Annotated in this window: 105 protein-coding genes and 1 other RNA gene (2 of these 106 cut by a window edge); 39 read left to right on the forward strand and 67 right to left on the reverse strand. The window is 58.5% G+C overall.

The window, feature by feature from the left end:
* Positions 1–333, reverse strand: the beginning of a protein-coding gene (locus tag HSW_RS03945) for a DHH family phosphoesterase (protein ID WP_044000908.1). Its footprint begins 711 nt before the window's first position; 333 of the gene's 1,044 nt are visible here — the first part of the coding sequence; its start codon is at positions 331–333; its stop codon lies off the left edge, out of view.
* A 359-nt stretch (positions 334–692) separates the two neighbouring features.
* On the opposite strand from HSW_RS03945, the gene HSW_RS03950 reads away from it, so the two are divergent.
* Positions 693–1,112: a nucleoside-diphosphate kinase gene (locus HSW_RS03950; RefSeq protein ID WP_044000909.1), complete on the forward strand. Its 420-nt coding sequence runs from the start codon at positions 693–695 to the stop codon at positions 1,110–1,112.
* A gap of 186 nt (positions 1,113–1,298) precedes the next feature.
* Here the strand turns inward: HSW_RS03950 and HSW_RS03955 are convergent, their stop codons facing one another.
* The 5 genes from HSW_RS03955 to HSW_RS03975 all read right to left on the reverse strand — a co-directional run bounded on the left by HSW_RS03955 (position 1,299) and on the right by HSW_RS03975 (position 5,292).
* Positions 1,299–2,591: a nucleoside permease gene (locus tag HSW_RS03955; RefSeq protein WP_044000910.1), complete on the reverse strand. Its 1,293-nt coding sequence runs from the start codon at positions 2,589–2,591 to the stop codon at positions 1,299–1,301.
* A 183-nt stretch (positions 2,592–2,774) separates the two neighbouring features.
* A complete protein-coding gene (locus HSW_RS03960; protein WP_044000911.1) occupies positions 2,775–3,383 on the reverse strand; it encodes a superoxide dismutase in 609 nt (202 codons plus the stop codon).
* A 117-nt stretch (positions 3,384–3,500) separates the two neighbouring features.
* Positions 3,501–3,947: a nucleoside deaminase gene (locus tag HSW_RS03965; protein ID WP_197031937.1), complete on the reverse strand. Its 447-nt coding sequence runs from the start codon at positions 3,945–3,947 to the stop codon at positions 3,501–3,503.
* 154 nt (positions 3,948–4,101) lie between these two features.
* The gene (locus tag HSW_RS03970) at positions 4,102–4,668 is read right to left on the reverse strand and encodes a hypothetical protein (protein ID WP_044000912.1); all 567 of its coding nucleotides are present in this window, start codon (positions 4,666–4,668) and stop codon (positions 4,102–4,104) included.
* Between the two features lie 171 nt (positions 4,669–4,839).
* Positions 4,840–5,292 (reverse strand): hypothetical protein, encoded by a 453-nt coding sequence (locus tag HSW_RS03975; RefSeq protein WP_155832809.1) that lies wholly within the window; start codon positions 5,290–5,292, stop codon positions 4,840–4,842.
* 320 nt (positions 5,293–5,612) lie between these two features.
* Between HSW_RS03975 and aspS the strand changes: the two genes are divergently transcribed.
* Positions 5,613–7,379: an aspartate--tRNA ligase gene (gene aspS, locus HSW_RS03980; RefSeq protein ID WP_044000914.1), complete on the forward strand. Its 1,767-nt coding sequence runs from the start codon at positions 5,613–5,615 to the stop codon at positions 7,377–7,379.
* Between the two features lie 540 nt (positions 7,380–7,919).
* Here the strand turns inward: aspS and HSW_RS03985 are convergent.
* Positions 7,920–8,954 carry a phytanoyl-CoA dioxygenase family protein gene (locus HSW_RS03985; RefSeq protein ID WP_044000915.1) on the reverse strand — a complete coding sequence of 345 codons (1,035 nt, stop codon included), beginning with the start codon at positions 8,952–8,954 and terminating at the stop codon, positions 7,920–7,922.
* Between the two features lie 338 nt (positions 8,955–9,292).
* On the opposite strand from HSW_RS03985, the gene HSW_RS03990 reads away from it, so the two are divergent.
* The 4 genes from HSW_RS03990 (at position 9,293) to HSW_RS04005 (ending at position 15,818) form a co-directional block, all read left to right on the forward strand.
* Positions 9,293–12,346 carry a sensor histidine kinase gene (locus HSW_RS03990; RefSeq protein ID WP_044000916.1) on the forward strand — a complete coding sequence of 1,018 codons (3,054 nt, stop codon included), beginning with the start codon at positions 9,293–9,295 and terminating at the stop codon, positions 12,344–12,346.
* A 91-nt stretch (positions 12,347–12,437) separates the two neighbouring features.
* A complete protein-coding gene (locus HSW_RS03995) occupies positions 12,438–13,088 on the forward strand; it encodes a response regulator (RefSeq protein WP_044000917.1) in 651 nt (216 codons plus the stop codon).
* A gap of 466 nt (positions 13,089–13,554) precedes the next feature.
* On the forward strand, positions 13,555–14,343 hold the full coding sequence (locus tag HSW_RS04000) for a 3'-5' exonuclease (protein WP_155832810.1): 789 nt from the start codon (positions 13,555–13,557) through the stop codon (positions 14,341–14,343).
* 164 nt (positions 14,344–14,507) lie between these two features.
* A complete protein-coding gene (locus HSW_RS04005; RefSeq protein WP_197031938.1) occupies positions 14,508–15,818 on the forward strand; it encodes an OmpA family protein in 1,311 nt (436 codons plus the stop codon).
* 71 nt (positions 15,819–15,889) lie between these two features.
* Here the strand turns inward: HSW_RS04005 and HSW_RS04010 are convergent, their stop codons facing one another.
* The 4 genes from HSW_RS04010 to nuoK all read right to left on the reverse strand — a co-directional run bounded on the left by HSW_RS04010 (position 15,890) and on the right by nuoK (position 21,307).
* Positions 15,890–17,302 (reverse strand): NADH-quinone oxidoreductase subunit N, encoded by a 1,413-nt coding sequence (locus tag HSW_RS04010; protein ID WP_044000919.1) that lies wholly within the window; start codon positions 17,300–17,302, stop codon positions 15,890–15,892.
* Between the two features lie 110 nt (positions 17,303–17,412).
* Positions 17,413–18,882, reverse strand: a complete 1,470-nt coding sequence (locus HSW_RS04015) for a complex I subunit 4 family protein (protein WP_044000920.1) — start codon at positions 18,880–18,882, stop codon at positions 17,413–17,415.
* A 57-nt stretch (positions 18,883–18,939) separates the two neighbouring features.
* Positions 18,940–20,886, reverse strand: coding sequence for an NADH-quinone oxidoreductase subunit L (gene nuoL / locus HSW_RS04020; RefSeq protein ID WP_052346092.1), 1,947 nt, complete (start codon positions 20,884–20,886; stop codon positions 18,940–18,942).
* Between the two features lie 88 nt (positions 20,887–20,974).
* Entirely contained in the window at positions 20,975–21,307 is a 333-nt protein-coding gene (nuoK, locus tag HSW_RS04025; protein WP_044004096.1) for an NADH-quinone oxidoreductase subunit NuoK, read from the reverse strand.
* 246 nt (positions 21,308–21,553) lie between these two features.
* On the opposite strand from nuoK, the gene HSW_RS04030 reads away from it, so the two are divergent.
* The 3 genes from HSW_RS04030 (at position 21,554) to HSW_RS04040 (ending at position 23,350) form a co-directional block, all read left to right on the forward strand.
* Positions 21,554–22,015: a MaoC family dehydratase gene (locus HSW_RS04030; protein ID WP_044000921.1), complete on the forward strand. Its 462-nt coding sequence runs from the start codon at positions 21,554–21,556 to the stop codon at positions 22,013–22,015.
* A 212-nt stretch (positions 22,016–22,227) separates the two neighbouring features.
* Positions 22,228–22,833, forward strand: a complete 606-nt coding sequence (locus HSW_RS04035) for an RNA polymerase sigma factor (protein ID WP_231501351.1) — start codon at positions 22,228–22,230, stop codon at positions 22,831–22,833.
* Positions 22,834–22,984: 151 nt separating this feature from the next.
* Positions 22,985–23,350, forward strand: a complete 366-nt coding sequence (locus tag HSW_RS04040; RefSeq protein ID WP_044000923.1) for a hypothetical protein — start codon at positions 22,985–22,987, stop codon at positions 23,348–23,350.
* Between the two features lie 61 nt (positions 23,351–23,411).
* Here the strand turns inward: HSW_RS04040 and HSW_RS04045 are convergent, their stop codons facing one another.
* The 11 genes from HSW_RS04045 to HSW_RS04095 form a co-directional block, all read right to left on the reverse strand.
* A complete protein-coding gene (locus HSW_RS04045) occupies positions 23,412–23,933 on the reverse strand; it encodes an STM3941 family protein (protein ID WP_044000924.1) in 522 nt (173 codons plus the stop codon).
* A gap of 76 nt (positions 23,934–24,009) precedes the next feature.
* Positions 24,010–24,522 (reverse strand): NADH-quinone oxidoreductase subunit J family protein, encoded by a 513-nt coding sequence (locus HSW_RS04050; RefSeq protein WP_044000925.1) that lies wholly within the window; start codon positions 24,520–24,522, stop codon positions 24,010–24,012.
* A 101-nt stretch (positions 24,523–24,623) separates the two neighbouring features.
* Positions 24,624–25,193 (reverse strand): NuoI/complex I 23 kDa subunit family protein, encoded by a 570-nt coding sequence (locus HSW_RS04055; protein ID WP_044000926.1) that lies wholly within the window; start codon positions 25,191–25,193, stop codon positions 24,624–24,626.
* Positions 25,194–25,342: 149 nt separating this feature from the next.
* The gene (gene nuoH, locus HSW_RS04060; protein ID WP_052346093.1) at positions 25,343–26,422 is read right to left on the reverse strand and encodes an NADH-quinone oxidoreductase subunit NuoH; all 1,080 of its coding nucleotides are present in this window, start codon (positions 26,420–26,422) and stop codon (positions 25,343–25,345) included.
* Between the two features lie 101 nt (positions 26,423–26,523).
* The gene (locus HSW_RS04065; RefSeq protein ID WP_044000927.1) at positions 26,524–27,525 is read right to left on the reverse strand and encodes a 2Fe-2S iron-sulfur cluster-binding protein; all 1,002 of its coding nucleotides are present in this window, start codon (positions 27,523–27,525) and stop codon (positions 26,524–26,526) included.
* 122 nt (positions 27,526–27,647) lie between these two features.
* Positions 27,648–28,988, reverse strand: a complete 1,341-nt coding sequence (gene nuoF / locus HSW_RS04070) for an NADH-quinone oxidoreductase subunit NuoF (protein ID WP_044000928.1) — start codon at positions 28,986–28,988, stop codon at positions 27,648–27,650.
* Positions 28,989–29,008: 20 nt separating this feature from the next.
* Positions 29,009–29,578: an NADH-quinone oxidoreductase subunit NuoE family protein gene (locus HSW_RS04075; protein ID WP_044000929.1), complete on the reverse strand. Its 570-nt coding sequence runs from the start codon at positions 29,576–29,578 to the stop codon at positions 29,009–29,011.
* 22 nt (positions 29,579–29,600) lie between these two features.
* Positions 29,601–30,869, reverse strand: coding sequence for an NADH-quinone oxidoreductase subunit D (locus tag HSW_RS04080; RefSeq protein WP_044000930.1), 1,269 nt, complete (start codon positions 30,867–30,869; stop codon positions 29,601–29,603).
* A 95-nt stretch (positions 30,870–30,964) separates the two neighbouring features.
* Positions 30,965–31,528, reverse strand: coding sequence for an NADH-quinone oxidoreductase subunit C (locus HSW_RS04085; RefSeq protein ID WP_081768246.1), 564 nt, complete (start codon positions 31,526–31,528; stop codon positions 30,965–30,967).
* Positions 31,529–31,627: 99 nt separating this feature from the next.
* Positions 31,628–32,182, reverse strand: coding sequence for an NADH-quinone oxidoreductase subunit B (locus tag HSW_RS04090; RefSeq protein WP_044000931.1), 555 nt, complete (start codon positions 32,180–32,182; stop codon positions 31,628–31,630).
* Between the two features lie 81 nt (positions 32,183–32,263).
* Positions 32,264–32,656 carry an NADH-quinone oxidoreductase subunit A gene (locus HSW_RS04095; RefSeq protein WP_044000932.1) on the reverse strand — a complete coding sequence of 131 codons (393 nt, stop codon included), beginning with the start codon at positions 32,654–32,656 and terminating at the stop codon, positions 32,264–32,266.
* A 131-nt stretch (positions 32,657–32,787) separates the two neighbouring features.
* Between HSW_RS04095 and HSW_RS04100 the strand changes: the two genes are divergently transcribed.
* Together HSW_RS04100 and HSW_RS24075 are read left to right on the forward strand one after the other, a co-directional pair.
* Positions 32,788–33,411 (forward strand): Uma2 family endonuclease, encoded by a 624-nt coding sequence (locus HSW_RS04100; RefSeq protein ID WP_044000933.1) that lies wholly within the window; start codon positions 32,788–32,790, stop codon positions 33,409–33,411.
* A gap of 7 nt (positions 33,412–33,418) precedes the next feature.
* Entirely contained in the window at positions 33,419–33,961 is a 543-nt protein-coding gene (locus tag HSW_RS24075) for a hypothetical protein (RefSeq protein ID WP_155832811.1), read from the forward strand.
* Between the two features lie 57 nt (positions 33,962–34,018).
* Here HSW_RS24075 and pruA read toward each other — a convergent pair whose 3' ends face one another.
* The 7 genes from pruA to HSW_RS04140 form a co-directional block, all read right to left on the reverse strand.
* Positions 34,019–35,683 carry an L-glutamate gamma-semialdehyde dehydrogenase gene (pruA, locus tag HSW_RS04110; RefSeq protein WP_044000934.1) on the reverse strand — a complete coding sequence of 555 codons (1,665 nt, stop codon included), beginning with the start codon at positions 35,681–35,683 and terminating at the stop codon, positions 34,019–34,021.
* A gap of 60 nt (positions 35,684–35,743) precedes the next feature.
* Positions 35,744–36,118: a hypothetical protein gene (locus HSW_RS04115; protein ID WP_044000935.1), complete on the reverse strand. Its 375-nt coding sequence runs from the start codon at positions 36,116–36,118 to the stop codon at positions 35,744–35,746.
* A 15-nt stretch (positions 36,119–36,133) separates the two neighbouring features.
* A complete protein-coding gene (locus HSW_RS04120) occupies positions 36,134–36,487 on the reverse strand; it encodes a hypothetical protein (protein WP_044000936.1) in 354 nt (117 codons plus the stop codon).
* A gap of 596 nt (positions 36,488–37,083) precedes the next feature.
* Entirely contained in the window at positions 37,084–37,632 is a 549-nt protein-coding gene (locus HSW_RS22485) for a hypothetical protein (protein WP_052346095.1), read from the reverse strand.
* A gap of 101 nt (positions 37,633–37,733) precedes the next feature.
* Positions 37,734–38,426, reverse strand: coding sequence for a YjjG family noncanonical pyrimidine nucleotidase (locus HSW_RS04130; RefSeq protein WP_044000937.1), 693 nt, complete (start codon positions 38,424–38,426; stop codon positions 37,734–37,736).
* Between the two features lie 153 nt (positions 38,427–38,579).
* Positions 38,580–38,906, reverse strand: a complete 327-nt coding sequence (locus HSW_RS04135) for a (2Fe-2S) ferredoxin domain-containing protein (RefSeq protein WP_155832812.1) — start codon at positions 38,904–38,906, stop codon at positions 38,580–38,582.
* Positions 38,907–38,926: 20 nt separating this feature from the next.
* On the reverse strand, positions 38,927–39,316 hold the full coding sequence (locus HSW_RS04140; RefSeq protein WP_044000938.1) for an ArsR/SmtB family transcription factor: 390 nt from the start codon (positions 39,314–39,316) through the stop codon (positions 38,927–38,929).
* A gap of 122 nt (positions 39,317–39,438) precedes the next feature.
* On the opposite strand from HSW_RS04140, the gene HSW_RS04145 reads away from it, so the two are divergent.
* The 8 genes from HSW_RS04145 (at position 39,439) to ureG (ending at position 47,487) form a co-directional block, all read left to right on the forward strand.
* Complete coding sequence (locus HSW_RS04145; protein WP_155832813.1) at positions 39,439–40,122, forward strand: carboxypeptidase-like regulatory domain-containing protein; 684 nt, start codon at positions 39,439–39,441, stop codon at positions 40,120–40,122.
* Between the two features lie 281 nt (positions 40,123–40,403).
* The gene (locus HSW_RS04150; RefSeq protein ID WP_044000940.1) at positions 40,404–41,786 is read left to right on the forward strand and encodes an NAD(P)/FAD-dependent oxidoreductase; all 1,383 of its coding nucleotides are present in this window, start codon (positions 40,404–40,406) and stop codon (positions 41,784–41,786) included.
* A gap of 143 nt (positions 41,787–41,929) precedes the next feature.
* Positions 41,930–42,655 (forward strand): sulfite exporter TauE/SafE family protein, encoded by a 726-nt coding sequence (locus HSW_RS04155; protein ID WP_052346097.1) that lies wholly within the window; start codon positions 41,930–41,932, stop codon positions 42,653–42,655.
* Positions 42,656–42,760: 105 nt separating this feature from the next.
* Positions 42,761–43,459 carry an urease subunit beta gene (locus tag HSW_RS04160; RefSeq protein ID WP_052346098.1) on the forward strand — a complete coding sequence of 233 codons (699 nt, stop codon included), beginning with the start codon at positions 42,761–42,763 and terminating at the stop codon, positions 43,457–43,459.
* A 60-nt stretch (positions 43,460–43,519) separates the two neighbouring features.
* Positions 43,520–43,927 carry a hypothetical protein gene (locus HSW_RS24080; protein ID WP_155832814.1) on the forward strand — a complete coding sequence of 136 codons (408 nt, stop codon included), beginning with the start codon at positions 43,520–43,522 and terminating at the stop codon, positions 43,925–43,927.
* Positions 43,928–43,935: 8 nt separating this feature from the next.
* Positions 43,936–45,651 carry an urease subunit alpha gene (gene ureC, locus HSW_RS04170; protein WP_044000942.1) on the forward strand — a complete coding sequence of 572 codons (1,716 nt, stop codon included), beginning with the start codon at positions 43,936–43,938 and terminating at the stop codon, positions 45,649–45,651.
* Between the two features lie 193 nt (positions 45,652–45,844).
* Positions 45,845–46,528: an urease accessory protein UreF gene (locus HSW_RS04175; protein ID WP_044000943.1), complete on the forward strand. Its 684-nt coding sequence runs from the start codon at positions 45,845–45,847 to the stop codon at positions 46,526–46,528.
* Positions 46,529–46,734: 206 nt separating this feature from the next.
* Positions 46,735–47,487 carry an urease accessory protein UreG gene (gene ureG, locus HSW_RS04180; protein ID WP_044000944.1) on the forward strand — a complete coding sequence of 251 codons (753 nt, stop codon included), beginning with the start codon at positions 46,735–46,737 and terminating at the stop codon, positions 47,485–47,487.
* 240 nt (positions 47,488–47,727) lie between these two features.
* On the opposite strand, the gene HSW_RS22490 is transcribed toward ureG, so the two are convergent.
* The 8 genes from HSW_RS22490 to HSW_RS22495 all read right to left on the reverse strand — a co-directional run bounded on the left by HSW_RS22490 (position 47,728) and on the right by HSW_RS22495 (position 58,737).
* The gene (locus HSW_RS22490) at positions 47,728–48,585 is read right to left on the reverse strand and encodes an urease accessory protein UreD (protein ID WP_052346099.1); all 858 of its coding nucleotides are present in this window, start codon (positions 48,583–48,585) and stop codon (positions 47,728–47,730) included.
* A gap of 92 nt (positions 48,586–48,677) precedes the next feature.
* Entirely contained in the window at positions 48,678–49,052 is a 375-nt protein-coding gene (locus HSW_RS04190; protein WP_044000945.1) for a hypothetical protein, read from the reverse strand.
* Positions 49,053–49,157: 105 nt separating this feature from the next.
* Complete coding sequence (locus HSW_RS04195) at positions 49,158–49,808, reverse strand: beta/alpha barrel domain-containing protein (RefSeq protein ID WP_044000946.1); 651 nt, start codon at positions 49,806–49,808, stop codon at positions 49,158–49,160.
* A gap of 87 nt (positions 49,809–49,895) precedes the next feature.
* The gene (locus HSW_RS04200) at positions 49,896–50,270 is read right to left on the reverse strand and encodes a PH domain-containing protein (RefSeq protein WP_044000947.1); all 375 of its coding nucleotides are present in this window, start codon (positions 50,268–50,270) and stop codon (positions 49,896–49,898) included.
* A gap of 35 nt (positions 50,271–50,305) precedes the next feature.
* A complete protein-coding gene (locus HSW_RS04205; protein ID WP_044000948.1) occupies positions 50,306–50,815 on the reverse strand; it encodes a HEAT repeat domain-containing protein in 510 nt (169 codons plus the stop codon).
* Between the two features lie 66 nt (positions 50,816–50,881).
* On the reverse strand, positions 50,882–53,236 hold the full coding sequence (locus tag HSW_RS04210; RefSeq protein WP_044000949.1) for a M1 family metallopeptidase: 2,355 nt from the start codon (positions 53,234–53,236) through the stop codon (positions 50,882–50,884).
* A 141-nt stretch (positions 53,237–53,377) separates the two neighbouring features.
* Positions 53,378–53,989 (reverse strand): HupE/UreJ family protein, encoded by a 612-nt coding sequence (locus HSW_RS04215; protein ID WP_044000950.1) that lies wholly within the window; start codon positions 53,987–53,989, stop codon positions 53,378–53,380.
* Positions 53,990–54,162: 173 nt separating this feature from the next.
* Positions 54,163–58,737 carry a T9SS type A sorting domain-containing protein gene (locus tag HSW_RS22495; protein WP_197031939.1) on the reverse strand — a complete coding sequence of 1,525 codons (4,575 nt, stop codon included), beginning with the start codon at positions 58,735–58,737 and terminating at the stop codon, positions 54,163–54,165.
* 350 nt (positions 58,738–59,087) lie between these two features.
* On the opposite strand from HSW_RS22495, the gene HSW_RS04225 reads away from it, so the two are divergent.
* Both HSW_RS04225 and HSW_RS04230 read left to right on the forward strand, forming a co-directional pair.
* On the forward strand, positions 59,088–60,023 hold the full coding sequence (locus HSW_RS04225) for a hypothetical protein (RefSeq protein ID WP_044000951.1): 936 nt from the start codon (positions 59,088–59,090) through the stop codon (positions 60,021–60,023).
* Between the two features lie 169 nt (positions 60,024–60,192).
* On the forward strand, positions 60,193–60,612 hold the full coding sequence (locus HSW_RS04230; RefSeq protein WP_044000952.1) for a hypothetical protein: 420 nt from the start codon (positions 60,193–60,195) through the stop codon (positions 60,610–60,612).
* A gap of 63 nt (positions 60,613–60,675) precedes the next feature.
* On the opposite strand, the gene HSW_RS04235 is transcribed toward HSW_RS04230, so the two are convergent.
* From HSW_RS04235 to HSW_RS04260, 7 genes are all read right to left on the reverse strand, one after another.
* On the reverse strand, positions 60,676–61,887 hold the full coding sequence (locus HSW_RS04235; RefSeq protein WP_044000953.1) for a YncE family protein: 1,212 nt from the start codon (positions 61,885–61,887) through the stop codon (positions 60,676–60,678).
* Positions 61,888–62,014: 127 nt separating this feature from the next.
* Positions 62,015–64,633, reverse strand: coding sequence for an ATP-dependent chaperone ClpB (gene clpB, locus HSW_RS04240; RefSeq protein WP_044000954.1), 2,619 nt, complete (start codon positions 64,631–64,633; stop codon positions 62,015–62,017).
* A gap of 135 nt (positions 64,634–64,768) precedes the next feature.
* A complete protein-coding gene (locus HSW_RS04245; protein WP_044000955.1) occupies positions 64,769–65,359 on the reverse strand; it encodes a hypothetical protein in 591 nt (196 codons plus the stop codon).
* Positions 65,337–65,501: a hypothetical protein gene (locus HSW_RS24085; protein WP_155832816.1), complete on the reverse strand. Its 165-nt coding sequence runs from the start codon at positions 65,499–65,501 to the stop codon at positions 65,337–65,339. Before HSW_RS24085 ends, HSW_RS04245 begins: the two co-directional genes overlap by 23 nt.
* A gap of 289 nt (positions 65,502–65,790) precedes the next feature.
* Positions 65,791–66,255 carry a hypothetical protein gene (locus HSW_RS04250; RefSeq protein WP_052346101.1) on the reverse strand — a complete coding sequence of 155 codons (465 nt, stop codon included), beginning with the start codon at positions 66,253–66,255 and terminating at the stop codon, positions 65,791–65,793.
* Between the two features lie 43 nt (positions 66,256–66,298).
* Positions 66,299–66,874: a hypothetical protein gene (locus tag HSW_RS04255; RefSeq protein WP_052346102.1), complete on the reverse strand. Its 576-nt coding sequence runs from the start codon at positions 66,872–66,874 to the stop codon at positions 66,299–66,301.
* A 401-nt stretch (positions 66,875–67,275) separates the two neighbouring features.
* Complete coding sequence (locus HSW_RS04260) at positions 67,276–67,677, reverse strand: NUDIX hydrolase (RefSeq protein ID WP_044000956.1); 402 nt, start codon at positions 67,675–67,677, stop codon at positions 67,276–67,278.
* An 87-nt stretch (positions 67,678–67,764) separates the two neighbouring features.
* Here HSW_RS04260 and HSW_RS04265 point away from each other — a divergent pair, with 87 nt between their 5' ends.
* Complete coding sequence (locus tag HSW_RS04265; protein ID WP_197031940.1) at positions 67,765–68,058, forward strand: cupin domain-containing protein; 294 nt, start codon at positions 67,765–67,767, stop codon at positions 68,056–68,058.
* 251 nt (positions 68,059–68,309) lie between these two features.
* Positions 68,310–68,810, forward strand: coding sequence for a hypothetical protein (locus tag HSW_RS04270; RefSeq protein ID WP_044000957.1), 501 nt, complete (start codon positions 68,310–68,312; stop codon positions 68,808–68,810).
* An 82-nt stretch (positions 68,811–68,892) separates the two neighbouring features.
* Here HSW_RS04270 and HSW_RS04275 read toward each other — a convergent pair whose 3' ends face one another.
* Positions 68,893–69,843: a 1-phosphofructokinase family hexose kinase gene (locus HSW_RS04275; protein WP_044000958.1), complete on the reverse strand. Its 951-nt coding sequence runs from the start codon at positions 69,841–69,843 to the stop codon at positions 68,893–68,895.
* 189 nt (positions 69,844–70,032) lie between these two features.
* Here HSW_RS04275 and HSW_RS04280 point away from each other — a divergent pair, with 189 nt between their 5' ends.
* From HSW_RS04280 to HSW_RS24090, 4 genes are all read left to right on the forward strand, one after another.
* Complete coding sequence (locus tag HSW_RS04280) at positions 70,033–71,196, forward strand: extracellular catalytic domain type 1 short-chain-length polyhydroxyalkanoate depolymerase (protein ID WP_052346103.1); 1,164 nt, start codon at positions 70,033–70,035, stop codon at positions 71,194–71,196.
* Between the two features lie 110 nt (positions 71,197–71,306).
* A complete protein-coding gene (locus HSW_RS04285; RefSeq protein WP_044000959.1) occupies positions 71,307–72,098 on the forward strand; it encodes a HipA family kinase in 792 nt (263 codons plus the stop codon).
* Positions 72,076–72,462 carry a DUF3037 domain-containing protein gene (locus HSW_RS04290; RefSeq protein WP_044000960.1) on the forward strand — a complete coding sequence of 129 codons (387 nt, stop codon included), beginning with the start codon at positions 72,076–72,078 and terminating at the stop codon, positions 72,460–72,462. The genes HSW_RS04285 and HSW_RS04290 overlap by 23 nt, the downstream gene beginning before the upstream one ends.
* Positions 72,463–72,531: 69 nt before the next feature.
* Positions 72,532–72,669, forward strand: coding sequence for a hypothetical protein (locus HSW_RS24090; protein WP_155832817.1), 138 nt, complete (start codon positions 72,532–72,534; stop codon positions 72,667–72,669).
* A gap of 107 nt (positions 72,670–72,776) precedes the next feature.
* Here HSW_RS24090 and HSW_RS04295 read toward each other — a convergent pair whose 3' ends face one another.
* Genes HSW_RS04295 through HSW_RS04305 form a run of 3 tightly spaced genes read right to left on the reverse strand, consistent with a single transcriptional unit; the run spans position 72,777 to position 74,746 of the window.
* The gene (locus tag HSW_RS04295; protein WP_044000961.1) at positions 72,777–73,448 is read right to left on the reverse strand and encodes a hypothetical protein; all 672 of its coding nucleotides are present in this window, start codon (positions 73,446–73,448) and stop codon (positions 72,777–72,779) included.
* Entirely contained in the window at positions 73,448–74,215 is a 768-nt protein-coding gene (locus tag HSW_RS04300) for an LVIVD repeat-containing protein (RefSeq protein WP_044000962.1), read from the reverse strand. Before HSW_RS04300 ends, HSW_RS04295 begins: the two co-directional genes overlap by 1 nt.
* Positions 74,216–74,227: 12 nt before the next feature.
* Positions 74,228–74,746, reverse strand: a complete 519-nt coding sequence (locus tag HSW_RS04305) for an LVIVD repeat-containing protein (protein WP_044000963.1) — start codon at positions 74,744–74,746, stop codon at positions 74,228–74,230.
* Between the two features lie 319 nt (positions 74,747–75,065).
* Between HSW_RS04305 and HSW_RS04310 the strand changes: the two genes are divergently transcribed.
* Positions 75,066–76,052 carry a DNA/RNA non-specific endonuclease gene (locus HSW_RS04310; RefSeq protein WP_044000964.1) on the forward strand — a complete coding sequence of 329 codons (987 nt, stop codon included), beginning with the start codon at positions 75,066–75,068 and terminating at the stop codon, positions 76,050–76,052.
* 54 nt (positions 76,053–76,106) lie between these two features.
* Complete coding sequence (locus tag HSW_RS22500) at positions 76,107–77,309, forward strand: trypsin-like serine peptidase (protein ID WP_052346104.1); 1,203 nt, start codon at positions 76,107–76,109, stop codon at positions 77,307–77,309.
* A gap of 78 nt (positions 77,310–77,387) precedes the next feature.
* On the opposite strand, the gene HSW_RS04320 is transcribed toward HSW_RS22500, so the two are convergent.
* Positions 77,388–78,320 carry a D-2-hydroxyacid dehydrogenase gene (locus HSW_RS04320; RefSeq protein WP_044004110.1) on the reverse strand — a complete coding sequence of 311 codons (933 nt, stop codon included), beginning with the start codon at positions 78,318–78,320 and terminating at the stop codon, positions 77,388–77,390.
* 116 nt (positions 78,321–78,436) lie between these two features.
* On the opposite strand from HSW_RS04320, the gene HSW_RS04325 reads away from it, so the two are divergent.
* Positions 78,437–78,997 (forward strand): methyltransferase domain-containing protein, encoded by a 561-nt coding sequence (locus HSW_RS04325; RefSeq protein ID WP_394332384.1) that lies wholly within the window; start codon positions 78,437–78,439, stop codon positions 78,995–78,997.
* A 330-nt stretch (positions 78,998–79,327) separates the two neighbouring features.
* On the opposite strand, the gene HSW_RS04330 is transcribed toward HSW_RS04325, so the two are convergent.
* From HSW_RS04330 to HSW_RS04355, 6 genes are all read right to left on the reverse strand, one after another.
* A complete protein-coding gene (locus HSW_RS04330) occupies positions 79,328–79,615 on the reverse strand; it encodes a YMGG-like glycine zipper-containing protein (protein WP_052346106.1) in 288 nt (95 codons plus the stop codon).
* A 201-nt stretch (positions 79,616–79,816) separates the two neighbouring features.
* A complete protein-coding gene (locus HSW_RS04335) occupies positions 79,817–82,261 on the reverse strand; it encodes an alpha/beta hydrolase family protein (RefSeq protein WP_044000965.1) in 2,445 nt (814 codons plus the stop codon).
* 197 nt (positions 82,262–82,458) lie between these two features.
* Positions 82,459–83,169: a pirin family protein gene (locus HSW_RS04340; RefSeq protein WP_044000966.1), complete on the reverse strand. Its 711-nt coding sequence runs from the start codon at positions 83,167–83,169 to the stop codon at positions 82,459–82,461.
* Between the two features lie 3 nt (positions 83,170–83,172).
* On the reverse strand, positions 83,173–83,751 hold the full coding sequence (locus tag HSW_RS04345; protein ID WP_044000967.1) for a nitroreductase family protein: 579 nt from the start codon (positions 83,749–83,751) through the stop codon (positions 83,173–83,175).
* A 194-nt stretch (positions 83,752–83,945) separates the two neighbouring features.
* Complete coding sequence (locus tag HSW_RS04350; protein ID WP_044000968.1) at positions 83,946–84,659, reverse strand: pirin family protein; 714 nt, start codon at positions 84,657–84,659, stop codon at positions 83,946–83,948.
* 197 nt (positions 84,660–84,856) lie between these two features.
* Positions 84,857–86,182, reverse strand: coding sequence for a serine hydrolase (locus HSW_RS04355; RefSeq protein WP_044000969.1), 1,326 nt, complete (start codon positions 86,180–86,182; stop codon positions 84,857–84,859).
* A gap of 141 nt (positions 86,183–86,323) precedes the next feature.
* Here HSW_RS04355 and HSW_RS04360 point away from each other — a divergent pair, with 141 nt between their 5' ends.
* A complete protein-coding gene (locus HSW_RS04360) occupies positions 86,324–87,238 on the forward strand; it encodes a glutamate--tRNA ligase family protein (protein WP_044000970.1) in 915 nt (304 codons plus the stop codon).
* 59 nt (positions 87,239–87,297) lie between these two features.
* On the opposite strand, the gene HSW_RS04365 is transcribed toward HSW_RS04360, so the two are convergent.
* The 3 genes from HSW_RS04365 to nfi form a co-directional block, all read right to left on the reverse strand.
* Positions 87,298–88,791, reverse strand: coding sequence for a RagB/SusD family nutrient uptake outer membrane protein (locus HSW_RS04365; RefSeq protein ID WP_044000971.1), 1,494 nt, complete (start codon positions 88,789–88,791; stop codon positions 87,298–87,300).
* 14 nt (positions 88,792–88,805) lie between these two features.
* Positions 88,806–92,009 (reverse strand): SusC/RagA family TonB-linked outer membrane protein, encoded by a 3,204-nt coding sequence (locus tag HSW_RS04370; protein ID WP_044000972.1) that lies wholly within the window; start codon positions 92,007–92,009, stop codon positions 88,806–88,808.
* 198 nt (positions 92,010–92,207) lie between these two features.
* The gene (nfi, locus tag HSW_RS04375) at positions 92,208–92,894 is read right to left on the reverse strand and encodes a deoxyribonuclease V (RefSeq protein ID WP_044004112.1); all 687 of its coding nucleotides are present in this window, start codon (positions 92,892–92,894) and stop codon (positions 92,208–92,210) included.
* Positions 92,895–93,000: 106 nt separating this feature from the next.
* Between nfi and HSW_RS04380 the strand changes: the two genes are divergently transcribed.
* Positions 93,001–93,570, forward strand: a complete 570-nt coding sequence (locus HSW_RS04380) for a DUF1990 family protein (RefSeq protein ID WP_044000973.1) — start codon at positions 93,001–93,003, stop codon at positions 93,568–93,570.
* A complete protein-coding gene (locus tag HSW_RS04385; RefSeq protein ID WP_044000974.1) occupies positions 93,563–94,285 on the forward strand; it encodes a DUF1990 domain-containing protein in 723 nt (240 codons plus the stop codon). The genes HSW_RS04380 and HSW_RS04385 overlap by 8 nt, the downstream gene beginning before the upstream one ends.
* 67 nt (positions 94,286–94,352) lie before the next feature.
* Here the strand turns inward: HSW_RS04385 and HSW_RS22505 are convergent, their stop codons facing one another.
* Positions 94,353–95,012: a cytochrome b/b6 domain-containing protein gene (locus HSW_RS22505; protein WP_052346109.1), complete on the reverse strand. Its 660-nt coding sequence runs from the start codon at positions 95,010–95,012 to the stop codon at positions 94,353–94,355.
* A gap of 169 nt (positions 95,013–95,181) precedes the next feature.
* Between HSW_RS22505 and HSW_RS04395 the strand changes: the two genes are divergently transcribed.
* A complete protein-coding gene (locus HSW_RS04395; protein ID WP_044000975.1) occupies positions 95,182–96,222 on the forward strand; it encodes an NAD(P)-dependent alcohol dehydrogenase in 1,041 nt (346 codons plus the stop codon).
* 147 nt (positions 96,223–96,369) lie between these two features.
* On the opposite strand, the gene HSW_RS04400 is transcribed toward HSW_RS04395, so the two are convergent.
* Complete coding sequence (locus HSW_RS04400) at positions 96,370–96,858, reverse strand: hypothetical protein (RefSeq protein ID WP_044000976.1); 489 nt, start codon at positions 96,856–96,858, stop codon at positions 96,370–96,372.
* A gap of 114 nt (positions 96,859–96,972) precedes the next feature.
* Complete coding sequence (locus HSW_RS04405) at positions 96,973–98,172, reverse strand: pyridoxal phosphate-dependent aminotransferase (RefSeq protein WP_044000977.1); 1,200 nt, start codon at positions 98,170–98,172, stop codon at positions 96,973–96,975.
* Between the two features lie 109 nt (positions 98,173–98,281).
* Here HSW_RS04405 and HSW_RS04410 point away from each other — a divergent pair, with 109 nt between their 5' ends.
* Positions 98,282–98,803: a DinB family protein gene (locus tag HSW_RS04410; RefSeq protein ID WP_044000978.1), complete on the forward strand. Its 522-nt coding sequence runs from the start codon at positions 98,282–98,284 to the stop codon at positions 98,801–98,803.
* Between the two features lie 11 nt (positions 98,804–98,814).
* Here the strand turns inward: HSW_RS04410 and HSW_RS04415 are convergent, their stop codons facing one another.
* Both HSW_RS04415 and HSW_RS04420 read right to left on the reverse strand, forming a co-directional pair.
* Positions 98,815–99,711 carry a glycoside hydrolase family 16 protein gene (locus HSW_RS04415; RefSeq protein WP_044000979.1) on the reverse strand — a complete coding sequence of 299 codons (897 nt, stop codon included), beginning with the start codon at positions 99,709–99,711 and terminating at the stop codon, positions 98,815–98,817.
* Positions 99,712–99,929: 218 nt separating this feature from the next.
* Positions 99,930–100,778, reverse strand: coding sequence for a M12 family metallopeptidase (locus HSW_RS04420; protein WP_044000980.1), 849 nt, complete (start codon positions 100,776–100,778; stop codon positions 99,930–99,932).
* 126 nt (positions 100,779–100,904) lie between these two features.
* On the opposite strand from HSW_RS04420, the gene HSW_RS22510 reads away from it, so the two are divergent.
* Positions 100,905–101,234, forward strand: coding sequence for a hypothetical protein (locus HSW_RS22510; protein ID WP_052346110.1), 330 nt, complete (start codon positions 100,905–100,907; stop codon positions 101,232–101,234).
* Positions 101,235–101,463: 229 nt separating this feature from the next.
* On the opposite strand, the gene HSW_RS24095 is transcribed toward HSW_RS22510, so the two are convergent.
* The 3 genes from HSW_RS24095 to HSW_RS04430 form a co-directional block, all read right to left on the reverse strand.
* The gene (locus HSW_RS24095; RefSeq protein ID WP_155832818.1) at positions 101,464–102,354 is read right to left on the reverse strand and encodes a hypothetical protein; all 891 of its coding nucleotides are present in this window, start codon (positions 102,352–102,354) and stop codon (positions 101,464–101,466) included.
* A gap of 114 nt (positions 102,355–102,468) precedes the next feature.
* Complete coding sequence (icd, locus tag HSW_RS04425; RefSeq protein WP_044000981.1) at positions 102,469–103,731, reverse strand: NADP-dependent isocitrate dehydrogenase; 1,263 nt, start codon at positions 103,729–103,731, stop codon at positions 102,469–102,471.
* Positions 103,732–103,888: 157 nt separating this feature from the next.
* Positions 103,889–106,897 (reverse strand): M16 family metallopeptidase, encoded by a 3,009-nt coding sequence (locus HSW_RS04430; RefSeq protein WP_231501352.1) that lies wholly within the window; start codon positions 106,895–106,897, stop codon positions 103,889–103,891.
* 335 nt (positions 106,898–107,232) lie between these two features.
* Here HSW_RS04430 and HSW_RS23390 point away from each other — a divergent pair, with 335 nt between their 5' ends.
* A complete protein-coding gene (locus tag HSW_RS23390) occupies positions 107,233–108,423 on the forward strand; it encodes a DUF4249 domain-containing protein (protein WP_071883059.1) in 1,191 nt (396 codons plus the stop codon).
* A 40-nt stretch (positions 108,424–108,463) separates the two neighbouring features.
* Here HSW_RS23390 and dnaX read toward each other — a convergent pair whose 3' ends face one another.
* Positions 108,464–110,608 carry a DNA polymerase III subunit gamma/tau gene (gene dnaX / locus HSW_RS04440; protein ID WP_044000983.1) on the reverse strand — a complete coding sequence of 715 codons (2,145 nt, stop codon included), beginning with the start codon at positions 110,606–110,608 and terminating at the stop codon, positions 108,464–108,466.
* A gap of 306 nt (positions 110,609–110,914) precedes the next feature.
* Between dnaX and HSW_RS04445 the strand changes: the two genes are divergently transcribed.
* Both HSW_RS04445 and ssrA read left to right on the forward strand, forming a co-directional pair.
* Entirely contained in the window at positions 110,915–113,098 is a 2,184-nt protein-coding gene (locus HSW_RS04445) for a prolyl oligopeptidase family serine peptidase (RefSeq protein WP_044000984.1), read from the forward strand.
* Positions 113,099–113,274: 176 nt separating this feature from the next.
* Positions 113,275–113,594, forward strand: a transfer-messenger RNA (tmRNA) gene (gene ssrA / locus HSW_RS23395); it runs 50 nt beyond the window's last position.

Genomic DNA, 113,594 nt, shown 5'->3' on the forward strand with positions numbered 1-113,594 from the left:
GGCTTCCCGCACGTAATCGCCCAGCTCATTGATGCGGCCCAGACAGCTGAAATCAAGGCAGAAGAGCACTTCGGCCCGCGCAATGATGTCACGCACTTGGGCGTCGTTCTGGCGGGGCTCGTATACCACTACTTCCTCGTTACCGGGCATCCAGGCCAGGAAATCGGGGTAGTCGGATGGGGTAACCACCGTAACGCTGTGGCCCTTCTTGCGGAGGTAGCCGGCCAAGCCCAGGGACGAGCCCAGGGCGTCAGCATCGGGCTTGTGGTGGGTGGTGATGAAAATCTGTCGGGGGTGCGCAAGCAGCTCCTTCAGCTCAGATATTGTGGACATTGCCTACGGGGTAGGTGACTGAATTTCGGTCGGTTAGGCCGCGTACAAAGGCGGCAAAAGTCGGAAATATTCTGGGTTTCAACAACACGCCCTTCGGAAAGGTGCAGGCAGGGCATAGGTGAGGACAAGGCCGGTTACCGGGCAAAACGTTCCGGGAGGCAGAAAATATGAGAAATATGGAGTTGAATATGGGTACGATACTACCCGTGGGGGTGTATGCTGCTGGAAAAATGCCGTATCTAATTTCGGCATTTCTACACCAGCAACTCATTCCATCATTTCATTCCGTACTTTTGCGGCCGCAAACGCCTGCCGTTTGCGTAGTAACTGAATTCATTTCAACTAACCATACCAAGCCCATGGCCACGAACCGCACGTTTACGATGATTAAGCCCGATGCTACCCAGGACAACCACATTGGTGGTATCCTGAGCATGATTGAGGAAGGTGGCTTCCGCATCGTTGCCCTGAAAAAAGTGCAGCTGACTCCCGAGCGTGCCGGCCAGTTCTACGAAGTACACAAGGAGCGCCCCTTCTACCAGGACTTGGTGAAGTACATGTCGTCGGGCCCCATCGTGGCCGCTATCCTCGAGAAGGATAACGCCGTAGCTGACTTCCGCACCCTGATTGGTGCTACCAACCCCGCCCAGGCCGCCGAAGGCACCATCCGGAAGAAGTACGCCAAGAGCATCGAAGCCAACGCCGTACACGGCTCCGATTCCGATGAAAACGCCAAAATCGAAGGTGACTTCTATTTCACCGCCGACGAGCAATTCTAAATCATGGACTCAGGCGGATTAGTCGGATTTTATAGACGATTGAAAACCGCACTACCGTTTGATTTGTCATTAGAAGCAATAAAAAAGCCTCGCATCAGTGCGAGGCTTTTTTATTGCTTAAAGTTATGCTTGAATCCGAAAAACGGGTCGTCCACAAAATCCGGCCAATCCGTCTGAGTCCGTGATTTAGACGGGCTCTGCGCTAAGCAGGGGCTCTATGTGCTCCGATTCGGTTACTTCCTGAGTGGTGTGCTTGTGCTTGAAGAGGAAGACGAACAGCACAGCAATAACCAGTGCATAGGCCGCAAACGTCAGCCAGATGCCGTGCCAGTCCTTGGTTACGCCATCGGCGGCGGTAAAGTACTGCTCGATGACGATACCGCTAACGGAACTGCCCAGCACGGCGCCAAAACCGTTGGTCATCATCATGAACAAGCCCTGGGCACTAGCGCGGATAGACGAGGCCGTCTGGGTTTCCACGAACAGCGAGCCAGAGATATTGAAGAAGTCGAAAGCCATGCCGTACACAATGCAGGACAGGACAATCAGCCAGATGCCGGGCTGGTCGGGAGTGCCGAAAGCCAGCAGGCCAAAACGTAACACCCACGCAATCATACTGAACAGCATCACCTGCTTGATGCCAAAGCGGCGTAAAAAGAACGGAATAGCCAGAATGAACAGCGTTTCCGATACCTGCGAGATGGACATAATGATGGCCGGGTACTTCACGGCAAACGTGTCTTGGTAGGCTGGCACTTTGTCGAAATCGTGCAGGAAGGTGTCGCCGTAGGCGTTGGTAAGCTGTAGAGCGGCTCCCAGCAGCAGGGCAAACAGGAAGAAGGTGAGCATTTTGGTGTCGCGCAACAACGCAAACGACTTCAGGCCCAATACATCTATTAGCGAGCGGCTGGGCGTGTCTTTAGCCGGAGGCGGGCAGGCGGGCAGCGTAAATGAATAGATGCCCAGCGCAAAAGCGGCGGCGGCGGCTACGTAAAACTGGTTAGCCGATTTCTCGAAGCCCAATAAGCTCACCGTCCACATGGCCACAATGAAGCCGATGGTACCCCACACCCGAATGGGCGGGTAGTCCTTCACTACATCCAGGCCCTGCCGCTTCAACACTGAGTACGATACGGCAATGCTGAGGGCCAGCGTGGGCATGTAGAAAATCATGTTCAGCAGAATCACCCAGAAGAAGGTGCCTGGGTCCGTCACTAGGGGAACCGTGCACAGCACCGCCCCACCTAGAATATGCAGGATACCGTAGAGTTTTTCGGCATTCACATACTTATCGGCAATAATCCCCATGATGGAAGGCATGAAGATGGAGGCAATGCCCATGGTGGAGAAGATGGCCCCGAACTGCGCGCCCGACCACTGTTTGGTCTGAAACCAGTACGCCCCGATGGTTATCAGCCACGAGCCCCAGATGAAAAACTGTAAAAAGCTCAGAATAGTGAGACGCAGCTTGGTACTCATGCAACTACTGGTGAGGAAAGTGGGGGGAACACAATTTGAATCCTAAAGATACAAGAATTCTCTGCGGTGAAAATTCGCCGCCGCCGCCGCCCCATCGGACCGGTCCGGGGTATAAACCCCAAAAAAGCCCCTCCGGCCGGGGCCAGGGGGGCTTTTCGCAAGTGCAATAGTATTACCTGAAGGTTACGCGGCGTCCGCGAAACGCTTGTTTACTTCGTCCCAGTTGATGAGGTTGAAGAAGGCGGCAATGTAATCGGGGCGACGGTTCTGATACTTGAGGTAGTAGGCGTGCTCCCACACGTCGAGGCCCAGTACCGGAGTACCTTTGCAGCCGGTGTCGGGCATGAGGGGATTATCCTGGTTAGGCGTGGAGCAGATTTGTACCGAGCCGTCGGCCTGCTTGCACAGCCACGCCCAGCCCGAGCCGAAACGGGTAGTAGCAGCCTTGGTGAATTCCTCCTTGAATTTCTCGTAGCTGCCGAATGCCTGGTTGATGGCTTCGCCGACAGCGCCGGTGGGGGTACCACCACCGTTGGGGCCCAGAATCTGCCAGAAAAAGGAGTGGTTCCAATGGCCACCGCCGTTGTTGCGTACGGCTGCCGGAGCCGAGGCAATGTTCTGCAGCAAATCTTCCAGACTCTTGCCTTCCAATTCAGTGCCGGCTACGGCGTTGTTGAGGTTAGTAACGTAGGCCTGATGGTGCTTGCCGTGGTGGATTTCCATGGTTTGCGCATCAATGTGCGGCTCCAGGGCATCGTAGGCGTAGGGCAGTTGGGGCAGTTCGAAAGCCATCGTAAGGAGAGGTTAGTTGGGTGAAGGAAAGGTAAGCTGCTGTTGACCTTTGCAGGTACAGACTGACAGTAAAACCACCGGAACCCGCGTAGGGTTGCGGTGGCGGCCAAAAGTAGCCTATTTCCGCTTTTGGGCGAAGAACTCCCGCATCAGGCTTTCACTCTCCTGCGCCAGAATGCCGCTGACTACTTCGGCCCGGGGGTGCAGCAGTTGACCGTGGCGGCGGTACCCGAATTTCGGCTCGGCCGCACCGTACACCACCCGGCGCACCTGCGCCCAGGCCGTAGCCCCGGCGCACATCACGCAGGGCTCCACCGTCACGTAGAGGGTGCATTCCTGCAAATATTTGTTGCCGAGGTGGTTGGCCGCCGCCGTGAGGGCCAGCATTTCGGCGTGGGCCGTGACGTCCTGCAGCTTCTCAGTCTGGTTGTAAGCGCGGGCAATGATGCGTTTATTCAGCACTACCACGGCTCCAATCGGAATTTCCTCCTCCTCAAACGCATACCGCGCCTGCTTCAGCGCCTCCTGCATGTACTGCTCGTCGGAATACAGGGAAAGGGTCATTTTTTAAGGTAAGGGTTGATGCGAAAACGTCATTCAGAGCATGTGGCGCATCAAGCCAGTGTCGGAGCGAAGTCGAGGAATCTCGTATGCTGAAGTTGTAGAAACTATTCATGCATCAGCACGCGAGATTCCTCGGCAAGCTCGGAATGACGTTCTACTTCATCATAATGCTGCTCATCACGGCTTGGGCGGTGGGTTGCCACTGGGCCTGCTCGTCGGCGGGGGCCGTGAAGGTGAATACGTAAAGCTGGTCGCCCTCAATGGCGTATTGCACGAACTGGTACTTGCGCACCGGGGCCAGGTTGCTGCCCCGGCGGTTATCCACCACCGACGACACGAATTCCAGCACCACGAAGTCGCGCTTATTTACCGTCCGGATATCTTCCTGCAGGAACTGCACCTTGCCGTACATATTCTGAATGCTGGCCTTGTAGATTTTCAGCAGCAGGGCGTAATCCCGGTTGCTGAAGGTGCTGGGCTTCTGCTGCACGCTCAGATCGGTGCGGCCGCTGGGGTTGGTGAACACGGCCAGCGGCTTGCGGGGCGAGGGAAACTTGGCCGCAATACCGTCATCGGGAAGGGCCGCGAAGCCTTCGGGCACCCCGATGGTGATGTTCTTGCCAATGGCGGTTTTCTTCAGCTTAGGGCCAGCAAAGGCGGCCAGCAGCAACACGGCCAGCACCAGCGGCAGCAGTCGGCCAAAACGAGCGAGAGTTTTCATAACAGCGGCAAGGTAAGGTGCGGCCCGCAACCGGGGCCGACAGGGAAAATGCAAAGCTCCGAAGCCGTAACGACTCCGGAGCCTTATATGTATCATTCTGAACGAAGTGAGAAATCAGAATTTGCGTCTTGTTGATAAACCTAGATTCCTCTCTTCGTTCGGAATGACAACTTAGCGGCGTTTTTTTGTGGTAGCTACCGTTGGGTATTTGATACTTACCTTCTTCCAGTACACGTAGTTGCCGGTTTTCGCCTCAATCAAATACGTGCCAGCCGGAATGCGGCCCAGGTCCACGGGCGCGCCGGTGTTGTTCTGCGGGTCAAGCTCCATCGTGTAAATGGGCTGCTTCTTGTAGTTGGTCATCACCAGCGTGCCGGGCTTGGTAAACTGCTGGGTGAAGCTGAGCATGATGCTCTGGCCGCCCGAGGCCGGGAATACATCAATACCCGACAGCGTTTCCACCCGCTTGATGGGACCGTTCAGCGTCACCGGCTCTACATCCGACTTGGTTTTGATTTCGGTGCCATTAGCTGCCTTGGTTTTGGTCTTGACCTTGGTCTGCGCCTGCGCGGCCGAGAAGGAGAGGAGCATGGCAGCTAGTGCGAGCAGTACGGGGCGTTTCATATCGGAGGGTAAGAAGAGGTTGTGGCGAAGGATTACTGGTTCGGGAAAGGCTGTTTGCATACTCCGTACCAATTTTTGCGCAAGCTTACGCAAAACCTCGCCAAGCTGCCGAAAACGCCTTTTTACGGCCTGTCAAAAGCCCGCCAGACAGGAGGAAAGCCCGGAAAATTTCCCTCCCTACTTATTTTTCCTGCCTACCTTCGCTGTAGGTAGTAGTGAGTATCGGGTACTAAGTACTGAGTCTGCAAAACACCCGAGGACTTCCGCCAGCATCTGTCAGTCGCTCAGTACTACCTACTCAATACTCAATACCAGACAACATGCTCCGGACGCACACCTGCGGCGAACTTCGCCCCGAACACATTGGCCAAACCGTCACGCTCTGCGGCTGGGTGCAGCGCACCCGCGACAAAGGCGGCATTCTGTGGGTGGATCTGCGCGACCGGTACGGCCTCACCCAGCTGGCCTTGGAAGAAGGCGTGGAAACCGCCGAAGTGCGCGAGCAGGCCCGCCAGTTGGGCCGTGAGTTTGTGCTCTCGGTGACCGGCCAAGTGGCCGAGCGCCATTCCAAAAACGATAAAATGCCCACCGGTGGCATCGAAATCCGGGTGGAGAGCATCGAGGTGCTGAACCCCGCCAAGCTGCCGCCCTTCCTGATTGAGGACGACACCGATGGCGGCGACGACCTGCGGATGAAGTACCGCTACCTCGATTTGCGCCGCGCCCCCGTTCGCCAGAACCTGATGCTGCGTCACCGCGTGGCCCAGGCCACCCGCCGCTACCTCGACGGCCAGGAGTTCATTGAAGTGGAAACCCCGGTGCTCATCAAAAGCACGCCCGAAGGTGCCCGCGACTTCGTGGTGCCGTCCCGCATGAACCCCGGCGAGTTCTACGCCCTGCCCCAGAGCCCCCAGACGTTCAAGCAGCTGCTGATGGTATCGGGCTTTGACCGGTACTTCCAGATTGTGAAGTGCTTCCGCGACGAAGACCTGCGCGCCGACCGCCAGCCCGAATTCACGCAGATTGACTGCGAAATGTCGTTTGTGGAGCAGGAGGACATCCTCAATACCTTCGAAGGGCTGGTGCAGTACCTGTTCCGCGAGGTGAAGAACCTGGAAATCGGTGAGCTGCCCCGCATGACCTACGCCGATGCGATGCGCTATTACGGCAACGATAAGCCCGACACGCGCTTCGAAATGCGTTTCGTGGAGTTGAATGAGGTGGCCAAGGGCCACGGCTTCCCGGTGTTTGAGGCCGCCGGGCTGGTGGTGGGCATCTGCGCCACGGGTGCGGCCAGCTACACCCGCAAGCAGCTCGACGAGCTGACCGAGTACGTGAAGCGCCCCCAGATTGGCGCGACTGGCTTGGTTTACGCCCGGGTGGAAACTGATGGCTCGGTGAAGTCGTCGGTAGACAAGTTTTACTCGCAGGAGGCGCTGCAGCAGTGGAAGACGGCCTTCAACGCCCAGCCCGGCGACCTGCTGCTGATTCTGGCCGGCGAGCCGAACAAGACCCGCAAGGCCCTCTCGGAGCTGCGCCTGGAAATGGGCCAGCGTCTCGGCCTGCGCGACAAAGACACCTTCTCGGCGCTGTGGGTGGTCGATTTTCCCCTGCTCGAGTATATCGAGGAGGAAGGCCGCTACTTCGCCATGCACCACCCCTTCACTTCGCCTAAGCCCGAGGATGTGGCTTTGCTCGACAACCCCGAGACCATCGGCGAAGTGCGCGCCAACGCCTACGATATGGTGATTAACGGCGTAGAAGTGGGCGGCGGCTCCATCCGCATTCACGACCGCGCGGTGCAGGCCCGCATGTTCTCCCTGCTCGGTTTCTCCGATGAGGAAGCCAAAGCCCAGTTTGGCTTCCTGCTCGACGCCTTCGAGTACGGCGCACCCCCGCACGGCGGCATTGCCTTCGGCTTCGACCGTCTCTGCAGCCTCTTCGGTGGCGCCGACTCCATCCGCGACTTCATCGCCTTCCCCAAAAACAACTCCGGCCGCGACGTCATGATTGACTCACCTTCGCAGATTTCGGGCGCTCAGCTCAAGGAGCTGAGCATTAAGACGGACGTGGTAGCGGGCAAGTAGTCAATGAGCCCAAATCCAAGGAAAGGAAAAGTTCAGACCTTCGAGCATGAAATCTACTACTCGCAGAGTAGTGTCGTAGCCGATGGCTTTTGGGCTATGCTTTTACTTGGAGTAGCCACCTGGATAGCAGTGCTAGGTAATTACTGGGGTACTTTGTTTTTGAGTGGTGCGGCGTTGTTCATTGTAATTCGTGCGGTAAGACGGGCACGGGTCACTGGGCCGGCCCTAAAGTTTGGCCGTGCAGGAATATGGACTGACAAACTAGGGTTGAAAACCTGGCACCAAGTTGTGGCAGTAATGCAAGTGCAGACGACCTTCCGAGGCAGTACTTCACTTTATCTATGCATTCTACAAAGCGGCAGTAGTACCCAATTAGAGTTGCAGAGTCTTCCGATTAATGATCTGGCCGTAGATGTCCAAGCATTGCAAGTGTGGTTAAAGCAATACACTGTCGGGTAATCTTGCTAACACTTGCTTGTATAACAAAAAGCGGCGTCTGATGCATCAGGCGCCGCTTTTTGTTATGGGATATGAGGTTATCTACCGCCACGCCGTATTCTCCTTGAACTCCACGGGGTGCATATTCAGGTACTGCACGATGCGCGGATAGGTGCCGCGGTTGGGGCTGCTGCCGTGGGGCAGAAAGTGGTGCCAGATAACAAAATCCCCGGCTTCGGCGGCAATGGGTACGGCCTGCGCCTCCAGATTCACGCGTCGTGGGTCGGTGCCGGGGGGCAGGCTGGCTAGCCAGGTTTCCAGCGTACGGTGAAATCCGGGTACGCAGCAGAACGCGCCCTGCTCGGCAGGCGTATCGCAGAGGTAGAGCAGGCCCTGGGTTCCGAAGCGGAAAGGGGGCTCCAGGCTCATGTCCCAGTGCAGGTGCGGGCCCTGGAAAGGCAACGCGGCCGTTTCGGGCGGGTTGAAGCTGGTGCGGTCAGTAGTTCTCCACAGGTCGGTAGTTTGCCAGAGCTGGGCAAAGGCTTTATGAATGCGCTTCGACTGCCGGTTGGCCTGCAGAGTAGGGTGGTGATAGAAATCCATCATAATGCCTTTGCCAATAGGCTTCTGGTACCAGCTGGCCGGCTCGTGTGGGTCCATACCCAGAGCCTCCCATACGGCCAGCTCCGTTTCGCGTGCCTGTTCCCGGGGAATGGCTCCGCGTATTATTACGTAGCCGTTTTCTGCCCAGAAAGTCAGATCCTCCGCGCTGAGTACGTTTGGCTCTCGTTCAAGATCCTGCAAACTCTGCACTACGGCCGCCGGATAAGGTTGGTCAGAGAACAGACTGTTAAGCCGGTCAACCTGCAGCGGATCAAGCTGGCCGTGGTGCTTGGCCAGAATCCAGTGTTCAAACTCCGAAAAGCTGGGGGCCTGCTGCCCTACGTATTGTATCGTTTCTTCGAGCGGCAACCCCAGTCCGTTCAACAGTAAATTGTCGAAGCGCCAGTCCTGTTCGGTTGACTCCGTGAACACGCCATTTCGCTTGGCTAGTAGTCGAGCCCAGAACCGCTTTAGGTAGTGTACGCCAAGCTCGCCCGTTTCCTCAATTCCGACCGGTTTTTGTGGTGAAGTCATTACGCTTAGGTAATCAGTAAACCGTTCGATTAATGGGAATAAGCCCGTTGTGGCAAGGTAAATAAAAGGTCCCCAATGTAGCACCCACAGGGCGCTTACCTGTGCAGCCGGGTGCGGAACTGCAAAAAGCAACGGTGCAACGATACTGCTCTGCCGCTTGGTTTAAGACTACAGTAGTTTTGTGAACCATGGACCAATGTGGCACTGACGAACAGGCGATGCTGAGGCAGGTTGGGAGATGCGGGTACTGGCTGATAAATAAGCAATTGCAGGTTATCCTACTTTCTGCCTAGCTTACATCCATAGCCTGAACCCGCTACTCCTGGAATGCTTCTGCCATGTGGTACCGCTCTTTTCTCTGCCTGTTACTACTGCTGAGCTACAGCAGCGTGCTGCGGGCACAGCCGACGGCCGTGTTTCAGCCACTCACCCCAGCTGAGGGCTTAGCCCCGGGCAGTGTGTTTGCCGTAGCCCAGGACCGACGGGGGTTCGTGTGGCTGGGGACTCAGGATGGCCTCGTGCGCTACGACGGCGGTAACACCCGCATCTTTCGCCACGACCCGCAGCGGCCCGGCAGCCTCAGCAGCAATTACATTCTGGCACTTACGGAAGACCAGGCCGGTAACCTGTGGATTGGTACCGGGGGCGGCGGGGTGTGCCGGTATTCGCCGCTCAATGGGCGGTTTCAGATATTTCAGAAGACAGCCCCCGATACTACCGGCCTTACCGATGGATTTGTGCGGGCTGTGCTGGCGGACCGGCAGGGGAGGGTATGGGTGGGTACCGAAGAGGGACTGCACCGCTGGAATACCCGTCTGCGTCGTTTTCAGCATTACCGAGTCGGGAGCGGGCGGGGAGTGCGCGGTAATTCCATCCGCGCCCTGACCCAGACCACCGATGGCCGGCTGTGGGTAGGTACCGGCAACGGGCAGCTGGCCTGGCTGGATACCTCGCGGCAGGAACTAATGCCTGTGCCCGGGTTTCGAGCCGGTAGTCCGGTGTCTGCCCTGGCGGCTGCTCCCAATGGCACGCTGTGGGTAGGTACGGAGGCGCATGGCCTGTACCGGCTGGATGCTACCGCGTCGGGTGGGGCAGCCGTTGCCTATCAGGCCAGAGAGTTAGCTTCCAACAGCATCCGGGCTTTGTGCTTCACGGCGGAGAACCAGCTGTGGATTGGCACCGCGGCCGGCCTGAGCGCGCTGGACCCCGCCACCGGCCGATTTGCTACCTACCGCCACGAAACTTCCCAGCCTTGGAGCCTGCCTTCCGATGCCGTGCAAAGCATCTTTCAGGATAAAACGGGCCTGCTGTGGATTGCTACCGATAAAGGCGTAGTCCGGTTTGAGGGCCGGCCTTCGGCTTTCCGCATGCTGCCGCTACCCGCCCCGCCCAGCGGCGTGTGGGCCGTGCTGGAAGCACCCGATGGCGCGGTATGGGCGGGTACGGAAACACAGGGCTTGGTGCGGTTTGGGCCTGCCGTCGGGCAGCAGCAACAGTTCCGGAACCAGCCGCTGCTACCCGGCAGCCTGAGTCAGGATTACGTGCGTGCCCTGTGCCTTGACCGAACCGGCCGCTTGTGGGTGGGTACCCAGAATCAGGGTCTGGATTGCCTGGAGCCCGGAGCCGGCCGGTTTCGCCATTTTCGGCATCAGGCCCGGAACCCGGCTTCCCTCGGCGACGATTTTGTGCGGGCGCTGTACGAAGACTCCCGGGGTCGGATCTGGGTGGGTACGGAAGGCGGCCTGAGTCAGTACACGCCCGCCACCGGCCGGTTCCGGACGTTCCGGCACGACCCGGGCAACGCGGCCAGCCTCAGTAACAACTTTGTGCGGGTAATGCTCCAGGACCGGCGGCGCGACGTGCTGTGGGTGGGAACGGGCGGGGGAGGCCTCAACTGCCTCGATCTGCGCACCGGCCGCTTCCGCAGCTACCGGGCAGATGCCCGTGACGCCCGCAGCCTCAGCAGCAACTTTGTCCGCTCCCTGCTGCAGGACCAGGCCGGTACGCTCTGGATTGGCACGGAAGGCGGCGGGCTCTGCCGGCTGGATGAGGCCGCCACGGGCCGCTTCACTACCTACCGGGAGCCGCAGGGCCTCCCCAATGACGTAGTATATGGCCTGTTGCAGGACACGCAGGGCTACCTCTGGCTCTCTACCAACAAAGGCCTAGCCCGCTTCCAGCCCCGCACGCACGCGGTTATTACCTTCAATCAGCACGACGGCCTGGGGCAGGATGAGTACAATGCCGGCGCGGCTTTTCAAGGGCGTAGCGGGCAGCTGTATTTTGGCGGGGTAAACGGGCTGGTGGTTTTTCGGCCGGCTGGTATTCGGTCCAATACCCAGGTGCCACCCGTGGTCCTGACGGGCCTGCGCCGCCTTAACCAGCCGCTGGAACTGCCCGATACCACCATCACCGAGCGACGCACACTGCGCCTTACGCCTCAGGATTACGTGTTTACCCTGGAATTCGCAGCCCTCAATTACCGGCAACCCGAGAAAAACCGGTATGCCTACCTGCTCGAAGGCTTCGACCCCGACTGGATACCGGCGGGTACGCGCCGGGAGGCAACCTATTCCAACCTCGACCCCGGTACGTATACTTTCCGGGTGCGCGCTACCAACAATGATGGCGTCTGGAACCCCGTGGGGGCCGCGTTGCGCATCATTGTGAATCCGCCCTGGTACCGCACCTGGTGGTTCCGGGTCGGGTTGAGCTGGGTGCTGTTTGCGGTACTATTCCTGCTTTACCGGCTGCGGGTACGGCAGTTGCTGGCCCTCGAACAGGTGCGCCACGGCATTGCCCGCGACCTGCACGACGACATGGGTTCCACGCTCAGCAGTATCTCCATTCTCAGCCAGGTCGCCTGCCACCACCAGCGCCAGAACCGCCCGGAACAGGCAGCTGCCGTGCTGGAGCAAATCGGGGAATCCTCGCGCCGCATGCTGGATGCCATGGACGACATCGTATGGGCCATTAACCCCGCCCACGACGGCCTCGACGACGTAACAGCCCGCATGCGCCGGCTGGCTTCCGAAGTGCTGGAGTCGGCGGGCATTGAGTTTACCTTTCGGGCCGATGCCGCCCTGCAAAGTCTGCGCTTCGATATGCGGGCGCGTCGGGAGTTTTTTCTGCTGTTCAAGGAAGCCATCAACAATCTGGCGAAATATGCCCAGTGCCGGCACGCGGCCATTACGCTGGAATACCGCCAGGGCCAGCTGCTGCTCACGGTGCAGGATGATGGGATAGGCTTCGACCAGCAGGCCCCGGCCCAGGGCGGGGGTAACGGCCTCACCAATATGCGCGCCCGCGCCGCTGCCCTGCACGGTGAGCTGACTATTAAAACCGCCCCCGGCCAGGGTACAACGCTACACCTAAGCGTCCCCATGCCCTAACAGATTCATCTCACCTCACATCATTATGCAGTAGCGGTGAGGTGAGCAGGTGCGTATCTTGGCTGAGTTCCCCTCCTGTTTGCGTTGTTGTATGGAAGCCGCTACCCGCGTTCTGATTTATGAAGATAACCCCGACCTGCGCGCCAGTCTGAGCCAGCTGCTTAGTAGTGCGCCTGCGCTGGAGCTGGCCGCTGCCGTGGGCAACTGCACCCGCGCCGAGGAGGACGTGGCCCGCTTCCGGCCCGACGTGGTATTGATGGATATCGACATGCCCGGCTGTACCGGCATTGATGGCCTGCGCCGCATTAAAGCCATTGCCCCGCAGGTTCAGGTGGTCATGCTGACTGTTTTTGAGGAAAACGACCGGGTATTTGAGGCGGTGTGCGCCGGGGCCGATGGGTATCTGCTCAAAAAGACACCGCCCGGTAAAATTCTGGAAGCCATTGGCGAAGTACGCGCCGGCGGTGCCCCCATGACGCCCGCCATTGCCCGGCAGGTGCTGCGCTTGTTTCCGCGCCCGGTGCCGCGCCAGCAGGCCGACGAAGCCAATGGCACGTTGAGTGCCCGCGAACAGGAGATTCTGCGGCTGCTGGTGGAAGGCTATAGCTACAAGATGATTGCCGCCGACCGGGGCATCAGTATTGATACCGTGCGTTCCCACATCAAAAAAATATATGAGAAGCTGCATGTGCGCTCCATGACGGAAGCTGTCAGTAAGGCCCTGCGCCAGGGCCTGACGTAGCCGTTAGCTGAGGGCTGAAACGTTGCGGGCCTGTTGAGGAAGGCCTTCTGGCTCAGCCTGCAGCCACCCGATTCACATGATTATGCTATTGACCTGGGTAAGTGAATTGTGCAACTTTCTGAGACCCAACGGCTCCGGCGAAGCTGCTCCTGGCGGCGGGTATCCGGGGCCGGCCGGGCATCTCCCTCACACCTACTCATTATGCGCAAACCACGTCGTGAACTGCTGATTACCCTGCTGGGATTGTGGCTTACCAACCGCCCTGCGCTGGCCTGACCACCACGCCGTCTGCTGTGGCCCTTGGCCTTTTGCGGCTGATCTGCTTCTGCCCGTTTCCGCTGGTACCTGTTACCAGCAGAAACGGGCGCTTTTTTGCCGGTTAGCTGCCAGAATAAGCAGCTGAAGCACTAGTTGTGCCCGAAACGTCTATCTTACCTTATTCGCTCCGCCTTATTTCTCTGCTGTTATGCGCCTGCTCCGCGACCTGAAGCTCGACGAAGTGTTTGTGCTCGACATCGAAACGGTGCCCTGCGTAGGCAACCACGATGACCTGCACGAGATGCTCAAGGAACTGTGGGAACACAAGTGCCACGCCCTACGCCGCGAAAAAGGCTGGATTTCCCACCACGACCACATTGCCCCGCTGCCTGATACACTGCACGCCGCCACGCTATTCGAGCAGGCCGGCATTTACGCCGAGTTTGGCCGCGTCGTGTGCATTTCCTTGGGCCGCTTCCGCACGGCGGCCGACGGTAGCGTGAGCTTCAGCGTAAAATCCTTTTATGGTCATGATGAGCGGGAACTGTTACGGGAGTTCAGTGCCATCATCAGCCAGCGGCCCCAGTTCCGGTTGTGCGGCCACAATGCCAAGGAATTCGATTTACCCTACCTCTCGCGCCGCATCCTCATCAACGGGCTGGAATTGCCCCCGCACCTGGATACGGCTGGCAAGAAGCCCTGGGAAGTCACGCACCTTGATACCATGGAACTCTGGAAATTTGGTGACCGGAAATCCTTCACTTCCCTGAGCCTGCTGGCTGCTATGTTCGGAATTCCCACGCCCAAAGACGACATTCAGGGCAAGGACGTAGCGCGGGTGTACTACGAGGAAAAGGACCTGCCCCGTATCGCCCGCTACTGCCAGAAGGATATCATCACCACGGCCCGCCTGCTCCAGAAATTCCGGGGTGAAGAGCCGTTTGCCGACGATGCCGTCGTGTACGCCAACGAAGAAACCGTCCTGCGGCGGGCTTGAGATACATTTTGGCTGAGAGAGTGTATTAAGTAGGTTTTTAGTGGCTTCCTTTCAGATGAAAAAAGCCTGTTCCATCGGAGCAGGCTTTTTTTATAGTATATATGGTAATTATTTAAATAAAAAATGTAGTTTTATTTATGTTGGTACGAAAGGGAGGATCTACCATGGAGCAGTCACTAGCAACCGTCACCCAGTTCTCTTTCAGCACTACGATGCTGGAGCAGCTGGCACACGAAACCCAGGAAAGTGCGGCAAGCCTGCGCACAGCCCTCAAACGAGCGGTACCAGTAGTAGTACAGGCCCTGGCCGGCCGCGTGAGTGGCCCCGATGGCCCGGAAGCCATCTGGAAACTCAGTCGCGAAGCCTACGGAGCCAACGTGCTGGAGCCAATGGCCGCCGCCAACCACGTAAGCTGGGTAAAGCGCGGAGAATCATTGATGCGCGGATTATTGGGTGAAACGTATCATTTTACGGTACTACGAGTAGCTACGGCCGCTAGCCTCGGACAACCAGCTGCCGAGCGGGTACTGGTTGCGGCAGCCGTGGCTACGTTAGGTGTAATAGGCGAACATAGCCAGGAGCAGAGCCTGACTCCAGCCACGCTGGCCGAATGGCTGACGCGCGAAGGCAGCACGCTGCACGAGTCCATGCTAGCCGATACAGGCAGCAACTCCAGCATTGCCACCGTGGACCGCACAAGTACGCCGCCATTTACTGAGCCGGCTACTACCGGGGCTTGTGCTGCTGTGGGTGGCGGGCAGACGTACACGCCAGCGGCGGCACTGGTGGCGGCCCGGCCGGCTGTGCGCTGGCAGTGGGGAGCCTTATTGCTGGCGGCAGTAGTGCTGGGGTATATTTTTGGCAACTGGAACAGCGGCCTGTTCGGGTCCGAAAAAGCACCAGCCGCTAGCGTGCCCGTAATTTCGGCGGAGGCTGCCAAAGCCAACAATGCCGCCACGGGTGGCCGTTACGATGCCGCCAGCGGCAACTACATCTACGACACCGGCCAACCAATTATTCTGCGCCTGGCTGACGGCACCACCCAGAAAGTAGGAGCCAACTCCACCGAGAACCGCCTCTATACATTCTTGGCCGATCCGGGCCAGCAGGTGGACTCCATCAACCGCACCAAAGGCTGGATCAACTTCGACCGGGTGTATTTCGAGCCTGGCTCCACCACACTTACCGATGAATCGTTTATGCAGCTGCGCAACGTGGCCAGCATCCTCAAAACGTTTCCCGCCTCCGTAGTGAAGCTGGGCGGCTACACCGACAGTACCGGCAATCCGCTCAAAAACTTCCAACTCAGCGAAACGCGCGCCCAGACGGCCATGCTGGCTATTGCCGGCATGGGCATTGATATAAACCGCATCCAGGCAAAAGGCTACGGCGGCAAGTACTTCATCACGCCCAACACCACGCCCGAAGGCCGCGCCCTCAACCGCCGCATCAGCATCCGCGTGATTAAGAAGTAGCAGTGGTAGCACCAACGAAAAAGAGCGGCTCACAGGCCGCTCTTTTTCGTTGGATCAGGTGCTGAAGTGAATTACAGCGCGCCGGCCACCAGACCGGGCAGGATGCCCAGCAGTACCGTGAGGGCAGCAAGCAGCAGCAGCGCGCCGGCCTGGAAGGTAGTGACGGGCACTGCTTCGGCCGTTTCGGCGTCGGTGTCGCGCATATACATGGCAATAATGGGGCGCAGGTAGTAGTAGATGCTCACCATCGACATCACCACGGCAAACACCACGAGGCCGATGTAACCATTCTCCACGGCGGCCGAGAATACGAAGAACTTGCCGAAGAAGCCACCCGTGAGCGGAATACCGGCCAGGCTCAGCATGGATACCGTGAGCGAGAAGGCCAGAAGCGGGTTGGTTTTCGCCAGCCCGTTCAAGCCGTTATAATCCTCGCGCTGACGGGCATCGGCCACCAGTTTCACCACCCCGAAGGCGGCCACCGTGGCTACCGAGTAGGCCAGCGAGTAGAACAGAATACCGTTGGCGGAAGCTCCTTCCAGTTGGCCGTTGTAGGCCACTAGGGCAATCAGCAGGTAGCCGGCGTGGGAGATGCTGGAGTAGGCCAGCATGCGCTTGATGCTGGTCTGGGCCACAGCCCCCACGTTGCCGATGAGCAGCGTGAGCACGCACATAGCCGTGAGGGTAGGCAGCCAGATACCTTGGGCGTTGGCGGCCGGGAAAGCTTGCACCAGTAGCTTCAGAAAGGCAGCAAAACCAGCCGTCTTCACAATGGTGCTCATGAAGGCGGCGAAGAAGGTGGGCGTGCCTTCGTACACGTCGGGCGTCCAGAAGTGGAAAGGCGCGGCCGATACTTTAAAGCCGATACCAATCAGCATCAGCAGCATGCCAATGTAGAGCATCGGCTTCAGCGACTCGAAGCCGGGAGCCGGGTTCTGCACCGCGAAGCTGATTTCGCTCAGCACAAACGTACCGGTAGCGCCGTACAGCAGCGCCATCCCGAACAACAGGATGCCGGTGAAGAAGGCACCCATCAGGAAGTACTTGAGGGCGGCTTCGTTGGAGCGTAGGTTGCGCTTATCGGAGCCGGCCAGCACGTACATGGCCACGCTTAGGATTTCGATGCCCAGAAATAGCATCAGCAGGTGGTTGTAGCTCACCAGCATGATGGCGCCCACCAGCGAGAACAGCAGCAGCGAGTAGTACTCAGCCAGGTTGCTTTCGCCGTCGAGCACGTACTTCTGGGAGAAGGGAATCAGCACCAGCGCCGTGAGCAGCACGATGCCCGTGAAGGCCACCGAGAAGTTGTCGATGGTGAGCATGCCATTGAAGAACGACTGTGTGCTACCCCAGTCGAGGAAGTTCACCGTCAGGATACCACCCAGGATGAGCATCATCACGGGCAGCAGCAGCCGGTTGGAGCGACGGAACCCCAGGAAGAGGTTACCCAGGCCCAGAACGGAAAGTAGAATGATGGAATTCATGTTCGTCTCAATGTAGCGCGAACTTTGCAGTTCGCGCAGCTGCCGGATCGGTCGTGCGGCTAATATGCTAACGGCGCGGAGACGCGAACTACAAAGTTCGCGCTACTGCTTTAGCGTTTAACTACCTCGTTCAGAATGTTCATCACGCTGCCTTCCGACAGGTGCAGGAACGTGTTGGGGAACATGCCAATCCAGAACACCAGCACGATGAGCGGCACCAGCAGGGCCAGCTCGGAGCCGGTGAGGTCGGTGAAGGTTTCAGTGAACGAGGAATCGGGGCCGAGCATCACGCGCTGGAACATGCGCAGCAAATACACCGCACCCAGAATGATGGTCACGCCAGCAATAGCGCCCATCCAGGCGTTGAACTGGTACACGCCGCCCAGCAGCAGAAACTCGCCTACGAAGCCGTTGGTGAGCGGCAGCGCCACCGTGCCCAGCAGCAGCACCAGGAAGCACACCGTCAGCACGGGCGCTTTACGGGTGAGGCCGCCCAGGTCGGCGATGTTGCGGGTGCCGGTGCGGCGCTCAATGGCGTCGGCAATGAAGAACATGCCCACCACGTTCACGCCGTGGGCCAGCATCTGAATGCTGGCACCCTGCAGACCCATCTGGGTGAGCGAGAACACACCGGCAATCATCAATCCCACGTGTGAGAGGGAGGAGTAGGCAATCAGGCGCTTCACGTCCTGCTGGCGGATGGCAATGATGGCACCGTAGATGATGCCGATGATGGCCAGAATCAGTACCAGGTTCTGCCAGTAGTCAACGCCCATCGGTACCACCGGCAGCAGCCAGCGCATGCAGCCGTAGATACCCATTTTCAGCATAATGCCCGAGAGCAGCATGGTGGCCGGTGCCGGAGCTTCGGTGTAGGTGTCGGGCTGCCAGGTGTGGAAGGGGAAGATGGGCATCTTTACGGCAAAGGCCGCGAAAATCAGCCAGAATACCCACATCTGCGTGTCAGCAGTCAGGTTCAGAGCGTAGAACGAGGCCAGGGCCGAGTTGTGAGCCGAGAGGCCGTCGGCCGTGGGGCCGGTCTGGAAGTAGAGGTACACGAAGCCGGCCAGCATGAACAGCGAGCCGATGATGGTGTACAGGAAGAACTTGAATGTGATGCGGGCCCGGTTCACACCGCCCCACACGCCAGCTAGGAAGTAAATCGGAATCAGGGCCACCTCCCACATGAAGTAGAACAGGAAGGCATCCTGGGCCGTGAACACGCCCACCAGACCGGTTTGCATGAACAGCACCAGCGCGTAGAACACCGACTCGTTTTCGAAGTTGCGGCGGAAGGCGCTCAGTAGAATCACCGGCACCAGCACGGCCGTCAGCAGCACCAGCAAGAGGCTCAGCCCGTCCATGCCCACCGCGAAGTGAATGCCGGCCGAGGGAATCCAGTTCAGGTTGAAGCTGAATTGGCCGGAGTTGTTGGCGTTGAACGTGAGGGCCGCGTAGGCCGCCAGCGCAAATTCAACCAGGGCCGCGCCTAGCGCCGGAACCCGGGCCGCACGGCCTTTGAAGAAGTGCAGCAGCAGGGCGGCCGCCACGGGCCAGAGTAGAAGAAGGACAGTCAGCATGCGTTATCTGGATGCGGATGAAGCCGGTGAAAAAGTCCGGTCCGGCCGTCAGTAGAATTAGAATTTCCCGAAGTTCAGCGCCATCACCAGCACAATGCCCACCACCATCAGAATGAGGTAGGTTTCCACGGAGCCGGTTTGCACGTAGCGCAGGAGCTGACCACCGCCCATGGTCAGGCGGCCGAAGCCGTTCACGATGGGGTCGATAATGCCGTTTTCCACGTAGCGGAACAGGCCGCGCGATAGCCACATGATGGGGCGCACGAACAGGGCGTTGTAGAGCTCGTCGATGTAGTACTTGTGGTAAATTAGGTTCTCGAGGAAGCCGCGCGACTCGCCGTCTTCCACCGGGCGCACCCCGCGGCTCACGTACTGCACGTAGGCCAGAATGATGCCCAGCACACCCGCACCCACTGAGAGGCCGATGAGCATGAGCTCGGTGGCGTGGTCGGCGTGTACGCCGAAGGCGGCCGGGTTCAACTGCTTGGAATAAGTGAACAGCGGTGCGAGGTAGTTGGCCAAGTAGGCGTTTTCCTCACCCAAGAAGAAGGGCGCGTTCATGAAACCACCCACGGCGGCCAGAATAGCCAGCACGATGAGCGGCAGCGTCATGGAAGCCGGCGACTCGTGCAGGTGGTGCTTCTGCTCCTCGGTGCCCCGGAACTCGCCAAAGAAGGTGAGGAACAGCAGTCGGAACATATAGAAAGCCGTCAGGAAGGCAGTGAACAAACCTACCGCGTACAGCACCTTGCTGTGCTCGAAGGCGTGCAGCAGGATTTCGTCTTTCGAGAAGAAGCCCGAGAAGGGCGGGATGCCGGCAATGGCCAGGCAGCCTACGAAGAAGGTGATGAACGTAATGGGCAGTGACTTGCGCAAGCCGCCCATGCGGCGCATATCCTGCTCGTTGCTCATGGCGTGAATCACGGAGCCCGCGCCCAAGAACATCAGCGCCTTGAAGAAGGCGTGGGTGAGGACGTGGAACAGGCTGGTGCTGTAGCCCATTACGCCCAGCGCCAGGAACATGTAGCCCAGCTGCGAAACGGTGGAGTAGGCCAGCACCTTCTTGATGTCGTTTTGAGCCAGGCCGATGGTGGCGGCAAACAGGGCCGTAGCCGCGCCGATGATGGCAATAACTTCGAGGGTATCGGGGGCCAGCGTGAACAGCACGTTGGCGCGCAGAATCATGTAGATACCCGCCGTTACCATGGTTGCGGCGTGAATCAGGGCCGAAACCGGGGTGGGGCCGGCCATAGCGTCGGGCAGCCAAGTGTAGAGCGGCAGCTGGGCCGATTTACCAGTAGCGCCCACGAACAGCAGCAGCGTAATGGCCGTTACCACGCCCGCGCCAATCTGCATCGTGCTGGCTTTCTGGAATACCTCGGCGTACTGCACCGAGTCGAAGGTCAGGTAAATCAGGAAGATGCCCAGCAGGAAGCCCAGGTCACCGATGCGGTTGATAATGAAGGCTTTCTTGGCGGCGTTGTTGTAGGCGGTGTTCTTGTTCCAGAAGCCGATGAGCAGGTAGGAGCAGAGACCCACGCCTTCCCAGCCGATGAACAGAATCACGAAGTTGGCGCCCAGCACCAGCACCAGCATGCTGAACACGAACAGGTTCAGGAAGCTGAAAAACTTGCCCACGTTCTCGTCGTGGTGCATGTAGCCGATGCTGTACACGTGGATCAGGAAACCCACGCCCGTCACGAGCAGCAGCATAATCAGGCTGAGTTGGTCGATCTGGTAGCTGAAGGGAATCTGCATCGAGCCGACCGAAATCCAGTCGAACAGCGTGACGGTGTACTGGTACTGGAAGTTCAGGAACAGGAACACCGAAATGGCGAACGAGCCCAGCACCGCCAGGCTGCTGATGGCACCGGCCACCTTGCCCGAAAGCTTGCGGTTGAGTAGCCCGTTGATCAGAAAGCCCAAAAACGGCAGCAGCGGAATAAGCACGTACAGAAACGTGGAGTACGGCGCGCCGGCAGCGGGGATTACAGTTTCTTGCATATAGTCAGGGACTTGGGGACTCAGGGACTTGGGGACTGGGACTGGTCAATACCAAGCCCCCAAGTCCCTGAGTCCCCAAGTCCCTTACCTAGAATTTCAGGCGGTTGAGCAGATTAACGTCGGTATTCTGCAGGTTGCGGTAGATCATCACGATAATAGCCAGCCCGACCGCCACTTCGGCGGCGGCCACGGCCATGATGAAGAACACGAATACCTGCCCGTTGGGGTCGGCGCGATAGGCCGAAAAGGCCGTCAGCAGCACGTTCACGGCGTTCAGCATCAGCTCCACGCACATGAAGATGATGATGGCATTGCGCCGCGTGAGTACGCCCAGCACCCCGATGGAAAACAGGGCGGCGGCGAAGAAAACGTAGTACTGAAGAGGAACCGTTTGGATAACCTGCGGTATGTTCTGGTCCATGCGGTAGCGTTGGCGGCGGAACGAAGCCCCATCGGCCGGGGCACGGCGGGGCAATTAGCTGGCAAAGGTATCCTGAAAATCGGAAAACGCCACCCTTTAAATTGGCCTGATTCGGGCGTTTTCAAGGCGAAGATTCGCTGGTGAACACGCCGGTGGAGCCCTAGCCGGACCTTTTTCGCGGTAGGTATAGCCGCTCCCGTAGCCAAACCGTACTTTAGCACTTCCGCCACCGCAACTTATTGCCTCATGAGTATTACCATTGGCAGCTTAGCTGAGCTGCAACAGTACGAGGGCCAGGACCTCGGCATCACGCCCTGGCACACCATCACGCAGGAGCAAATCAACCAGTTCGCCGCCGCTACCCTGGATTTCCAGTGGATTCACACCGACCCCGAGCGGGCCGCCGCCGAGTCGCCGTTCGGGGGCACTATTGCCCACGGCTACCTCACGCTGTCGTTGCTGCCCTACTTTTGGAACCAGCTAGTGCAGGTGGAAAACCTGAAGATGCAGGTGAACTACGAAATCAGCGAGTTCCGCTTCAACCAGGCCGTGTTGGTAAACACGCCCGTGCGCCTGCATGCCAAGCTGCTGGCCGTGAAAGATTTGCGCGGCATCGCCAAAGCCAACATCGGCGTGACGATGGAAATTGAAGGCCAGAAGAAGCCCGCATACACCGGCGTTATTACGTTCCTGTACCACTTTTTATAGGAGGGATTTCGTAGAATGGTCATTCCGAGCGAAGGCGGAGCCGTAGCCGAGGGATCTCGCCAGCGTAGTAATCAATCGTATTACAACGTCAGCACGCGAGATTCCTCGGCTACGGCTCCGCCTTCGCTCGGAATGACCGTTTCAATGACTTTGAATAAAATTTCTGCTCCCCGATAAAGTATCTTCCGGCGCTTCCCGTCTGTGTCAGCAGAATGGAACCCCTAGCTCTACCACTCGACGCTGCACGCATGACGGCCGGCCACCAGGACCTGCAGATACAGGAAGCCGTGCGCACCCAACGGAAGCGTCTGCTGACGTTTATCCGCCGCCGCATCCCCAACGAGGCCGAGGCTGAAGACGTGCTGCAGGACGTGTTTGCTGAACTTGTGGAAAGCTACCGGCTGATGAAGCCCGTAGAGCAGGCCGCCGCTTGGCTGTTCCGGGTCGCCCGTAACAAAATCACCGACCTCTACCGCCGCAAAAAGCCCGTTTCGCTGGAAAACGAAATGGCCGCCTTTGCTGCCGACGGCGACGAAAACTCGTTGCTGCTGGCCGATATCCTGCCGGCTGTAGATGACGCGCCCGAAAACCGCCTGCTGCGCGAAACCCTCATGGAAGCCCTCAGCGACGCCTTGGCCGAGCTGCCCGCCGCCCAGCGCGAAGTCTTCATCTGGCACGAGCTGGAAGACAAAACCTTCCGCGAAATGGAGGAAGAAACCGGCGTGCCGCTCAAAACCCTGATTTCGCGCAAACATTATGCCGTGCAGCACCTGCGCAAACGCCTCCGCACGCTCTATACCGAGCTGTTTACGGACTAGTTTTCGTCATGCTGAGCATGTGGCATCAAGCCAGTGTGCACAGCCGTAGTCGAAGCCTCTCTGCCGCTTCGTTGCAATGGTAGTTGATTAGCCAGAGGCAGAGATGCTTCGGCAAGCTCAGCATGACACGTTCTTCTAAAAACCACCCAAAATGAACCGTTCCTTCCGCCTGCTACACGGCCTCAAAATACTGCTGCTGATTACGCTGTTTCTGGCCGTGGCCGGCTACGTAACTATGCGCCTCTGGAACTGGCTGCTGCCCGACCTGTTCAACCTGCCTCTCATCAGCATCTGGCAGGCGCTGGGGCTGCTGGTGCTTTCGCGCATCCTGTTCGGGGGCTGGGGCGGCCGCGGCCACCGCGCCGGCTGGGCCCGCAAGCGCCGCCAATGGAAGCAGCAGATGGAAACCCGCCTAGAGTGCCTCACGCCCGAGGAAAAGGAGAAATTTCGCCAGAAAATGGAAGGCGTCTGCACCGGCCCCGCCTGGATGCGCCGCCGCAGCCCGGAAGTGGAATAGGCGGTGTTTGATACGCCCAATAACCAGCAGCGGCCCCCGAGTAATCGGGGGCCGCTGCTGGTTATTGGGCGTATTGTGTTAGTAGCTGCGTACGGTCGGCGGGGCGCTCTACCTGCGTCATAGCTAGCAGAAAATGGGCGAAGCGTACCTCATCGATTTGAATCATGCCCAGGGAAATATTTAGCTCCTGAAACCCTAGCTCCCGGGAAAGCTGGGCCAGTGCTTGGCCTACGGTGCCTTTTGTACGGGAGGGCTCGAACTCAGCCGGAACTACCAAGCACAGGATCTTCTGGCCGTGTATGCTCACCAGGTAGGCATTCTGAATAATGTCCCAGTTGATAAAGCTGTGGTAAGTGGTGCGGTCAAAGATGCCGACTTCGTTGATAATAATTTGGGGGCGCCGGTCCAGCAGCTGAAAAAGTCCACCCGGTATTCCTAGCCCGAAAAAACCAATGCATGCCCACGCCACCCATGATGGAGTGCCGGGCTGACGTAACAGAAAAGTGCCCAATGCCACAAAGGCACTGCTGCCCAGCAATAGTTTCACGGCTCGCCAAGGCGATTTGTAGAGCTTGATTTCCATAGTACGAACATAAAAAAGCGCGGCGGCTGATGCATCAGCCGCCGCGCTTGGTTTCCACTGAAGCCAGCGGATAAAACTAGAAATTCCGCTCGCCTACTTCGCGCTTGCCGAGCATTACAGCACCCACCATGGCTACCAGGAACAGCACGGAAGCCAGCTCAAAGGGCAGCAGGTAATCGGTGTAGAGCTTCATGCCCAGCTGGTCTACCATGCCGATCTGCGAGTTGAAGGCGGTGCCGGCTGGTACGCCGGTGGGCGTTACGTCTTTCAAGGCCGCCACGAGGATGAGCAGGAGGGAGCCACCGGCTACGGCCGCGGCAATTTTGGCCAGGGCCGGCTTGTGCGGCTCGGTGTCCACGTTCAGGTTCAGGAACATAATCACGAACAGGAACAGCACCATGATGGCACCGGCGTACACGATGATGTTCACGGCCGCCAGAAACTGCGCGTTCAGCAGCAGGTAGTGCCCCGACAGCGAGAAGAACGTCAGAATCAGGAACAGTACGCTGTGCACCGGGTTTTTGGCAAACACCACCCCCAGCGCGCTCAGCAGCGCCACGAAGGTCAGAAAGAGGAAGATTGGAGACATGGAGAAGTGTGTTTTGTCATTCCGAGCAAAGCGAGGAATCTGAGGGTTGTTAAATAGGATAATTCAGATTCCTCGTTTTGCTCGGAATGACACGAGAATCATTACGCCTGCTGCAGCTTGCCGCGCAGCGTGGTAGCCTGATCGGGCGTGAGCTGGATGCCGCGCACGGAACGCTCATCCGGCGAAACGGGCTCCACCAGGCGGTCCTTGCCGTAGATGAACTCGTCCCGCTCGTAGCGCGGCGGAGCCATCTTGTCGGGCTGGAGGTAGACGGCGGCTTTGGGGCAGGCTTCCTCGCAGAGGCCGCAGAAGATGCACCGCAGCATGTTGATTTCGTAGCTGATGGCGTACTTCTCCTCGCGGTAGAGGCCTTCTTCGCCCTTTTTCCGCTCACCGGCCACCATTGTAATGGCTTCGGCGGGGCAGGCTACGGCGCACAGGCCGCAGGCGGTGCACCGCTCCCGGCCCTGCTCGTCGCGCTTGAGCACGTGCAGGCCGCGGAACGTGTTGGAGAAGGGCCGCACTTCCTCGGGGTAGCGCACGGTGGCCTTCTTCATAAAGAAGTGGCGCATCGTGATGCTCAGGCCCTGGAAGATGGCCGGCAGGTACGCCCGCTCGGCCAGCGTCATCGGCTTCTTTTCTAGCTTCTTGGCTCGGTTGGTGAGTTGCATATAATCAGTTACGAAAACTGTCGGGATGATGGGCCGTCATGCAGAGCGCAGCGAAGCATCTCGCATGCGCCGTTAGCTGGTAGCACAACGTCAGCACGCGAGATGCTTCGCTGCGCTCTGCATGACAGACGCGGGCAGTTTAAAGGTACTTAAATCACGCCGGCCAGGATGAGGCCACCGGTGAGGACGATGTTGAAAACGGCCAGCGGGATGAGGATGGTCCAGCCCAGGCGCATCAGCTGGTCGTAGCGGAAGCGCGGGAGAGTCCAGCGGATCCACATAAAGAAGAAGATGAAGGCGAAGATCTTCAGGAACAGGCCCACGGTACCCAGCAGCGTAATCAGGTTCTGAGCCGAAGCCAGCTCCCAGCCTTGGCTGTTCACGAACCAGTCGCGCAGCTCATATTGGAACGGGAAGTTGAAGCCGCCGAAGTACAGCACGCTCATCACGGCCGATACCACGAAGATGTTCACGTACTCCGAGAATAGGTACAAACCCAGCTTCATCGACGAATACTCGGTGTGGTAGCCGCCCACCAGCTCAGTTTCGCACTCAGGAAGGTCGAAGGGCGTGCGGTTGGTTTCGGCGAAGGCGCACACCAAGAAGATGATGAAGCCCAGCGGCTGTTTCACGATGTTCCAGACGTGCCACTCACCGGCTACCGACTGCTGCAACGTGATGTCGCGCAGGCTCAGGGTGCCCGAAATCATCAGCACGGCAATCAGGGCCATACCCATGGCCAGTTCGTAGCTGATGTTCTGCGAAGCAGCGCGGATGGCGCCCAGCAGCGAGAACTTGTTGTTGGAGGCCCAGCCGCCAATCATCACGCCGTACACGCCCAACGACACCACGCCGAACACCCACAGCATGCCGATGTTCACCTCAATGCCTTGTAGGAAGAACAGGTTGTTGCCGAAGTTCATGATGTTGCCGAACGGAATTACCGCCGACGACATCAGGGCCGTAATCATGGCCAGGCAGGGGCCGAACACGAATAGCGCCTTGTTGGCACCGCCGGGGAAGAATTCTTCCTTCGTGAACATCTTCACGGCATCGGCCAGCGGCTGCGCCAGGCCGTAGGGGCCGGCGCGGTCGGGGCCCACGCGGTCCTGCAGGAATGCGGCAATTACGCGTTCCGCGTAGGTGCAATACGTCGCAATCAGCAGCGAAAGCGCGAATACGACGAAGATGACAATGGATTGCCAGCCTAGTGCGGGTAGTTCAATCATGTTTTTTAGCTGTTAGCTACCAGCTGTTGGCTGTTAGCTTGATGTTCGGGTAAGTAGCAAAGAAAGCCAACAGCTAACAGCCATCAGCTAACAGCCGAAAATCAGTTGCCTAATTTCAGCGGTGGGTTCTTCTGCAGGTCGCGCTGGGTGCTTTCGGGCAGGTCGGCTACTACCGATTGGTTGAGAACCGGCAGTTCGTAGTGGTTGGCCGAAATAACCGAAGAACGGTCGATGTGGGCAGGGCCCTCGATGGTCCAGTCGGAAGTTTCCTTTTTCTCGAAGCGGCACTCGTTGCAGATCCACTCCTTCACCTCGCCGTACTGGTCCTTGCGGGCCGTGGTACGTAGCACGTCGTTGCCTTTATACCAGAGCACCACGTTGCCGGAGCACTTGGGGCAGTCACGGTGGGCATTCACGGGCTTCGTGAACCACACGCGCGACTTGAAGCGGAACGTCTTATCGGTCAGGGCACCTACCGGGCACACGTCGATGACGTTGCCGGAGAAGTCGTTGTCGATGATGTTCTCGATGTAGGTGCCGATTTCGGCGGCATCACCGCGGCCCAGCACGCCGTGCACCCGGTTATCGGTAATTTGGTTAGCAGTGTACACGCAGCGGTAGCACAGGATACAGCGCGTCATGTGCAGCTGAATCAGCGGGCCAATGTCGATTTTCTCGAAGGTGCGGCGCTCTTCCTGGTAGCGGGTGGTGCTCACGCCGTGCTCGAAGGCGAAGTTCTGCAGATCACACTCGCCGGCCTGGTCGCACACGGGGCAATCCAAGGGGTGGTTGATGAGCAGCATCTCCACGATGCCCTTGCGCACGTCCAGCACCTGCGGGTTGGTGGTGTTTTCCACCACCATGCCATCCTGTACTGGTGTCACGCACGAGGCCACCAGCTTGGGCATGGGGCGCGGGTCTTTGGCCGAGCCGGCCGCCACGCGGACGAGGCAAGCACGGCACTTACCACCCGATCCTTTCAGCGGGGTATAGTAGCACATGGCCGGGGGCACGATGCTGCCGCCAATCTGGCGGGCCGCATTCAGGATGGTGGTTCCGTCCGGAACTTCCACCTCGATGCCGTCGAAAGTTATTTTAGCCATTGGTCAGTTTTGTCATCCTGAGCGGAGCGAAGGACCTTATCACGTCCGCGCCCCGGTATGTACTAATCCTGAAGAACGCAGCGGTGATAAGATGCTTCGTTCCTCAGCATGAGGTTCTAAAGTTACGCCAGCACGGCCCCGGCCCGGTACACCGCACCGGGTTGGGCGGCTTCCTTAGCGTGGGTCACGTGCCACTCGAACTCGTGGCGGAAGTGGCGCACGGCGGCGGCTACGGGCCAGGCGGCGGCTTCACCGAGGGGGCAGATGGTGTTGCCCTCGATTTGCTTGGCCACGCTCACCAGCAGGTCGATGTCCTCCATGTGGCCGTGGCCGTGCTCGAGGCGGTGCAGCACCTTCTCCATCCAGCCCGTTCCCTCGCGGCAGGGCGAGCATTGCCCGCACGACTCGTGGTGGTAGAAGCGGCTGAAGTTCCAGGTGTTGCGCACGATGCAGGTTGTCTCGTCCATGGCAATGAAGCCACCCGAGCCCAGCATAGTACCCGTCACGAAGCCCCCGTCGCTGAGCGACTCGTATGTCATCAGGCGGTTTTCGCCGGCAGCGGTTTTCAGAATCAGCTCCTTGGGCAGAATCGGGACGGACGAACCACCGGCTACTACCGCCTTCAGGTCACGGCCTTTCCAGATGCCGCCGCAGTACTCATCGGAGTAGATGAATTCCTCGACGGGCAGACCCAGCTCAATTTCGTAGATGCCGGGCTTGTTGAGGTGGCCGCAGGCCGAAATCAGCTTGGTGCCGGTGCTCCGGCCCACCCCGATTTTGGCATACTCGTCGCCGCCCTCGTTCACAATCACTGGCACGGCGGCAATGGATTCCACGTTGTTGACCACCGTGGGGCGGGCGTAGAGGCCCTGCACAGCCGGGAATGGGGGCTTGTTGCGCGGGTTGCCACGCTTGCCTTCCAACGATTCCAGCAGCGCAGTTTCCTCACCGCAGATGTAAGCGCCGCCGCCGGGGTGCACGTGCAGGTCCAGGTCGTAGCCCGAACCCAGGATGTTCTTGCCCAGAAAACCGGCCGCGTAAGCCTCAGCAATGGCTTTTTCCAGGATGCGCAGCACGTACAACAACTCGCCGCGGATGTAGATGTACGAGGTGTTGGCGCCCAGCGCGTACGAGCTCGTAATCATGCCCTCGATGAGCAGGTGCGGCAGCTTCGACATCAGCTGGCGGTCCTTGAAGGTGCCCGGCTCCGATTCGTCGGCGTTGCAGACGAGGTAGCGCGGCACGCCCTCGGGCTTAGCCAGGAAGCTCCACTTCATACCCGTGGGGAAGCCCGCGCCGCCGCGGCCCCGCAGGCCCGACTTCTTCACTTCTTCCACCACCTCATCGGGCGTCATCGTTTTCAGGGCCTTCTCCACCGAGCGGTAGCCGCCGTGCTTGCGGTACACCTCCAGGGTGTCGATGCCTTCAACGTTAATATGTTCGGTCAGCAGTTTGCGTCCCATAGGTTCAGAGCTGAAAGACGTTAGTTGTTGGCCACTGCGTTCGGGAGGCCGTTTTCTTCCCAGGGCAGGGCCGGGCGGTGCACCTGGTTGCGCAGCTCCGTGAGCATGGCGTCCACGGCTTCCGGGGTATCAAGCTGCTCGTAGTATTTCTCGCGTACCTGCACGATGGGGGCGAAGCCGCAGGCGGCCAGGCACTCCACTTCCTTCAGGGTAAACAGGCCATCTTCGGAAGCCGGGCCGCCTACTTTGGCACCCGTGATGCGCTCCAGGTGGGCCGTCAGTTCGTCGGAGCCGCGCAGCATGCAGGGGCCCGTGCGGCAGATTTCCAGCACGTGCTTGCCGACTGGCTTGAGGTTGAACATGGTGTAGAACGACGACACCTCGTACACCTCAATCGGGGCCACGCCCAGCACTTCGGCCACCAGATCCTGCACTTCGGGGCTCACCCAGCCGCCAAATTCGGCCTGGGCAATGTGCAGCACCGGCAGCATAGCCGATTTGCGGCGCTCCTCCGGGTATTGCTTGCAGATGCGCGCAATTTCAGCCTTCGCGGCTTCGGAGAATTGCGGCTTGGTAGCAGTCGATTCCATATCAGTTGTATTCAGCAAAAAACTACGCGTCGAGCTCCCCGGCAATTACGTTCATCGACGACAGCGTCACGATGGCGTCGGAGAGGGTCTGGCCCACCACCATTTCGGTGTAGGCCTGGTAGTAGATGAAGCAGGGCCGGCGGAAATGCAGGCGGTAAGGGGTGCGGCCGCCGTCGGACACGAGGTAGAAACCCAGTTCGCCGTTGCCGCCTTCCACCGAGTGGTAGACCTCGCCCACGGGCGCGTCAATCTCACCCATCACAATCTTGAAGTGATAGATGAGGGCCTCCATGTTCTGGTACACGGCCTGCTTGGGCGGCAGGTAGAAGTGCGGCGCATCGGCGTGGTAGGGGCCTGCGGGCAGGTTTTCCAGCGCCTGCGTGATGATGCGCAGGCTCTGCCAGATTTCCTCATTGCGCACCATGAACCGGTCGTAGGTGTCGCCCTTGGTGCCTACCGGAATTTCAAACTCGAAGTCTTGGTAGCTGGAGTAAGGGTTCATCACCCGCACGTCGTAATCGACGCCGGCGGCGCGCAGGTTGGGGCCGGTGAAGCCGTAGTTGAGGGCGCGTTCGGCCGAGATGCCGCCCACGTCCACCACGCGGTCCATGAAGATGCGGTTGCGGTTGAACATCTTCTCGAACTCCGCCATCACGGCCGGGAAGGTCTTCAGCCAGGCGCGCAGCTTGGCAATGGCCACGTCGGAGAAGTCGCGCTCCATGCCGCCCACGCGGCCCATGTTGGTGGTGAGGCGGGCGCCGCTTACTTCCTCGTAAATCTCGTACACCTTCTCCCGCTCATCCATGAGGTAGAGGAAGCCGGTGAAAGCGCCGGTATCCACGCCCAGAATGCCGTTGCAGATCAGGTGGTCGGTGATACGGGCAAGCTCCATCAGGATAACCCGGATGTACTGGGCGCGCTTGGGTACTTCCACCCCCAACAGCTTCTCCACCGTCATGTGCCAGCCCATGTTGTTGATGGGCGACGAACAATAGTTCATGCGGTCCGTCAGGGGCGTAATCTGGTAGAAGGGCCGGCGCTCGGCAATCTTCTCGAAGGCGCGGTGGATGTAGCCAATGGTGGGCACACCCGCCACAATCCGCTCGCCGTCCATCTGCAGAATGTTCTGGAAGATGCCGTGGGTAGCGGGGTGCGTGGGACCCAGGTTTAGCGTGGTGAGCTCCTGGTTGAAGTCGTTGACGGTCGGGGCCAGCGGGTTCAGCCGCGGCTCCTGCTCCCGGGCCGACTCAATGATTTTATGGGTGCCTTCCAGCGTGTCGTTTACTGCCATCTGGTTTGGTGCTTAGTGCTCAGTGCTTTGTGCTTAGTAATCAGGTCTGATTTTGTTGCCTATGCACCAAGCACAAGGCACTAAGCACTAAAAAACTATCGTCCGAAGAACAGGTCGGTTTTGTCTTCGCGGGTGCCGTCTTCCAGGGCGTACTCCTTGCGCATCGGGTGGTAGTCCATGTCCTCCACGTTGAGGATGCGCATGAGGTTGGGGTGGCCGGGGAAGATGATGCCGTAGAAGTCGAAAGCCTCGCGCTCCATCCAGTTGGCGGTGGCGTAGAGGTCGGTCAGGGTCGGGGCAACCGGGTCGGCAATCGGGAAGAAGATCTTCAGGCGCAGCCGGATGTTCTGGGTGAGGCTGTGCAGGTGGTACACAATACCCAACTCCTGGTCCTTCCTCTCGGGCCAGTGCATGCCGCACATGGTAGTCAGGAAGTTGAGCTGGAGCTCTTCGTCCTTCTGCAGACCTTCGATGATGCCGTGAATCTGCTCCCGGGTGGTGGTGGCGGTCAGCAGGCCGTAGGGCTCCTCCACGTCGGTGAAGGCATCGGCCCCGAACAGGCGGTGCAGCAGAGCCAGCAGCTGCGCGTTTTTCTGCGCGGCCGGGTCCTGGGCGGCAGCCTGTTCCTGAGCCGGGATGGATTCGTTCTGGTCAGCCATTTTTATGGTAGAGCTTAGAGCTTAGATGATAGAGCTTAGAAGTTAAGGGAGCCGAACTGCCTAAGTTCTAAGCTCTATCGTCTAAGCTCTAAAATCAGCTTACTTGATGTTGTACGACGCCAGCAGGGCCTGATACTCGGGCGAGTTGCGGCGGCGGAAGGATTCGTTTTTGGCCAGGTCCTGGATGCGCATCAGGCCGTCGAGCACCTGCTCGGGGCGGGGCGGGCAGCCGGGCACGTACACGTCCACCGGAATGATCCGGTCGATGCCCTGGAGCACGGAGTAGGTATCGAAGATGCCGCCCGAGGAGGCGCAGGCACCCATGGCCAGCACCCAGCGGGGCTCGGCCATCTGCTCGTACACCTGCTTCACGATGGGAGCCATCTTCTTGGCGATGGTGCCCATCACCATCAGCAAATCGGCCTGCCGAGGCGAGAAGCTGGGACGCTCCGAACCGAAGCGGGAGATGTCGTAGCGGGAGCCCATGGTGGCCATGAACTCGATGCCGCAGCAGGAGGTAGCGAAGGGCAGGGGCCAGAGCGAGTTGGCGCGGGCAATGCCCACCACTTTCTCCAGGGAGGTAGCAAAGAAGCCGGCGCCTTCGAGGCCGTCGGGCGCGTCTACCGTTTTGATTTCAGGAACTCGGGTATCCATGAGAGCAAGTCAGATTTGGGAAGCGGCGACGCTTCAGAAAGGCAACATCCGGCCGGGGCCAAAGGTTGCCGCCACCAGGGCTTAACGGGCTTCGTTCCAGCGTAGAACGCCTTTTTTGATAACGTAGGCGAAGCCAGCCATCAGCAAAGCCAGGAATACAATCATCTCGTAGAAGCCGGTGGTGCCCAGCTGGCGGAAGTTCACGGCCCAGGGGTACATGAAGATGACTTCCACGTCGAAGAGCACGAACAGGATAGCCGTGAGGAAGTATTTCACCGAAATCGGGGTGCGGGCGTTGCCCACCGACTCGATGCCGCACTCGAAGGCTTCATCCTTCACCACGCTCTTGCGGCGCGGGCCCAGCAGGTGAGACGTAATCATGGCGAAGGCCACGAAGGCCACGGCCAGCACAAACTGCACCACGATGGGCAGGAAATCCTGGGGCTGATATTGGGTCGGAACGGCGAGAAGCATAGGCTGCGACAAATAAACGCCGCGTAGAAACGGCATGGGAGGCAAAGGTAGGACCTAGCCGGTTGGGAACAAAGGTGAAATAGGAGGGTAGGGGAAAGGCGTATATTCACCCTATCCGCTAGATTCAGACGATGAAACCATTCTACGAGCCATTTGTGCCTGGACAGCTGTATTCGGTAGCCGAGTTCTTGGCGCTGGAACAGCAGGCCGAAGACCGGCACGAATTCTACGACGGGCAGGTCTGGCCTTTTCCGGCTGATACGCCGCGGCACAACCTGTTGGTGCAGAACTGCTCACTTCCTCTGTTTGTACAACGTAAACAATTTGGCCTCGACGTATTCAGTACCGGCATGATGCTGGAAGTGCTACCCGGTCGCTACTACACTTATCCCGACGTAATGCTATTAGATACCGCGCCGTGTTCTGGCCAAGAATGCGTGTTGCAAAACCCACTGGTACTTATCGAAGTGCTGGACCCGCTGTGGGCAGAGCGTGACCGGGCATGGAAGTGCGCCCACTACCGCCACCTCGACTCGCTCCGACAGTATGTCCTGGTTTCACAAACGCAGCAGTTCGTGGAATCCTACCGGCGCACAGCGGCGGGAGAGTGGCGCTACGAGGCGTCTATAAAACCGGATGATATGTTGGTTATTGCTGATACTGGCTTGCAGTTGACGTTGCGGGAAATCTACGATGAGGTGGCAGTGCCGCTGTTGCAGCCGCAGCTTCCGGATATTCGCGAAACAATAAAATAACAGCCTAATGAGCGACCATAGCATTGCAATTGTACCACAAGTATCCAGTTACCCTAACAGAGTGGCGAGGGCAAAGGAAATTCTAAACTGGTTGGTTGAAGATGATATAGTTAAGCCTGCGCTTACATCCTGTGTTTTAGGATTTGATGGGGGTTACGCAATATCGGGTGGTGCTAAGAAAGTAATTGGGTCGGCCAATAGACATACTTTTAGTTTAGATGTAAATGGACTTGAGATTATCACTGAAAGACACATCTTCGATACTGGTGGTAATGGAATAGAAGAAATATACTGTCCGGCTTGTCAACAAAATTTGGCAGAAGAGGACTTGGGTTTTCTTGAGAACTGGTATGAGGGCAACCTAAATGATGTAGCTTGTTCAGTCTGCGACACTATGAATAGCATCCATCAGTTTCGGTTTACGCCGCAGTGGGGCTTCAGTGACTTAGGCTTCAAATTCTGGAACTGGCCTGACTTGACCGACGATTTTGTAAGCAGGTTTCAGCAGAAGTTGGGTGTCAATGTTTCTGTCATTTATCAACGTATATGAAATAAAAAGGCCGCCCCGGAATCCCGGAGCGGCCTTTTGCATTCAAAACCAAACGGCTTACAGCCCTTTATCCCGGTTCAGATCTTCTTTGGGCTCGGAGCCCAGGAAGGGGTAGCGGTAGTCCGTGACGGGCACGAAGGTCTCCTTGATGGCGCGCGGTGACACCCAGCGGAGCAGGTTCAGCATGGAGCCGGCCTTGTCGTTGGTGCCGGAGGCGCGGGCGCCGCCGAAGGGCTGCTGGCCGACTACGGCGCCGGTGGGCTTGTCGTTGATATAGAAGTTGCCGGCCGCGTGCACCAGCTTCTTCGAGGCGTGGTCGATGGCGTAGCGGTCCTGGGAGAAGATGGCGCCGGTGAGGGCGTAGGGCGAGGTCGTGTCTACCAGCTCCAGCACTTCTTCGAACTTGTCAGCGTCGTAGATGTGCACCGTCACGACGGGGCCGAACAGCTCCTCGCACATGGTCACGTACTTCGGGTCTTTGGTTACGATGACGGTGGGCTCGATGAAGTAGCCTTTGGACTTGTCGTAGCCGCCGCCGGCCACGATTTCGGCGTTGGCATCGGCCTTGGCCCCGTCGATGTACTTGGCCAGCTTATCGAAGGATTTCTCGTCGATAACGGCGTTGATGAAGTTGGAGAAGTCCTCCACGTCGCCCATCCGGAACGAGGCCAGGTCTTCCTTCACGTAGCCCAGGATTTCGTCGGCGAGGTTCGAGGGCAGGTACACCCGCGAGGCGGCCGAGCACTTCTGGCCCTGGTACTCAAACGCGCCCCGGCTGATGCCCACGGCTACGGCTTTGGCGTGCGCCGAGGGGTGGGCCAGGATGAAGTCCTTGCCACCGGTTTCGCCCACGATGCGTGGGTAGCTCTTGTAGCTGCTGATGTTCTCGCCGATGGTTTTCCAGATGTTCTGGAACACGCCGGTGGAGCCAGTGAAGTGGATGCCGGCAAAGTCACGGTGCTTGAAGATGACCTCGCCGGCGGTGGGGCCATCTACATACACCAAGTTGATGACGCCGTCGGGCACGCCGGCTTCTTTGAACAGCTCCATCAGCACCTGGGCCGAGTAGATCTGGGTGTTGGCGGGCTTCCACACCACCACGTTGCCCATCATGGCCACCGAGGCGGGCAGGTTGGCGGCAATGGAGGTGAAGTTGAAGGGCGTAAGGGCAAATACGAAACCTTCCAGCGGGCGGTGCTCCAGGCGGTTCCACATACCGGGCAGGCTCTCGGGCTGCTGCTGGTAGATCTGCTGCATGAAGTGCACGTTGAACCGGAAGAAGTCGATCAGCTCGCAGGCCGCGTCGATTTCGGCCTGGAAAGCGTTCTTGCTCTGGCCCAGCATAGTGGCCGCGTTGATGCGCGCCCGGTAAGGGCCGGCCAGCAGGTCGGCGGCTTTCAGGAAGATGGCGGCGCGGTGCTCCCAGGGCATTTCGGACCACAGCGGGCGGGCAGCCAGGGCCGCGTCGATGGCCTGCGCTACGTGCGAGGCGTCACCTTCGTGGAACTGGCCCAGCACGTGCTGGTGGTCGTGGGGAGGCGTAATATCCTTCTTGTTGCCGGTGCGGATTTCCTGGCCGCCGATGTGCATCGGAATGTCGCGCTGCTGCTGCTTGAGCTCCTTGAGAGTCTTGAGCAGCTCAATGCGCTCCGGCGAGTTGGGCGCGTAGCCCTTCACGGGCTCGTTGATCGGGGTCGGGACGTTGAAAAAGCCGTTGGCCATAATGAAGTGCTGGATTGGCGTGATGGGTGGTGGGGAAGGGCAAAGGTAGAAAGCCCGGTCTTATTCGCGGCGGTACTGGCGCACAGACTCCTGCTGTAGCTGCATCCAGTTCGTATTGTCTGTAACTACCCAATGACCCGCTATCCTGTGCAACTCGTCAAGGCGTTTTTGACAGCGGTTAATCAGGTAGGCGGCTGGCAGTTGGGGCGCTGAAGTTGCGTAGTGTAGCTCTATGGTGTCGCCGGTCAGCCGGAACTGGCCTTCTTCCTCAGTAGCGGGCAAGGATAAATGGAAGCCACCGTCCTTGTACAAGCTAAGCGCCCAGATACCCGCGAAATTGTCGGAGTAAGCGGATAAAATTCCTGGACGAACTGGAGTTGGCCAAAATAGATAGGTCAGCAAACCCAAACCACAAGGAAATATGAACTTCTTCATATTCAAATAATAACGTCAAAGTAATGGATGCTCAACGTGCCAGGGCCCATTGAAGGCAGTTGGTGCTACTCCGAGTTGCTGTAATATGTCATATAGCTGAGCCTCGTCATTGACATAATAAGCGGCCTTATTCACGATGGCAAAATCCTCATCCCCGGCTTCCGCATACTTCGCCAGAAGTGCAACATCAAACTCAGTATCTGTAATGTAATAGAGATGTTGTGGACGCCTGATTACACTACGGGTATTGATATTGGAATGAATGGCAACCCAACGTCTGAAACCTGGAGCGGAAGGGGATGCCTCAGCGGCAATGGGTTGCCGAAGCATCTCAATACGATTCCATACTTTGATTGGAATGTGTTCCATTGCAAAGTGTATAATAAGCCTACAGCCGCTGCAGCAGCTCCCGCACCTGCCATTCCAGGTCAGCGACGGAGCCGGTGTTGTGGAGCTTGAGCGTCAGATTAGTAAGTGGTAGAACGGATTATCTATTATGGTAGATAACCGGCCCTGCGGCGGTGGCGCCAACTCTTATTGGATTGCAGACCCGTAAGGAAAAAGAATAACGCCCCAATTGAAAGTACACTCACTCCGCCGCTAATGCTCGATTCAGATTCTAACAGAGGCTTTTGAGCTTGATGTTCGGCGTAACGAACAGCTACTTTGCTGCCTAAAGTCAGTTGATCGAAAGCACGGTGGTTTGTGATTATGCGGGCAGTTCTGACGTTCTCCTGAGGGGCTACATATGTTACCACAACCTCATAGGTGCTGCTTTTGCCCGAGCCAATTCGGCCGGGTAACGCGTGTACTACTGCAGTAGCAGGAATTCCATGCAGCGTACGCCACCGCTGAGCCGCCAGCCACAGCATACTTAGTAGAAAAGCAGCTCCTATAAGCGGCTGGATCCATGCTCTAATCCAGAAGCTGAAAACAGACTCATGTGCCATTCTAGTAGAACTCAACTACAGCCGCTGCAACAGCGCCCGCACCTGCCATTCCAGGTCGGCGACGGAGCCGGTATTGTGGAGGGTGAGGTCGAAGTGAGGGTAGTGGTCGAGGGCGGTTTCGGAGGGGTGGTCGTCGTCGCGGGTGCCGTCGCCGCGCTGGTGGAGCGGGTCGCCTTCCACGCGCACCATCAGGCCGCCGCGGCTGCGGATGAGGTCGGCCTCGTTGGGGAAGCGCACGTCTGGAATCAGCGTATGCTGCTCGGCCGGTAGCTGGGAGAAGAACGCCTGCACCCAGATATCGGGCTCCCAATGGCGCAGGGCCAAGCCGACCTGCTGGAGCATCTCGCCGCGGGTACGGTCGAAGGCAGGCAGCTTCTCAGCCTTGCCCTGCTGGGAGAAATATGGGGCCGTGCCCTCGCCCGCCAGCGCCGCACACACGGCCTTAATGGGCTCGCCCACGGAGCGAATGTGCCATTTGCTTTCGGGCTGTGTCCGTTGAATCAGGCGGGCGATGGTGTCTTTGCCGCTACCCCGCCGCCCCGAAAAACCGATTAGTCTTGTCATCGGGGCAAAGGTAAGGCCTTGTCATTCCGACGCGGGAGGAATCTGAATTAAGGTATTGAGACAAGCGCACTCAGGTTCTTCCCGCGTTGGAATGACACATCTTACAGAATCTCCTTCAGCTCGCTCAGACAGCTGATTTCGTAGGTAATCTGGTTGAAGTGGCGGCGCTTGGCGGGGTTGAAGTACACCTGGTCGAGGCCGGCGTTGTAGGCGCCCAGCACGTCGCACTCCAGGTTGTCGCCAATCATGAGGCTTTCCGGGGCGTTGGCACCGGCGCGCTCCAGCGCGTGCTCGAAAATGCGGGTATCGGGCTTGAGGTGGCCGCAGCACTCCGACGTCACGATTTCCTCGAAATACTCCGTGAGCTGGGACGCATCGAGCTTGAGGTACTGAATGTTGCGGAAGCCGTTGGTGATGAGGTGCAGGCGGTAGCCCTTGTCGCGCAGGTAGTCGAGCACCTCGTAGGTGTAGGGGAATACGGCTTTTTTCAGCGGCAGCAGGTCGGTAAACTGTTCCGAGATGCCCGTCGGCGAATCTTCCTCCCGCAGCCCCAGCTGCACGAAGGTGCGCGGGAAGCGGGTGGCGCGCAGCTGCTGCTGGTTGATTTTGCCGCCCTGGTACAGCCGCCACAGGCCGTGGTTGATGTCGGAATACTCCTTGATAAACTTCTCTACCGACACCCCGTGCCGGCCGATGTTGTGCTCCGCGAACAGGTGGCGCAGGGTTTCATCGGCATTGGTTTCAAAGTCCCACAGCGTATGGTCGAGGTCGAAGAAGAGGTGACGGTATTTCACTGGTGATGCGTGAGGAAGGTGATGAGGTAAATAGGGGAGGGGAGAACGTCATGCAGAGGCGCAGCCGAAGCATCTCGTTCGGATAGTAAGCAATGGTACCACAACGTCAGCGCGCGAGATGCTTCGCTCCGCTCTGCATGACGTTTAGGGAAATCAGTCGACCTGCAGCCGTTCCACAATCCGGCCTTCGCCCAGGTGCTCGTGCACGATGGCGGCGGCGTCTTTGGGACGGACGTTGCCGTACACGGTGCCTTCGGGGTGGATGATGAGGGCGGCGCCGGGGCCTTTCTTGCACTGCTTGCACAGGTCGAGGCAGTTGCAGGTCTGCACCCGCACTTTGCGCTTCTCGCCGCCGGCCAGCAGCTTTTTCAGGCCTTGCTTCTTGAGCTCGGTTTTTAATGCCTTGACGACCTCCTTGCCCACCTCGTCTTTCTGAGCAGTGCAAACAAACAGGCGAATAACAGAGTCAGCAGATTTCACGGGAGAGAGAGGCGCAAGGGTTAAGGCTGGCCGGTCCAGCGGCGGTTTTGCAGCTTATACGCGGCTAGCTCCCGGTTCGACCAGAGCGTTTGGTAAATCTTCTGGTCGTGCTGGAGCTGCGGGTCCCGCTCCATGTAGCCGAGCAACTGCTGGAGAAAATCCGCGGCCTCATCCTTGATGAAGTAAAACACCCAGTTATCGAGCCGGCGGAAATTGACCAGGCCGGCATTTTTGAGGTACGCTAATTGCCGGGAGGTTTTGGTCTGGGTGAAATCCAGCACCTGTTCCAGGTCGGAAATGCACATTTCCTGGTTGCGCCACAGCAAATGCAGGATGCGTACCCGCGAATCGTCGCCGAGGGCCTTGAATAGTTGCTGGCCAAATGCAACGGTAAAGTGTTTGAGACGCATCTTTAGGCAAAAGCAAGTGGAGGGGCTGAACCAATCCAGCCGGGCCCGAATTTAGCCTAAACCCGCCAGCGGCCCCCGAAAGTGCCGTATCTTTGTCGCTCGTAATGCCTTGTATGTCTGTTGTGGCCCGAATTCGTCTTTCTTATTTACCCACCTTACTGGGTTTCCTGCTGGTAGCGCTGCTACTGGTCCCCGGCCACGCGCGGGCGCAGGGCCAGCGCCGGGTGGTGCAGTTTACCGGCATTGTGGCCTCCGGCGACTCATTGCTGGGCGTGCCCGGGGCGGCTATTTTCGTGCCCAAGGCCGGCCGGGGAACGGCCTCCAACCCCTACGGCTATTTCTCTCTGCCCGTGCTGGCCGGTGATAGTATCGTGATTCGGAGCCTAGGCTACCGCAACCAGTACGTCATTATCCCCGAAAACTATCCGCGCCAGAGCTACTCCGTAATTGTGCAGCTCAAAGAGGACGCCACCGTGCTGCCGGAAGTGCGCATCTTCCCCTATGCCACCGAAAAAGCGTTTAAGGAAGCCTTTCTGGCCATGAAGCCGCCATCTGAAGAGGACCGCACGCCAGCCGATAAGCTCAACGAGCAGGTGATGCGCCGTATGTTCAACACGCTGCCCGTCACCAGCATGGGTAACTACCGCCAGACTATGCAGGCCCAGCAGAACGACCAGATGCGTCGCATGGGCCTCGGCGCTACCCCCGCCACCAACAACCCCCTGCTCAACCCCTTCAGCTGGCTGCAGCTCATCAACCAGGTGAAAAGCGGCGAATTCAAGAAGAAGGAAGGCGTGGATTATTGAGTTGAATTGTTGGATGGTTGAACTGTTGAATAGTTGAACTGTCATTGCGAGCAGCCCGAAGTTAGCTGTCCTCCACGAGAGGCAAGCCTTGTTATGCAGAAAGCCCCTGACGTCCGCGCTGGCGTCAGGGGCTTTCTGCTTCCTCGGGGTGCGGCGCTCTGGGAAGGACGGATTGCTTCGGACACTGGCTTGATGCGCCACATGCCTCGCAGTAACGAGTCACTCGTTCAACCATTCCTCCCTATATTCAGTACAGCCACTGTTTGACCTCTGACTTTGCTATGGATACCAACCTACCGCGTACTTCCCAACCTCGTATTGTAATTATCGGTTGCGGCTTTGCCGGGCTGCGGCTGGCCAAGGACCTAGCCGACGCGCCCGTGCAGGTGGTGGTGATTGACCGGAACAACTACCACAACTTTCAGCCCCTGCTCTACCAGGTAGCCACCGGGGCCCTGGAGGCCGACAGCATTGCCTACCCCATCCGCAAGATTTTCGCCGGCCAGCCCAACTTCTTCTACCGCATGGCCGACGTGCAGCGCGTCGATCCGGCCACCAACACGCTCACCACCAACATCGGCGACATCCGCTACGACCACCTGGTGGTGGCTACTGGCTCGCTCACCAACTTCTTCGGCCTCACCAGCATCGAGCAGAATGCCATGCAGATCAAGAGCGTGCCCAACGCCCTGAATCTGCGCAGCTACCTGTTTCAGAACTTTGAGAAGGCCATTCTTACCGAAGACCCCGCCCGCCGGCAGGCCCTGATGAACGTGGTGGTGGTGGGCGGCGGCCCCACGGGCGTGGAAATCTGCGGCTCCCTGGCCGAGATGCGCAAGGACGTACTGCCCAAGGATTACCCCGAGCTCGACCTCAAGCAGATGGAAATCTACTTGGTGGAATCGGGTGGGGAGGTGCTTGGGCCCATGAGCAAGGACTCGCAGGTGCAGGCCAAGGGCTACCTGGAGGAAATGGGCATCCACGTGCGCCTCAACACCCAGGCCAAGCACTTCGAGGACGGCAAACTATATTACTCCGACACCGAATTTATCCGCACCGAAAACCTGATATGGGCGGCCGGCGTGAACGGAGCGGCGCTGGAAGGCTTGCCCGAGGCCGCCGTGGCCCGCAACAAGCGCGTGAACGTGGACACGGTGAACCGGGTGGTGGGCTTCCAGAACGTGTACGCCATCGGCGACGTGGCCAACATGGTCACCGACGAGATGCCGCGGGGCTACCCCATGCTGGCCCCCGTGGCCATCCAGCAGGCCGAGCAGCTGGCCGACAACTTCAAGCGGCTGCTGCGCGGCGAAACCATCCGGCCGTTCAAGTACACCAACAAGGGCAGCATGGCCATTGTGGGCCGCAACCGCGCCGTAGTGGATTTGCCCGGCGACAAGCACTTCGGCGGCTTCTTCGGGTGGCTTACCTGGCTGTTTGTGCACCTGATGACGCTGGTGGGCTTCCGCAACAAAGTAGTTACGCTGGTGGGCTGGGCTATCAGCTACTTCAGCTCCGACAAAGCCCTGCGCCTTATCATCCGCCCCTACAAGCGCAACGACTTCAAATCGGACAAGGGCCTGGCCACCGCCATCCACAACGCCGCCACGCCCGAGTACAACCCATCCGTACCAGCTCCCAACGCCCCGGTGGTGGGAGGGTAGCGTTCAGAAGGTGTTTTGTTGAAAATAGATAGCCCTGCTCTGGTAGCAGGGTTATTTTTTTAGGGGTAATAGTAGAAAAGTGTATTGATTTTACAGCGTTCCGCTTAGATTACCACCATCAAACCCCTGATGCGCCCGTTTTCATGCAAGAGGCTCTGCCGCTTTCCTTCGCCCTGCTGGCCGGCACCGGACACGCCTTCGAGGCCGACCACCTCATTGCCGTGAGCACCCTGGTAGCCCGCCACGACCACCGCCGCGACGCCGTGCGCGAGGGGCTATTCTGGGGCCTGGGCCACACCACCACGCTGGTGGTGTTCGGGGGCGCGCTGCTGCTGAGCCGCTCCCTCATCACCCACACCAACTACTTCGAGGCCGCCGTGGGCGCGCTGCTGCTGCTGCTGGGCCTAAGCCGCCTCACCGATAAAAGCTATTACCAGACCGCCCCGCCGCGCTACCGCCGGGGTACGGCCTACGCCGTGGGCCTCGTGCACGGGCTGGCCGGTAGCGGGGCGCTGGTGCTGCTGCTAATGGGTAGTCTGCGCTCCGCGTGGCTGGGCGTGGCCTACCTGGCGCTATTCGGGCTGGGCTCGGTGGTGGGCATGCTGGGTGCCACCGGCCTCATGAGCGTGCCCTTCACCCAGCGCATGCGCTTCAGCCGCAACCTGCGTGCCGGCCTGGTCATCGTCTCGGCCCTGCTCAGCATAGGGTACGGCGGGTGGATGATTTATGGGAATCTGTTTAGCAGTGAGAGTTTAGAGGGGAGAAATGAGAGCAGTTCCGGTAGCGTAATAAGGCCAGAACAACGGCAAGACGCGACACTTCGCGTCTCGTCGTTGAACGGCTCGTGCTATGCAGCTTCCAACCCATAGCCAGCCACGCGCAAGTCGTTCAACGCGGAGACGCGAAGTGTCGCGTCTCTACATCGTTCTACGAAAGCTTCTTTCTTCTCATTTCTAAGCTCTCACTTCTCTACCATGCACCTTTCCCCCAAAGACCTCGATAAGCTGGTGCTGCACCAAGCCGGCGTGGTGGCCCAGAAGCGCTACGCCCGCGGCTTGGCCCTAAATTACCCCGAGGCGGTGGCGCTGCTGGCTACTCAGCTGCTGGAGTTTATCCGCGACGGGGAATCGGTGGCGGCGTTGATGGACAAGGGCAAGCAGATTCTGGGGCTGCAGGACGTGCTGCCGGGCGTGGCCGTGCTGGTGGCTGAGGTGCAGGTGGAAGGCACCTTCCCCGACGGCACCAAGCTCGTGACGGTCCATCATCCCATCTGCCGCGAAACCGGCTCCGCCGAGCTGGCCCTCTACGGCTCCGGCCTCGTGCGCGCCCCGCGCCCGGCCGCTGCCCCGCCCGAAACCACTCCGCCCGCCCCCGGCGAGTACCAATTAGCCGCCGAAGACGTGCAACTCAACGAAGGCCGCGAAACCCTGACCCTCGACGTGCTCAACCACGGCGACCGGCCCATCCAGGTCGGTTCGCACTACCCGTTCTTCGAAACCAACGCCGCCCTCGACTTCGACCGCGCCGCTGCCCGGGGCTTCCGCCTCAACATCCCCGCCGGTACCGCCGTCCGCTTCGAGCCCGGCGAGCGGAAAACCGTAACGCTGGTGGCGCTGGCCGGGGAAAGAATCGTGTACGGCGGCAACGCGCGGATTAATGGGAAGGTGGACTGAGTGAAATAAGTAAGCATTACTGTAGGGGTTTTAGAATCAACTTCACAACGAACATAATTTATGAAAATAGTTAATTATTTACTCATCTGTGCTTTGTCAAACATATTGGTTTCTTGCGAATACTGGGATAGTCGATTGACTATAATAAATAAGACAGGTCGAAAAATAGCAACTGAAACATACACAGATACGGTGCCTGAATACCCTAGTGTGAACCAAAGGGAATTTTATATGCGTCAAGCATTTGCACCATATAGTAGCACTACAATGATGAAAGAGGGGAAAGAAGGCTGGCCGAACTATCTGAAGAGTAGTAAAAATAGCAAGCTAAATCTTGTGATTTTTGACTTTGAAGATGTAGACAAATGCAAATCAATTGATAGTTTAATAACTCATAAAAAATACAGAATAATTACTGTAAATGAGGCTGATTTGATTAAAAATAATTGGCAAGTCGTAATCAAATAAAACCATCCATGTCCCTTCCCATTTCCCGGCAAGCCTACGCCGATATGTACGGCCCTACCACCGGCGACCGGGTGCGGCTGGGTGATACCGACCTCGTAGTTGAGGTGGAGCACGACTACTGCGTGTACGGCGAGGAATGCAAGTTTGGGGGCGGCAAGGTGCTGCGCGACGGCATGGGCCAGGCCGCCGGCATTTCCCAGGCGGAGGCCCTGGACCTGCTCATCACCAACGCCCTCGTGCTCGACTACACCGGTATCTACAAGGCCGACATCGGGGTGAAGAATGGGCGCATTGCGGGTATTGGGAAGGCCGGCAACCCGCATATTATGCCGGGCGTGACGCCGGGCATGACGGTGGGCGTGACCACCGAAGTGGTGGCGGGGGAGGGGCTCATCCTCACGGCCGGCGGCATTGATTGCCACATCCACTTCATCTGCCCCCAGCAGATTGACGAGGCCCTGGCCGCCGGGCTCACCACCATGCTGGGCGGCGGCACGGGGCCGTCGGCGGGCACCAGCGCTACTACCTGCACGCCGGGCGCGTTCTACATCGAGATGATGCTGAAGGCCACCGATGCGTTTCCGCTCAACTTCGGCTTTCTGGGCAAGGGCAACACCTCCCGCCCCGAGGGTCTGCGCGAGCAGCTGGAAGCCGGGGCCCTGGGCTTCAAGCTGCACGAGGACTGGGGCACCACCCCCGCCACCATCGATACTTGCCTGCAGGTAGCCGAGGAGTACGACGTGCAGGTGTGCATCCACACTGATACGCTCAACGAAAGCGGCTTTGTGGAAAACTCGGTGGGCGCGTTCAAGGGCCGCACCATCCACAGCTACCACACCGAGGGCGCGGGCGGCGGCCATGCCCCCGATATCATCAAAATCTGCGGCGAGCCGAACGTCATTCCCTCGTCCACGAACCCCACCCGGCCCTTCACCAAGAACACCATCGACGAGCACCTCGATATGCTCATGGTCTGCCACCACCTCGACCGCAATATTCCCGAGGACGTGGCCTTTGCGGAAAGCCGCATCCGGGGCGAAACCATTGCCGCCGAAGACGTGCTGCACGATTTGGGCGCGCTCAGCATCATCAGCTCCGACTCGCAGGCCATGGGCCGGGTGGGCGAGGTGGTGACGCGCACCTGGCAGACGGCCCACAAGATGCGCCAGCAGCGCGGCCTGCTGCCCGAAGACGCCGCCCGCGGCTGTGACAACTTCCGGGCCCGGCGCTACGTGGCCAAGTACACCATCAACCCCGCCCGCGCCCACGGCTTCGCGCAGCACATCGGCTCCGTCGAAATGGGCAAGCTGGCCGATCTGGTGCTCTGGAAACCCGCTTTCTTCGGCTCCCGGCCCGAAATGGTCATCAAAGGCGGCGTTATCGTGCGCAGCCAGATGGGCGACGCCAACGCCTCCATTCCCACGCCCCAGCCCTCGTTTTCGCGGCCCATGTTCGGGGCCTTCGGCGGCGCGGTGGGCCCCACGTCGCTGGCCTTCGTCTCGGGGGCTTCGGTGGAGCACGTGCGCGCCTCCTACGGCCTGAAAAAGCAGGTGGTAGGTGTGCAGGGCTGCCGCACGGTGCAGAAAAAGGACATGGCCTTGAACGACTACCTGCCCAACATCGAAGTAGACCCCGAAACCTACCGTGTCACCGTCGACGGCATCCACCTCACCTGCGAACCGGTGGACTCATTACCCCTGACGCAGCTGTACAATCTGTTTTAGAGCTAGATGCTAGAAAGCTAGTTCCCCTCCTTGGAGAGGAGGGGCTAGGGGGTGGTTGATTCGTTGAACGGCTCGCTAGCTTCTAGCTCTAGTATCGTTCGACCGTCGTCAACCACCCCCAATCCCTCCTTTCCAAGGAGGGGAGCTAGTTGCTAACTCCTAGCTCCTTACTTCTCACTTCTAACTCCTGAAATTGTCTACTCGCCTCGCCCGTCTGCTTCACCTCGCCGATTCGGCCCTGCCGACGGGTGGGTTTGCGTATTCGTATGGGCTGGAGAGTAGCCGTACGTTTGGGTTGGTGCAATCGGAAAGCGGGCTGCGGAATTACCTGTACTCGTTTTTGCAGCAGGCCGTGGGGCTGGAGGTGCCGTTTCTGAACGCCTGCTACCGGGCCGCTTTGCCCGCCGGGGCTGAGGCCCTCCGCACCATTGTGCAGGAGTACGACGCCCAGTTGCTGGTGCCGGCCCTGCACCGCGGTAGCCTCACGCAGGGCAAAACCTGGCTGCGGCTGCTGCACTCGTTTTACCCGGCCGCTGGCCTGCCCGCCCTGGGCGAGTGGCTGGCCGCCGAGGAGTTGCCGCTGCACTTCGTGCCCCTATTGGCCCTGAGCCTGCGCCGCCTCGAATACACCCTGCCCGAAATTCACACGCTCTACCTGCACTTGGCCCTGCGAGACCAAGTCAGCGCGGCCATCCGGCTGGGCTGCCTGGGCCCCATGGAAGGTCACCGCCTCCAGCACGAGTTCTACGCCATCTTCGACGACCTGCTGCTCGGTGCCGATGCCCTCGACCACCGCCATGCTACCCGCTCCGCCGTCCTGCTCGACGCCGCCCAGATGCTGCATGAACAGGTGTACTCCCGCCTGTTTCAGAATTGATGTAGGGGAAAGAACGATGAGAAACCAGAACGACGAAAAAGAACGTCATTCCGAGCTTGCCGAGCAATCTCGCGTGCTGATGTAAGGGTTACTATTGCAACATCAGCACGCGAGATTCCTCGGCTCCGGCTGCGCCTCTGCATGACGGCCTGGGTAGCGCATCCATTCACCCATTCATCAGTCCAACACTCCAGCCATTCACCTTCATGCCCTTAATTGATAAACTCGCCCTGCTGCTCCACGGTCATACGCACGAGTACTACGAGTCGCCCGGCGACTTCGCCCGGCGCGAAACGAGGCGGCTGCCGTCGCACCGCAATTTCCGGCAGCGAGCCTTCACGGTGGGGATTGGCGGGCCGGTGGGCACGGGCAAAACGGCGCTGCTGAAGGCGTTGTGTGAACGGCTGCGCCACGAGTTCGAGCTGGGCGTGGTCACCAACGATATCTTCACCAGCGAGGACGCTGAGTTCCTCATCCGCCACAGCGCCCTGAGCGAGGACCGGATTGTGGGCGTGGAAACCGGCGGCTGCCCCCACGCGGCCATTCGGGAGGATATTTCCCTGAACATGGACGCGCTGGAAGGCCTGATGAAGCGCTTCGATAACCGCCTGGATTACCTGTTCGTGGAAAGCGGCGGCGACAATTTGGCGGCCCATTTCAGCCGGGAGCTGGTAGACTATTCCATCTACGTCATCGACGTATCGGGCGGCGACAAAGTGCCCCGCAAGGGCGGCCCCGGCATCACCCAGTCGGACCTGCTGGTCATCAACAAAACCGACCTCGCCGAGCTGGTGCGCGCCGACCTGAGCGTGATGGACCGGGACGCCCGCCGCATGCGTGGGGAAGGACCGTTCCTGTTCGCCCGCGCCCTGCACGGTGTCGGGCTAAAGGAAATTGTGCAGCACATTCACGCGGCAAAAGCGCGGGCGTTCGAGGCCGTTGGGGCGGAGCGTCGGTAGAGTCAGTAGTATGGTAGACCGTCATTCCGAGCGTAGCCGGAGGCGAAGTCGAGGAATTTCGCGTGCTGATGTTGGGTTGGTAATTTAAGCCCCTCTCTTCTGGAGAGGGATTGGGGTGATGCGCAATCACTAGCTCTAGTGAAGCGGTAGAGATGCTTCGACTTCGCTCAACATGACGGTTACCAGTGCAACGTCAGCGCGCGAGATTCCTCGGCAAGCTCGGAATGACGTTCAGTTAAACTAATACTTCCGCTTTCCCGCGTGAAACCCCAACAGCTCCGGCGCGGCCAGTGCCTCGTGCAGCGCGTTGTAGATGGGTTGCAGGGCGGCGCGGCCGTGGCCGACGGCGCGGAGCAGGTGCAGGCCGGGACGAGCTTCGGTGAAGGCTACCACGGCGGGCTGCTGGGAGAGGTCGGGCGTCAGCTCGTGGCGAGAGTGGGGCTGCTGGGCGGCCAGCACGGCGGAAAGCTGCCGAAACCGGGCATCCTCGGGCGAGCCGGCCAGGTACACCGACAGCGTGGTCTGGTAAGGGCCGAAGTGGGCGGGTGAGGTGGCAATGTGCTCCTGGGGTTGGAAGCCGAACCGGTCGAGGGCCAGCAGCCGGCCCCCGTACGTCAGCCGGGCTTCCGACGCGTAACTATGAAATTCGAACTGCTCTCCACTGTCCATGCGGCCCGAGTGCAGCCAGTCGGCCAGCAGCAGCACGGCCCCGGGCTGCAGGTGCCAGTGCTGCTGCTGGCGGAAGCGGGCCTGGGCCTGAAGCACCAGCGGGTCAGGCAGCACTGCCGTGAGGCTGCCGGCGGCCAAGTGAGTCTCCAGGTGCTGCTCGGCGCTGGCTCCACTGTCGGAGCGGTATACGCGGGTGTTGGCCTGGGTGCTCAGCAGCAGCCGGGCGTCGGCCTGCACGTGTAGTCGCAGCCGTACCATGTCGCCCGCCAGAAATCCGCCCCCGTAGCTAGACAAAACCACGTGGCAGCCCGCCCCGTGGGTGCGCGGGTTCAGCAGCTTCAGCGGCTGCACGCTGCGGCTGCGCGTCAGCACCGACTGGCCGCGCACAGCCGTTATTTCTACTTCACTCCACTCGGGTTCTTCGGGCATAACGAACAGGTAGCAGTGCAAATATGCATTTCTACTTGTTCGTTATGCTATTCGCAGCCCCCTTAGCGCTAGTGATACGCCACTCATTGGCCTTATGGCCGGCAGCCTACGTTTTCCACTGCCAGTTGTGGAACATCGAACCCCTGATAGATAGCCAAGCAGGGCTGTGACGTGGCTTCCTCTGTTGTGACCGAGCGAAGTTGGAAAGTCACCTCAGTGCCAGCCGCTGAGGTAGCCGGCAGCGCAGAGTAAGTACCAAAGACATTGTGGTAGATGGTGCCATTATAGGTAATTGTCTTGCCCACCGTCTGGTCGTCCTCAGTCAGCTGAATCAGCGTGCCATTGCAGCTAGGGCCTAGTATGCGGCCCTTTGTGCACGTACTATAGATGGTAATGACATCGGCATCATTGCAGCTGCTAAGACCGAGTAGCAAGGTGCTGACGAGTAGGGGTAGGATCTTCTTCATGCGGGAGTTACTATAATAAGCGTATGCCCGAAGGAGACTACAGGCTGCCATAACGTTGCATCAGCTAACAGCACTCTTGTCTGCCCGGCGAAACAACGCGTGCTGCTACTCCGCCGGCCGCAGCACTGCCAGCAACTCCCGCACCTGGGCCGTGAGGCGGGCGGGTTCGTCGGTGTCGAGCAGGCGGGCGTCGAGGCCGACGCAGGTGGCTCCGGCAGCTTGCCATTCCGTGAGGCTTTCGACGGTGGCCTGAATGCCACCCGTAACCATCAGTGGCACTTGCGGCAGTGGGCCGCGCAGGATGCGTAGGTATTCCGGCGTGAGGTAGGCTGAAGGAAACAGCTTTACAAGGGTGGCGCCCAGGCGGTGAGCCTCGTACACTTCGTTCAGCGTCTGAGCGCCGGGCAGCCAGGCCAGGTTGTAGCTGCGGCACACGGCGGCCACGTCGGGGCTACACACGGGCTGGATGATAAAGTCGGCCCCGGCCTCAATGAAGCGGCCGGCCTCCTCAGCCGTGAAGATGGTACCCGCCCCCAGCAGCAGATCCGGAAAATCCGCCTCCACAAAACGTTGCAGCCGCTCGAAGATTTCCGGGGCCTGGGGGCCACGGTTGGTAAACTCAAACAGCCGCACGCCGGCCGTGTGGCAGGCCGCCAGCACCCGGCGGGCATACTCTTCCTGAGCGTGGTAGAACACCGGAATCAGCGGGTGCTGGCGAGCTTGCGTAAGGGCGTGGGCGGCAGTAAAGCGGGGCATTGGCTAGTTGTCAGTTGGTAGTTGGCGATTGTCAGTACGGATTTCCCCGGAAAAAAGCCCTGACAACTGTCAACTACCAACTGACAACTAAATAGCAAACTCGCCCAGGGCGCGGTAGACGTCGTACACGTTTTTGTCGCCGCGGAAGGTTTTGCTGATGGGCTCGGTCTGGCCGCGCACCCAGATTTTCAGCTCGGCGTCGAGGTCGAAGTGGCCGGTGGTTTCCATTGAGAACCGCTCGATGCTACGGTAGGGCAAGCTCAGGTACTCGCGCTTTTTGCCCGTTACGCCCTGCTTGTCCACCAGAATGAGGCGTTTGGTAGTGAATACCATCAGGTCGCGCAGTACGGCGTAGGCGTTGCGCACCTGCTCGCCGGGGGAAAGAAGCTGTTGCAGCTCCAGCTGCATATCCTGCGCGTCGGTTTCGGAAGCATTGCCCAGTAGGCCGTCGAGAAGTCCCATCGTAAGTAGTTCAATTGGTGGAAAGGTGGTGGAAACTACAACTCTTCCACCAGTTCCCCGATGTTTTCCAAACCTAATTCCAGCAGGGAGGTGCTGGGCGCCAACTGCGTTACGCCCCATTGCTGCTGAATGATGGCCACATCTTCGAGGGAATACTCGAAATCCTGCGCCTCAATGGCCATCAGCGCCATCAGCTGTGCTTCATAGCCTTGCTGAAAGACTATCTGGAAGAGTTCCTTCAATAAATGCCGACAATCAAACTGGGTGAGAGCGTACACCATCGTGCCGTTGGAGCCGCGCGTTTCCGGCCGCTGAATGGCGCGCAGAAGCGGCGTAACGGCCCGTTCATCCCCCAGGTACGCCAAGCCCATAGCGGCCCGGTTGCGCCACCCACGCTCCGCAGTTTCCAGCAGATACAGGTAGAATTGCACTACTTCCTCAGTGCCAATGGCCGTTAAGGCCTCAAATGCTTCATAAGCCGCCTCCGGATCGGGGCCGAGGGCTTGGTTCCTGAGTGATTCCAGACTGGAGGATGCGTTGGGCATTGCTATAAAAAAGCAGCCGACCCCACCGGGGCCGGCTGCTGAAAGCTACCACAAAAACGGCAGTGCTTAGTTGGTGCCGCCGGTGCTGGCGCCGGTCGGTTTCTTCTCCTGCTGCTGCAAAGCCGACTGCTGCATGGGGTTGGGCTGGGCGCGCTGCTGGTACTCAAACAGCTCGAAGCGCGACGGCGCGGCTTTCTGGGGCCAGCTGTTGTTGCTCAGGTCGGTATCGGCGGTTTGCTGCAAGGGGTCCAGCACGAAGCTCACCACCGGCTTTTCGGTGATGAACACCTTGGTTACCTCTGCGTTGTTTTTGCGCCAGATTTCGGCCGGAATGTTCATCATTTCCTGCTTGCCGTCCTCGTAGGTCATCTGCACGATGACCGGCATGGTCAGGCCGCCCTTGTTCTTGAGGCTCACCTCGTAGAAGTGCAGGCCGCTGTTGAGGCGCTGCTGCTGCTCGGGGCTCAGGCCCTTCACCATCTGCTGGTAGCGCTGCTTGTCGGCCTCGGTGGTAGCCAGCGGGTCGTACTGGTTGTAGAAGTCCTTGAGCTCGGGCTTGTCGTCCACCAGGGTTTTCTTGATGTCCTGCAGGTTGCGCTGCTGCGAAATGCTCTGGGGAGCTTTGTTGATCATCTCCCGCTTGCGGGCATTCTCGATTTCAGGGTTTTTCGAGTCCACCGTGTACCACTTCACGCCGTCGATGGCAATGTCGGTTTTATCCACGCTGTAGAACCAACCGCGCCAGAACCAGTCAAGGTCTACGCCCGAGGCGTCTTCCATGGTGCGGAAGAAGTCGGCGGGGGTGGGGTGCTTGTAGGCCCAGCGGGTGGCGTATTCCTTAAAAGCGTAGTCGAACAGTTCGCGGCCCATGATGGTCTCGCGCAGAATGTTCAGGCCGGTGGCGGGCTTGCCGTAGGCGTTGTTGCCAAACTGCAGTACCGATTCCGAGTTGGTCATAATGGGGGTCTGCAGGCTCTTATCCGACTGCATGTAGGCCACGATGTTGGCCGGCTCGCCGCGGCGCGAAGGGTAGTTTCGCTCCCATTCCTGCTCCGTGAGGTACTGCACGAAGGTGTTCAGGCCCTCGTCCATCCACGTCCACTGGCGCTCATCGGAGTTCACAATCATGGGGAAGAAGTTGTGCCCCACCTCGTGGATAATCACCGATATCATGCCGTACTTCCGGTCGGCCGAGTAGGTGCCGTCCTTTTCGGGGCGGCCACCGTTGAAGCTCAGCATCGGGTACTCCATGCCGCCCACCGGCCCGTGCACCGAAATGGCCACCGGGTAGGCGTACGGGATGGTGAATTTGGAGTAGGTTTTGATGGTGTGGGCAATAACCTCTGTCGAGTACTTGCCCCACAGCGGGTTGCCTTCCTTGGGGTAGAAGCTCATGCACATCACCGGCACGCCGTTCTGCTTCACGCCCATAGCATCCCAGATGAATTTTCGGGACGAAGCCCAGGCGAAGTCGCGCACGTTTTTGGCGGCAAACGTCCAGGTTTTGGTGTCCTTGGAGCGCGTCAACTCGGCCCGCTCCGCCTCCAGCGGCGACACAATGAGTACCGGCTTATTGGAATTCTTGGCTTGGTCCAGGCGCTGCCGCTGGGCCGAAGACAGGACTTCCGAGGCATTCTGCAGCGTGCCGGTGGCACCCACCACGTGGTCGGCGGGAGCCGTGATGCTTACGCGGTAGTCGCCGAAGGGCAGGGCAAACTCGCCATTGCCCAGGAACTGCTTGTGCTGCCAGCCCTGGTTGTCGGAGTACACCGCCATACGGGGGTAGAACTGGGCAATTTCGTAGAGGTAGTTCTTATCCTCCGGGAAAAACTCGTAGCCCGAGCGTTGGTTGATCTTGGTCTGGTCGTTGATGTTGTAGCTCCACTTGATGCTGAACGTCACGGCCTGCTTGGGCCGCAGCGGCGTGGGCAGGTCCACGCGCATCATGGTGTGGTTAATCACATAGGGCAGAGCCTTGCCGCCCTTCATTTTCACCTCCGCAATCTTGAAGCCGCCATCAAATTCGCTTTTCTGCAGATAATCCAGCGCCTGAAACGGCATGCGGGGCTGAATCTGGCCTACCTCGGTAGCCGTGGTGATGGAGTTCTTGTCCATCACGTTCTGATCGAGCTGCACCCACAGGTAGGTCAGCACGTCGGGCGAGAGGTTGGTGTAGGTGATATCCTCGTCGCCGCTGATGGCCTGCCGGGTATCATCCAGCTTCACCCGAATGTTGTAGTCGGCGCGCTGCTGCCAGTAATCGGTGCCGGGCGCACCGGAGGCGGTGCGGTAGGAGTTGGGCGTAGGCAGCATCGTTTCGAGCTGCGCGAATTTATCGGTACCGGAGTTGGTGTTCTGCGCCGCCGTCGGCAGGGCCAGCAGCGCCGCCAGCCCGGCGGCCAGCAGAGTAGGTTTCAGCATAGAGGTGAAAAAGGGGAGAAAAAGACGTTTTGACAGGCAGTAGCAGCAATTTGGAGAAACTCGGCAGCGCCGCGTGCGGCGAAAGACGCCGGGGGCAGAAGCAGGTTGCAGGCATCGGTTCCGGAAGATACGACAACCGTTTCAACCCTGCACCAGGCCCAGCAGCAGCACCAGGGCAATGCCCAGGGCCGCGCCGGTGGTTACCAGCAGCCAGTCGCGGCGCGCCACCCGGAGGCCCCGCAACAGCCCGAAGCCCAGCAGCAGAATCAGGCCCACAATGAGCAACTGGCCCAGCTCCACGCCTACGTTAAAGCTCAGCAGCTCCAGCACCGGCCGGCTCTGGTGGCCCAGCAGCTCACGCAGGTAGCTGGAAAAGCCCAGGCCGTGAATCAGCCCGAACACGGCCGCCAGCAGATTGGGCAGGGTGAGCAGAATCGGTTCTGGTGTGCGGCTTTCGGCTAGGCGGGCTTCCGGCTGGCCGGCGCGCAGCAGGTTCAGCAGGCAGGTCAGCACAATGGTCACCGGAATCAGCACCTCAATCAACTGGGGTGAGTACTGCACCACATCCAGCGTAGCCAGGGCCAGCGTGATGGAATGGCCCACCGTGAAGCTGGTCACCAGGGCTACCACTCGCCGCCAGTCCCGCAGCACGTAGGGCGCGCACAGGGCCAGCAAAAACACCAGGTGGTCGTAGGCCCGCAGGTTGAAGATGTGGTGAAAGCCGAGCTGGAGGTAGGTGCTGAAAACAGACATGCAGAAAATCCGGGACTGAAAGGAAGCCCAAATATCACGAACCCGAGCTGGTTTTGTAGGCGGCCTTACCATCTGACGTGAGAAGGATGTCACGAGGCGTCAGGCGGAGTGCACAAAAAAAACTCCCTGCCGACAGAGCCGGCAGGGAGTTGCAAAAGCGCGGGGAATAAGTACTATTCCTTTACAATGCGACGAACATCGAGGCCGCCTTCGGTGCGGGCGCGCAGCATGTACACGCCGCTGGGCAGTTGCGTCAGGTCAAGCGGTTGGTCGAGGCGGCCGGCGGGCACCGTGAGGGTGTGCACCTGCTGCCCGATGGCGTTATACACCGTCAGCTCTACGGCCTTGTTGTAGCCCGCCAGCTTCACCGTCAGCATGCCGTCGGTGGTGGGGTTGGGGTACAGCGTGAGCGAAGTGCCGGCCAGCGGCTTCACACTGGACGTTACCACCTGCGTAGCCGAAGGCACCGAGGCGCAACCGGCTGCATTGGTTACCACTACCGTGTAAGTGCCGTACTGAGCCGCCGAATTTACCACGTAATCCTGACCCGTGGCTCCGGGGATAAGGGTGCCATTGAGGTACCACTGGTTACCGGTGGCCGCGCTGCTGGTGAGCGTGGTAACCGGACCGTTGTAGCGCACTGAAACCGTCGGCTGAGCCGGCGTGGCGTTAATGGTTACCGTGGTGGTAGCCGTTACAGCCGAGCAGCCACCCGAAGCCGCCACCGTGTTGGTTACGGTGTAGATGCCAGGCGTGCTGGTAGCGGTATTGATGGCCCCCGTAGTGGCATTGAGTGCCAGACCCGTTGTGCTGCTGAACGTACCGGCCATTGCGCCGGTAGCTAGAGTTACCGTGGCAGGAGCCGCGCCTACGCAGTAGGCGGCATTTGCATAGCTGAAGCCGGCCGTGGCCGGAGCCGTGATGGTTACCGTAGTGGTGGCCGTGGCAACCGCGCAGCCACCCGAGGCTGCCACTGTATTGGTAACGGTGTAGGTGCCGGGAGTAGAAGTGCCGGGGGTAATAGCACCCGTAGTCGCGTTAACGGACAAGCCCGTAGTGGAGCTGAACGTACCGGCTGTTGCGCCGCTGGCCAGGGTAGCGGCCACCGTGCCACTGGCACTGGTGCAGTAGCTGGCACTGGCGTAGCTGAAACCGGCCGTGGCCGGAGCCGTGATGGTTACCGTGGCGGTAGCCGTTACGGCTGAGCAGGGGCCACTGGCGGCCACCGTATTCGTTACCGTGTAGGTGCCGGGCGTGGAGGTGCCGGGAGTGATGACGCCGGTAGTGGCATCAATGGTCAGCCCCGTAGTAGAGCTGAACGTGCCGGCCGTTGCCCCGCTCGTCAGTACCGGCGCTACGGTGCCGGTAGCCGAGGTACAGTAGCTAGCCGCCGCGTAGCTGAAGCCGGCCGTGGCCGGAGCCGTGATGGTTACCGTGGTGGTAGCCGTAGCTGCCGCGCAGCCACCCGAAGCCGCTACCGTGTTGGATACAGTGTAGGTACCGGGAGTAGAAGTGCCGGGCGTGATGGCACCGGTGGCCGCATCAAGCGTCAGGCCCGTGGTAGAGCTGAACGTGCCGCTGGCCGCGCCGCTGGCTAAGGTAGCGGCCACCGTGCCGCTGGCACTGGTGCAGTAGCTGGCCGCCGAGTAGCTGAAACCGGCCGTCAGGGCGTTGCTGATAGTAACCGTAGCCGTAGCCGACGAAGGGCAGGTGCTCCCCACGCTGTACGTCACGGTGTAGGTGCCGGGTGTGCTGGCTGTCAGGTTGATGGCGCCCGTAGCAGCATCCAGGCTTAGGCCCGTCGTGCTGCTGAAGGTGCCGCCCGCCGTGCCCGTAATGGTAGGCGTGGGGTTGGTGCCGCTCTGGCAGAAGGTGCTGTTGGCGTATGTGAAAGTAGCCGTGGTAGCGGGGTTTACTATTACCTGTACCGTGGCCGACGTAGCCGAGCAGCTACCCGTCGTTACCACTACTGAGTATACGCCGCTGGCCGTAACCGTAGCGGTGTAGGTGGCTGCAGTAGCTCCGCTGATGGGCTGGCCATCGAGCAGGAACTGGTAGGTAGCACCCGCCACGGGCGTTGCGTTGAGCGTGAGAGTGCCCGAGCCGCAGAACGTGGTAGCGGTAGCCGCCGCCAGGGTAGCCGTAGGGGCCGCCGTTACCGTCACCGTCACCGGCGAAGAGTAGATAACGCGGTTGTCTGCCGTCTGAATAACGGCCCGGAAAGTGGTAGTAGCCGTCAGGTTGCTGAAGGCCAGCGTCGCGCCGGTATTGGTGCCGGGCACGGCCACAAAGCCGCTGCCAGTGTTGGCTTCATAACCCGTGATGGTGCCCGTGAAACCAGTAAGCGTGAGCGTACCCGAGTTGGTGCCGCTGCATACGCTCGCAACCGACGAAGTAAGCACCCCGCCTTCGGTAGTAGCCAGCACAAAGAAATCATTGCCGGGCGTGATGGGCAGCGTCGATACCAGCCCGGTGGTGGGAGCCGAAGCGGCGGAGCCACCAATGCTGGCGTACGTGCCGCCGGCCGTGGCCGCCTGCGCGACTACGGAGGTAGCAGAGCCGCCGATAATGTCATCGGCTCCGTAGCTGAGCTGCACCGTGGCCGAAGCCGGCAGAGCTGCCGTGTTCTGTAGTCGTACGTAGCGCGTGGGGTTCAGAGCCGAAAGCCCGCCCGACAGCGTACCGCCGGTAGCCCCGCTGATGATGGTAGCCGTGAACGTCTGGGCACCCGAAGTGGTAATGCCGCCCACCACTACCGGCCGCCAGCCCGGCCCATCACCAACGGCGAAGGTGCGGCTCACGGCCGTGGCACTATTGACGGTGATGGCCAGGGGGCCGCGTACGTAGCTGGTAGCCGAGCCGGTAGGCGGAGCGCCCACGGTTTCGGCCAGAATGAGGGTGTTAGCTGCCGAAGTGCCCAGCACCCCGTTGGTCAGAAACAACGACTGCGTGGCGTCGCCGCGCACGGTGAGGTTGCCGCCGGCTAGGGTTACGCCGTTTGGGTTAGCAATGGAGAGGTAGTCGATAACGCGGGAGGCTGGTACCTCAAAGCCCGTAATGTGGCCCACCGATTCGGGCGCGTACAGCAGCTGCAAGGCACCGGTGCCAATATTGAAGGCCGGAGCCGCATCGAAGGTGGCCGCCGGACTGGCAGAGCCAGTGGCGCCGGCCTGAATAACGTTCAGCACTGACGTGCCGTCACCAACTGTGAGGTTGCCGGAGTTCAGCAGGCTACCCGAGAACAGGTTCACCCGCGACACTACTAGCGGAACTGCCAGCGTCACGCCGCCACCAATGTTGTCAATGGAAAGCGCCCGGACCGTCTGGAAGGTGCCGGAACCGTTCAGAGTCTGGGACACGGCCCCCGCGAAATACAAGTTGCTGTTGGTCGTAGTGCCCGTGAGTGTACCGTTGTTGGTGACGGCGGGGCCCAATAGCAGCAGCAGGTTGCCGTTCAGGTTCAGCGTCCCGCCCAGGTTAACCAGCACTGTGCTGTAGCCGTTGGTCTGGCCCACCAGAAACACGCTTTTGCCGCTGCTGATGCTCACGTTCGGTACGTTACCCCGAATGCGGAAATCGAAGTTGGTGGCCGTAGCGGCCGTGCCCGGGTTCAGGGTGCCGCCCGTGGCGTTGTAGGTGCCCGCCACGTAGTAATCGAGCGGAGTAGTAGCCGTACTGCGCTGCACCAGGTTGATGCTGCCGCCCGAAATGGTGCTGGTCCCGTTCACCCCAAACGAAGGCGTGCCGCTGGCATTGGCCACATTGGCCACGTTGATGGTTCCCGCGCTGAGCGTAAACGTCATGGCAGCGGCGGCGGTAGCACTGGTAAAGGAGCCAAACCGGCCAGCAGCCGTGAGTGTGCCGCCTTCCATGGTGTACACCGCGCCCGAGCCGAACACCAGCGAGTTGCCGGAGCCCGTGCCCACATTGTACGTGCCCGTGCTGATGCGCAGCAGGCCGTTCACGGTGCCGGAGCCCGTTTGGCCCAGCACGGTGAAGTTGGGGTTGTTCAGCCAGAAGCCGCCGGTAGCCGGAATGACGTAGGAAGCTGAGTTGCCAAACACCCGGTTGCTAACTGTATTCGAGCCCGAAATTTTCAGGGTGCCGGTCATGTCATCAACCGGCGTGGTGCCGATGGTGCGCGTGAGCAGGAAGCCGTCTGGCGTAGCCGCTGCACCCTTTACTGTAAGGGTGCTCAGGTTCATTTCCACTACATCGGCCCGCACCGACTTCGCCAGGGTCATCGTCTGCAGGTCAGTGGTGCCGGTACCGCTGAAACTGGCGTTGCCCGCGCCGGTAAAGCGCAGGTCGGAGCCCAGGGTGGCCGTGCTGCTCAAATCCAGAGTGCCGTTGTTGGTGACGCTGCCGGCCACTTGCAACTGATAAGCCGTGGTCGTGGAGGTCAGCAACGAGCCGGTGCCGGCTACGTTCAGCGAGGCGCAGCTGGCCGCCACGTCCAATGTTACGGTAGCTCCGCCCACAATTGTTACGTCATCGGCAGCGGTTGGTACCACGCCACCTGCCCAGGTGGCCGGGCTGCTCCAGTTACCGCCCGTGGCGGTAGAGCTGATGCTGGCCTGCACACGCTGGGTTTTCCGAACAGTGACAGGGGCAGGAACCTTACTGACCACGCTGCTGCTACCGCTTATCATGGGAATGGCGGCCGATGTCATGCGCGTAGCCTCTGGGCCTAACCGATGCTGAGCCTGCGTGAGCGGACTCACCAGCAAACCGCAGGTGGTAGCCAACAACGGCAGCCACCTGCGGTGATTAACAACCGGAACTCGTCTGGCTGTTGCATTTTGTATTGTTAGAATCATGCAAAAAATGGGTAAGGGTGGAAAATGAATAAGTACAGCCCGCCAAACGAACTCGCTAAGCAGGTGCAGTAAGGCAGGAAAAGGGCATCGAAGCCAGTGTAAATAGCTATAAGAAAGCGTCGCTATGAATGAATGACTACTAGATGAAAAGCAAAAAATACCTCTTAAATACAAAGCTGTAAGATAAAGTAAATATTCTGTTTGTTCAGAAAATAATATAAGATGATATGCAAGCCTGTGTGATATTTTTACCGAATTGTTGGTTTTGCCATTCCTTTATGAAAATAACACTACTGCTACTGTTGGTAACTCTATGTTTCCGCACCACGGGTAGCCAAGCCCAAACCACCATGCCGTTGCCCCGCACGCTGTCGGAAACTGCTCTCACCCGCGCCGATACGGCCCGGGCCGTGCATGAGCTATTCAAAAGCCGGCGTGGCGGGGCCGCATCTTGGCTTGGGCTGGGAGTAGCCAGCTTGGCGGCCTCTATTCTGCCCGCTCAGCAGTCTACCAGCGCCGGGGTCTGGACGCCGGGTGTAGTGGCGGGAACTGCGTTTGTGGGTATCGGACTAAACAAAACCATTGGGTTCTGGTGGAGCAAGGAGCGCAAGGTGATGCGCGAGCTAGCTGCCACGGGTCATCTGCCGGCCAATATCAGCCGCCGCATCAAGGGCAATTTCAAGCCCCTGCCCGGCTCTGCTTCCGAGTACAACCCGCTGGTAGCAACGGGAGTGGCTATAGTGCCAACCAGCGTCGCGGCATCAACCAACATCAGCATTCCAGTTGCGGGGGTAGCTACTTCCGGCTACACGCTCACTGATTCGCTGGATGCGGTGGCAGCGCTGTTTCAGAATATGCGCCTAATGGGACAGTTGCCAGCGTTGGCAGTGCTGCCCGCCGCCCGATTACTTTCGGGTAGCAGTGAGGCCGACCAGCAGTACAATGTCTACACAGGCCAGTATGAGGAAAACGAGCCGTCGGCCGGGGCGGTAATTGCCGGACTGGGGCTGGCTATTGGCGGCGTTACGTACATGTTCATCCACAATGCGCCGTACTCCAACGCTAAGTATACCGAACTGGTGACGGCCTCTCGGGCCGGGGCACCAATTCCGGTCAAATGGCGGGCTCAGCTCAAGCCCAAGCATTTCGACCAAGGCCAGGAACTGCGTAAACGTATGCTGCACCGCGAAGCCCGCAAAAACCGGAACAAATAAGCAGCTGAAAGCCCCACCAATATAGTGTCGGTGGGGCTTCCAGTTGATGACAACATGAAGGTGCGCAGCGGCATCGGTGTAAAAAAACTGTGTTCTAAAATACATGTAACACAATATTCTACTTAGAAAGTGAGTTGTTTTTGCGTACTTCTTTAGCCTCATAAATTCCATGAAAACGATTATTCCCATTGTATTACTACTAGGGGCCACCAACGCCAGTTTGGCCCAGACCATCACCCTCGTCCCGGTGGCCCCTGATGCCGCCGTAGCCGCCCCGGTTCGACCTTTATCGGATAGCACGCGGCAGGCGGTGCACAAGCTGTTCAAGTGGGGCCGCCTGTATGGGCTCATCTCCACAGTTAGCGGCGGCTTGGTGCTGGGCAGCAGCACCGGCTACGCCATCGGCGGCGACACGAACTGGAAAAACCTGGGCAGCATAGCCATGGGCGGCACGGCACTGGCCCTCGGAACTACCAGCCTAGTGCGCTTCAGCCGCCGCCGCGAGCGGGCAGTGTTGGCGGCTTTGGAGCGCGGCGAAACCCTGCCGCCATACGTGATGCTCATGTCACCATTTCTACCCAAAAAGTAATAGTAAAAGAGCCCCGCTGGCATAATGGCAGTGGGGCTCTTTTGCTGCTGAATCCTAACTTAATTATTCACTTCCTTCGCCATTCAGGTCCGCTCCAATGAGTGTAATACGGGAGGGTGTTCCCCCCACGCTGAAGGTGTGCTTTTCCGCCAGCGTAGTCTTATCCAGCATATGCACCTTGCCTTGTGATGCGTTGGTGAGGTATATGTAAGAAGATGATGCCGTTAGAAAAGGTGCTGCTGCTGTCACATCCGGAATAAGATTTAACACTGATTTCTCCGCTTTCTTTGCACCAGTAGCACCATCAAATACCAGCAGCCGGCCATCGGCCTGTAACACCAAGATATCCTGCCCGGCTGCATCATACAGGGCGCGTGCGTATTGCGTAATGCCGCCCACACTGGTAAAAGTCTTGGCTACAGGATTAACCAGGTGCAGACCCGCCGTAGCACTCATGCCCAAAAACGTTTTGGCGTGTGCTCCATAGCTGAGTGAGGAAAGCCAGTTCGCCCCAAAGCTGGCCGGATAGGGCATCAACTCCTGCTGGCCGCTATTCTGTACCTTCAGAATGCCCTGCGGTGTGCCAAATAAGGCCGTAACGCCGTCGGTGGCGTTGCCGTGAATATTGGTGGTCGTGATACCGGAAGGGCTGCCTACTTCAATACCCTGAGCGTTTACAATCTTCACACGCCAGGGAGCAGCTCCCGTTGCAGCCTTGTCCGACACGGCATAGGTGCCATTCAAAAACGTTATTACTGCTCCGTGATGCGGGCTGCCCACCGAAATTGCTCTGGTAGAAGTAGATGTATGCAACTCTGTTTCATTAATGTTGTGCAACTTCCCGTCACTGTCGCCAAAGATGGCAATGCTGCTGCCTTGTACGCTGAAATGCGCCGGCTTGGCTGCTGCCGCTTTAGTCAGTGCCCATTTGGGTGAGCCTTTGATGTGAGCATGGTCACCATGCGCCTCGATACCACTGTCAAAAAACTCCACCAGGTTGTTCGCTCCGTATACCAACGCTGCAAACCGACCGGAACCCGTTGGGTACAGCGCAGCCCCTGCAAAGCTTCCCTGAAAGGTTTCCTGACTCTTTTTATTGGGCGTAAGCAAGGTGACAGCCGGGCTTGTTTGGTCGGTAACCAGCAGCCGGACGTGCTGGCTTTCCAGCTTTTCCGGCGCGGCTTTCTCCGATTCATTCTTGTCGCAGGAAGCGAGAATGCCCGCAAACAGCATAGCGGCAGCTGGTTTGAGAAGGGTACGGGTTAGGTTCTGCATAATAGTGGGTGAAAGAGTGAATGAGTCGCAAATGTATATATGAAACAATGTTGCATATGTTAAAAACATATTAAAAAAGCCCCGCCGACACAACGTCGGCGGGGCTTTTCTGTATACTCCAATCTGGTTATCCCACGGCGGGCATCTCCACGTTGTTGAAGCGGATGCCGCCGTCTTCCAGCACGGCTTCCACCACCGCGTCCTTGCTTACGCGGCCCGAGAGGATATCTTTCGACAGTTCGTTGAGCACCAGGCGCTGGATGACGCGCTTGAGCGGCCGGGCCCCGAAGGTGGGGTCGAAACCCTGCTCGCCCAGGAAGTCCAGCACCTCGGAGGTGGCGGCCAAGCGGATGCCGGCTTCTTCCAGGCGCTGCTGAATCTGGCGGAACTGGATGTCCACGATTTTGCGGATTTCCTTGCGCTTGAGGGGCTGGAACATCACGATTTCGTCGATGCGGTTCAGGAACTCGGGGCGCATGTGCTGCTTGAGGCGCTCCACCACTTCCTCGCGGGTGCGGTCCACCACTTCATCGTGGTTGTACTCGTTCAGCTCCTTGAAATTGTGCTGAATGATGTCGGCCCCCGTGTTCGAGGTCATGATGATGATGGTGTTCTTGAAGTTCGCCACCCGGCCCTTGTTGTCGGTGAGGCGGCCGTCATCGAGCACCTGCAGCAGGATGTTGAACACGTCGGGGTGGGCCTTTTCGATTTCATCGAGCAGCACCACCGAGTAGGGCTTGCGGCGCACGGCCTCGGTCAGCTGGCCGCCTTCGTCGTAGCCCACGTAGCCGGGAGGTGCCCCAATCAGGCGCGACACGGCGTGGCGCTCCTGAAACTCGCTCATGTCGATGCGCACCATGGCGTTTTCATCGTTGAAGAGGTACTCGGCCAGGGCCTTCGCCAGTTCGGTTTTGCCCACGCCAGTCGTGCCCAGGAAAATAAACGAACCAATGGGCCGCTTGGGGTCCTGCAATCCGGCCCGGGAGCGGCGCACGGCGTCGCTGATGGCCGCAATGGCCTCCGATTGGCCGGCCACACGCTTGCCCAGCTCGGCCTCCAGGTTCAGCAGCTTCTCGCGGTCCGACTGCAGCATCTTGCTCACCGGAATGCCGGTCCACTTGGCCACCACGTCGGCAATGTCCTCCTGGGTCACCACTTCCTGCAGCATCGAGCCGCCTTCCTTGCCTTTGTCGGCTTCAGCCTGGGCCTGCAATTCCTTCAGCTTGGCTTCGGCTTCCTGAATCTTGCCGTAGCGCAGCTCGGCCACGCGGCCGTAGTCGCCCTGGCGCTCGGCCTGGTCGGCTTCCAGCTTGTAGCGCTCAATGTTCTCCTTCTCGGTCTGGATGCTGGTGAGTGCCGATTTCTCGTTTTCCCACTGCGCCTTCAGGTCGTCGCGACGGGCCGAGAGGTCGGCAATGTCCTTGTTGAGCACGGCTTCCCGGTCGTGGTTTTCCTCGCGGCGGATGGCCTCGCGCTCAATTTCCAGCTGCATGATGCGGCGCTGTACCTCGTCCAGCTCCACGGGCATGGAGTTCAGCTCGATGCGGAGCTTGGCGGCGGCCTCGTCCATCAGGTCAATGGCCTTGTCGGGCAGAAACCGGTCGGTGATGTAGCGCGAACTGAGCTCCACGGCGGCAATAACGGCGTCATCGGTAATCCGCACACCGTGGTGCAGCTCGTACTTCTCCTTAATGCCGCGCATGATGCTGATGGCGTCCTCCACAGTCGGCTCGTCCACCATCACGGCCTGGAAACGGCGCTCCAGGGCCTTGTCCTTCTCAATGTACTTCTGGTACTCCTTGAGCGTGGTGGCCCCGATGGCGTGCAGCTCGCCGCGGGCCAGGGCCGGCTTGAGCAGGTTGGCCGCGTCCATGGCGCCGTCGCCGCCCGCGCCGGCCCCGATGAGCGTGTGCATCTCGTCAATGAACAGGATAATCTGCCCATCCGAGTCGGTTACTTCCTTGATGACGGCCTTGAGGCGCTCCTCAAACTCGCCTTTGTACTTGGCCCCGGCAATGAGCAAGCCCATATCGAGGCTCATAATCACCTTGTCGCGCAGGTTTTCGGGCACGTCGCCGGCCACGATGCGCTGGGCCAGGCCCTCCACAATGGCGGTTTTGCCCACGCCCGGCTCGCCCAGCAGCACGGGGTTGTTCTTGGTGCGCCGGCTCAGAATCTGGAGCACCCGCCGGATTTCCTCGTCGCGGCCAATCACCGGGTCCATCTTGCCGGTGCGCACCTGCTCGTTGAGGTTGCGGGCGTAGCGGTTGAGGCTCTGGTACTGGTCCTCGGCCGACTGCGACGTGACCTTGCGGCCCCCGCGCAGCTCCAGAATGGCCGCTTTCAGGTCTTTCTCGTTGAAGCCGGCGTCCTTCATCAGGGTCGCCACGGCATCCTTGCCGCTGAGCAGCCCCAGCAGCAGGTGCTCCACCGACACGTACTCGTCCTGGAACTCCTTGAGGTAGCCGGTGGCACGCTGCAAAGCGGCGGCGGTTTCGTTGGCAAGGTAGGGCGAGCCCCCGCTCACCTTGGGGTAAGCGGCCACCAGGGCGTCGAGACGGGGCGTGAGGATGTTGAGGTTGGCCCCCAGTTTCTTGGCCACAAACGACAGCACGTTCTCGTCGCTCTGGAACAGGCCTTTCAGCAGGTGGCCGGTTTCAATGGCCTGCTGCTGGTTGGCGCCGGCAATTTCGGTGGCCTTCTGCACGGCCTCCTGCGCCTTGATGGTATAGTTATTAAAGTTCATGGTTTGCTTTCGTCGTAGGGTGAGACTTCGCAATGGAAGGTTCTACGAAAGGCACAGCAAACGGGGTGCGAGAGGGGTTTTGCTGACTTTTTGGCTGAAATCTGAATTATATGCTGATTCTATTGTGTCAAAATTTCAGGATAGGCTGTTACTATCCGACTGATTTGACTTAGCGGCCTCCATTGCTTCCGGCACGATATACAGCTCCTGAAACATCTGCTCCACTTTGCCTAGTAGGTTGGGCTCCTGATTGGCGCAGTTCTCCAGGAAATAGGCGCTGATGGCGGGCAGAACGTGGTGATTGAAATCCGCAGAGTCAATGAAGGTGGCAACCGACTGAAAATACACCCGAAACCGCTTGGTAAAAGCTCGGCTCTCACCCGCCAATGCTTCACCAATGAAGCCGGCCGAAGCCAGCGGGTCGCGGCGGCAGAGGTCGGCAAATACCCGCAAGCAGGTGCTCAGAATGCGAAAAGCGTCGCCGTCATTCACCAGCAGCTTAAAGCGGTTGGGGGAGTTTTTGAGCGCCAGAGGATAGAATTTCAGCACGTATACATGGTGCTCATACTGCTCGGCCTCTACCACATACCGCCGGTTCTTGCGGGTGCGAAACGTGTAGTAATGCGTACAAACCAAAGGGCCGCCCTGCTGGGTCGGCCCTTTGCGATACGTAAACGGGTAGCCTTCTCCCGGCTGCCGGATTTCAGAGAAGGTAGGCGTAGGCATTGCGGCGAATCTTCTTCAGTTCTTCTGGAGAGAGGGTATCAAACTTGAACTGCTTGGCATATTCGCGGGCCTGGGCCAGCCGTTGCTCTTTGGTGAGCTTGGTTGGTTCTGTTGGCGTTGGCTTGTTGTCGGTGGTTCCCATGAGGCAGCAATGTTAAGTAGCTGTATTACTACGAAGATATGGCAAAAGGTTCAGCAAGTGGCCCATTGCGTCAGTCTACCGAATCCTAATGGTATAGTCAGAAACTATCCAACACAAATATGCGAAACCAAGGGCCGCAGTATGTCGCTGAAGGGTTTAATAACTAGTAGATTATAAGATGGTTCCTAACGATGGTTTTTTCTGGTGCTTCACAACCGAGGAAGCACACAGAAACGCCCCGCAATCATCCAAGTTGCGGGGCGTTTCTGTGAGTCATAGTGTATGTTTTCTAGGCCACCTGCCGGCCCAAACCCACTCCAGCCCCCGCCGCCCGCCGGAACAGCAGCCCCGCCGCAACCCAGAGGCCGGCAAAGACCGTGTTGAGCACAATCACCCAGAGTACGCCCATGTTGAGCTCAGGCCGCTTGATGAGCAGCGCAATGAAAGGCACGGCAAACTGGGCGAGGGCTGTTGCAAACATGGCGCGGGCCATGCCCTGCGGCTGGAGTTTCACCAGAACTGCCCCGATGAAGCCGACGAGAAGCACCGCGCCGTAGAGCAGGTTGACGGGGTTGTCTTCGCTGCCGATAAAGCCTACGGCCAGGTTGCCCCACACCAGCAGCAGGGAAGCGGCTACCGTTATTCCGGCAGCCAGCTTATATGCCCCGCTGCGGCCCCGGCTGGCTACCAGCAGATACAGCAGCCCCGCGAGCAGCAGCAGGACGCCGGCCATTACAACGTGCGATACGGTCATATGCGTAATACGTAAGGTTCAGGAAGAATTCAGGATAGGTTTGCTAAGCCAACTGACGATTTGGAGCTGAGCCGGCAGCGTCGGCGCGGCGAAACAGCCAGCCCGAAACCGCCCATATTGCCGCGAAAACCGCGTTAAACACCACCACATTCACTAGGTGCACGGAGGGTTCGGCGGCGGCACCCGTAGGCTTCCACACAAACAGCCCGATCAGGGTAACTGCCACGTAGGTCAGCGACGCCGCGAACATGGCATTGGACATGCCTCGCGGCCGGAACCGGGCGACGATGGCCCCGATAAGCGCCACCAGCAGCACGCCGCCGTACAGCAGGTTCACCGGGTTATCCTCACTCCCCACCAGCCCCACGGCCGCATTGGCCCACACCAGCATCAGGCCGGCCACCACGCCCACCCCAACGCCCAACTTGTAGGCGGTGCTGTTCCATTTGCGGGCAATCAGCAAATAGGTCAGGCCCGTACCGAACAGCAGCACACCCGCAAAAACGAAGTCGGAGAAAGTCCAGTTTACTTCCTGAGTGAACTGCATAGCCACCAACGGAATCAGGAGCAGAAGGCCGGTAGCCAGGGCGAGGAGAAGAAGGCTTTTGGGGAGTGACATGATGCGGAGCTGTTAAGAATTCAGAAAAATAGAAGAATGACCGTGGCAGAAAGCAGGCGCGAACTATCGGCTGGAAATCCGGGTCCGGGCAGTGGGTAGTTGCCGAATAATCAGTCGCTACCACTTATAACACAAAGAATATAAAAGAACTTTGTATTTCAAAGTTAAGGACCGAATTTTAATTCGCTCTGCTGAGGGCTCATCGGTGAATGGCTGATGAAATAGGGCTCAGGAAGCCTTTGAGGCTTGCTACACGGCTGCTGACGTATCGTTATGGCGGCCGTTGTCAGTTTGCCGTTGCACGCCTCGCCAGGTATAAGCCAGACTGGAACGGCGTTGAGAAGGCCGGCATATGAACTCCGCAACAAGGCCGCTGGCTTTCAGCAAAGTGGGGTAGGTGCTTACTCCGCCAACTCGCCATTTTGGTGCAGCCAATCAAATATCAGCTGGTCCACGGCCGAAACTTGCGGGCGGTGGCGGTAGGTGAGCCAGATGATTTCCTCGATTTCGGCGGCGGGCTGCAGCTGGCCGGTGTGGGTGGCGGCGTAGAGCGTCATCTGCACCAGCACGTCGGGGGCATGGCCGTGGGCGGGAGCCGTAAACACACCGCGCAACTGCAGGCTGGCCGGGTCTAGAGCTATGGTCAGCTCCTCCCAAATTTCGCGCAGCAGCGTTTGGGTATCGGTTTCGCCGGCCTCGCGCTTGCCGCCGGGCAGATAGTACCGGTCTTTGCCCCGGCTGCGGGTGCTGAGCACGCGACCTTCTTGCAGGTGCAGCCAGGCAATTTTGTCGATGAGGGACATAGCGTAACTCAGAATAAGCAGCGGAAATCTACGTCGAAGCCATTATATTCCGCTACTGGTCAGCTTTTCACCTCCAACCCAATCGCTATGACTGCCAATGACTTCCTCGGACCTTTGAAAGACGCTACCCGCCGCGAAGTAGGCGGCGTACAGGTAGATGTAGTGCGCACCGGCAACTCCCGGGTGAAGCGGGTGGTATATCCGGCGGGCTTCCGGTGGTCGAAGGACATGCGGCCGGTGGTGGGTGGTGCGCTGTGCCAGCACGCGCACGTGGGGTTTCTGGCGACCGGTAAGCTAGGCATTCAGTACGCCGACGGCACGCAGGAAGAATACACGGCCCCGCAGGTAGTGGCTATTGCCCCCGCCACGACGGCTGGGTGATAGGGCAGGAGCCTGCCATCCTGATTGAGTTCGATTTCGAGGGCGAAACCGTGGAGCGGCTGGGGTTGAAACGGGAGTAGAGCCAAACCCGTGCAAGGATGGAAAAACAAATCGGGGCAACAGGTAAAACGGGTTGTCCTGCCAGATAATTTATTGCCCGGCAGGAAATAACCCAACCGGAAAATATCTAGTTTTGACCGCTCTGAGTGGCTGGTGCACTATCCTTTGCTTTGTTTCATATCCACAGTTTCATGAACAAATTTTACTATTTGGCCCTTGGGCTGAGCTTAACTGCCTGCTTGGCAGGATGCAAAAAAGACGATGTAAAGCCTAATGGCCCTACGCTTACCGCTAACGAAACCCTGCTAACGGCCAAAAACTGGCGTATTACGGCGGTTATTGGTACTACTACCTTCCTGGGACAGACTATCACAACGGATGGGTATCCTCTGCTGAAAACCTGCCAGAAGGACAATTTTGTGAAGTACAACGCTGATAAGACAGCAGTCTCAGATGAAGGAGCAACCCGTTGCTCCACGAATGACCCACAGACTTCAAGCTTCACCTGGTCCTTCAATGCGGCCGAAAACGAGCTAACTGCCACGGGGCCGGTAAATGGCACCACGCAGACGGTAAAAGCAGCGGTTCTGGAACTGACAGCCACCACCCTGCGCGTGAGAACGACGAACGAACAGACGCAGGGTGGCTACACGATTACGTCTACGGCCACTACCACGTACGCCTCTTTCTAACGCATTGGCCTAGCCCTCAGAGCGAAAAAGCCCGGCGCTGCTAAAGTAGCGCTGGGCTTTTTACGTGTGTATTAGCAGCACATCAAACTGCCTGGGCCGGCAGCGTCTGGCACAGCCAGGCATACAGGCGGTCTACGTCCGGCTTGCGGAACAGCTCGGTGCCGGGGTTCATGGTGGCGGCCGAGCCACAGGCCACGCCCAGCCGCGCCGTTTCGGGCAGACTCAGGCCGGTGCTCAGGCCATGCACGAGGCCCGCCACCATACTGTCGCCGGCACCCACGGTGCTGCGTTTTTTCACGGCCGGGGCCGGAATGTGGTCGATGGTGTCGGCTGTAACCACGCAGGCGCCCTGCGGCCCGAGTGACACGACCACTACTTCAGCCTTACTGTCGCGCACCAGCTGCTGGGCGGCCTCCGTCACGGCGAGGTTATCTAGTTCTTCTACACCGGCCATTTTGCTCAGCTCGCCTACGTTGGGCTTGATCAGGTACACGCCTTCCTGCAATACGCGCTGTAAGGCTGGGCCGGAAGTATCGGCAATGACTTTGGTGCCGGCCTGTTTCGCCCACCGGACTATTTCGGCCAGAAAATCAGGCTCGACGCCGGGCGGGAGGCTGCCGCTGATGACTAGGAATTCGGGGGCTTCCGGCAGCGCTTGAAGGGCAGCCAGTACCTGCTGCTGCTCGGCCATGGTCAGCTCGGTACCGGGCATCCCGAAGCGGTACTGCTGGCTGCTGGAACTGTCTACCACAATGAAGTTCTCGCGGGTGCGGCCCGCAATGGCTATGGGTAGCTGCTGAATCTGCTCCTGGGCCAGCAGCTCCTGCAACTGCTGGCCAGTAGGCCCGCCCGCCGGGAACACCGCCACCGACTCGGAGCCCAACCGCCGCAGCGCCCGACTCACGTTGATGCCGCCGCCGCCGGGCTCGAACCTGGGCGCGGCGCAGCGCAGCTTCTGGTCGGGAATAATGTGGTCGGCGGTGGTGCTTTTATCAACGGTTGGGTTCAGCGTGAGCGTGACGATGCGCGGCATAAGCAGAGTAGAAAGAAGCAGGTGAAGTAGCGTGTACTGCCCACGCGGCCGGAGGTTGTGCAGGAGCCGGGGCAATCTTGCCCCGAAAAGTAAACATCCGCCGGGGTTTCCCGTCTTAGCAGAGCGGCGGCGCGGTTTGTGTGGCCGGCCGGCGCTACCGGTAGTCTTCCCACTTTTCTCTTGCCCGCTATGCTCAAGCGTATACTTTCCTTGCTGACCGTGGCCTTGCTGCCGAACCTGATTTCGGCCCAGACGACCGTCACGGGTACCATCCGCTTCGGCGGCACCGTGCGCGACTACCGCCTCTACGTGCCCCGCGCCTACACCGGTGCGCAGCCCGTACCGCTGCTGCTGAACCTGCACGGCTACGGCTCCAATAACGTGGAGCAGGAGCAGTACGGTGACTTTCGCACCATTGCCGATACGGCCAACTTCCTGGTACTGCATCCCAATGGCACCGTGGATGCAGCCGGCAACCGATTCTGGAACAACTTCGTGCCTCCTGGCAGCGGCGGCCCCGATGATGTAGCCTTTCTGGCAGCATTGCTGGACTCAGTGAGTGCGCGCTACCGCGTGGAGCCGAGCCGCGTGTACAGCACCGGTATGAGCAACGGCGGCTTCATGAGCTATGAGCTGGCCTGTCAGCTGAGCGGGCGCATTGCGGCCATTGCCTCTGTTACGGGCAGCATGGTGGCTAGTCGGCTGGACGCGTGTGCACCCTCACGGCCCGTGCCGGTGCTCCAGATTCACGGTACCGAAGATAGCCTAGTGCCGTACTTGGGAAATGGGTTTTTCCTGCCGATTCCAACCGTTCTCAGCAGCTGGGTGCAGCGCAACGGCTGCAACCCCACGCCCATCATCACGCCAGTGCCTGATGCCAACCCCAATGACGGCAGTACGGCGGAGCGGCAACTGTACACCGGTGGCCGCAACGGTAGCGTGGTGGAGTTGTACCGCATTATCGGGGGCGGCCATACCTGGCCGGGTGCACCCATCAACACCGGCGTCACGAACCGCGACATTAATGCCAGCCGGGAAATCTGGCGGTTTTTGCGGCCTTACCGCCTCTCAGGACTGGTGACCACAGCTCGGGAAGCGCTGGAGCAGCAGTTCTCGGTAACTCCCAACCCCGCCCGCGACCAAGTGACGCTACGCTTCGGAACTACCGGGCTGCAACCCGCGCAAGTGCAGGTAACAGATGCCGTGGGCCGCGTGGTAGCCGTTAAAAGTCAGCGCGCCAATGATGGCAGTCTGCGCCTCAGTACCGAAAGCTGGGCTCCCGGCGTGTACTGGGTGCGCGTGGTAGTAGGTGGGCAGCCCTTGTACCGTCGGCTGCTGAAGTCGGCGGAGTAGCTCTGGCAGTTCTGGTCTGATAGTCTGGGAGTCAGCATCATTGTTTCTATTCGTGGTACAAACCGGCAGATTTGCCCTTCCTTTGTGCCTGCCGATTTTTTCTGTTGTCTATGCCAGCTCCTGAGCTTGCCCTCCGCACCGTCGATGTGACGCGCTACATCATTCCGTTGCGCGAGGGAGGGTCGTTGCCCGCACTGGTGGAAGCCAGCGACGGGTTTATGTACGTGGTGAAGTTCCGGGGCGCGGGCCAGGGGCTCAAAGCCCTGATTGCCGAGCTGATTGTGGGCGAGCTGGCCCGGGTGCTGGGTCTGCGGATGCCCGAGCTGGTGTTCATCAACCTAAGCGAAGCCTTCGGGCGCACTGAGCCCGACGAGGAAATTCAGGACCTGCTGCGCTTCAGCACGGGCCTGAACCTGGCTCTGCACTTCCTGGCCGGCGCCGTTACCTTCGACCCGCTGATCAACGACGTGGAGCCGCGTCTGGCCTCCTTGGTTGTTTGGCTCGACTGCCTGACGCTGAACGTGGACCGCACGGCCCGCAACACCAATATGCTGATGTGGCACCGGGAATTGTGGCTCATCGACCACGGCGCGGCGCTGTACCTGCATCATAGCGGCGCTGGCTGGGCCGCCAAGGCCACCCGCCCGTTCCCGCAGCTTAAGGACCATGTGCTGCTGCCCCGCGCCACCGAGCTGGAAGCTGTTGATGCCGAGGCCCACGCTCGCCTCTCGCCGGAAGTGCTGACAGCCATTGTGAACCTGGTGCCCGACGAGTGGCTGCAGGAACCCGACCTCAGCCCAGAGGAACAACGCGCCCAGTACGTGGCGTTCCTCTCGACGCGGCTGGCGGCCTCGCATACCTATGTTCAGGAAGCTTTAACTGCCCGCAATGCACTTGTTTGAGTATGCCGTGCTGCGCGTGGTGCCCCGCGTGGAGCGCGAAGAGTTTTTGAACGTGGGCGTGATTCTATACTGCTCGGCCCAAGGGTTCCTGCAAACCCGCTGCCACCTACCCGAAACCCGCCTGCAGGCTTTCGCCGGCTCGGGCTTAGATCTGGATGACCTGCGGGCCCGACTCCAAGTGTTTGAGCGCATCTGCCGGGGCCGTCGCGAGGGTGGACCCATCGGGCAGCTGGCCGTGGCTTCGCGCTTCCGCTGGCTCACGGCTATGCGCAGTACCATCGTGCAGACTTCTCCCGTGCACCCCGGCCTCTGCGACGATGCCGCCACCACGCTGGATCGGTTATATGAGCAGCTAGTAGCTTGATAATGAGCTTGCTTTATGCGTGATTTTGGCTATATTCCGGTAGTCAACTCACACTAAACCAAGCAGGTTATGGAAGTGCGTAACAACTGGCCCGTCCAGCGCGGGCTGCATCTCAACCGGTTGCCGTGGTGGGCATACGCCCTGTTCATTCCGGGCGTGTACTTGTTCGGCTGGGTATTGCACCTCATTGGCGTAATCCCCGGCTAGTACCTCCAGCGTGCTCAATGCCCCACGGCCCGGTCCCGGATAACCTGTATAGGTAGCTTCGGGACCGGGCCGTGGACGTTGAGAAGCTTGCGGACAGGGTGTAGTTCTCACATGGCCACCCCCAGTCGAAAGCCAACAGGAATGTACAGCCCCTCGTGCCCATAGTCGCTCATACTGGCAGCGTAGTAATTACCAGGTATAACAGAACGGGAGGTAGCTTGGCGCAGCCCTATTCCAAGGTAAGTGTCGAAGAATACGGGGGTATTCGGGAACAGCACCTGCCGGCCCAGTATTACGGAAGCACCATATCGGTCAATGGTTTCTGTTTGGTCGCGCAGGCGGTACTGATAGTAATACAACCCATTGGGACCTGGTTCAGCCAGCCAGCCCGGAGCCTGAAACTGCATCCGGAAATACTGGTACGAAACCCCGTAGCTGACATAAAACCCATCAAAGGGAGTTAGTTGTGGCCCGAGGTAGATGCGGTGCTGCACGTCCAGGCCGTAGCCGCGCACCCGGTCTGCCCCATTTTGGTGCAAGTTAGAAGTCAGGTCGTTCACCCGGCCCCGGTACCATTGTGGCGTTAGCACTAGGCTGTGGCGGGAGTCGGGCTGCCACGGCTTTTCTAGGCTCAGGTAGTAGCCACTGGCCAGTAGCGGAAGAGCACCCACCGAAACCGCACCATAGCGGTTTTTGGTGGGCTCAATGGGGGGCGTTCCGGGTATTTGGGCCAGTAATCTTACAGGCAGTAAAAGGGCCAGTGGGAGCAGCCAGCGCATTAGCGGGTAGAGCTAATGGGCAACTTGCTCAGCGGGGTGAGGCTGCCGTTGCGGTAGCGGTACTGGTACAGACCATCGGGGCCGATGGCCAGCAGCAGCCCCCGGTGCGGAATGACATCCGACACGTTTACCGGGAAAACCTGCGGCGTGGGTAGCAGCGGGGCCTGCCGGGTATCATAGACCTTGAGCTGGTCCTTATCGCATACGAACAGCAGGGTGCTGTCCACCCCCAGGCCCAGCGGGTGCTGCATAGGGTAACTCTGGGCCAGACGTGGGGCGCGTAGGTTCGTCAGGTCAATTACTTGCAGCTGATTCGGCCCGCCGCCGCAGGTTCGCCCGTCGCGCAGGGTTACGTAGGCGTACCGTTCGTCTACCACCACCGGGTCGCAGCTCATAACGTGCTGATAATAGGCCGCCTGTTGGGGTTGATTGGGCACGGTGGCATCAAAAATGAACATGCCGCGCTGCGTACCCAGAAACAGGTAGGGCGGCCTCGGGTAAATAGTTTCGATGCCCAGCCCCAGCGGAATGATGGTGCCTCTGGCCGGCGCGGCTGGGTTGGCCAGGCTAAAGGACCGCAGGCTCTCATTGTCCACCACGTACAGCGTGTTATCAAGGACGGTGAAGCGGGCCAGGGAGCCGCCTTTGCCGTTATCGGCGGCGGCATCGGCACTGTTAGGGCTGGCGTCGCTGTTGGTGCTGCAGGAAGTGAGAGGCAGGCTGCCGAGTAGGCCGACCAGGAGCAGAAGAGTAGAAAATTGCTTCATAAAAATCGGGGCTTACAGTTTCTGCCAGCCAATAACTACCGCATCGGCCGGGCGGTTCTGGGGCTGATATTCGGCGGGTATTTCGCCGGTTTCGGGCATGGGCAGCTCCGGCACGGCCTCGCGGACCCGGTTCAGCAGCCGGGCCGCCTGCACGTTGCTCATGTCAAACGTGAGCAGGTCGGAGCCACTGTCGGCGTAGAGCAGATTGCCTTTCATGGCCACATCCACATTGCCGGGAATGCGCAGAAAAGCTACCGGCTGCGGGTGCTCTGGGTCTTGGTTGTTGATAATATGGACGCCTTCGTACTGCTCGTTGATGAAAATGTACGGGTCGCGCAGATAGATTTTGCCCGTGTTGTGTAGTTCTTGGGGCGGCAGGACGGCCACTGCCTGCTCCAGCTGCGTGCGGGCCATCAGCAGCGGCTTGTACTGTGGGAGGGGTGCCCGATCCATCGGATCAATAAGGCCGGGGCAGGCCGTCAGGCTCATAAGCAGGCCGCCTCCGAGAAGAATAGCGTACAGTTTTTGCATAGCAGCTTGGATAATGTGGGTTACGGGTAGGAGGACAACTACTAGTGATATGGTTGCATTTAAGGTGTTCGTAGTTGAAAATTAACACGATTACAGGGGCCAGGGGGGGCCTTACTTCTTCTCTCATAGCAAGCAGCAACTCTGCATGTAATTCCGGATGCCTCAGGGCAGCATAGCAGATTACAATCGCATGATTCCGGGAATATCATTTCATATTCAGTGGTGGTACTGATGTAGCACACTATCAACCGCGGCTAGCTTTAACTATTCATTTGAGTTGATTTCACGGCCCGGCAGTATTCACCTTATTCATAAAATAATGGACACTAACGATATCACTTTTTCCGTCACGGTGCACTTGAACGGGAAGCAACTCGCCAATGACTTTGCTGCACAGTCACCAAGTCGTTTTGAAGAGAATGTAGTCGGTGGTGCAACCGCTCTGGAAGTAGCTCGCCCACGCAGCTATTACCAAGGCTACGAAGGCTACACTAAGGATTTTCTGGATATACCCGTTGAGTTGCCAACCCTAACGGAAGAGCAGCGCCGCAATGCCGCAAAGAACAGTGATACTAAATCCATTAACGACCCTACCATACTGCCCTACACTCACTTTAGTATTGTGATGAATCGTCGGCGGCAGTTGGCTTACTACACTGCCGTTAACATTGATGGTAGCCAAAGCCAGGAGCTAAGCCGAGGCAAAGACCGTTGGTTCTTTGATTCGCGGATAGCGGAGTCGGAGCAAATCGGCGAGGCGCTTTATAGCCGTAACGCGCTGGATCGAGGCCATCTGGTACGACGCCTGGACCCGGTATGGGGGCCGCAGGCACAGCGCGCCAACGATGACACGTTTCATTTCACCAACTGCTCTCCGCAGCACGCGCGCTTCAACCAAGGGCAGGACCTCTGGCAAGGCCTGGAAAATTATCTGCTGCATACGGCAGACATTAAAAATAAAAGGATAACAGTGTTCACCGGTCCGGTCATGCAGGAAGACGACCCGCTCTATAAAGGAGTCCGTTTGCCGCTGGCCTTCTGGAAAATTCTGGTTTATGTCAAAGGAGAAAATTTAGCAGCTGCGGCCTACATGCTGGAACAGGAGCAGTTGATCGAAGATATGCTGGGGCGGGAAGCTGCCTTTGAGGCCGGAACTTTCCGCGTTGAGCTGAATGAAATCAAGACGCGCACCGGACTCGATTTTGACTACTTAAAAGCGCACGAGCTACCCTTGTCTGCCAACGGATTGGAGTTGGTCGCCAAGCGTTTTCGCATTCGCATGGACTATAAGAATTTAAGTATGTAGGCGCCGGAAAGCTTACCTACTGCTTAATTCCTACGCTGATCAACTTCTTTCGCCATGAATGATCTTATCAATTCAGCACTTATGGCAGTGTATGACCGGCTGGTCGCGTCTGAGCGGGAACGAAATAAAACCCGGAATGATGTGCGCTTGGGTCGGCTTCTTGAGGCTGATACCCCCGAAAGAATTGAAAAGCGCAAAATGCGGCTGTTAGCAGATACAAGCACTGCGCCTGCCCTAACCAAAGCAGATAGGGAGATTTTGGCCAGCGGACCCGTGCTGAATGCTCCGCCTGACACTCAGCGGGCATTCGAAAGCACTATCGGTACCTATGACGGGCTGCCTTGCTGGTTTTTACTGAAAGGCTGGGAAGCGCGTCGTACAGTTGGGCGTATTTATGTTCGTAGCCGAGGCATCCGTGTGGGCTGGGGCACAGGTTTTCTCGTTGCTCCCAACTTGTTGTTAACCAATCAGCACGTTATCAGTAGCCTGCAGGTTGCCCAGGAAAGCTGGGTTGAGTTTGATTACGAAGAGAGTTTTGGCGGTATCATCCACCCGACTGCACTTTTCAATTTTCGGCCGGACCTAGTGTACATCAGCAGCCCGGCAGATGGCGGCTTGGATTATGCCTTGATAGGCGTGGAATCGACACCACGCCCTGAAAGCGGCCGACCTACGTCAGTGCTGACGGAGTTTGGGTATAATTTTCTGTTTAGTGAAGAAGGGAAATTGATAAAAGGCGAATCCATTAACGCACTACACCATCCCGAAGGGCAGCCCCGCCAAGTAAGTATGCGTAATAACCGCTTACTGGCCTTGGAAGAGCCTGCCCTAAACAACACATGGATGCATTACGAAACGGATACGTTGGAAGGCTCTTCCGGCTCCCCTTTGTTCAACAACCAATGGGAAGTGGTTGGCGTCCACCATGCAGCAGCAGAAAAGCGGGATGAAAATGGCAATATTCTGGCCCTTGGCGGTGGCCTATGGGAGGAGGCCATGGGTAAAAAAATGAAGTGGTGGTACGCCAACGAAGGCTTGCGTATCAGTTATTTCATGAAAGACGTTGAGAGGCGTTTTGTGGCCGCAACTGCTGCCAATGTCACATCAACGCCTAATTGCGTCATCAGTTCGCTGGGTAGAACATTTGTTGAGATGATGCTACGGCCTGTTATTGGCGCAACTGCCCATCCGGATTTGCCGCCACCAATGGATGATATGCTACCGCTAACTTCTGCCAGAGAATCTCGTCCCGAATAATCCGGGTTAGGTTTCGCAAAAGTTCAATGAAGTGTCTCGCTTCGTTCTTAGCTGCGAAATAAGTGCAAAGTCAGGATATTAATACCCTTGCCGCAGTTGTACTTTGTTTTCCAGCGGCTCCTGCAGCAGCAGGTGCCGGAGGTTGCGCAGAAATACTGCCACTTTGCCTTCGTCTTCGCCGGGCTGGCCGCCCCCACTGTGCTGGGTGAGCAGTACGCGCGGAATATTCCAAAGCGGGCTGTTGGCGGGCAAGGGCTCCTGGGCGGTTACATCGAGTACGGCCCCACCCAAACGGCCAGACTGGAGGGCCACAATGAGAGCTGGCTCATCGGTGGTATTGCCCCGGCCCACGCTGGCGTACAGGGCATGTTCCGGCAACGCGGCAATCAGGTCGGCTGAGAAGAACCCATCGGCACTGCCGGGCAAGCAGTTCACCACAATATCCGTGTGGGGCAGGACCGCCTGGAGCTGCTCCCGGGAGTGCAGCTGGGCACTGGGGTCGGTGCGGGCCAGGAACTGTACATGACAGCCAAAGCCCGTCAGTTGCTGCGCCACGGCCTGCCCGATAGCGCCGCTGCCCAGAACAACCACGCGCTGGTGGCGCAACAGCCGCATCAGGGGCCGTATAGGATTTCCTACCCAGCGTTTTTCCGCCTGCCATACGGCCAGTTCCGGCACGTAGCGCAACAACCCCAGTAAGCCCGCCACCATGGTTTCGGCGCAGGGCCAGGCAAAAAAGTCGCCCATGTTCGCAACCGGAAAGGCGGGCTGCAATTGCTGGTACCGGTCTATGCCGGCGGAGTCAATCTGCCAGAAGCGCAGGGCGGGCGGCATCGGGGCAAACCACTCCGGCGGTGGGTTGCCCAGTAGCAGCTCGGCTGCCTGAAAAGCTGCCGGCTGCTCATCGGCAGGTATATCGGTGCGGAAGACCGGGCGAACAGCGGCCGGCAGCTGGCGTAGCAGCTCAGTGCGGGCCGAATCGGAGAGGGCGGAATAAACGAATAGATGCATCAGGGGCATACTACCCAACCCGCGCCGGAGGTTGCATCGGGCAGCAGAAGATAGGGGCGGGCCAGAGCCGCTCAACAGAGGGGTATGTACCCTGCAGCCCCGGTTCCAGTGGCAAATTGCCGTCCCGAAAATCCAGTCTCACTATGGACGTGATTGGAGTAGATATGACGGAGGAGCAACTCGACGTAGCCCGGGGGCACATAGGGGCGCATATTACCCGCTTTGGCTATGCCGCGCCCAACGTGGAGTTTCGGCACGGCTACATTGAGGACATGGCCACGGCCGGCCTTCCTGATAATAGCGTGGATGTAGTGGTGAGCAATTGCGTCCTCAACCTCAGCACGGATGAAGAAGCTACCTACCGCGAAATTTTCCGGGTGCTGAGGCTCAGGGGCGAGCTGCACATTGCCGATGTTTTTGCCGACCAGCGCGTACCCGTAGCCCGGCACCAGGACCCGGTGCTTTACGGCGAGTGCCTGAACGGAGCACTCTATACCGAAGATTTTCGCCGCCTGCTGCACCGAATTGGCGTTCGGGACTACCGCCTGACCTCCAGCCGCCGCCTCACCATCGATAACCCCGGAATTGAGGTCAAAGTGGGCAATATCGGCTTCTACTCCCTCACCGTGCGTGCGTTCAAGCTCGATCTGGAAGACCGGTGCGAGGATTTTGGGTAGGTGGCTATTTATGAAGGTACGGCCCCGGGTTTGCCGCACGCGTTTGACCTCGATGACCACCACCGCTTTGAAACCGGCAGGCCTATGCTAGTGTGTTGCAGCACGGCGGCCATGGTAAGCGAAACCCGCTACGGTCAATATTTTCGGGTGCTAGGTGACAAGAGCCGTCATTTCGGCCTGTGCGACTGCGGCCCCGCACTAGTCGTGGGCAAAGCCGCTAGAGTGAAGGCCGCCGGAGCCTGCGGTTGTTAATTTTCTCTCAAATTATAGAAAAAAGCCCCGCGCCTATTCGGTACGGGGCTTTTTGGTGGTCAAGGACCCTTAGTTAACTTAGTCCTTGCGCGAATACTGGTCGTAGCGCACGGGATCCTTCTTCTTGTCTTTTTTGCGGCCGATGACTCCGCCGGCAGCGGCCCCGGCTACAGTGCCAATTACCGCCCCTTTACCACCGCCAACTACGGCTCCGGTTACTGCCCCGGCACCGCCGCCAATGGCGGCGCCTTTGGCTTTTTTGCTCCAGGTTTTTTTGGTCTGAGCAGAAGCGTCCGATGCTACTACCGTGCTTTCCAGAACAAACAGGGCCGAAAGCATAGCCGCATATATTTTGATGGTTTTCATGGCGTAAGTCGTTAACACGGAGAAAAATGTGTTTAGGTCGTCTAACGCGTATGCATCTGAGGGGTTTCTGCAGGAGCAAAATTTTACACGGTAAAGTGTTGTTAAATAGTCGAAATTTAATATTAGCAAGCTAGCGTAAAGAGAGCCCTTGATTCTGAAAAACCAAGGGCTCTTTACTACAACTGAATAGATTGTTAACCGCTAACGGGCATCAGCTTTGGTTGTCTCGGGGGTAGTGCTGGCCTTCTTTACGTACGTGTCGAGCCACGTATTCATCTCCCACAGCATGTGCATGATGGACTCGCGGGCAGTGTAGCCGTGAGCCTCAGCTGGCAATACCACGTAACGGACCGTTGCCCCGTTGCCTTTCAGTGCGTTATAAAAACGTTCTGTCTGGATGGGGAAAGTCCCTGAGTTGTTGTCTGCCTCGCCATGAATGAGCAGAATAGGCGTTTTAATTTTGTTGGCGTAGTTGAAGGGAGACATGGCGTTGTACACCTCCGGGGCTTCCCAGTAGGTGCGTTCCTCACCTTGGAAGCCAAACGGCGTGAGGGTACGGTTATACGCGCCGCTGCGGGCAATACCTGCCTTAAATAGGTTGCTGTGCGCTAACAAATTGGCCGTCATGAACGCGCCGTAGCTGTGGCCCATTACGGCTACCCGGTTAGGGTCGACTACACCCAGCCGCTTACCTTCGTCGATGGCTGCTTTAGCCGAGGAAGTGAGCTGTTCCACATAGGTATCATTCGGCTGCTTGGTGCCTTCGCCTACAATTGGAATGCTGGCACCCTGTAGCACCGCGTAGCCCTGTGTTACCCAGAACACGGGGGAACCCCAGTTCAGACGCGTGAAGGTGTAAGGTGAGCCCTTCACTTGGCCGGCGTCTTTTTTGTCCTTGAACTCTACTGGATAGGCCTCCATAAGCGTGGGTAGCGGGCCATCTTCCTTCTTATAATTCGGGGGCAGATAGAGGTTAGCCGTCAACTCCACGCCATCGGCCCGCTTGTACTTGAGCACCTGCTTCTGCAGATTGCCAAGGGTAGCGTAAGGGTTGGTAAACTTAGTAAGTGGGGTGGCCTTGATGCTGGGAGCATCACGCAGGAAATAGTTGGGGGCCTCCTGCGGCGACTCACGACGCGTTACGAAGATGTGCTTGCTGGCATCCAGAATGGTTACGGGCATCTCGTAGTACGGTGCTTCAGAGCGCCACCAACGGGTGCTTTTCTTCGTGCGTACGTTCAACTCGTCTACAAACGGCCGGTCACCCTCCGGTGAAGCTCCGGTGCCAATCATGTACACCACATCGGCGTTGGCGTCGGTGGTCAGTACGCGGCGGCCCTGCTCGTTGCGGCGTTGGAAAGGAGTGCCGGGGTCCGTGTACGTATCCTGCGACGACCGTTCGAACAGGGGCGTGAGGGAAGTTTTGGTTGCCAGGTCCAAGCTCCAGAGCGTCTCCTTACGGTCGGCCCAGCGGTAGCCCTCAATCAGCGCCAGCTTATCGGAGCCGCTCCAGTAAATGTTGTTGAAGCGCAGGGGCAACGAGGCCAGCTCCTGCGGCTGCCCATCAAACGGCGCACCTAATGCGAAGAGTTTGTCGCGCACCGAGGCCTCCTTTTTTGGGTCGCCACCGTCCTGCGCCTCTACCCAAAACAGCGTATTGGGGGCATCCTCGCGCCAGCTGATTTCCCGGGGGCCGGTCGGTACGGCATCAAAGCTGGTCGGTACGTTATCGGCCAAGGGCAGATTTATCAGCTCTTTCACCACCAGACCTTCCATGTTCAGCACATCAATGCGCTGGGGGAAGCTGGATACCGGCAGCGTGTAGGAATAGGGGCGGTGCCGGGTACGAACCAGCACGTATTTGCCACTGGGAGAAGGCAATGCCTGCTGAATGATGCCCGGCTGACCCAGCGGAGCCATGCGGCCATCCATTCCCACTTTTACCACCTGAGTAAGAGCGTAGAAGTCGAACAGCCGCTCATCTACCGGGTTTTTCAGCAGGTCCTGGTAGGTGCGGGAGGCAGCCGTGCGGCCCACGTTCTGCTGAATGGCCGGGCCGGTGGGAGCCGCCGTAGGGTTAGGGGCTTCGCCCCTGCCACCTACTACGGCACGGGCAACAATGGTTTTGCCATCGGAAACCCATTCATACGGCATGCCGAATATCCCGTTTAGAAACAGGTTGGGCACTAGCTTGGCGGTGGCCGAAGCTACATCCACCAGCCACAGCTCCACGTGGTTGTTAGTGGTATGGGTAAAAGCAATTTTGGTATTGTCCGGCGACCATTGCACGTCGCTGATGCGGGCATTGGCGGGGAGGCCCTGCACCAGCAGTTCCTTGCCTTCGGGCAGGCGCTGCAGCCGCAGAGTAGAAGCGTAGCTGACGCGGCTGGCCCCATTGGTGCGCGGGTTGATGCGCAGGCCGGCTAGGCGTGCTTCGGGCTGGCTCACGTCGGCAATGCTGGGCATGTCACGCACGTCCATCAGCAGCATCCATTGGCCGTTAGAGGCAAAGCTGACGCGGGGCGTCGGCGCGGCATCGGCCAAGGCAGCAATGGCACGGGGCGGTGTCTGGTAGGGCAGATCCTGAGCCGAAGCTAGGGTAAGCGCACCCGTGCACAAAGCCAGCGTGAGTCGAAGTATTTTCATAGAAAAAGGGTAAGCAAAAGATTACTACCTACAAAAGACGGTACAATCCGGCAAATTCGCTACTATTCTGCGTAACATGTTCATCGATAGTTGCGTAGCGTTCCGCTTGCCGGTGCCCCACGTTCATAGAAAAAGCCCCGCCGGGTGGCAGGGCTTTTCAATTAAAAATTAGAAAAGTGTAACTGCAGAGCAGCCGACTAGTGGTTGATGGGCACCTCAATCAGAATAAACTGCGCTACCGTTTCGCACTGAATCTGCACAGCATCAGTCTCCCAAATTCCCAGACTTTCCCGCTGTTTTACCTGCGTGCCATTAACTACAAGAATGCCTTCCAGCACAAACAGGAATACGCACTTATTCAGCGGGTTCAGGCGGTATTCCACTGTTTGCCCGGCATCGAACAGACCCAGGCTGAGGCGCGCATTCTGGTTGATCCAGCAGTGGGCTGTGCCTTCTTCATTGCTGACGATAGTGGTCAGTTGGTTGCGGCGCTTTTCGCGCGGAAAATGGCGGCGCTGGTAGCGAGGCGTCACGTTCTGGAGCTTAGGCTCCACCCAGATCTGCAGGAAATTCACCGGCTCGTCGCCGATATTGTACTCCTCGTGGCGCAGGCCACTGCCGGCACTCATAATCTGCACCCAATCCTGCGTCACCTCCTCGGAGTAGCCCAACGAGTCCTTGTGGTTCATGCGCCCGGCCAGCATCACCGAAATGATTTCCATGTTGGCGTGGGCATGCAGACCAAAACCACCGCCCACCTGCACAAAATCATCGTTGAACACTCTGAGCAGACCGAAACCGGCCCGCTCAGGATTTGCGTACGGGCCGAAGCTCAGGGAAAAATGGCTTTGCAGCCAACCAATATCTTTCAGGCCGCGAGCAGCGGCGGCAGTGTGACGGATAAGCATAGACTACGCTGGAAGGTGCTGGTGAAAAGTAAAATCGGCCAGGGCTTTGCGCTGGCGCGGGGCCTTTTCGCGGCTCAGAAACGGCTCTTCCAACTGAGTGGCATCCCCGATGTAGCCAAGGGCAATCATCACTACGGGCTGCAGGTCGTCGGGTAGCTGGAAAGCGGCCTGGGCTTTGGACCGATCAAAACCGCCCATGAAGTGGCCGTGCAGTCCCAGGGCCGTAGCCTCCAGAATGAGGTTGGCATTGGCCATGCCCAAGTCGTGCAGGGCGGCACCGTTGGGGGTGCCGTTATCATAGTGCGTTTTAGCCAGCGCCAAGATGAGCACGGGGGCGTGCTGAGCCCAAGGCTGATTACCGGGCAGCAGGCAGTCAACCATTTTGGCAAACGCCTCCTGATCGGCGTGGTGGGTGTAGATGTAGCGCCAGGGCTGCTCATTCATGGCACTAGGGGCCCACGAAGCTGCCTCAAATGCCTGCTGCAGCGTTTCGGGAGCTATGGGGTAGCTGGCAAAAGCGCGGGGGCTCCAGCGTTTGCGAATCGTTTCCTGAACGGGAAAGGAAGTGGGGGCGTGTTTCATAGAAGCATATAAACCATACTTCCCACCACTGGTTTGCCGAAGCGGGACAAGTGGCGGGAAGCAGGCAAGCAAACAGGTGTGTGTAAACGAAAGTAAAAACCTGCGCTGGTGCGTCAGTCGAAAATTCTGCGGAAGCTGTCTGGCGACCGGCCAACAGACCGCAAGCCAGCATGACAGCCGCCTCCGCCAGCACCCTACAGACTCATGGGAACTTCCATGAGCAGCAAGCGGGCGTTGGCCGAAGCCTGCACGCTGAAGCTACCGGTTTCCCAGACGCCCAGCCCGTCGCGCTGCTTCAGAGATTGGCCAGCCACGGCAACCTCGCCTTCCAGCACAAATACATACACGCCGTTACCGGGCTTCTTTACCTGATAATCGGCCGTGAAGCCAGCGTCGAAATCGGCTAGATGGAACCAAGCATCCTGGTGAATCCAGACGCCGGCATCGTCGGGGTTGGGCGACAGTACCTGCTGGAACTGGTTGTGGCGGTCTGCGGCCTGGAACGTTTGCTGATCATAGCGTGGGGGCACGTTGCGCTTGTTGGGAAACACCCAGATCTGCAGAAACTTCACGGGCTCGGAGGAACTGTGGTTTTTCTCGCTGTGGGCAATGCCCGTACCGGCACTCATCACCTGCACGTCGCTGCTACCGATGATGCCGTGGTTGCCCGCGTTATCTCTGTGCTCCAGCGTGCCGCTGAGCGGAATGCTGATGATTTCCATGTTGTCGTGCGGGTGCGCGCCAAAGCCTTTGCCCCCGGCCACGGTATCATCGTTGAGTACACGCAACACCCCAAAGTGCATCCGCTCGGGATTGGAATAGCCGGCGAAGCTGAAGGTGTGGTGAGAGTTGAGCCAGCCGTGGTTGGCATGGCCCCGGGAATCGGCAGTATGGAGGACGGTTTGCATGGTAGTCAGAGGAAGTGTAGTCGTTGATGATGTAAATATATGTACATACATCAATTACGCAAAGAAAAATTCCTGCTGTGCTATATTTCCTTTGCAAAACCGGGCGAGCAGGGCGGAATTTTCACAAATGGTCCATGCATTTCGTCAGCTGCCATAAGCTGAAAGCGCAGTTTTCGGTATCAAGTCACTGGTATGGGCTACTGAATAACCAGCCGCCGATTGCCTGCTATCCTGCCGTCGGGCATTTGCCACTGCAGCTGATACAAGCCTGTCGGTAGTCCTTGCAGGGCAATCTGGGGAGCTACCGGCATCTGGCGTACCACTTGGCCCAGCGCGTTAAGCAGGTGCAAAGAACCCTGGGCTGCTGCCGGGAACTGTACGCTTACAGTACCACTGGTGGGGTTCGGAAAAACCTGAAAAGCTGCTGCTGCAGGGGAAGCCGTGGCCAGTGGCCTGCACTGTATGGCTGCCATCAGGTAGCGCCACAACTCGGTATCAAAAGAGGAAACGGCTAGTCGGGGGCTGTCGGCTGAGTTACCTTGGCGCACCACTACCAGGCCCCGGCTGGGTACCACATAAATCTTCTGGTCGTTTTTGCCCAAGGCCGCGAACATATCGGCGGGGGCAGTAGGGGTAATGGCCCCGGGCAGTACCGTTTGCAGAGGACCGGGCAGCATGTAGGAACTCTGTCCGTTGAGCCACCACAGATAGCCGTAGCTGCGGTTGAAGCTTTGGGAAGGGGTAATCATCTGCCGGAAGTAGGCCGTGTCTGTAAGAATAGCCGTTCCGTTCCAGTTGCCCCGGGCCAAAGCCAGCAGGCCAAACCGCGCCATGTCACGGGCCCGGCTGTAGTACACATCCTGAACCCACAGGCCCTGCATGCCGATGCGGGTAGCCAGCCGTTGGTTGGTATACTGGTTGAGTGTAAGGCCGCTGGCCCGCGTTAGAACGGTTTGCAGCTGGCGGTAGGCTCCTGTGTGGTAAGCCCAGCGCGTGCCGGCATCGGTGCGGTACAGCAGGCATGTAGCGGTGCTGTTCTCATTGTCGCATGGAGCAGGGGGCGTATCGTCGAGGCCGGAGATCATGGTCAGCAGGTGGCGCAGGGTAACCAGCCGCTCCTTGCTGGCCGGGGCCACTGACCAGCCACGCCCCAGAAACCGGTTGACGCTGTCTTGGAGCGTGAGCAGGCCATCCTGACGGGCCACACCCGTCAGTACTGCCGTGAGCGACTTACCCGCCGAAGCCCAGTACCAGACGGAATCCTGGGTGAACGTGCCGTAATACCGCTCCACCACCATTCGCCCATCCTTCAGCACGATGAACGATTTAGTACCCTTGCGCCCCAGAAAGTTCAGCAAAGAATCAAGTTGCTGCTGGCACCAGCCCAGGCTTTGGGGCGAAGCAGTAGCCCACGCGCCCGCCGAGGCCGGAACTGGGGGGAAGAACAGTGGGTTCTGCTGGGCCCGCGCCGGAGCAGCGGATAACAGTAAAAGCAGAAGAAAAAGGCGTAGTAGGTGTCTCATAAGCAAAAAGAGTAGGTAGTCTACTTCGACAGGATATAGCCGGCCAGGTTTACTGCCGGGTTGCCGGATATTTGCAGAGGTATTGGTTGGGTGCTTGCCCCGCATTTTCTGGAGGCAGCATACTCTCCATCCCCTAATTTCATGCTAAAATTTCCTGCTGCCCCTGTTGTTTCGCGTATGGCCCCCACGCCCAGCGGTTTCCTGCATCTGGGCAACGCCGTCAACTTCACGCTTACGTGGCTGCTCACGCGCCGAGCCCACGGCATACTGCACCTGCGCATAGATGACCTGGACCGCGCCCGGTTTCGGCCGACATACCTGGAGAATATCTTCCGTACCCTCGATTGGCTAGGGCTTGATTATGACCACGGCCCCACCGGCCCCGAGGATTTTGAGCACAGCTTCTCCCAGCAGTACCGTCTGCCCGAGTACGAAGCCGTGCTACAGGCGGCCCACGCAGCGCATCCGGAGTTGTTTTATGCCTGCCACTGCTCCCGCACCGAGCTGGCCCGCCAGGTGCTGCCGGCCGGCCGTTACGCGGGCACCTGCCGGCCGGCCGGACTACCATTTGCGGCGGCGGATACGGCCTGGCGGGCAGCTGTACCAGCCGGAGCCAACGCCGCTTTTTCTGACCTGGCCCAAGGCGACATGCGGATATGGGTAGCGCAGGACCCAGGAGACTTTGTAGTGCGCAAAAAGGACGGGGTAGCCGCGTACCAGGTGGCTTCCGTGGTGGATGATGTGCGGCTGGGCGTGAACCTCATTGTGCGCGGCCTGGATTTGTTAACCAGTACCGCGGCCCAGATTTGGCTGGCCCCATATCTATCGGAACAGGGGGGCTTTACCCAAACCCGGTTTTTACATCATGATTTGCTGCGGGATGAGGACGGGCATAAGCTTTCTAAATCAACCCAGGCCGGGACGCAACGCGGCATCTTGGAGGAAGCTGCCACGCCGCAGGTAGTGTACCAGGCCGTAGCGCGGCTACTCGGGTTGCCACTGGCGGCCGGTGAGTCGTTGGAAGGGTTGCAGAATGTAATTGCAGGCGGCATATAAAAGAGAAAGCCCTCTGCGGAAGGCAGAGGGCTTTCTGGAAATTCGCTGTAATTACTGCATTAGTTGCGGGTTATCAGCGTATTGGTTTGCAGTTCAGAGCTGGGAATCGGCCAGATGTAGCGGGGATCAGTAGACGGAATGGCATTTATCGTGCCCTTAGCAGCAATGGTGCGTAGAAGACGCATATCATCGTTGTTGCGCAATCCCTCACCCAGGAATTCCAGTCGACGCTCCAGCAGAATGGCATCAATGATGGAGAAAGTGCCAGTGAAGCTAGCCGCCGTGTAGGCATCCGAGCCCGAGCGGGTGCGCACGGCGTTGAGTAGCTCTAAAGCACGAGCGTTAGTAACACCTTGACTACGCGCCAAGCCTTCCGAGAGATTCAGCAGCACCTCTGCATACCGGATTACCGGGGCTGCATCAGTGTAGGGAACTGCGGCTTGCGTACCGGTTGTGTACTTGCGCAGGTAGGGAGACGCCGGAGTGCCAGACCGCACTAATAACGTAGTTAGGCGGGCATCAGTGGCTTTGAAATTAGGACTAGCAATAACTCCTTCTGGGTTCAAGTTGTACTCCTGGCCTCCCTGTGGATTGGGTAAGAAATAGAACGCCAGTTGGTTCTGTACACCGGCTGGGTCTTGGGCAGTGAATGGGAACGCCAAGATCATTTCAGTTCCAGCTGGTGCTGGAGCGAATACCGCGGCAAGGCTGGGGTTCAACTCGTGTGCAACGCCCGTAGGAGCTCTGAAGGGAGCAGCCGTTGGAACCATCTTACCAGCCTCCGTTACTACATCAGCGTAACGGCCCATACTCAGCAGTACGCGGGTCTTTAACGCAATAGCTGTGTTGCGGTGAGCCCGGAATACGTTGCCGGCGGAGTTTGTAAGTGGTAGGTTGGTTTCTGCGAATTGCAGATCCGTCAGGATTTGGTCATACACCTGAGCTACCGTGCTGCGAGCTAGGTCATTGTTACCCAATTCTGTTTCAGCTTGTAGGCGTAAAGGCAGACCGGGTCTTGAGCCGTTACCATCAGCATAAGGCCGGGCATAATACTGCAACAGTGAATAGTACGCTAACGCCCGCAGCATGCGACCCTCGGCTACAAACGTAGTTGCGGTAGCCGGATAATCAGCTGGAAAAGGTGCAGCGGTGAATTTGGCAGAATTTGCGTCCATGCCCGCCAGAAACACATTAATCTGGTTTATGGCGGCGTAGCCAGCGCCCCACATGTTGATAACGTCATTCTGGGAAGATTCGGTGAGTATGTGCTGCCACACGCCGTCTCCAGTAACTTGGTTAGAGTTGCGGTGGAGGAAGTCATTTGCCCGGATGTCGCCGTATACCTGATAACGACCACCCAGGAAGGCACCAGCCTTCATGTAGTCATACATATTGTTCACCTGGCCCAGTATCCGGGAGGGGGTATCGAAAGCAACTTCGCTGGCGAGATCAGTTTTAGGCAGAACTTCAAGACGGTCTTCGCTGCAGGAGAAAGTGCCCAGTCCCAAGGAAACAGTAAGTCCGAGAGTCAGGAGGTAGTTGAAAGTCTTCATTGTAAACGAGAGAATTAAAAGCCGAGGTTAAGACCAACCGTGTAACTCCGGGCCTGGCCCACCGAGTTACGGTCAACACCGGCACCGGTGTTATTGCTGCCGTTAGTCGAAATCTCAGGGTCAATACCCGAGTAGTTGGTCAGCAGTGCAGCATTTTGTACTTGCACGTACAGGCGGGCACTTCCCACTCCCAGCTTATTGACCAGACCAGATGCGACGTTGTAGCCCAGCGATACGTTGCGCAGACGAGCAAAGTCCCCTTTTTCCACATTGGAGGACATGACAAGGGCCGAGCCGTTTGACACGTTATCCCCGTACACTACCCGAGGCCACTCAGCGTTACGGTTGGTTTCGGTCCAGCGGTCCTTGATGTCAGTGGCATTGTTCCAGAAGCGTTGATCGTGCAAGCCAGCTTTGGTACCGTTATAGATGTAGTTGCCACCAGAGAACTGAATGAATACACCCAAGTCAAAGCTCTTGTAACGGAAGGTGTTATCGAAACCACCATACCAAGTGGGTAGCGTGGGGCCATAGTACTGTCCGTCTGCCAGCTGCGAGGGAGCGGGAGTAGTCGTTGTACCATCCATCAGCGTCCAGCCCTGGCCCTGGTGGTTATACTGCACCACGGTCCCATCTGCTTTACGGATCATACGCCGGCCGTTTTCCGGGTTAACACCCAGAGACTGAACTGCTAGAATCTCGCCGACTGAGCCACCTACTCGGGTGAAGTTGACGGTTTCCAGGCCGGAAGTTGCCGTACCAATCCGTTGCCCTTCGGTAGCCAGCTTCGTTACCCGGTTTTTCAGGGTAGTGAGGTTGGCGTTGATAGACCAGGTAAAGTCAGCTTTATTTATAGCCGTTGCGCGCAGGTTAAATTCCACACCGGTGTTGCGCATTGAGCCAATGTTGGCGGCAATAGCGTTGTTAGGAATACCCTTGGAAGGAGACTGTGGTACGTCTAGGATCAGGCCGTCCACATCGTTCCGGTAATAGGCTACATCCCCTTGGATGCGGTCTTCAAACAAGCCAAAAGATAGACCTACGTCAGTCTTTTTGCTAGTTTCCCAGCTGAGGTCGGCATTACCGGCATTACTGAAGAAAAAGGTGTTGCTGGTCCCGTACAGACCAGGGCTATACAAGTCCCGTGTCGTGAAATCACCAATGCCTTGGTTGTTACCAACTTCGCCGTAGCTGCCAGTGAATTTCAGCAAGCTGATTGTGTTAAGGAAGGAGGAGTTTTTCCAGAATGCTTCTTCAGAGACAATATAGCCCAGCGAGGCACCGTAAAAGTTACCCCATTTCTCATTACCCCACGCCGAGTAACCGTCGCGACGAGCATTGAAGGTGGCGAGGTACTTGCGGTTGAAGTTATAGGTCGCCCGGCCGAAGTACGACATCAGGAAGTTCTCCCCCTGGAAGGAGCCAGAGTTGGCAATGTTAGAGTATCCGCCCTGGAAGGTTGTGAAGAACGGATCAGATACGCTGGTACGGTTAGCGCCCCAACGGTCAATTTGGGTGCTCTGGTATTCAGTGCCGGCCAGTATAGAGATGTTGTGCTTTTCGGCTAGCGTAACATCATACTGCGCGGTATTTTGCCAGTTCCAACGTTTGTTGGTACGGTAGAAGTTAAAGGCGCTACCTACGTTATAAGAGTCTCCCGCAATGGGTGAGGAGAAAGATTTGTCTTCAAAGGCTATGTTATAGATACCGTAGTTGGTACGTAAGTGCAAGCCTTTGACTGGTTCCAGATCGGCATATACGCTTCCCTGAATATCATTGCCTTCTGAAAGGAAATAGTTGTTTTCCAGGTCAACGAGCGGGTTGAAGAAGCCGGTTAGCAACGCCTGACCGTTGGGGTTAGCTACCGTGTATGAGGCCGGGTTAATGTTGGCTCCCGCACCGATGCCCGCGCCATTGATATTGTATGTGCCATCCGGGTTGCGGGGAGCTATGTTGGGTGGCAATACCAGGGGTGCGCGACCCAGACCAGCCGTGCCGAATGCGCCATCACCTACAGAACCGGAGTTTGGGGAGCCTGTACGGGCATTGGTATACGCAACGCGGGCCCCTACGCTCAGGCGCGAGAATACCTTATGATCGATGTTGAGACGAGCAGACGCACGCTTGAACGTGTTATTTTCCAGCATACCTTTCTGATCGGTATACCCAACAGACGTATAGTAGGTCGTTTTTTCCGTACCGCCGCTGAAGTTGAGCGTATTGGAAGAGGAGAAACCGGTGCGGTAAATGTAGTCGTACCAGCGCGTATCCACAATGTTCCCGCTAGCGTCCAATGTGGGCCTGAAGCCTTCGATGTTAGTGGCAGTTTGCGGAGAGCCAATAGCTACCCGGTTAGCGTTCAGGTTCCGAACCGCTTCATTCTTGATTTCCATGTAGTCAGTAGCGTTCAGCACGTCATACAGACGTACCGGATCATTCCAACCCACCCATGAATCAAGCGAAAGTTTACTCTGGCCACGACGGCCTTTTTTCGTGGTCACCACGATGACACCACCGGCAGCCCGGGAACCGTAGATAGCCGTTGCAGAAGCATCTTTCAGCACCTCCACGCTCTCGATATCAGCAGGGTTGATATTGCTGAGCGGGTTGTTTGGTACGCTGCCTACGGCCGAGCTGTTGCCGCTGAATGCCGGGATGCCGTCGATAACGTACAGTGGCGCGGAACTGAGCGTAATGGAGTTCACGCCCCGGATGCGTACCACCGGTGAGGCGTTCAGTACACCGTTTGGCGTAGTAATGTTCACACCGGCAGCCTGGCCTTGCAACGCTTGTTCAAAACTCTGAACGGGCTTGTTAGCAATCTGGGCGGCCGTTACCGTTGCAATAGAACCAGTCAGTTCACGCCGATTCTGGGCACTGCCATAACCTACTACTACTACTTCGCTCAGGGCTTTGGAGTCGGTAGCTAGTGCTGCGTTAATGGTGTTGGAATCACCGATGGGCTGCTCTACACTGATGTAGCCAACAGAAGAATACACAAGCGTACCGCCACCGGCCGGAGCTGACAACGTAAATGTACCATCGGAGTTAGTCGATACACCAGTCGTAGTACCTTTCACCAGTACTGTCACGCCGGGCAGTCCTTCCCCGCTGGTGCGGTCTGTCACCCGTCCTGAAATAGTTCGATTCTGGGCCTGTGCGGCAGTTCCGGCAAAGGCCAGTACCGCTATGGGAACAAGAAGTAAATTTTTTTTCATGCAACAAGCAGAGAGGTTAATGAAGGATGTTATGCCCTGCTGAATGCGACAATCATAAGCAGAACGTTAGCAATATGCGACGCGAATGTGTAAATACCTGTGTTTAATGAATTTTTAATCAAAAAATAGGTTTTTGGTTGTCATATAGTGAACGGATGATGTTGGAGGTGCAGGCGTTGTAGACGGCGCAGGCCTCTTTCAGCGCACTTCCTTCTTGAATTCCTCGGCCCAGTGGTCGGCCAGGCGGGTAGGCTCCGGCAGCTTGTATCCGCGCAGGCAGGCCAGGGTGAGGCGGGTGGCGGTGGCTTGGTCGCAGCGGTGGCCGGGACTCACGAACAGCGGATTGACCTTGTCCTTGCTGCGGATGACTTCGCCCAACAACTCACCCTGCTTATCGGTGAGCGGCGTGATGCTGCCTTTGGTCAGGGCCGGCTCCTGAAATGTGCCCGTGAGCTTCTGCTTGGCCACGCCGAAAGTGGGCACATCCAGCTCCACACCCAGGTGCGCGGCAATACCCATGCGGCGCGGATGGGCAATTCCGTGGCCATCCACCATAATGATGTCCGGCTGCTGCCGGAGCTTCTCATAGGCCATCAATAGGTTAGGAGCCTCACGGAAGGCCAACAGGCCCGGAATGTAGGGCAGCGTAACCGGGCTGACGTGGTATACTTTCTCTACCAGCTCCAGAGACGGAAAACGCAGCAGCACAAATACCGACAACACCGTCTCGGGGGTAGGGAAGGAGGAGTCGCAGCCAGCAATAAGCTGGGGCTCCTGAGGCAGCGGCTCCAGCCGGATGCGGGTCCGCAATTCGTCCTGCAGGCGGGTCAGGTCACGAACAACAACAGGGTCAGGAGCCGGGCCGGGGGGGCGGTAGTAAGCCATGGGTAGGGGAATGAGTGGAACCGAGTGTACTACGGCCGGGCCGGCCGGGTTGTAGAACCTGGGGCCGTCGGGCACGTTAGCCACTAAATCAACAGCTGTACATCTCATGGCCAAATCTGAACAACCAGCCCACACCGGTAGCGGCGCGTTCTTTGAGCGGCGTTATTGGATTGACGTGCAGCGGCCCCGCGGAACGGCTGCCGAGCTGCTGGACCATATTAAGTGCCACCTGCCCGAGTATTCACCGGATTTGCTGGCCGATTTCGAAAAAACCAAAGGCCAAGGCCATTGTCTGGCCGAAGGTGACGAGTTCGGAATTAAGATTCTGGGCCCCTGGAATGGCGACGTGCGCGTGACGAAAGTAGAGGCCGACCAGTTTGAGCTGACGACCCTGGAAAGCCACCCCGAAGCGGGGCGTATTTGCTTTTCGCTGCGGCCCCACGTCTCCCTGCCCGATACGCTGCGGTTCGAGATTCACTCCCGGGCCCGCTCCCGCGACGGATTGGTGGCCTTTACTTACGACACCTTGGGCTTGGGCAAACGAGTGCAGCAGCAAACCTGGGAAACCTTCTGCCAGCGCGTGGCGGAGCATAGCGGTGGGCTGCTGCTGGGCCCGGTACAGGTAGAAACCATCCGGCAGGACGATTCCGGAACTGAAGTGACCCACGATGCCTAAGCCGCCACCGCTCTACGAACTGCAGAAACGCCGCCTCGATTCCTATTCCCAGGCGGGCTATAATTTCGACCCGGACCGGGCCGACGATTACACCACTGCCAACGGCTGGCGGGTTGACGACTACGAAACCGAGCTACCCGCTGAAGCTGCCGGTCCGGCCGAAGCGCACGGCTCCTGGGCCGCCGCCCGCGAGGTACTGCGTAATTACACCTTCCCACCACCCGGCCTCATCACGGGTATTTTTTTGCCCGACCAGCCCCTGGACAAGCGCGTGATGGTGCTGCGGGGGCAGTTTCTGCTGTTTACTTTCTGGTTTGGTGTGCGCATCGGAGGCGTGACGGACGAAACCCGTACCCTGCCCGACGGCTCCCGTGAGCAGGTATGGGGCTATAACTACCGTACGCTGGAAGGCCATTTCGAGCGGGGCCAGATTGAGTTTATGGTCCACAAAAACCTCACTACGGGGCGCATATGGTTTCATATTCACGCCTACTCTCAGACGGGCCGCATCAGCAACCCGTTCTACTGGCTGGGTTTTAAGCTATTCGGCCGGATGCTGCAGAAGCGGTTCTCCAATGAGTCGGTGAGGCGGTTGCGGGAGCAGGTAGAGGAAATGCTGCGCAACGGCTGGACGACCCCCGACGCCCAAGAAGCTCCGCCGGTACAAGCAGTTTCCTCGGAAGCAGGGGCTCAGGAGCAATTGCATAAGAATTAAGTAGCCTGATAAAACCCGAAGCCTCGTACGAGGCTTCGGGTTTTATCAGCAACGTGCCAGCAGCTCGTTACGCTTCGTGGGCTGGCTCGCCGCCATGAATCATGTCGGAGGTAATGCCGGGCTCGTGGGTGACTTCGGCCCGGAACACGCCGAAGATGTGTGCCACTATGAAAGCCAGCACCACGTACATCGACACCTCGTGGACTTCCTTGCACAGATGCTCGATGGAGCGGAAATAATCTTCAAATACCAAGATCAGCCCCGTAACGACCATCACGGCCAGCACCACATAAAAACCCCGGTACATATACCGTACAAAGATGCCTTTGTGGGCTTCCTCGTCGCCTTGGGCGGCACGGGTTTTCAGAGCAGCCAGCTTGGCGGCCGTGCGCTGACTGCCACGCTGCCGGAAGCTTACCAACACCCGGTAAGCCAGCAGTACCGAAAGCAGAATGCCAATCCAAATGTGCCAGTCCCAGATGCGGTGCGCCACAATGCGCGTAAGGCCGCGTAATTGGTCGGGAGCCATGGTCACGCCTTTGTCAGCCAGGGCTTTGCTGAACTCGGGAGCCAGGCTCTTGACCTTCAAAATGACAAACAGGAACAGAATGGTAACGAGCTGGCTGAGCACTAGGGCCGAGTTGGCCCAGTGCCAGATGCGCAGTCCCAGGGAGTTGCGCTTTGGGCCGCCGGTAACGGGTGCCGGAGTGGTGTGCGGATAAGGCATCAGGAAAAAAAGAGGGGAGAGGTTGAAGAGGTAAGGTACAGCCCCGCTGCGAAGATTGCCACGCCTGCCCGCAGGTTTCTCCAGCCGCAGGGGAAAACAATAGCGCGCTGAAACCGTTTCTATGGTTCGTGCTGAATCGTTCAGTCTTCTCTACAACCAACCTCCTCTCATGTCAGCAGCAAAAGGATACGCCGCTCAGGCGGCCCACGCCCCTCTCACTCCCTTTAATTTTGAACGCCGCGAAGTAGGCCCGCACGATGTGCGCATTGAAATTCTGTTCTGTGGGGTCTGCCACTCCGATGTGCATCAGGTGCGCGACGAGTGGGGTGGCTCTATCTTTCCCATGGTACCCGGCCACGAAATTGTGGGCCGCGTAACCGAAGTCGGGGCTCACGTACAGGGCTTCAAAGCCGGTGACCTGGCCGGCGTCGGCTGCATGGTGGACTCCTGCCAGCACTGCGCCGAATGCAACGACGGCCTAGAGCAGTATTGCGACAATGGCTTCGTGGGTACGTACAACGCCAAAGGCAAAGATGGCCAGCCTACCTATGGCGGCTATTCCAACAGCATTGTGGTAACGGAGAAATTCGTGCTGCACGTTTCTGAAAAGCTGGACCTGGCCCGCGTAGCACCGCTGCTGTGCGCCGGTATCACCACCTGGTCGCCGCTGCGCCAGTGGAACGCCAAGCAGGGCGACCGGGTAGCCGTAATGGGCCTAGGCGGCCTGGGCCACATGGCGGTGAAATTCGCCGCTGCCATGGGCTGCGAAGTAACCGTGCTCAGCACCTCGCCTTCTAAGGAAGAAGATGCCAAAGCCCTGGGTGCCCACAAATTCGTGGTGACCAAGGACCCTGAGGCCATGAAAGGCATCAGCAACTATTTTGACCTGATCATCAACACCGTGTCGGCCCCGATGGACCTGACGCCCTATGTAGCAAGCTTGCGCCTCGATGGCACGATGGTACTGCTGGGCGTACCGCCGGAAGCGCCGCAACTGCACGCCTTCAACCTCATTGCCAAGCGCCGCCGCATTGCCGGCTCGCTGATTGGCGGCATCCAGGAAACCCAGGAAATGCTGGATTTCTGCGCCGAGCACAACGTGATGAGCGATGTAGAAATCATCCGAATGGACTACATCAACGAAGCGTACGAGCGGATGATGAAGTCTGACGTGAAGTACCGCTTCGTGCTCGATCTGGCCACGATTTAACTGTTATTACCGAACACAAAAGCCTGTTATCCTGAGCGGAGCGAAGGACCTTATTGCGGTAGAACGACACTCGTAACAACGACTCGTTCAGACTTCATAAGGTCCTCGCTCCGCTCAGAATGACAGGCTTTTTTGTGTGTGCATGACTCACTCCTTTTCCACCGGGTACTGAAACTCACCTTCCAGCGTAAAGCGGCGGCCCCCCCGGCCGGCTTCGCACACCTGGCAACGGTAGGTGCCGCGCAGCCAGTGCCGCGAGGCATCTACGCCCGTGATAACAACGGTGCCAGTGTTCTGGCCGCAGGATTTAGAGTAAGCCGCCACCTTGCCAAAGCGGTAGGACGCGTCCCGGTTGCGCCCGCTCAGAATTTCCTGGAAGCTGTAGCTGCCCGCCTGAATGGGAAACCGGTCGATGATGATGGTCAGCCCTTCGCCGTCAGGGTCGTCGGCCCGCACCACGTTCAGACGCAGAGCGCGGTCCTCGCTCAGGAAGAAGCGGGAGCTGATGGTATCCGCTTTTACGGCTTCTCCATTGATGCGCATCGTAAGCTGGCGGGCCGTATCGGGAACCGGACGGGGATGCTTGGGAACCAGGCTCAGCAGCGGCAGAAGCAGGAGAGGAAGCAGACGTTTCATAGGCGGAGCAAAGCAAGAACCAGCCCAGAAGATAAGGGAAAGCCCTGTTTCTCTCAACTGTCATTCCGAGCGAAACGCAGGAATGATACTCTTTGGTAACAACTTCTTAGCTGCTTATTCCAGCGTACGGCCTGGATACTGCTCCAGCGCCGCTGCCAGGCAGTCCATGGCTTTACCGATGACTTCCTGGTTGACGACGTAGGCCAGGCGCACCTGCTGGCGGCCCAGCCCCGGCGTGGCGTAGAAGCCAGAGGCCGGGGAAATCATCAGCGTCTGGCCGTGGTGACTGAAGCTTTCGAGCAGCCACTGCGCAAACCGGTCGGCGTCATCTACGGGCAAATGGGCAATGACGTAGAAGGCCCCGCTGGGTGTGGGCACCTGTACGCCGGGCATGGCCCGCATACGGCGCAGCATCAGGTCACGGCGGGCCAGGTACTCGGCTTTGGTGTGGTCGAAGTAGGTTTCGGGCAGGTCGGCGGCGGCTTCGGCCAGCAGCTGCCCCAGGCCGGGCGGACTCACCCGCAGTTGCGCCAGCTTGAAAAACACGTCACGCAGAGCACGGTTTTTGGTCACGATGGCCCCAATGCGGGCGCCGCAGGCACTGTAGCGCTTCGAGATGGTGTCGAGCAGCACAATGTGGTCGTCGGCTCCCTGCAGGTGCAGGGCGCTGGTGTACTCCGCGTCGTAGCAGAATTCCCGATAGGCCTCGTCAGAAAGCAGGTAGAGGTTGTGGCGCAGACACAGGTCCTTGAGCTGCTCCATTTCCGCCCGACTGTACACGTAGCCGGTAGGGTTGTTGGGACTGCAGATCAGAATGGCTTTGGTGCGGGGCGTAATCCTGCGTTCAAAATCTGTAATAGGCGGCAAAGCAAAATTGTCCTCCAGGCGCGCTGTAACGGCCACTACGTGGGTGCCCGTGGCGACGGCAAAAGCCGCGTATGGACCATAAAAGGGCTCCGGCACAATGAACTCGTCGCCGGGGTCAAGGCAGCCCAACAAGGCAAACGAAATGGCCTCGCTGCCCCCGGTGGTTACCAGCACATCCTCAGGCACTACCGGCAGCCCCAGACGCTGGTAGTACTCGGCCAGCTTGTGACGGTAGCTCAGGTAGCCGGCCGTGGGGCTGTATTCCAGCACCTCAATGCTGGCCTGCTGTACCGCCGCCAGCATGGCCGGGGGCGTTTCGATATCGGGTTGGCCGATGTTGAGGGGATGCACGATGAGGCCGCGCTGGCGGGCGGCATCGGCGTAAGGTGTGAGTTTGCGGTACGGAGAAGCAGGCAAAGCCACCCCGCGCTGAGAAAGTTGCAGCATGGGTTTAAAGATAGGTCGGCGACTGTAGAAACCTAGTATAAAACCCCGAAAAGGCACTCCCGGATGCGCTGCCGACAACCTCTCCGCCTGCCTGGTGGTTTACGCTCGTATGCTGACTCCCAACCAACCCGAAGTGTGGCTGCGTGGCCCGTTACCCGCTCTGTCACCGTTGCTGCAGCCCCTGGCCCACGCGCTGCTGCAGGCGCGGGAAGAGCTGACGGCCGCGCTACACGACTTTCCCGATGAGCTGCTGGCCGCCCGCCCGGCCGGGGTGGCTTCCGTGGGCTTTCACCTGCGCCACCTGAGCGGAGTGCTGGACCGGATGCAGACCTACGCCCGCCACGAGCCGCTCAGCGCGGAGCAGTTTGCGTACCTGGCCGCCGAAAAAGAGGGACTGATGCCGCCCCAGACCACGGCAGAGCTGCTGCAAGCTTTTTCCGAAGCCGTGGATGCCATGCTCCAGACCCTGCGCGCCACGCCCGAGGCAGTGCTGCCGGAGTTTCGGCCGGTAGGGCGGGCGGGGCTGCCCAGTACCGTAATGGGCCTGCTGACCCATGCCGCCGAGCATACTACGCGCCACACCGGTCAGCTTCTGGTAACGGCTCGGGTGGCGCGGGCCGGCATCCGGTAAAGGCACGCTGCTTATCGGTTGGCAGTGGGCTTGAGCACGGCTTTCTGCTTATATACTTTAATGTAGTCGATGACAAGCGTGCTTTGCCGTTGATCGGGCAGGCCGGGCCATAGGCCAGGAGTGGCGTAGTTCGTCACGGCTTGGTTGGCAATGATATCAGTCGGAGCCGCGTAGGTGGGAATTTCCGCAGCTGGCACCGTTCTGAGCCACTTCCGGTCCAGGTAATAAGTAACTGCTTCCGCCGTCCAGATAACGGAAAACGTATGGAAGCCCTGGGTCAGATCTGGGGTACCGGGGTAGCGGTAATGAAATTCCTTGGCCCGGTACGGCTCGGTGGAAGAGCTGAAGTGAATGTTGTTGGATACCTCGCGTGGGTCGCCGCCTTCAAAAATGTCGATTTCGGTGGGGCCACTCGAAAGCCAGAATGCGGGCCAGGTACCCAGGCCGCCGCCCAGCTTACACCGGATTTCAAATAACCCGTACTGAAACCCCCGGTTACCTTCCCAGCGGGCGGTATCGCCTAGGGCGGGGTTGGGCCGGAAGGTAGGTTTGAGGTTAATCCAGCCCGACTCATAGTGCAACAGCTTCATGGTGTCGCGGCCATCTATGGAGTATCGGTATTCCATCGGCTCAGCCAGCGGGCGGGCCGTCAGGTGCAGGTTGCCGTCGTGCAGTTCCGCATTGCGACGGTCGTAGTATTCATCCTCAATTTTATTGCCCACCAAGGTTCGGTAGTTGTCGGGCGTAAACTGCCAGGGCGAGCGGGCCTCCATATCGGCTATGTCCCGGTAAGTATCGAAATCATCCAGGAACACCAGCTGCCAGTCGCGGTAACGCAACGGCTTCTGGGCCTGCGCCGATGGCTGAACAGTCTGGAACAGGATAAACAGGGCAAGCAGCTTCTTCATAAGGCGAATAAGGAACTACCTGCTCTAACGCGCGACAAGGCAGAAAAGGTACTAGTGGGTAGTTGTAAGCCCCATCAGGGATATAAGCGCATCATGCAGATCGGAGCAAAGCATGACGCGCTTTGGTCAGCAGCTTCTCCCAAATCAATATCTACGCCAACGGGCGGCCTCCTTGCCGGAAGCCGCCCGTTCTTAAATAAGGCGTATGCCCAGGTCGGTTAGTACATGGCGTCGATGCCCGACTTGTCGCCGGCAGAGAGACCAGTACGCTGGATGTTGAAGGTGGAGCCGTCCTTCTTAGTGATGGTGGGCTGGCCGTTGCTGGAGAAGGAGAACGAGCCGTACATCATGATGGAGCCGAAATCGAGCACGCCGTAGTCGGTGCCGCCGTAGCCCAGGGCCGAATACTTGGTGAAGTTGCCCTCGTAACCCGACTGAATGTTCTGAGTGAGGATGTTCACGTAGTTGTCCCGGTCGGTGCGGGTTTGCTCGTGGAACAGGCCCAGCGCGTGCCCGATTTCGTGGATGGTGTTGCCGGTGGTGCAGCCTGATGCCAGATTAATGTACTGCCGGCCGCCCACCATGCCGATGTTGGAGGAGCAGCCCGAGCCTACCCGGAACGTCACGTAGTTGCTCTGGGTGGTGCGCTGCACGAAGCGTACCGGGGAGTTGGCCTGCCAGTGGGAAATGGCGCTGGTCACGCGGCTCTGGCTGGGCAGCGCGGCATCAATAGTGTAATATACCACGGCCGAGGGCCAGCGGCCGGTGGTGCGGCCGGCACTGCTAGGGCGGTTCTGGCCCTCAGAAGCTGCTACCTGCTCGGCCGTCAGCAGAATGTCGCCTTCGTACACCTTCTCCCCGTTGATTTCCTGGTAGGTGATGGACTCCCCGCCCCAGGTACCGGCTTTGGCCGCACCCGTCTGGCCGGGGTAGGCTTCCTCGGCCTTGGCATCCTGGGCCTGCTCTACCTGCGCGGGCTGGGTTTCGTTTTCCTTGTTGCAACTTGCTAAGGAAATAGTACCAACGGTTGTCAGCAGGGCGAGGACGGAAAATGGTTGTTTGCGCATGTTGTGTAGGGTTTGGTTGTGGATAGCCGGATAACGTGCATCGGAAAAGAAATATTCTCTTAGGGTTTGAACAAAATTTTGGGATGAATATCGGCCATATCATTCGGAGCCGACGATGACTCATAAGTGGCCCTCAAAACCCTGCTCCAGAACATCGAGGCCAACGCCGCTGCCCTGGCCGCCAAGGGCCAGCAGCCCCAGGATACCCAGCAGCTCCAGGACCTTTACGATGCGCTGGTGGCCGATACCACCAGCCAGGGCAGCCAGATGAGCACCCAGAAGGGCAACACCGAGGAAAACCTGACGGTGCTCAACGCCCTCTACGAGCCCATGACCCACCTCTTCAGCGACGGCAAAGCCCTCTACGGCCGCTCCGATAAAGCCAAAGCCCAGGACTACACCTTCCGGCAGCTGCTGAAGCGCGTGCGCCGCGAACGAAAAGCCGAACCGGCGTAAGTCACTTGATTGAAAATGAAACAGGGCACCCGGTGGGTGCCCTGTTTTGTGTTGGGGGAAGTAACATCAGACCCACACACCCACACTTGCTCGGCTATGCCGGGTGAGGTCTACGCTTGAGGGGCTATGCCCCGAATCCGTCCGCTGCGCCTGTGTAGCCATGCGCAGTGCAGGCGCTAGGGCGTAGTCCTCACCCGGTATAGCCGAGCAAGTGCGGATGTACGGGGCATTATAGCCATGAAATAGGATTGTTTTTAAATTTTTCAGTTGCTATGCTTATGAAAGGATAAATATATTTTTTTGCTTTATAATAAAAAAATATCCCTGTCAGTAGAAATGGTATAATTATTAAGAGTGTTATTAAAAATTCTAAATCAATGTCTAAAATTGATATTTTAGATAATATTTTACTGATAAATTTGGTTGTTGGAAATTGGTATTTACATATGTATGTTATGAATGGGAATGCTACATAGGTTGTAATTGGTATTATAAATAATATATATAATAGTCTTTCATAGTATTTTCTATATGCGTCTCCCCAGTATGGATTTGTAAGTATAGCGTCGTTTTCTTCTTTTGATCCTTTTATCTTGAAATGAATACGAGCTATTTCTAGTGGTTTACTATTTTTTTCATCATTTGTTTCATACAATAGTCTGATTGCAATCATGTCTTCAGGCTCTACCAAATCTATATCAAACACCAGGGTATTAGTTTCTCGATAAAAAATAAAAACCGAATTAGAGAAACTATTTGATGAGTGAAATATTTCGCTTACATCATTTGATGTGTTATGTAGCTTTATGTCCTTGCTTATGTCAAGTGTTATGCGCTTTATAAAATCTTTGTCAGTAATAGAGGTTTTTGAATCATTTTGCATAAAAATAATACATTGATTAAGATTTTTTACTTTTTTATGTTTGTAATGTATTTCGATGTCTGGCAACTCCTTGTTGTACATAGGAGCTATATTTCTGTATGTATTCATTAGGACAGTAAATCCGAATCCTTTGAAATTTACCGTCAAGTATATTCCTAATAAGGCTAGTATGAACCCTGTAGCGGTGAGGAAATTAGTTGTATCAAAGTTTTCGAATATTCCTATGCTGTGGTTCATGGGTAATTTGCAGATGAATAATGTCTTCTCGTTTATTTCTGATAATAAACAAAACCCCGCGCTGGCCTTACAGCCAACGCGGGGTTCATTGTGTGATTGGCTAGTGCCAAGCTACTACATCCGGTTGATAATCTCGTCGCCGAACTCGCTGCATTTGAGGAGGGTGGCGCCTTCCATCAGGCGTTCGAAGTCGTAGGTGACGCGCTTGGCGGCAATGGCGGCTTCGAGGCCTTTGTAGATGAGGTCGGCGGCTTCCTGCCAGCCCAGGTGCTCCAGCATGAGGGCGCCGGAGAGGATAACCGAGCCGGGGTTCACCTTGTCCTGGTTGGCGTACTTGGGCGCGGTGCCGTGGGTGGCCTCAAAAATAGCGTGGCCGGTGAGGTAGTTGATGTTGGCCCCGGGCGCAATGCCGATACCGCCCACAATGGCGGCCAGCGCGTCGGAGATGTAGTCGCCGTTCAGGTTCAGGGTGGCTACCACCGAGTAGTCGGCGGGGCGGAGCAGAATCTGCTGCAGGAAGGCGTCGGCAATGCTGTCCTTGATGAGGATTTTGCCGCCGTCGAGGGCTGCTTTCTGCTGGGCGTCGGCCACTTCCTGGCCCTGCTTGGCCAGCACCTTGTCGTACTGGGCCCAGGTGTACACCTTGTCGCCAAACTCCTTTTCGGCCAGCTCGTAGCCCCAGGTTTTGAACGCGCCTTCGGTGAACTTCATGATGTTGCCCTTGTGCACGATGGTCACCGAAGGCTTTTTGTGCTCGATGGCGTACTGGATGGCGGCGCGCACGAGGCGCTCGGTGCCTTCCTTGCTCACGGGCTTGATGCCGAACGAGGACGTTTCGGGGAAGCGGATTTTCTTCACGCCCATCTCATCCTGCAGGAATTCCAGCATTTTCTGGGCCTGCGGGGTGCCGTTCATGTACTCGATGCCGGCGTAGATATCCTCCGTGTTTTCGCGGAAAATCACCATGTCGGTCAGCTCCGGGTGCTTCACGGGGGAGGGCACGCCCTCGAACCAGCGCACGGGGCGCACGCAGGCGTACAGATCCAGCTCTTGGCGCAGGGCCACGTTGAGGCTGCGGATACCGCCGCCCACGGGCGTGGTCAGGGGGCCTTTGATGCCCACGAGGTAGTCGCGGAAGGCATCCAGGGTTTCGTTGGGCAGCCAGTTGTTGAGCTGCTTGAATGCTTTCTCACCGGCCAGTACTTCTTTCCACACCAGCTTGCGCGAGCCGCCGTAGGCTTTCTCTACTGCCGCGTTGAACACGCGCACGGAAGCCGCCCAAATATCCGGACCCGTACCGTCGCCTTCAATGAACGGGATGATGGGTTGATCGGGCACATTCAGCTTGCCGTTCTTGATGGTGATTTTCTCTGCCATTGTTGAAAAGGTACTTAGGTACTATAGGGGTTGTAGTTGAGTGGGGGCCACTCTGTCATCCTGAGCGGAGCGAAGGACCTTATCACGTTGGCTAGTCGTTGAACAACTTGTTCTGACGTGGTAAGGTCCTTTGCTCCGCTCAGGATGACAGGCGGCGTCAGTACCCGAAAATCTCTTTTAGGGTAAGTTGCTGGACCTGGCCGTATTTGGCCAGCTCCTTGAAATTGAGGCGGTCTTTGCTGCCGATGACCAGGATGGTCTGGGGCTGGCCTTTCACCCGGGCCTGCTGGAATTTGAGCAGGTCCTGGAAGCTCATGTTGGGCGTCTGCTCGTACACGTCGCGGCGCAGGTCGTAGTCGAGGCCCAGGCGCTTGGCCCGCTCGTAGCTGAACAGCACGTCCGACTTGGTGATGCGCTCCGTGGCAATGCTGTTGCGGATGGCGTCCTTAGCGATTTGCAGGTTGGCCTCGGCGGCGGGCATGTCGTTGAGCAGGGTGTTCATGCCGGCCATGGCCTCGGGCAGCTTGTCGCTCTGGGTGCCGATGTAGCTGAGGTTGTAGGAGCTGCGGCCGGCCTTGTCGGCCGAGGCGAAGCGCGAGGAAGCCGAGTAAGCCAGGGCCTTCGACTCGCGCAACTCCTGGAACACGATGCTGCCCATCGAGCCGCCAAAGTACTCGTTGTAGAGGCTGGTGGTGGGCACCAGGCCCTTGTCGTACACGGGGCCTTTGCTCAGGAACAGGATTTCGGCCTGCACCATGTTGTAATCCACCCAGTACACCTTGCGCTCCGTCAGCGGCTGCTCGGCAAAGTCCTTAGCGGCTGGGGTAGGGGTGAGCTTGGCAGGTACGCGGTGCAGTTGATTTAAGGTATTTACGATACCTGTAGCCGATTCCCATTCCCGTCGTCCTTTCTCGTCACCGTTAGTGGAAACAGTTGCAGTGGCTATTCCCTCCACTTTACGCGGCCCGTAGTACAGCACGCGGTGCTGGTAGGTCGGGAGTTTCTGGATGAGGCTGGTGAGCTGCTCGGGTTTCAGGGCCTTTAGCTCTTTCTCGCTTAGCTGCGTGGTGAAGGGGTTTTTCGCGCCGTACTTGGCGTAGTTCACCAGGGCCTGGTTCAGAATTACGCCTTTGTTGAGCTTGGCATCCTGACGGGCTTTCAGCACCCCGGCCACCATGTTCTGCAAAGCGGCGGCATCGGGCTTGGGTGCGGCCAGCAGGCTCTCGAACAATTGCAGGGCCTTCTCGAAGTTGCTGTCGAGGCCGGAGAGGCTCACGAAGGTGCGGTCCTGGCCGCTTTGTACGGCGAAGGAGCAGCCCAGCTTGTAGAACTCCTGCTGGAGCTGGGCGGCGGTGTACTTGCCAGTGCCCAGGTACTGCAGGTAGTCGGTGGCGAGGCCCAGCTTGGGGTCGTTGTTCGTGCCCAGGTCGAGCACGTAGTACAGGTTGAAGAGGTTGTTCTCCGAGTTGTGGGTGTAGTACACCGGCACCCCCGAGGCCAGCTTGGTTTCCTGAATATCCTTTTTGTAGTCGAGAAACACCGGCTGCAGCGCGGGGGCGGGCTTGGCCGTTACCTCTTTATAGAAGTCGGAGGCCACCTCGCGGTTCACGGGGACGGGCGTAATGGCGGGCTTCACCACCTTCACCTTGTTGGGGTCCTGGCCGGTGCGCTTGTACACCAGCGCGTAGCCAGGGCCGTAGTACTGATTCGCCACGCGCATCACTTCTTCCTTGGTGATGGTGCCGAAGTCGTCCGTCTGCTTGAGGTAATCCTTCCAGTCCTCGCGCGCCACGAAAGCCGCCACGAACGCGCCGGCGCGGGCCTCGTTGCTCTCGTAGCTCTTGGTGCGCTGGAGCTGCTCGTTGTTGATGATGGCCGGAATCAGCCACTCCGGGAAGTTGCCCTGCTTCACCTTGTTCAGCTCGGCCAGCAGCAGGTCACGCACTTGCTCCAGCTTCTGGCCCTGGCGGGGCGTGGCGTAGAGGATGTGCGAGGAGTAGTCGTTGTTGATGTCGGTGAACGAGGCGGCGCTCAGCACGGCCTGCTTCTGGTTCAGGTCGAGGTCGATGAGGCCGGCCTGGCCGTTGCTCAGGATCTTGTCGATCATGCGCAGCACTAAGGCGTCGCGGGTAGTAGTACCAGGCAGGCGGAAACCGAGCATCACGTTTTCGGCGTCGGGCCCAAGCACCTGCTTCACGATGGGCGCGGTAATGGGCGCTTCCTGGGCGGCCACAAAGGCCTCCACCGGCTTGCTCTGCAGCTTGCCGAAGTACTGGTCGATGATGCGGATGGTCTGGTCGTAGTCCAGGTCGCCCGAGAGGCACAGGGCCACGTTATTCGGCACGTAGTACTTCTCGAAATACCGCTTAATCTCCGTAATGGACGGGTTTTGCAGGTGGTCGATGGTCCCGATGGTGGTCTGGGTGCCGTACTCGTGCTGCTGGTAGAGGCTGGCGCTCAGGGCCTCGTATTCCTTACGAAAATCAGAGTCGAGGCCACGGTTTTTCTCCTCGTACACGGCCTCCAGCTCGGTGTGGAACAGGCGTGGTACCATCTCGCCGAGGCGCTCGGCCTGCACAGCGGCCCACTTCTCCAGCTGGTTGCTCGGAATGTCCTCCTGGTACACCGTCTGCTCCACCGAGGTGTAGGCGTTGGAACCCTTGGCCCCGATGGCCCCCATCACCTTGTCGTACTCGTTGGCCACGGCATATTTGGCCGCCACGCCCGAAATGGAGTCGATCTGGTGGTAGGTGCGCTTGCGGGCGGCGGGGTCGTTGCGCTGGGCGCGGTACTGCTCGTAGAGGGCCTCAATCTTGTCCAGCTCTACTTTCTCGGCGGCCCAGTTCTGCGTGCCCAGCCGGGAGGTACCCTTAAACACCATGTGCTCCAGGTAGTGGGCCAGGCCGGTGGCGGTGCTGGGGTCGTTTTTGGAGCCGGCCCGCACGGCCAGGTAGGTCTGAATGCGGGGAGCGTCCTTGTAATCGGAGAGATAAACCGTCAGGCCGTTATCCAGGGTATAGATGCGGGCCTTAAGCGGGTCGCCTTCCACTGTCTGGTAGGCGTATTCCTTTGGTTTGGAGGCTTCTGCGCTGGTGGCCGGGGCCGTAACTGCTGCCGTGGCGGCGGGCTTACTGGTCTGGCATTGGGTCAGACCGAGTGAAGCCAAGGCCGGAAGTAGAAGCAGAAGAGGTTTTTTCACGGGAGGACCAGTGCGGAACGCAGAGCAGAAAGGAATAAGGAATCAAAGATAGGCGGACCCCCCGGGAATAAAAAGCCCCATCGAACCCCTGGCGCCGCGAAGTGCGAAAAAATGCGTATGAGTGAACAATGTCGGCTGGTCGGACAGCGGTTAATAGCCTAAGCCGTTTTATAACATTGCCCCGGCCAAACTCAGATGGTGGCTTTCCTGCTCAACACAAAAAACCTACATTAGCCTCTCCCGCAAGTAGTTTTCCTCGTTAGCTGGGATGGTGTTTTATGTATAGCTGAACAGTAGTGGCAATGGCTTATATGTGGCGGGTGCTTTGGTGGTTAAGCGGTGGGATGACAGCTGTTAGTCTGGCTGGCTGCATTGAGTTGTTCGAACCGGTGGTGCCCGGTAGTTCCAGGGATTTTCTGGTAGTGGATGGCTTCATTAATATCCAGGGCCGCACCCGTATCCGGCTTTCACATACTTCGGATATAAACAGCACAACAGCCAACGCTGCTGAAGCTAAGGCAGCCTTATATATTGAGGAGGAAATGGGTGTCCAGTACGCTATGCGTGATGCTGGTAACGGAAATTATGTTTCTGATTCTCTATTATTAAATCCAGCAAAACGCTACAGACTGCGAATTAAAACAGCCCTGCAACGGGAATATACTTCAGCATTTGTTGATGCCAGGGTAACGCCTCCCATCGATGCAGTTACCTGGAAAAATCGGCCTCTGGGTATTCAAGTGTATGTCAGCGCACACGATAATGACAGCCGGACGCATTATTATCGGTGGGAATATATTGAAACCTGGGAGTACATCAGCCCTTGGAATTCTTTGTATGAATATTCGCCGCCCGGTCCTTTGCCGCCCGGTAATTATATATTGCCCCTGGGAGTAATTACCGTCAGAACAAAGCCTATTAACCGTTGCTGGGCTACGGAATATTCCAACGATATCCAGCTGGGTTCCAGTGTGCGGCTGGCGCAGGATGTAATAGCCGATTACCCTTTGCGTTTATTGCCCGCCTCATCTGCCAATAAATTGCAGGAAAAATACAGTGTATTAGTCAGGCAATACGGGCAGACCGCTGAGGAATACGCCTATTGGGAAAAGCTTAAAAAAAATACGGAAGTTTTAGGGACGCTTTTTGATCCGCAGCCTTCACAATTAACCGGAAACATACAGAATATAGTGGAGCCCGGCGAAGTAGTAATCGGGTATATAGGTGCGCACTCAGTTGCGGAAAAGCGCCTCTTTATCAGCCGGGCCGAACTGCCGGCAGATTTTTCGAATTTTACGGGATATGAACAGTGTGTGAAACAGGATTCGGTAACTAATCCCGGGCTGCTGCCTTATTATTTATATCCGGGCACGCAGATGCTTATAGATGTAGTTGAGGTTAATCAGACTAAAAATTACCTGATAGCAAAAACTGAGTGCGTCGACTGCCAGAAACGCGGGGGCGTCACTCAGAAGCCCGCATTCTGGAGATAAACCGGCAAAGTGCTGCTGCCGGGCTCTACCATGGCTGGTCTTAGTCCACGTCGAGGCCCAGCTTTTGCTTCATCTCGCCCAGCATCGGGTACTTCTCCATCAGGTAGTCCATCTTGTCGGTGGAGGTGTAGAGCTTGCGGCCGGTTTCTACCCGTTCTACCACTTCCACCGTCACGTTCAGGCGCGGGTAGCCGGTACGGCGGCGTAGCTCCCCCAGAAACTCGGCCCGCAGCTCACTGAACAGGTCTTCCTGCACGGGGTTATCCACGCGGAGCAGAATCATGTGCTGCTCGTTGGCCTGCACCGGGCGGTTGAGCAGGCTGTAGTGCATCATGCTGATGGGCTTGCGCTCCTCAGTCAACTCCTTCCACACGCGCTGTAACACCTCGTCGTTGATGGCAGGCAGGCCGGTGGTGGGGCCGGTGGGCTCGGCATCAGTAGCGGCTTTGCCGGCGGCAGCTTTCTGCTCCATCTGAGCCTTCATGGCACTCAGGCTGCCCAGGCCGGGCAGCTTTGTGCCAAGACCTAGCGGCTTGCCGGCCGGAGGCATACCGGGGCGCGGTGGGGGCATGGGCGCGGCCGTCACGGCCATTTGGCCCGGCTCGTGGCCGGCAATGCTGGGCGCCCCGATTTCCACATGCGGCACGGTGTCGCGCAGCTGCCGGGTAGTGGGCACCTGGGTAGCCGCTTCGTCTTCGATGCTGGGCGTGTCGTGCAGCTCTTCCACGCCGCTTTCCACTGGCACAATGGGCTCGGGGTCAGCGGGGGCGTGGATGAGTGGTTGTTGGTTGTTAGTTGTTGGTTGTTGGGCCGCTGGAGCCGCGTTGTATACCGCCGGGGTTTCGGCGGTGCCGTCGGCTACGAGGCGGCCATTGGCGGCTGGTGGCGCGGTAACCGGAGCTGGGGCAGGTATTACGCTACTTTTTTTTTTCGCCTCGCCGTTGTCGGCTGAGGCGGGCGCACCTTGCAGGTCGCGGGCAAACTGCACCGCACCATTGAGGTAGGCCAGCTTCATCAGCGTCAGCTCCACATGCAGACGCTGGTTCTTGGCCTGCTTGAACTCCCGGTCGCATAGGCTGACCAGGTTCAGAGCAGAGAGCAGAAAAGCCAGCGGCGCGGCTTGGGCCTGCTGCACGTAGCGCGCCCGAATGTTGTCGGATACTTCCAGCAGCTGCACCGTCACGGGGTCTTTGCACACCAACAGCCCGCGCAGGTGCTCGGCGGCGCCCACCACAAAGTTGTGCAGGTCGAAGCCCTGTTGCATCACCTCATCCAGCAGTAGCAGCGTGGCCGATAGGTTCTCGGTCAACAGCGCGTCAATCAGTCGGAAATAGTACTCGTAGTCCAGAATGTGCAGGTTCTGCACCACGTCCTGGTAGCGCAGGTTGTGGCCCGAGAAGGTCACCATCTGGTCGAACATGCTCAGGGCGTCGCGCAGGCCGCCGTCGGCCTTTTGGGCCAGCAGGTGCAGGGCGTCGTCCTCGGCCTGAATCTGCTCCTGGGTGGCCACGTAGCGCAGATGGTTGCGCATGTCGTCCACCTTGATGCGGTTGAAGTCGAAAATCTGACACCGCGACAAGATGGTAGGGATAATCTTGTGCCGCTCGGTGGTGGCCAGGATGAAGATGGCGTAGCTCGGTGGCTCCTCCAGCGTCTTGAGAAAGGCGTTGAAGGCCGCATTCGAGAGCATGTGCACTTCGTCGATGATGTACACCTTGAAGCGGCCCTGCTGCGGGGCGTAGCGCACCTGCTCCACTAGGCTGCGGATGTCCTCGACGGAGTTGTTGGAGGCCGCATCCAGCTCGTGGACGTTGAACGAGGCGTTTTCCTGGAAGGCCCGGCACGACGAGCATTTGCCGCAGGCCTCCAGGTCGAAGGGCGTGTTGTCGGGGTCAGCGGCGGCCAGCAGCGCGTCGGGCACGATGTCAGGCTGGGTTTTGATCAGCTCCGAAACCGGCCGGCTTTTGCGCACGTGCTCTTCCACGAACTCGCAGTTGATGGTTTTGGCCAGGATCCGGGCGCAGGTGGTTTTGCCCACGCCCCGGGGACCGCAGAACAGAAACGCTTGGGCCAAGTGCTGGGAGGCAATGGCGTTCTGCAGGGTGGTGGTTACGTGCTGCTGCCCCACCACGCTGCGAAACGTGGCCGGGCGGTACTTCCGGGCCGAAACGACAAAATTTTCCATACGAGCTAGGGGCAAAGATACGCAACCGCCCGCCCGATTCCGCCCGACTGCCGCCACCGACTGCCGGATTTGCTGCCGGATTACAGCCACCCGGCGAGTCACACAATGATGTGATTATGTTTATATTTAATAGAATTTATTTTCTATTTGTGCGCCGATCCGCAGCAGGTTTTGAAGTGCCTGCTAGGTACGCTGCCTTTTCTCTTTGAAAGTAGTAACCAGCTGATTCGGTAGGATTTGGGGCAATGCAGCCGGCCCCACGGTGAAGGTGCTGCTGACTGTTTTGTTTCCCTACTCGTTTTCCCCATGAAACACCCCGTTCTGTTGCCGCTGCTGGGCGGCCTGCTGCTGACCACCGCCGCCCTGGCCCAGCCATCCGTGCCCGCCGCGCCCACGGGGGCGGCTTCCGATACCTATTTTGGGGTGAAGGTGGACGACCCGTACCGCAACCTCGAAAACCTGCAGGACCCCGCCGTGGCTTCCTGGATGAAAGCCCAGAGCGAATACGCGCGCCGCACCCTCAACGCCATTCCAGGCCGGCAGGGGCTGATTGATAAAATGGTGGAAATCGACAAGCGCAAGGCGGCCCGCGTATCCGACCTGCGTGTGGCCGACAACGACCGGTATTTCTACTACAAATCCCGCCCCCAGGATCAGCAGCCCAAGCTCTACTGCCGCGACGGGTACAAGGGTCAGGAAGTGCTGCTCTTCGACCCTGAAGCCTACGAAAAAGGCAAGGTGTACAACATCAACGGCTTTGCGCCCAGCCCCGATGGCTCCAAGGTGTCGTTCGGCATCAGCGAGAAAGGCACCGAGTTGGGCCGCACGCTGATTATGGATGTGAAAACTCGTAAGCTCTTCCCCGAGCAGATTCCGCTGAACCGGGGCGGCGGCGAGTGGCTGCCCGACAACCAGACCCTGGCCTACATGCCCTACAATAACGGCGACCTGAAGGACATGGCCGCCCGCCAGAACATGCAGTGCCGCCTGCACCGCCTGGGCACGCCCGTGGCCCAGGACCAGGCAGTCTTTTCCAGCCAGCTCTACCCCAAGCTCGGCATCAAACCTTCCGACTACCCCTATGCGGGCATCGACCGGGACACCAAGCTGGCCTACGGTTTTCTGTACTCCGTGGACCGCTACATGAACGTGTTCTACGCCCCGGCGGCGGCCCTCACCAAGCCCAATATCCCGTGGCAGCCCCTGTTTCGGCCCACTGATGAGGTGACCAACTTCGTGACCGACGAGCAACACATCTACTTCGTGACGTCGCGCAACACGCCCCGCCAGAAGCTCATGCGCATGCCCGCCGCCCGGCCCAACGTAGCCACGGCTGAAGTGCTGGTGCCCGAAAGCGCCGACGAGTCGATTATGGACGAGCAGCTGAAATCCACCAAAGACGGCGTGTACTTTGTGCGCAGTCGCAACGGGGTGGAGGCGCGACTGTACTTCGTACCCCGGGGCAGGAAGGCGGCGCAGGAGCTGAAGCTGCCCCGTGCCGCCGGCCGGATCGAGCTGACCAGCAAAAACGCGCAGTCCTCGGACCTGTGGGTGACGCTGGGCGGCTGGACCACCGACCGGCAGCGCTACCGCTACAGCCCGGCCAGCGGCAAGTTCACGCCTGAGCCATTGTCGTCGGAGGCGCAATATCCGGAGTTTGCCGGGCTGGTGGTGGAGGAAGTGCTGGTGCCCTCGCACGACGGGGTGCAGGTGCCGCTGTCGTTAGTGTATAAAAAAGGCCTGAAGCGCGACGGGTCGGCGCCCACACTCATGGTGGGGTATGGTGCGTATTCCATTTCCATGGAGCCCACATTTATGCCGCCGTTCCTGCTGTGGACGCAGCAGGGCGGTATTTTGGCCGTGCCCCACGTGCGGGGTGGCGGCGAGTTGGGCGAGGCTTGGCACAAGGCCGGCCAGAAAGCTACCAAGCCCAACACCTGGAAAGACCTCATTGCCTGCGCTGAGTACCTGACCAAAAACAGCTACACCGCGCCCGGCAAAATTGCCATCAACGGCGGCAGCGCCGGGGGCATCCTCATCGGCCGCGCCATGACGGAGCGGCCCGACCTGTTCGCCGCCGCCATTCCAGAAGTGGGCTGCTTAAACGCCGTGCGCATGGAAAACTCGCCCAACGGCCCCGTGAACGTGCCTGAATTCGGCACTATGACCAAGGAAGACGAAGCCAAGGCCCTGCTGGAAATGGATGCCTACCATCATCTGAAAGCCGGCACCAGCTACCCCGCCACGCTCATTACGGCCGGCTTCAACGACCCGCGCGTTATTGCCTGGCAGCCGGCCAAATTTGCCGCCCGGCTGCAAGCCAGCAACATCGGCAGCAAACCTGTCCTGTTCTTCACCGACTACGAGGCCGGCCACGGCATGGGCGACTCCCGCCTCAAGCAGTTCGAGGCCATTGCCGACCTGATGGCCTTCGGTTTGTGGCAAACTAGTTCCTTTGGCTTTCAGCCCGATAAAGTAGCCGTGAAGTAAGGTGTCATTCCGAATGGAGTGAGGAATCTGGGTTCAACTTCTACGTTTTACCCCAGATTCCTCACTGCTTTCAAAACAACAAACGGGAACATTTTCGGGTGTCAGCAACGTTTACCGGCTGATGTGCGTACATTCGCACCCCGCTACCTCGGTGGCGGGTTTGTTCTTTCTCAATTGGGGCCGACCGGAATTGACAGCTTGTGCATGTCGCGAGTAAGCGTGTCGGGAGTTGGATGAATCTCCCGTAAAAAAAGCCGTCCAAACAATAACTGGCGAGTATAGCTACGCCATGGCTGCCTAGTTTAGAACTAAGCACTGTCATCGTCCCGCACCCGTATTCCTTCTCACGGGTGAGTTCGGGGCGTCGTAAGAGTTAGGATAGTGCAGGTGGCACTGTGACGCCTGCGCGAAACTCAAACAGATAAGGGGAAATCAAGGGCCTGATGTGCGCCTGGTTTCCTTCGAAAATCCAAGCATAGATACACACGTAGAAAGC

This window comes from Hymenobacter swuensis DY53 (assembly GCF_000576555.1).
GTDB lineage: Bacteria > Bacteroidota > Bacteroidia > Cytophagales > Hymenobacteraceae > Hymenobacter > Hymenobacter swuensis.

Excerpts from the sequence above, each read along its gene's own strand:
- HSW_RS03950 (WP_044000909.1), top strand. The coding sequence starts at position 693 with ATGGCCACGAACCGCACGTTTACGATGATTAAGCCCGATGCTACCCAG.
- HSW_RS03955 (WP_044000910.1), bottom strand. The coding sequence starts at position 2,591 with ATGAGTACCAAGCTGCGTCTCACTATTCTGAGCTTTTTACAGTTTTTC.
- HSW_RS03960 (WP_044000911.1), bottom strand. The coding sequence starts at position 3,383 with ATGGCTTTCGAACTGCCCCAACTGCCCTACGCCTACGATGCCCTGGAG.
- HSW_RS03965 (WP_197031937.1), bottom strand. The coding sequence starts at position 3,947 with ATGACCCTTTCCCTGTATTCCGACGAGCAGTACATGCAGGAGGCGCTG.
- HSW_RS03970 (WP_044000912.1), bottom strand. The coding sequence starts at position 4,668 with ATGAAAACTCTCGCTCGTTTTGGCCGACTGCTGCCGCTGGTGCTGGCC.
- HSW_RS03975 (WP_155832809.1), bottom strand. The coding sequence starts at position 5,292 with ATGAAACGCCCCGTACTGCTCGCACTAGCTGCCATGCTCCTCTCCTTC.
- aspS (WP_044000914.1), top strand. The coding sequence starts at position 5,613 with ATGCTCCGGACGCACACCTGCGGCGAACTTCGCCCCGAACACATTGGC.
- HSW_RS03985 (WP_044000915.1), bottom strand. The coding sequence starts at position 8,954 with ATGACTTCACCACAAAAACCGGTCGGAATTGAGGAAACGGGCGAGCTT.
- HSW_RS03990 (WP_044000916.1), top strand. The coding sequence starts at position 9,293 with ATGTGGTACCGCTCTTTTCTCTGCCTGTTACTACTGCTGAGCTACAGC.
- HSW_RS03995 (WP_044000917.1), top strand. The coding sequence starts at position 12,438 with ATGGAAGCCGCTACCCGCGTTCTGATTTATGAAGATAACCCCGACCTG.
- HSW_RS04000 (WP_155832810.1), top strand. The coding sequence starts at position 13,555 with ATGCGCCTGCTCCGCGACCTGAAGCTCGACGAAGTGTTTGTGCTCGAC.
- HSW_RS04005 (WP_197031938.1), top strand. The coding sequence starts at position 14,508 with ATGGAGCAGTCACTAGCAACCGTCACCCAGTTCTCTTTCAGCACTACG.
- HSW_RS04010 (WP_044000919.1), bottom strand. The coding sequence starts at position 17,302 with ATGAATTCCATCATTCTACTTTCCGTTCTGGGCCTGGGTAACCTCTTC.
- HSW_RS04015 (WP_044000920.1), bottom strand. The coding sequence starts at position 18,882 with ATGCTGACTGTCCTTCTTCTACTCTGGCCCGTGGCGGCCGCCCTGCTG.
- nuoL (WP_052346092.1), bottom strand. The coding sequence starts at position 20,886 with ATGCAAGAAACTGTAATCCCCGCTGCCGGCGCGCCGTACTCCACGTTT.
- nuoK (WP_044004096.1), bottom strand. The coding sequence starts at position 21,307 with ATGGACCAGAACATACCGCAGGTTATCCAAACGGTTCCTCTTCAGTAC.
- HSW_RS04030 (WP_044000921.1), top strand. The coding sequence starts at position 21,554 with ATGAGTATTACCATTGGCAGCTTAGCTGAGCTGCAACAGTACGAGGGC.
- HSW_RS04035 (WP_231501351.1), top strand. The coding sequence starts at position 22,228 with ATGGAACCCCTAGCTCTACCACTCGACGCTGCACGCATGACGGCCGGC.
- HSW_RS04040 (WP_044000923.1), top strand. The coding sequence starts at position 22,985 with ATGAACCGTTCCTTCCGCCTGCTACACGGCCTCAAAATACTGCTGCTG.
- HSW_RS04045 (WP_044000924.1), bottom strand. The coding sequence starts at position 23,933 with ATGGAAATCAAGCTCTACAAATCGCCTTGGCGAGCCGTGAAACTATTG.
- HSW_RS04050 (WP_044000925.1), bottom strand. The coding sequence starts at position 24,522 with ATGTCTCCAATCTTCCTCTTTCTGACCTTCGTGGCGCTGCTGAGCGCG.
- HSW_RS04055 (WP_044000926.1), bottom strand. The coding sequence starts at position 25,193 with ATGCAACTCACCAACCGAGCCAAGAAGCTAGAAAAGAAGCCGATGACG.
- nuoH (WP_052346093.1), bottom strand. The coding sequence starts at position 26,422 with ATGATTGAACTACCCGCACTAGGCTGGCAATCCATTGTCATCTTCGTC.
- HSW_RS04065 (WP_044000927.1), bottom strand. The coding sequence starts at position 27,525 with ATGGCTAAAATAACTTTCGACGGCATCGAGGTGGAAGTTCCGGACGGA.
- nuoF (WP_044000928.1), bottom strand. The coding sequence starts at position 28,988 with ATGGGACGCAAACTGCTGACCGAACATATTAACGTTGAAGGCATCGAC.
- HSW_RS04075 (WP_044000929.1), bottom strand. The coding sequence starts at position 29,578 with ATGGAATCGACTGCTACCAAGCCGCAATTCTCCGAAGCCGCGAAGGCT.
- HSW_RS04080 (WP_044000930.1), bottom strand. The coding sequence starts at position 30,869 with ATGGCAGTAAACGACACGCTGGAAGGCACCCATAAAATCATTGAGTCG.
- HSW_RS04085 (WP_081768246.1), bottom strand. The coding sequence starts at position 31,528 with ATGGCTGACCAGAACGAATCCATCCCGGCTCAGGAACAGGCTGCCGCC.
- HSW_RS04090 (WP_044000931.1), bottom strand. The coding sequence starts at position 32,182 with ATGGATACCCGAGTTCCTGAAATCAAAACGGTAGACGCGCCCGACGGC.
- HSW_RS04095 (WP_044000932.1), bottom strand. The coding sequence starts at position 32,656 with ATGCTTCTCGCCGTTCCGACCCAATATCAGCCCCAGGATTTCCTGCCC.
- HSW_RS04100 (WP_044000933.1), top strand. The coding sequence starts at position 32,788 with ATGAAACCATTCTACGAGCCATTTGTGCCTGGACAGCTGTATTCGGTA.
- HSW_RS24075 (WP_155832811.1), top strand. The coding sequence starts at position 33,419 with ATGAGCGACCATAGCATTGCAATTGTACCACAAGTATCCAGTTACCCT.
- pruA (WP_044000934.1), bottom strand. The coding sequence starts at position 35,683 with ATGGCCAACGGCTTTTTCAACGTCCCGACCCCGATCAACGAGCCCGTG.
- HSW_RS04115 (WP_044000935.1), bottom strand. The coding sequence starts at position 36,118 with ATGAAGAAGTTCATATTTCCTTGTGGTTTGGGTTTGCTGACCTATCTA.
- HSW_RS04120 (WP_044000936.1), bottom strand. The coding sequence starts at position 36,487 with ATGGAACACATTCCAATCAAAGTATGGAATCGTATTGAGATGCTTCGG.
- HSW_RS22485 (WP_052346095.1), bottom strand. The coding sequence starts at position 37,632 with ATGACAAGACTAATCGGTTTTTCGGGGCGGCGGGGTAGCGGCAAAGAC.
- HSW_RS04140 (WP_044000938.1), bottom strand. The coding sequence starts at position 39,316 with ATGCGTCTCAAACACTTTACCGTTGCATTTGGCCAGCAACTATTCAAG.
- HSW_RS04150 (WP_044000940.1), top strand. The coding sequence starts at position 40,404 with ATGGATACCAACCTACCGCGTACTTCCCAACCTCGTATTGTAATTATC.
- HSW_RS04155 (WP_052346097.1), top strand. The coding sequence starts at position 41,930 with ATGCAAGAGGCTCTGCCGCTTTCCTTCGCCCTGCTGGCCGGCACCGGA.
- HSW_RS04160 (WP_052346098.1), top strand. The coding sequence starts at position 42,761 with ATGCACCTTTCCCCCAAAGACCTCGATAAGCTGGTGCTGCACCAAGCC.
- HSW_RS24080 (WP_155832814.1), top strand. The coding sequence starts at position 43,520 with ATGAAAATAGTTAATTATTTACTCATCTGTGCTTTGTCAAACATATTG.
- ureC (WP_044000942.1), top strand. The coding sequence starts at position 43,936 with ATGTCCCTTCCCATTTCCCGGCAAGCCTACGCCGATATGTACGGCCCT.
- ureG (WP_044000944.1), top strand. The coding sequence starts at position 46,735 with ATGCCCTTAATTGATAAACTCGCCCTGCTGCTCCACGGTCATACGCAC.
- HSW_RS22490 (WP_052346099.1), bottom strand. The coding sequence starts at position 48,585 with ATGCCCGAAGAACCCGAGTGGAGTGAAGTAGAAATAACGGCTGTGCGC.
- HSW_RS04190 (WP_044000945.1), bottom strand. The coding sequence starts at position 49,052 with ATGAAGAAGATCCTACCCCTACTCGTCAGCACCTTGCTACTCGGTCTT.
- HSW_RS04195 (WP_044000946.1), bottom strand. The coding sequence starts at position 49,808 with ATGCCCCGCTTTACTGCCGCCCACGCCCTTACGCAAGCTCGCCAGCAC.
- HSW_RS04200 (WP_044000947.1), bottom strand. The coding sequence starts at position 50,270 with ATGGGACTTCTCGACGGCCTACTGGGCAATGCTTCCGAAACCGACGCG.
- HSW_RS04205 (WP_044000948.1), bottom strand. The coding sequence starts at position 50,815 with ATGCCCAACGCATCCTCCAGTCTGGAATCACTCAGGAACCAAGCCCTC.
- HSW_RS04210 (WP_044000949.1), bottom strand. The coding sequence starts at position 53,236 with ATGCTGAAACCTACTCTGCTGGCCGCCGGGCTGGCGGCGCTGCTGGCC.
- HSW_RS04215 (WP_044000950.1), bottom strand. The coding sequence starts at position 53,989 with ATGTCTGTTTTCAGCACCTACCTCCAGCTCGGCTTTCACCACATCTTC.
- HSW_RS04225 (WP_044000951.1), top strand. The coding sequence starts at position 59,088 with ATGAAAATAACACTACTGCTACTGTTGGTAACTCTATGTTTCCGCACC.
- HSW_RS04230 (WP_044000952.1), top strand. The coding sequence starts at position 60,193 with ATGAAAACGATTATTCCCATTGTATTACTACTAGGGGCCACCAACGCC.
- HSW_RS04235 (WP_044000953.1), bottom strand. The coding sequence starts at position 61,887 with ATGCAGAACCTAACCCGTACCCTTCTCAAACCAGCTGCCGCTATGCTG.
- clpB (WP_044000954.1), bottom strand. The coding sequence starts at position 64,633 with ATGAACTTTAATAACTATACCATCAAGGCGCAGGAGGCCGTGCAGAAG.
- HSW_RS04245 (WP_044000955.1), bottom strand. The coding sequence starts at position 65,359 with ATGCCTACGCCTACCTTCTCTGAAATCCGGCAGCCGGGAGAAGGCTAC.
- HSW_RS24085 (WP_155832816.1), bottom strand. The coding sequence starts at position 65,501 with ATGGGAACCACCGACAACAAGCCAACGCCAACAGAACCAACCAAGCTC.
- HSW_RS04250 (WP_052346101.1), bottom strand. The coding sequence starts at position 66,255 with ATGACCGTATCGCACGTTGTAATGGCCGGCGTCCTGCTGCTGCTCGCG.
- HSW_RS04255 (WP_052346102.1), bottom strand. The coding sequence starts at position 66,874 with ATGTCACTCCCCAAAAGCCTTCTTCTCCTCGCCCTGGCTACCGGCCTT.
- HSW_RS04260 (WP_044000956.1), bottom strand. The coding sequence starts at position 67,677 with ATGTCCCTCATCGACAAAATTGCCTGGCTGCACCTGCAAGAAGGTCGC.
- HSW_RS04265 (WP_197031940.1), top strand. The coding sequence starts at position 67,765 with ATGACTGCCAATGACTTCCTCGGACCTTTGAAAGACGCTACCCGCCGC.
- HSW_RS04270 (WP_044000957.1), top strand. The coding sequence starts at position 68,310 with ATGAACAAATTTTACTATTTGGCCCTTGGGCTGAGCTTAACTGCCTGC.
- HSW_RS04275 (WP_044000958.1), bottom strand. The coding sequence starts at position 69,843 with ATGCCGCGCATCGTCACGCTCACGCTGAACCCAACCGTTGATAAAAGC.
- HSW_RS04280 (WP_052346103.1), top strand. The coding sequence starts at position 70,033 with ATGCTCAAGCGTATACTTTCCTTGCTGACCGTGGCCTTGCTGCCGAAC.
- HSW_RS04285 (WP_044000959.1), top strand. The coding sequence starts at position 71,307 with ATGCCAGCTCCTGAGCTTGCCCTCCGCACCGTCGATGTGACGCGCTAC.
- HSW_RS24090 (WP_155832817.1), top strand. The coding sequence starts at position 72,532 with ATGGAAGTGCGTAACAACTGGCCCGTCCAGCGCGGGCTGCATCTCAAC.
- HSW_RS04295 (WP_044000961.1), bottom strand. The coding sequence starts at position 73,448 with ATGCGCTGGCTGCTCCCACTGGCCCTTTTACTGCCTGTAAGATTACTG.
- HSW_RS04300 (WP_044000962.1), bottom strand. The coding sequence starts at position 74,215 with ATGAAGCAATTTTCTACTCTTCTGCTCCTGGTCGGCCTACTCGGCAGC.
- HSW_RS04305 (WP_044000963.1), bottom strand. The coding sequence starts at position 74,746 with ATGCAAAAACTGTACGCTATTCTTCTCGGAGGCGGCCTGCTTATGAGC.
- HSW_RS04310 (WP_044000964.1), top strand. The coding sequence starts at position 75,066 with ATGGACACTAACGATATCACTTTTTCCGTCACGGTGCACTTGAACGGG.
- HSW_RS22500 (WP_052346104.1), top strand. The coding sequence starts at position 76,107 with ATGAATGATCTTATCAATTCAGCACTTATGGCAGTGTATGACCGGCTG.
- HSW_RS04320 (WP_044004110.1), bottom strand. The coding sequence starts at position 78,320 with ATGCATCTATTCGTTTATTCCGCCCTCTCCGATTCGGCCCGCACTGAG.
- HSW_RS04330 (WP_052346106.1), bottom strand. The coding sequence starts at position 79,615 with ATGAAAACCATCAAAATATATGCGGCTATGCTTTCGGCCCTGTTTGTT.
- HSW_RS04335 (WP_044000965.1), bottom strand. The coding sequence starts at position 82,261 with ATGAAAATACTTCGACTCACGCTGGCTTTGTGCACGGGTGCGCTTACC.
- HSW_RS04340 (WP_044000966.1), bottom strand. The coding sequence starts at position 83,169 with ATGCTTATCCGTCACACTGCCGCCGCTGCTCGCGGCCTGAAAGATATT.
- HSW_RS04345 (WP_044000967.1), bottom strand. The coding sequence starts at position 83,751 with ATGAAACACGCCCCCACTTCCTTTCCCGTTCAGGAAACGATTCGCAAA.
- HSW_RS04350 (WP_044000968.1), bottom strand. The coding sequence starts at position 84,659 with ATGCAAACCGTCCTCCATACTGCCGATTCCCGGGGCCATGCCAACCAC.
- HSW_RS04355 (WP_044000969.1), bottom strand. The coding sequence starts at position 86,182 with ATGAGACACCTACTACGCCTTTTTCTTCTGCTTTTACTGTTATCCGCT.
- HSW_RS04360 (WP_044000970.1), top strand. The coding sequence starts at position 86,324 with ATGCTAAAATTTCCTGCTGCCCCTGTTGTTTCGCGTATGGCCCCCACG.
- HSW_RS04365 (WP_044000971.1), bottom strand. The coding sequence starts at position 88,791 with ATGAAGACTTTCAACTACCTCCTGACTCTCGGACTTACTGTTTCCTTG.
- HSW_RS04370 (WP_044000972.1), bottom strand. The coding sequence starts at position 92,009 with ATGAAAAAAAATTTACTTCTTGTTCCCATAGCGGTACTGGCCTTTGCC.
- nfi (WP_044004112.1), bottom strand. The coding sequence starts at position 92,894 with ATGGCTTACTACCGCCCCCCCGGCCCGGCTCCTGACCCTGTTGTTGTT.
- HSW_RS04380 (WP_044000973.1), top strand. The coding sequence starts at position 93,001 with ATGGCCAAATCTGAACAACCAGCCCACACCGGTAGCGGCGCGTTCTTT.
- HSW_RS04385 (WP_044000974.1), top strand. The coding sequence starts at position 93,563 with ATGCCTAAGCCGCCACCGCTCTACGAACTGCAGAAACGCCGCCTCGAT.
- HSW_RS22505 (WP_052346109.1), bottom strand. The coding sequence starts at position 95,012 with ATGCCTTATCCGCACACCACTCCGGCACCCGTTACCGGCGGCCCAAAG.
- HSW_RS04395 (WP_044000975.1), top strand. The coding sequence starts at position 95,182 with ATGTCAGCAGCAAAAGGATACGCCGCTCAGGCGGCCCACGCCCCTCTC.
- HSW_RS04400 (WP_044000976.1), bottom strand. The coding sequence starts at position 96,858 with ATGAAACGTCTGCTTCCTCTCCTGCTTCTGCCGCTGCTGAGCCTGGTT.
- HSW_RS04405 (WP_044000977.1), bottom strand. The coding sequence starts at position 98,172 with ATGCTGCAACTTTCTCAGCGCGGGGTGGCTTTGCCTGCTTCTCCGTAC.
- HSW_RS04410 (WP_044000978.1), top strand. The coding sequence starts at position 98,282 with ATGCTGACTCCCAACCAACCCGAAGTGTGGCTGCGTGGCCCGTTACCC.
- HSW_RS04415 (WP_044000979.1), bottom strand. The coding sequence starts at position 99,711 with ATGAAGAAGCTGCTTGCCCTGTTTATCCTGTTCCAGACTGTTCAGCCA.
- HSW_RS04420 (WP_044000980.1), bottom strand. The coding sequence starts at position 100,778 with ATGCGCAAACAACCATTTTCCGTCCTCGCCCTGCTGACAACCGTTGGT.
- HSW_RS24095 (WP_155832818.1), bottom strand. The coding sequence starts at position 102,354 with ATGAACCACAGCATAGGAATATTCGAAAACTTTGATACAACTAATTTC.
- icd (WP_044000981.1), bottom strand. The coding sequence starts at position 103,731 with ATGGCAGAGAAAATCACCATCAAGAACGGCAAGCTGAATGTGCCCGAT.
- HSW_RS23390 (WP_071883059.1), top strand. The coding sequence starts at position 107,233 with ATGGCTTATATGTGGCGGGTGCTTTGGTGGTTAAGCGGTGGGATGACA.
- dnaX (WP_044000983.1), bottom strand. The coding sequence starts at position 110,608 with ATGGAAAATTTTGTCGTTTCGGCCCGGAAGTACCGCCCGGCCACGTTT.
- HSW_RS04445 (WP_044000984.1), top strand. The coding sequence starts at position 110,915 with ATGAAACACCCCGTTCTGTTGCCGCTGCTGGGCGGCCTGCTGCTGACC.